This window comes from Streptomyces sp. PKA51 (assembly GCF_057552455.1).
Map to the genome: position 1 here is coordinate 112,440 of NZ_BAAJPZ010000007.1, position 108,287 is coordinate 220,726.

The window sequence follows — 108,287 nt, forward strand, 5'->3', positions numbered from 1 at the left end:
GGATCGCGGGGTGGATGCCGCGGGCCAGGTCGCGCAGCTCCTGCAGGGCGAGCTTCACCTCGCCGTGCGCCTCGTCCACCAGACGGGCGGCGGCCTGCGGATCGGAGTGCGCCTTGTCCTTCGCCATCCCCAGGTCCATGGCGAGGGCGGCCAGGCGGGCCTGGGCGCCGTCGTGCAGGTCGCGCTCGATGCGGCGCAGATCGGCGGCGGCGGTGTCCACGGCCACGCCGCGGTCCTCCTCCAGTTCCGACACGCGCGCGGCCAGCACCGACGGGCCCAGCAGCCCCGACACCAGCAGCCGGTTGACCGTCGTCAGGCCGTGCAGCAGCCCCGGCGTCGCCAGCACCAGCAGCAGGCCGAGGAGGCAGGTCGCGCCGACCTCGAGCGGGCTGTCCACGTAGTACGCGTGGCCGTCCGAGTCGCCGTACAGCTGGATGCCGGGATGGCCGAGGTAGGTCTTCGGCACCCACAGCCACGCCGGGTACAGGAACAGCATCCAGCCGATCACGGTGACGACGAGCGCCACGACGAAGGAGAAGATCGCCCACGGCAGGCACAGCACCGTGTAGAGCAGGTGCCGCCAGGACGCCCCGCTCCGCAGCAGCGCGCCCACCCAGGTCATCAGCTCGCCGCGGGCCTTGCGCCCGGCGCGGGCCGGCCGCGGGCGTACGGGCTCCGGGTCGCCGACCCGCAGGTCCAGCAGCGCCCGGGCCCGCGCCCGCTCCAGCGCGCCCAGCCCGCGCGCCCCCGCCAGGGTGGCCGCCAGCAGCGGCACGCCGAGGAAGGTCACCAGCAGGCCCACGCTGAGGCTGGTCATGACCGTCCCGTACGCGAAGGTGAGCACCGCGATCGGCAGGCCGAGCATCAGGTACAGGAACTCGCGCCAGGTGCGGCCCGCCAGCGGGGCGCGCAGCGCGGCCGGCACCCGTGACCGCCGGGGCGCCGCCGGCGCGGTGTGTCCGTGGGGGAGGGCCATCTCGTCGTCCGTTCTCCTGGAGTGGCGCGCCGGGTCGGGCGCGGTCGTCGTCGTCCCTTCCAGGCTCCCGGGCGGGAGCCGCCCGGGCCATGAGGGGAGCGGGCGTCCCGGGGGTGGGGGAAACCCCACCCCCGGCGGCGTCAACGGCTGCGCCAGGGGAGTTCGGCGGTGACGGTGGTGGGTCCGCCTGCAGGGGAGTCGACGGTGAGGGCGCCGTCGACGGAGCCCAGGCGTTCGGCGAGCCCGGCCAGGCCGCTGCCGTGCGCGGAGGAGGCGCCGCCGCGGCCGTCGTCGCTGACGCGCAGGTGGAGACGGTCGCCCTTCTTCCACACGCGGATCTCGGCCTTGGAGGCGTGGCTGTGCTTGCTGATGTTCTGCAGGAGTTCGGAGACGGTGAAGTAGGCGATGCCCTCGATGGCGGGTGCCGGCCGGTCCCGCAGGTCGGCGGTGACAGTGACGGGGACCGTGCAGCGGGCGGCGACGGAGGACAGCGCCGGGCCGAGACCGCGGTCGGTGAGGATCGCCGGATGGATCCCGCGGGCCAGGTCGCGCAGCTCCTGCAGGGCCAGCTTCACCTCGCCGTGCGCCTCGTCCACCATGCGGGCCGCCGCGTCCGGGTCCTCCAGCACCTTCTCCTTCGCCAGGCCCAGCCCCATCGCCAGGGCGACCAGCCGCGCCTGGGCGCCGTCGTGCAGATCGCGCTCGATGCGGCGCAGGTCGGCGGCGGCGGTGTCCACGACGACGCCGCGGTCCTCCTCCAGCTCCGCGATCCGCCGCTCCAGCTCGCCGGAGGGCGACAGCAGCCCGCGCACCATCGCCCGGTCCACGTTCGACAGCCCCCGCGTGATCCAGCCCAGCAGCGGCCACGCCACCAGGAGGGAGACCAGCGTGACGGCGAACGTGAGAACGCCCCATGGCAATCTGATGAACGCGTACAGCGTGCTGCGCCACCCCACCGGGTCCCGCAGCGATCTCCACATGCGGGCGAGCACCCCCTGGGCGCCCAGCCGCTGCAGCCGGCTCGGCTCGTTGACGCGCACGCCCAGCAGGGCGCGCGCCCGCCTGCGCTCGATGCGCCCGAGCACCCGCGCGCCCGTCAGGCCGGCGGCCAGCAGCGGCAGGCCCACCACGGTCACCGACAGGGCCACGCCGGCATAGAGCCACAAGGAGATGTAGAGGAAGCCGCCGATGCCCTCCGCGAGGTTCAGCAGCAAGTGGACGACCTCCTTCCATGTGGTGGCGGAGAAGGCCGGGCGAACGGGCGGAAGCGCCTCGTCGCCGCTGAGGTCCGAGGTGGTGCGGGCGGTCATGACGCAAGCCTGCCCGGGCCCCGCCCCCCACCGCCATGGGGGTCGTGGGGGAGCTCCGGTGGGGATAACCCCACCCCCCGCCCCGCCCGCCCCACGGACCGCGGCGGCCCACCCGGCCCCGGGCAGGGCCTAGACTCGCGTGCGTACAGATCGTCGAACAAACAGGACAGGGAGCGAGGGGCGGACGTGCCGAAGGCGACCGTGCGCACCAGCGGCGCCGAGGTCCGGCTCGCGGCGGACTACTTCCACGGCTACGCCGTGGTCGGGCTGCTCGCGGCGATCGGCGTGCTCTTCGTCGTCGTCGCGTTCACCGCGGGCCGGCTGCTGCGGCCGGTGGTACCGACGCCGGAGAAACTGCTGACGTACGAGTGCGGCGTCGACCCGGTCGGCGAGGGCTGGGCGCACACGCAGGTGCGCTACTACGTCTACGCCTTCCTGTACGTGATCTTCGCGGTGGACTCGATCTTCCTGTTCCCCTGGGCGACGGTGTTCGCCGCACCGGGCTTCGGCGGAGCGACGCTGGTGGAGATGTTCGTCTTCCTCGGCTTCCTCGCCGTGGGCCTGTTGTACGCATGGAAGAAGGGCGTCCTGGAATGGACGTGACACGCAGGAGCCTCGGGCCGCTCGCCCGGCTCGCCCCCGAGCCCATGAAGGTCGTCCTCAACTGGGGACGCCGCTACAGCCTGTGGGTGTTCAACTTCGGGCTCGCCTGCTGCGCGATCGAATTCATCGCCGCATCCATGGCCCGCCACGACTTCATCCGGCTCGGCGTCATCCCCTTCGCCCCCGGACCGCGCCAGGCCGACCTCATGATCGTCTCCGGCACGGTGACGGACAAGATGGCGCCCGCGGTCAAGCGGCTCTACGAACAAATGCCCGAACCGAAGTACGTGATCTCCTTCGGCGCCTGCTCCAACTGCGGCGGGCCCTACTGGGACTCCTACTCCGTCACCAAGGGCGTCGACCAGATCATCCCCGTCGACGTCTACGTCCCCGGCTGCCCGCCCCGCCCCGAAGCGCTCCTGCAGGGCATCCTCAAGCTCCAGGAGAAGATCGCCCAGGAGTCCCTCGGCGAGCGCTACGCAACCACCGGCGCGGGCGCCGCCACGGCCGGACAACTGCGCAGCGGACTGATCACCCCGCCGCCGGCGCCCACGCCGGCCCCCGAGGAGACGGAACGATGAGCGAGCCCACGGTGGGATGGCTGCCGCGCGGCGCCACCGACCTCTTCGGCGCGGACGCGACCGCCGAGGAGTCCTACGACCTGCTCACGGTCGACGTCCCCGCCCAGGCGTGGCTCCCCGCCCTGACCACCGCGCGCGACGTGCTCGGCTGCACCTTCTTCGACTGGCTCAGCGCCGTCGACGAACCCGGCACCGGCCTGCGCGTCTGTGCCCACGTGGCCGCCCTGCCGGCGGAACACGGCGCCGCCCCGCGCCGCCTGCTCCTGCGCACGACCGTCCCCCACGACGCCGCCACCCTGCCGACGGCGACCGGCGTCTACGCGGGCGCGGCATGGCACGAGCGCGAGACGCACGAGATGTTCGGCATCGACTTCGCGGGCCACCCGCACCTGGAGCCGTTGCTCCTGCCGGAGGGCTTCGAGGGCCACCCCCTGCGCAAGGACTTCGTCCTCGCCGCCCGCGTGGTCAAGGCATGGCCGGGCGCCAAGGAACCGGGCGAAGGCGCCGAGGGCGGCCCCAAGCGCCGCCAGATGCTCCCCCCGGGCGTCCCCGACCCCAACGAATGGGGCCCCCTCAAGGGCCAGCTCCCCCCGGCCCCGACCCGCCCGGAGCGCCGGGCGCCGTCCGGCGACCGCGCCACGCCCCCGCGGCGCGCGCGCACCGCGACAGAGGGCTCGGCGAGCCAGGCCGCTCCACGGCGGGCGCGCAGCGCAAGCGAGGGCTCGGCGAGCCAGGCCGCTCCGCGGCGGACGCGCAGTGCAAGCGAGGGCTCGGCGAGCCAGGCGCCGGCGGCGCCGCGCCGCACCCGCTCGGCGGCGGACGGCTCGGCAAGCCAGCAGGCGGAAGGTACGGCGCCCGCGCCGCGCCCGGCCCCGCGCTCGTCGGACGCCCCCTGGCACCACGCCCGCCCGGCCTTCGACGAGCCCACGACGACCCCGCAGCCCGAGCCGCCGACTCCGGCGGAGCCGGAAGCCCCCCAGTCGGGCACGCCCGCCCCGGCCCAGCCGGCTGACGGCGCTGCCACTCCTTCCCGCCGCGACGGCGCTCAGCCCGAGCGGCCGGGTCCGGCGGAGTCGGACGCACCCCAGCCCACGGACGCCGCGCCCGCGTCGGCCCAGCCGGCTGACGGCGCTGTCACCCCTTCCCGCCGCGACGGCGCTCAGCCCGAGCGGCCGGGTCCGGCGGAGTCGGACGCACCCCAGCCCACGGACGCCGCACCCGCGCCGGACGCCGCGCCCGCGCCGGACGCCGCGCCCGCGTCGGGCGGCACACCCGCGCCGGACGCCGCGCCCGCGTCGGCCCAGCCGGCTGATGGCGCTGCCACCCCTTCCCGCCGCGACGGTGCTCAGCCGGAATCGCCGGGTCCGGCGGAGTCGGACGCACCCCAGCCCGCGGGCGAGGGCACGCCCGCCTCGGGCGACGGTGCCGCCACCCGCGACGGTGCTCAGCCCGAACCGTCGGGTCCGGCGGAGCCGGACGCCGCGCCCGCGCCGGGTGACGGCGACGGACCCGAGCCGCCGGCTCCGGCGGAGCCGGACGCGCCGGACGGCGCCGCCCCCCGCACGGGTGGCGGCAAGGATTCCGGGGCCGGGCCCCGAACACGTACGAACCCCGCCGGAGGCGAGAGCGCATGAGCAGCGAGAGCGTCGACGTCGTGCTGCGTCTGCTCGCCGTCTTCGTCGTCTTCCTCGTGCTTCCGCTCGTCATCGGGCAGACCGAGCACAAGGTGATGGCGCACATGCAGGGCCGGCTGGGGCCGATGTACGCCGGTGGGTTCCACGGGTGGGCGCAGCTGGTGGCGGACGGGGTGAAGTTCGCGCAGAAGGAGGACGTCGTCCCGCGGGATGCCGACCGGCGCGTGTTCCAATTGGCGCCGGCCGTGGCGTTGCTGCCGTACCTGCTGGTTCTGGTGGCCCTGCCCATAGGGCCCGGCAATGCCGTCGGGCAGGTGGTCGACGCCGGGATCTTCTTCGTGCTCGCCGTGATGGGCGTGGGCGTGCTCGGTTCGCTGATGGCCGGCTGGGCCTCGGCGAACAAGTTCTCCCTGCTGGGGGGTCTGCGGACCGCCGCGCAGTTGCTGGCCTACGAGCTGCCGATGCTGCTGGCGGCCGCGTCCGTCGCGATGGCGGCGGGCACGGTGTCGCTGCCGGGCATCGTGGACGCCTTCCACTGGTGGTGGGTGCCGTGGCAGATCGTGGGCGGGCTGGTGTTCTTCACCGCGGGCCTGGCCGAGCTGCAGCGGCCGCCGTTCGACATGCCGGTGGCCGATTCGGAGATCATTTTCGGTGCGTACACCGAGTACACGGGTCTGCGGTTCGCGATGTTCCTGCTCGCCGAGTACGCCGGCATCGTGGTGCTGTGCGGTCTGACGACCGTGCTGTTCCTCGGTGGGTGGCACGGCCCGTTCGGGGCCGACGGTCTGGGCTGGCTGTGGACGCTGCTGAAGACGGCGGTCCTCGCCTTCGTCGTGATCTGGCTGCGGGTGAGCTATCCGCGGCTGCGCGAGGACCAGCTGCAGAAGCTGGCCTGGACGGTGCTGATCCCGCTGGCTCTGGCGCAGATCGCGCTCACGGGTGTCGTGAAGGTGGTGATGCAGTGATGGGCGTTCCCGGATCGGGTCTGGCCAAGGGGCTGGCGGTCACGCTGCGGACGATGACGCGGCGTGCGCAGACCGTGCAGTACCCGGATGCGCAGCCGGAGCTGCCGCCGCGTACGCGCGGTGTGATCGGGTTGTTCGAGGAGAACTGCACGGTGTGCATGCTGTGCGCCCGTGAGTGCCCGGACTGGTGCATCTACATCGACTCCCACAAGGAGACCGTGCCGGCGGCGGTGCCGGGCGGCCGCGAGCGCAGCCGCAATGTGCTGGACCGCTTCGCGATCGACTTCGCGTTGTGCATGTACTGCGGCATCTGCATCGAGGTGTGTCCGTTCGACGCGTTGTTCTGGTCGCCGGAGTTCGAGTACGCGGAGACCGACATCCAGGAGCTGACGCACGAGCGGGACAAGCTCCGCGAGTGGATGTGGACGGTTCCGGAGCCGCCGGCGCTCGACGCGGCGGCGGAGGAGCCGAAGGAGATCGCGGCGGCGCGCAAGACCGCCGAGAAACTGGCAGCACAAGCGAAGGAGGAGGGCGCATGAGCGCGGCAGTGGCTCCCGCCTTTCTCTCCCCCTCCGGCGTGGAGATCGCCTTCCTGCTCGTCGGTGTGGTGACCCTGGGCGCCGCGGCGGTCGCCGTCACGACCCGGCAGCTGGTGCACGCGGCCCTGTGGCTGGTCGTGGCGCTGGGCGGGCTGGCCGTGGAGTACCTGCTGCTGACGGCGGAGTTCATCGCCTGGGTGCAGGTGCTGATCTACGTCGGCTCGGTGGTGGTGCTGCTGCTCTTCGGGCTCATGCTCACCAGGGCTCCCATCGGCCGTTCCCCGGACGCCGACTCCGGCAACCGCTGGGCCGCTCTGGCCGTGGCGGGTGCCGCGGCCGCGGCCCTGGTGTGGGTGGTCGTCGACGCCTTCCGTACGACGTGGATCGATCTGGACGGCGCGCCGCAGGGCACCACGAAGGTGTCGGGGGAGATCCTCTTCCGGCACTGGGTGCTGCCGTTCGAAGCGCTGTCGGTGCTGCTGCTGGCGGCGCTGGTGGGTGCGATCGTGCTGTCCCGCAGGAAGAAGGAGGAGCAGCGCTGATGCACCTGGTGTACCCGGCCGTGCTGGCCGCCCTCCTCTTCTGCACGGGCCTGTACGGCGTGCTGGCCCGGCGCAACGCGATCCTGGTGCTGATGTCCGTCGAGCTGATGCTCAACGCCGTCAACCTCAACCTCGTCGCCTTCGACGTGTGGCTGCGCGACGCGCTGCACGCCGGTCAGGCGCTGACCCTGTTCACGATCGCCATCGCCGCCGCCGAGATCGGCATCGGCCTGGCGATCGTCCTGATGGTGTACCGCAACCGCGGCACCGCCGACGTCGACCGGCTGCGCGACCTGCGGGACGACGCGCCGGAGGAGCCCGGGCCCGCGGCCGGGACGCAGGAGAAGGCGGAGGCCGCCGCGTGAGCACCACGACCACCGCCGTCCTCGTTCCCCTGCTGCCCTTCCTCGGCGCGCTCGCCGGCCTGCTGACGGGCCGCCGCGCGCCCGGTTTCGTACGGCCGCTGGCCGTGCTGCCGACGCTGGCGGCGGCCGTGCTCGCGGTCGTCGTCGCCTGCCGGCAGGGCGGCGGCAGCGGCCCGGGCGAGGCGATCGACGCCGCCACGCGGCTGACCCCGACCGGCTCGGTGCCGATCGACCTGGCCCTGCACCTGGACGGCTTCGCCGTGCTGGTGGCGGTGCTGGTCGGCGTGGTGGCCACCTGCGTGCAGGTGTACTCGACGGCGTACCTGCGCGACGACCCCCGCTACCCCTCGTACGCGGCGCTGGTCTCCCTGTTCACGTCCGCGATGCTCCTCGTCGTCTACTCGGGCGACCTGATGGTGCTGCTGGTCGGCTGGGAGATCATGGGCATCTGCTCGTACTTCCTGGTCGGCCACTACTGGGAGACCGAGGCCGCCCGGGCGGCGTCCCTGAAGGCGTTCCTGGTCACGAAGCTGGGCGACGTCCCCTTCCTGATCGGCGTCTTCGCGCTGGCCGCCGACGCCGGAACGTTCCGGATCAACGGCATCCTCACCACGGCCGCGGCCGGCGACCTCACGCACCCCACGCTGGAGGCGCTGCTGCTGCTCGCGGGCGTGGCGGGCAAGTCGGCGCAGTTCCCCCTGCACACGTGGCTGCCCGACGCGATGGCGGGCCCCACGCCCGTCTCCGCGCTGATCCACGCCGCGACGATGGTCGCGGCCGGCGTCTACCTCGTCGCCCGGCTGCTGCCCGTCTTCGCCGCCTCCGCGGCGGCGCTGGTCGTGCTCGCCGTGATGGCCGCGGTGACGATGGTCGGCTCGGCCCTGGCCGCGCTCGCCCAGGACGACATCAAACGCGTCCTCGCCTACTCGACCGTCGGCCAGCTCGGCTACATGACCGGTGCCCTGGCCGTCGGCGACCGCGGCGCCGCCGTCTTCCACCTCCTGTCGCACGGCGCCTTCAAGGCGCTGCTGTTCCTCGGCGCGGGCGCGGTCATCCACGCGGCCGGCACCAACTCGCTGGCCGCGACCTCCCGCATGAGCGGCCTGGCCCGGCGCGTCCCGGACGCGTACTGGACGATGACCGTCGGCCTGCTGGCGCTGGCCGCGATCCCGCCGTTCAGCGGCTTCTTCTCCAAGGAGGCCGTCCTGGGCGCCGCCGAGCGGGCCACCGCGGGCGAGGCCCACGGCATCCCCGCCGCCGCGGCCGGCCCGGCCGGCTGGACGGTGCTCGTCGCCGGACTGCTCACCGCCGTGCTCACCGCCGCCTACGCCGCCCGCCTGTGGCTGCTCGCCTTCCACGGGCGCGGCACGAAGGCCCCGGACCACGGCCGGGAACCGGCGGCCATGACCGCCGTGCTGTGGGTGCTGTTCGTGCCCACCGCCGCCTTCGGCCTGGCCGCCTGGCGGCTGCCCGACTGGTTCGACGGGCGGTCGCTGACCCCGACGCTCACCACCTCCGTGCTGTCCACCGGCTGCGCGCTCGCCGGCGTGCTCGTCACGTACGCGGCCTGGCGGCGCAGCGCCGCGCTGGCCGCCCGTACGCCGCTCGGCGCGGTCGCCGCCGACCCGCGCGAGGCGCCGTACGTCTCCGAGGAGGAGAGCATCGCCACCCACGAGGCCGCCTACGGCGGCATCGCCGGCGCCCCGGACCCGGCCGACCCCGGCCGGCTCCTGCTGGGCCCCCTGCACCGGCACGCCGTCAGCGGCTTCCACCTGGACGCCGTGTACTCCGCGCTCCTCGTGCGGCCCGCGCGCGGCGCCGCGCGGCTCGCCCGCTTCCTCGACCGCGAGGTCGTCGACGGGTACGTGCGCGGGGCCGGCACCGCCCCCGGTCTGCTGGGCGCGGCCGTGCGCCGGGCGCAGACCGGCAACGTGCAGACCTACCTCGGCGCCCTCCTCGCCGGTTCCGTCGTCCTGGCCGTCGCCGCCGTGCTGCTCGCCACGGGAGCGTGAGCGCAAGACCATGAGTCACACCGTCATGCAGATCCTCCTCGCCGCGATCGTCGTCGTGCCCCTGATCGGCGCCGTCGCCGCCCTGCTGCCGGCCCCGCCCGGCCTGAAGGGCACCAGCCCCGAGCAGGCCGTGCTGCGGCACGGCGTCACCGTCACCGGTGCCGTCCTCGCCCTGGCCGTGGCCCTCGCCGCCGGTTTCGACCACGACCACCCGGCGCGCATGCAGGCGACCACGGACGTCGGCTGGATCCCCGCGCTCGGCATCCGCATCCACCTCGGCGTGGACGGCGTCTCGCTCCCCCTCCTCGTGCTGACCGCGCTGCTGACCTTCCTCAGCGCGCTGTACAGCTACCACCGCATGCCCGAGGGCCCGTCTCCCAAGGCATTCGTGGCGCTGCTGCTCGTCCTGGAGGCCGGCACCCTCGCGACCTTCGCCGTCCTCGACCTGATGCTGTTCTTCCTCGCCTTCGAGATGGTGCTCATCCCGATGTACTTCCTCATCGCCCGCTGGGGCGGCGAGGGGCGGGGACCCGCCGCGTGGCGGTTCATCCTCTACACGCTGCTCGGCTCCGTGGTGATGCTGCTCGGCCTCCTCCTGGTCGGGATCAAGGGCGGCACGTTCGACATGGTGGCACTCGCCACTGACAACGGGTCGTCCCTGAGCCACACCACCCAGCTCGTCGCCGCCCTGGCCATCGGTGTCGGACTGGCCGTCAAGGCCCCCATGTGGCCCCTGCACACCTGGCTGCCGGACGCCCACACCTCCGCCCCCACGGTCGGCTCGGTGCTGCTGGCGGGCGTCCTGCTGAAGATGGGCACCTACGGTTTCGTGCGCATCCTGCTGCCGATCGTGCCGGACGGCGCGCACACCTTCGCGCCCTACCTGGCCGCCTTCGCGGCCGTCGGCATCGTCTACGGCTCCCTGGTGTGCCTGGCCCTGGCCCGCTCGGGCGGCAAGGGCGATCTCAAGCGCCTGATCGCCTACTCCTCGGTCGGCCACATGGGCTTCGTGCTGCTGGGCATCGCCACCCTGACCCCGACCGGCGTCAACGGCGCGCTGTTCGCCAACGTCGCCCACGGCCTGATCACCGGACTGCTCTTCTTCCTCGTCGGCGCCCTGAAGGACCGCTACGGTACCTCCGACCTCGACAGTCTCTCCGGCGCCACCGGCGCGGCCCTGTACGGCCGCGCCCCCCGCCTGGGCGGCCTCCTCGCCTTCGGCGCAGTGGCCTCCCTCGGCCTGCCGGGGCTCGCCGGGTTCTGGGGCGAGATGCTCGCCATGTTCGCCTCCTTCCGCCCCGCCGACGGGCTCAGCCGCCCCGCGTTCCTCACCTTCATGGCCCTCGCCGGCCTCGGCACCCTCCTCACCGCCGCGTACCTGCTGGTCGTGGTGCGCCGGGTGTGCATGGGCGAGAAGCGCGACGAGACCCCGGCCCTGGCCGACGTCCACGGCTACGAGTTCGCCGCCTGGAGTCCGCTCGTGGCCCTCACCGTCCTCGCCGGGCTGTGGCCCGCGGCCCTCATCGGCCTCACCGACCCTGCCGTTCAGCAGCTCCTCGCAGGAGGCAAGTGATGGGTTCGCTGGTCCAGTCCGTCGACTGGCTCGCCATCGCCCCGCCGACGCTCGTCGCGCTCGTCGCGCTCGTCGTCCTGGTCGCCGACCTCTTCCTGCCCGAGGAGCGCAAGCCGCTCCTCGGCTGGCTCTCCCTCGGCGGACTCCTCGCCGCCGGACTCGCGCTGCTGCCGCTGCTGGACGGCGACCGCTCCACCTTCTGCATCGTCGGACGGGCCTCCTCCTGCAGCTACGTGGCCGACCACTTCACGCTCGTCGTGCAGTTCCTCGTCCTCGGCGGCGCCCTGCTGACGGGCCTGCTGTCCCTCAGCGCGATCGCCGACCACAAGCTGCCCGCCGGCGAATTCTGGTTCCTGCTGCTTTCCTCGGCCGCCGGCGCCGCCCTGCTGCCCGCCTCCCGCGACCTCGCCACCCTCGTCGTCGCCCTCGAAGTGGCCTCGCTGCCCGCCTTCGCCCTCGTCGGCATGCGCCGCGGCGACCGCCGCTCCTCCGAAGCGGCCCTGAAGTTCTTCCTGTCCTCCGTCACCGCCACCGCGGTCACGCTGCTGGGCGCGAGCTTCGTCTACGCCGCCACCGGCACCCTGCACCTGACCGGCATCGCCGCCGGCCTCGGCCACACCGACCCGCGCCTGGCCGTCCTCGCCAAGACGGGCATCGCCCTCACCCTCGTCGGCTTCGCCTTCAAGACCGCCGCCGCGCCCTTCCACTTCTGGGTGCCCGACACCTACGTCGGCGCCCCCGTGCCCGTCGCCGCGTACCTGTCGGTCGTCGGCAAGGCCGTCGGCTTCACCGGCCTCATCCTCGTGACGGTCGTCGCCTTCCCGGCGTACGCGCACGTGTGGGGCCCCGCCCTCGCCGTGCTCGCCGCCCTCACCATGACCGCCGGCAACGTCGCCGCCCTGCGCCAGCGCCCCGACCGCGCCCACAGCGCCGTCCGCCTGCTGGCCTGGTCCTCCGTCGGCCAGGCGGGCTACCTCCTCGTCCCCGTCGCCGCCGCCGGCCACACCGACCGCCCCGGCCACGCCATCGGCTCCACCGTCGCCTACGCCCTGATGTACGCGGCCGTGAACCTCGGCGCCTTCGCGGTGGCCGCCCTCGTCGCCCGCACCAGCCCGGCCAACCGCCTCGCCGACTACCGCGGCCTGTACGCCCGCAGCCCGCTGGCGGCCCTCGCCCTGGGCTTCTTCCTGCTGTGCCTCGCCGGACTGCCGCCGGGGATCATCGGCCTGTTCGCCAAGGTGACCGTCTTCTCGGCCGCCGTGGACGCGGGGCTGGGCTGGCTGGCGGTCGTCATGGCCGTCAACGTCGTGATCGCCCTCTACTACTACCTGCAGTGGACGGCACTGCTGTTCCGCCCGGCGCAGACGGCGGCCCCCGCGAAGCTGCGCATCCCCGCCCCCCTCACGGCGGCCATCACCCTGGCGGCCGTACTCGGCGTCGTCCTCTCGGGCGCCCCGCAACTGGTGCTGCGCTTCGCCGCCGGAGCGCTCCTGTAGGGGCGACGGCCGCCCCGCGCCCGCCGTGCATCAGGGAACTGGCGGCCCTCGCCTGGCGTTGACCAGTACGAAAGGTTCCACTGGTTAAACCAGGTTCAAGGGTTCCCCTGCCGCACCACTTGGAGGGCGTACCGTGCACCGCCGGCACAACGGGCTCAGGACCGCCGTACTCCTCGGTGGACTGTCCGCCCTCATCATCGCCATCGGCAGCGTCTTCGGCCGCGCGGGCCTGATCATCGCCGTGCTCGTCGCCGTGGGCACCAACGCCTACGCCTACTGGAACAGCGACAAGCTGGCCCTGCGCGCCATGCGCGCCCGCCCCGTCAGCGAATTCGAGGCCCCCCAGCTGTACCGCATGGTGCGCGAGCTCTCCACCGCCGCCCGCCAGCCGATGCCGCGCCTGTACATCTCCCCGACCGAGGCCCCCAACGCCTTCGCCACCGGCCGCAACCCGCGCAACGCCGCCGTCTGCTGCACCGAGGGCATCCTGCGCCTGCTGGACGAGCGCGAGCTGCGCGGCGTCATCGGCCACGAGCTCAGCCACGTCTACAACCGCGACATCCTCATCTCCTCCGTGGCCGGCGCGCTCGCCTCGGTGGTGATGTTCCTGGTCAACTTCGCCTGGCTGATCCCCTTCGGCCGCTCCGAGGACGACGAGGGCCCCGGCATCGTCGGCATGATCATGATCATGCTGCTGGGGCCCATCGCGGCCTCCCTCATCCAGCTCGCCGTCAGCCGCTCCCGCGAGTACGAGGCCGACGCCTCCGGCTCCCGCCTCACCGGCGACCCCCTGGCCCTGGCCGGCGCCCTGCGCAAGCTCGAACTGGGCACCCAGCGCCTGCCCCTGCCGCCCGAGCCGCGCCTGGAGACGGCGAGCCACATGATGATCGCCAACCCGTTCCGGCCGGGCGAGGGCCTGTCGAAGCTCTTCTCCACCCACCCGCCCATGCGCGAGCGCATCGCCCGCCTGGAGCAGATGGCGGGCCACGACGGCCGCCTCAGCTGATGGTCTGACCGTCCTGCTGCCCGCCCTTGCACACCTTGGTGACCGTGTACGACAGCACCCCACCGGTCACCTTCACCTCCGGCAGCCCGCCCCCGTCGATACACGTCCGCAGATCGGTGTCGCGGGGCGCCGCGTACGCCCCGCCGGCCGCACCACCGACGAGAACGACCGCGGCTATGGCAGTCGAGAACAACAACCTGGAACCGGAACGCATGGCAATCCCCGTCCTGTCGTGGGAGTCGGAGCACCCACCATGGCCACGCCACGCCCCGGGGGGCGCGTTGCGCTGCTCCGTTCGGGTGACCCTAGGATCTCTCCCCACAACTGAACCCACGGGGAAAGGTCCGAACAGGACATGCGACTCACCGGCAAGCGCATAGCCGTCGCCGCCGCGGGCGCCGTGGCGGCCATCGCCGTCACCGCGCAGATCACGCCCAGCGCCTTCGGCACCGAGGGCACCACCACACCGGCCACGGCGGCACCGACGACCGCCGACCCGCAGGACACCGCCGTCTCCGCCACCGACGGCACCGTCTTCCGGAACGGCGTCATGTCGCTCGACGCCGCACCCGCCCGCACCAAGACGGCGCTCGCCGCCACGGTTGCCGCCCCCCAGGGCGAGGGCTGGAAGATCGCCGACGGCATCACCAAGTCGCTCGCCACCGGCTACACCATCAAGTTCTACGACCAGCAGTCCGTCGACTGGCTCGGCCACTACGTCAAGGCCACCGCCGCCGACCTCAAGCGCATCACCAACCTCCCCATCTCCGTCGACACCAAGCCCGTCGGCTGGAACTACTCCCGCCCCCGCGGCGAGATCGTCATCGGCGTCCTCAAGCGCCCCTGCGTACCCCCCGCCGACAACGGCCAGAAGGGCTGGAAGGTCGTCCACGACGGCACCGGCACCCTCAACCTCAGCTGCGGCTTCATCTCCAACTCCCTCCCGCAGACCGTCACCAGCGGCCACGCCTACATCGACAGCTCCTTCTTCAGTGCCGACGGCAAGCCCCTGCCCCGCTGGGGCGAGACGTTCATGCGCAACCACATCAGCCACGAACTCGGCCACACCATGGGCCTCACCCACGCCGACCGCAGCCCCCAGCGCGGCGACTGCGCCGTCGGCAAGGACTCCGGCGAAAAGCCCGTCATGTGCACCGACAACCACGGCTACACCGACGGCCGCGCCGGCACCTACATCCAGCAGTTCGACGTCCAGGGCCTGCGCCACCTCGCCGCCGCCGCAGGCGTCGCCGTCCCGCCCCAGGGCAGCATCACCGGCCTCGGCGCCAAGTGCCTCGACGTCAAGGGCGCCAAGCCCGACAACGGCACCCAGATCCAGCTCTACACCTGCAACAACACCATCGCCCAGTCCTGGATCCTCGCCCAGGACGGCAGCATCCGCGCCCTCGGCAAGTGCCTCACCACCGACGGCAGCAAGGTCACCCTCTCCGACTGCAAGGGCAACGCCTCGCAGCGCTGGTCGGTCAACGCGAAGGGCCAGATCGCCCACACCGCCTCCGGCAAGGTCCTCGACGTGACGGGCGGCAGCACGGCCAACGGCACGAAGATCCAGCTCGCCACCGCCACCACGAACAAGCGGCAGCTCTGGACGGTGCCGAAGTAACACTCCCACTGGAGGCCGGCCTTACGCTTGGCCGGCCTCCAGGTAGCGGGGGACTGCGTCCCCCAGTGCCGCCAGCGCCGCGGCAGCGCGCATCCGTGTGCGCGGGGGCAGCAGAAGGAGGGCTTCGTCCGGGACGAAGAAGGCGCACGCGGACAGTTCGTCGTCCGTCGGGCCGAGGACCCTGCGCTGGTCGGCCCCGAGCGTGCCGCCGTCGAATATGAACGCCAGTTGGTCGTCCCACGGACCGTGCGGCGGCACCCAGTCGACGCACAGCAGGCCGCGCAGCTCCACGACCAGCCCGAGTTCTTCCCGCAGTTCGCGCCTGGCCGCGTCCCGGGGCGACTCGTTGGCCTCGGCCATCCCGCCGGGCAGGTCCCACGCTTCCTTGTAGGTCGGTTTCACCAGCAGCACACGCCCCTGGTCGTCCCGGAGCAGGACGTCGGCGGCCACACGCTTCCTGGCCTGCTTCGCGTTGCCCTCCGCGAGGTAGGCGTTCCACTCGGCCGTACCCGGTCGAGGCGCGCTGCTCATCCCGCAGCCATGAGGATCGTGCGACGCCGGTGGACGTCGGCGTGGGCGTCAAGAAAGCCTGCCACCGCCGGGTCCCCCCGGTGGGGAGCCATCGTCGCCGCGAGCACTTGCAGCTGGTGGGTGATTCGTACCGACCCGAGCGTCCCGCAGGCGCCCAGCGCGCGGTGTCCCGTCTCGCAGGCGGCTTCCAGCTCGCGCTGCTGCACGCGGATGGTGGCCAGCGCGATCTGACCGAACACCCGGCTCCTGGCACGTTCTCCCGAACGCAGGGCCACAGCGCATTCCGCCGCCACGGCGGCCTCCGCCAACAGCCCCAGGTCCTGCAGGACCAAGGCCCTCTCGCTGGCCAGGGCAGCGGCATCGAACGAGCTCAGCCAGCCCGAGGTCTCCTCGCACACGCCGATCTGCCGCTCTGCGGCGTCCAGCGCCCTCCGGGCAGCGGGCTCATTCCCGAGCCGGGCGAGCGCCCGGGCCTCCATGGCATGCAGCCGTGCCGACAGCATCGGCACGGGCGCGCCCAGGCGCCCCCGTCCCTCGCGGGCCAGCACAGCCGCTTCCCGCGGCCGGCCGACTTGTAGGGCGAGGTGGCTCATGCTGGCCATGATGTTGGCCCCGAGAGCAGGGTCGGCCCCGGCGGTCGCCAGGGCCAGCGCCTGCTCGAAGTGCTCGCGGGCCCGCCCGTCCCGACCGGAGTCGTGGGCCATCCAGCCCGCCATCTCCGTCAGCGACGCCGCCGCCCGGAACACCTGCCCCGCATCATGGCCGGCCTCGCAGCCGAACAGCCTGGGCGCCAGGCTGTGGTGCAGGTAGTGCAGGACGGAACCGTAGAGGTGCCCACCCCCGAGCCGGCGGTCGGCCGCGCGGAAGGACTCCACGGCGGCCATGTCGGGTCCGGAGGGCGCCCCCGACGGCTCCGCCGGAACGGCGGCCGTCTCCCAGGGGCGGGGGGCGAGGCGGATGAGCGCACCAGGGACGCGGAGGCCGTCGGCGATCCGCTCCATTTTCTCGACGCTGGTGACGCGCCCCTCACCACGCGCCAGCCTGCCCACCCGCTCCGGCTTCATGTCGCACGCGTCCGCGATCCGCATGAAGCTGATCCCGCCCCACTTCCGCACGAGGGCGAAGAACGTCCCGAAGTCGTGACGCGCCAGGGCCGCCCGCACATCCTCGCGGGCGAGCACGGCTTCCGGTACGGCGGTCAACTGAACACTCCCAACAGGGCAGTTCGGGGCGCCAAGTCTACCCACCGGAGGGAGACCCCCAGGGGGAATCGCGCGCTCACCCACGGCACCGAGCATGGGCCCATGCTCACCAACGCCCCCACCATCACCCACCGGTGGCGCTCGACAGCGCGTTCCATCCCCCTGGCCCGCGCGGAGTTGAGGAAAGCGCTGGCGGACTGGCGCCTGACGGCCATCGAGGACGAATCCCTGGTCGTCCTCTCCGAGCTGCTGACGAACGCCGTCGTCCACGCCCGCGTACCACCCGATCGGCACATCCGGACGTGCTTCGAGCACCCGGCCCGCGACACCGTACGCATCCGCGTCGACGACGCGGACCCCACCCACCCGCGCCCCGGCCGAGGGCTTGCGCTCGTCGCCGCCCTGTCCTCCAGCTGGGGTGTCAGCGGCCGCAACGGCGTCGGCAAGTGCGTCTGGGCCGTCCTCCGGGCGGAGCGGCCCCTGTGATTCTCCTCGCCTACATGCTGCAGCGAGGCGACGTCGTCCTCGACGGGCGGCAAGCCCATCGTGTCCGCGCGGTCCTTCACCAACAGCAGAGCATCACGGTGGTTTTCGCAGACGGATGCAGGCTCACCACCCCACCCACCCATTCCCTGCACGTACGCCGCACCTGGCCGCCGCCGCGCTCGTAAGGTTGGCGCATGGAATCCGAGCCGAACGACGTCAAGTGGGTGTACGCCGGGCCGAACTTCCTCTTCCCCGCGTCCGCCGACACCCACTATCCGCCCTGCCCCAACCTCATGAGGCGCCCGTATCGCGAGCCGGACGACGAATTCGAGGACATTCCCGACTTCTTGAAGTAGCACCAACCACTGCCCGTACCCGGACGCCCGGCCACCCACAACGCACAACGAGCGGAGCGTCTCCACCGGCGCAAGCCACATCGCGGCAGCAGCCGGCTCCCCCTCGGCCACGAGCCGACGGCGCGATCTCCTCACGCACCCTCACCCCGCGACGGCACGAGTACGGCGACCGGCACCCCGCCCACCCGCAGCCCGGGAACCGAGCCGCACCCCCCACCCTTCCCCTCGTAGCCAGCCAAAGCTCTGACCTGCACCTACGTACAACTGCCCGCACCTTCTCCCCCATTGCCGCGATTTTCCGGCATATCGGGCCTGCGCCCACGGCCTGCCGGAAAACCTCCCTGCAAGGGAGGTGAGCGAAGCAATGGTTCTGCTGGATCTGCAGGTCATGAAGCCCGAGGACGGCGAGGAGGCGCGGGTGGAACACGCGAGCATCGAGAACCCCAACAGTGACCTCAGCCTGCTTCTCTGCCACTAGGCGGGACCCCTAGGGGTTCATTCAGGGGCACCAGTCAGCCACCTGCAGGAACTGGGATTCGAACCCAAGACGTCTCACGGAGCACAGAACCCATGCTGGTGAGAGGCTTGAATCATGAGGTTGATCCTGAACGTCGTCTGGCTGGTGCTCTGCGGGTTCTGGATGGCGGTGGGCTATCTGGTCGCGGGGCTGATCTGCTGTCTGTTGATCGTCACGATCCCGTTCGGCATCGCCTCGTTCCGCATCGCGGCGTACGCGTTCTGGCCGTTCGGGCGGACGACCGTCGAGCGCAGGGACGCGGGCGCGGGCTCCCTTATCGGGAACGTGATCTGGTTCGTCTTCGCCGGCTGGTGGCTGGCGCTGGGGCACATCGTCACCGGCATCGCGCTGTGCCTGTCGATCATCGGCATCCCGCTGGGCATCGCGAACTTCAAGCTGATCCCGATCTCGCTGATGCCCCTGGGGCGCGAGATCGTCCCCTCCGACCAGCCCTTCGCCACCCGCTGACCGGCTGACCCGCTGCTCCAACAACGAGGGCGCGTCCGAAACGGTTCGTACGAACCGTCCCGGACGCGCCCTCGTCCGTCAGCCAGACAGCCAGACAGCCAGACAGCCAGACAGCCAGACAGCCAGTCAGCCAGTCGCTCCGCCGCGCCTAGCGGTAGTTCGTGAACTGCAGCGCGAAGTCGAAGTCCTTGCCCTTCAGCAGCGCGATCACGGTCTGCAGGTCGTCGCGGCTCTTGGAGCTGACCCGCAGCTCCTCGCCCTGGACCTGGGCCTTGACGCCCTTGGGGCCCTCATCGCGGATGATCTTGGCCACCTTCTTGGCGTTCTCCTGGGAGATGCCCTCCTGGATGGAGGCGAAGATCTTGTACTCCTTGCCGGAGAGCTGCGGCTCGCCGGCGTCCAGGACCTTGAGCGAGATGCCGCGCTTGATCAGCTTGGACTGGAAGATGTCGAGGACGGCCTTGACCCGGTCCTCGCCGTTGGCGCGCATCTCGATCTTGTCGCCGGACCATGCGATGGAGGCGCCGACGCCCTTGAAGTCGTAGCGCGTGGAGATCTCCTTGGCGGCCTGGTTGAGGGCGTTGTCGACCTCCTGCCGCTCGACCTTCGAGACGATGTCGAAACTGGAGTCGGCCATATTGAGTTGGCTCCTCGTACGTAGATCCATCAGGGGGGCGCGGCCCTACGGGGGGCCGCGCTGCCAGCCTAGTCATCCGGGGCCCGATCGACCGGCTGTGAACCGAGTGGCGGACCACCCCAGGTCATCGGGTATGGTTTACGTCGTTGCCACGGAGCAGCTCGAAAGAGCGACCGAGGTGACTCCCATGGCGGTGTGCCCGAGTGGCCAATGGGAGCGGACTGTAAATCCGTCGGCTTAGCCTACCCAGGTTCGAATCCTGGCGCCGCCACGGAACGAGGCCCCTGACTTCACGGTCAGGGGCCTCTTTCGTTCACCAGCGGCATCCCGCCACCGGTACCGCCCTCAGCCGAGCGCCTTCACCGCCTCCGCCACCGGCGTATCGCCGCCGATCAGCTCCAGCGTCAGGCCCATCGCCCCGCGCTCCGGCTCGTCCAGCAGGGCGGCCAGCACCGCCGCCACGTCGTCCCGGGAGACCTCGCCGCGGCCCGTGGAGCCCGCCGACAGGGTCACCCGGCCCGTGCCCGGCTCGTCCGTCAGCCGACCCGGGCGCAGGATCGTCCAGTCCAGGCCGGCGCGCGAGCGGATGTCCGCGTCGGCGGCGCCCTTGGCCCGCAGGTAGGCGGCGAAGACGGGGTCGGTGCCCTCGGGCGGTTCGCGGTCGGCGCCCATGGACGAAACGACCACGAACCGCCGGACGCCGGCGGCCTCGGCCGCGTCCGCGAAGAGCACCGCGGCCCCGCGGTCGACGGTCTCCTTGCGGTCCGCGCCGCTGCCCGGCCCGGCGCCGGCGGCGAAGACGGCGGCGTCGGCGCTCTCCAGGTGCCGGGCGACGTCCGCCACCGTCGCGGATTCCAGGTCGCACACGACGGGCTCGGCGCCCGCCGCCAGTAGGTCACCTGCTTGTTCCGGGCGGCGGATGAGCCCCGCCACCTCGTCCCCGCGCCCGGCGAGCAACCGCTCCAGCCGCAGCGCGATCTGACCGTGTCCTCCAGCGATGACAATGCGCATGATCCGACCGTAACCGAACGTAGCGCTCCCGTCGCGGGGCCCCTACGCCGGCCCGTTCGCCGGCCCGTTCGCCGGCCCGCCACCCGAGCTGCCGCCCGATCCGCCGCCCGACCCGTCCCCGCGGGGCGACTGCCGTGGCGACTGGCGGGGCAGCTCCAGGGCCGCCGCACCGTGCGTCTCGCCGTACGCCTCGGACGTACCGCCGCCTCCACCGCCCCCGCCGCCCCCGTGGTCGCCGTACTCGCGCACCGCGCTGGTCCGGGCGACGACGCGCCCCTGGTGGACGACCAGGCGGCTGTAGCCCAGGGACAGGGCGCTCGCGATGCCGCTGCCCCGGACGGCCAGGAGCTCGGCGGGGAAGCCCGCCTCGACGCGTACCTCGGGCAGCCCCATGGCCGTACGGGCCCGCGCGCTCACCGCCTCGTACGCCTGCGCCGGGGACAGCTCGGCGTGCGAGGCCAGCAGGAACGCGGCCTCCAGGGGGTCGCCGCGGCCGACGGGGTTGGCCGCGTCACGCAGGGCGCCGCTGCCGGCGGCGACCTGGACGCCCACGGCGCGCAGCAGCCGTACGGGGGCGCACCAGGCGCTGCGTCCGCCGCTGAGGGCGCTGCAGTCGCCCTGGGGCAGGCAGACGACGGTGACGCCGGCCGCGGCGAGCTGCTGGCCCGCGCGGGCGGCCTGGTCGCGGGGGAGGCGGGCCAGGGCGCCGCAGGGGCCCACGGTGACGCCGGGGCGCAGTCCGCCGGCCATGGCGGCGAGCCGGGCGAGCCGGCCCGGGTCGCCGCCGTCCGTGTGCAGGTCGACGGCGCAGCCGTGGTCGGCGGCGAGGGCGAGCACGGCCTCGGCGTAGCCGGTGGGGTCGGGGTCGAGGTCGGGGCAGCCGCCGACGACCGTGGCGCCCATGGCGACCGCGTCGCGCAGGACGGCGAGCCCGTCGGCGCCCGCGGCGCCGGTCAGCAGCCGGGGGACGGCGACGACGGTGAGATCGGTGAGGGTCTGCAGGCTCCGGCGCGCGGCCAGGACGCCTTCGAGCGCCCGCAGTCCCGCAACGTCGCCGACGCGGACGTGGCTGCGGACGGCCGTGACGCCGTGCCCGAGCTGCAGCAGCGCGGCCTCGGTGGCGCGGCGCTGGACGTCCTCGGGGGTGTGGGCGGCGGGGCCGCCGATGTCGGCGGTCAGGGCGGTGTCGTAGTGCGCGTGGGGCTCGGCGGGCGCGGGCAGCAGCAGGTAGCCGGTGAGGTCGACGCGCGGGCCGGGGGCGAGGCTTCCGGCGGTGCCGACGGCCTCGATGCGGCCGCCGCTGAGGCGTACGTCCACCACGCGCCCGTCGGCGAGGCGGGCACCGCACAGCACCAGCGCGCCCTCGCCCGGCGCCGGGGCGGCGGCGTCGCCGCCGTGGCCGGCGGGCTGCGGCTGACTGTCGGGCATCGCGATCCTCCGGTGGCCGGGGCAGGCATGATCACGCGGCTGTCCGAGCGTAGGCCGCGCGCGAAGCCGGTTCGCGCAGGCGGCGGGTAGTCGTTGAATAGTCGTACCGGCGCTCGTACCGATGCCGGTGTGCGCGCCCGCATCGGCAGCGGTTTCACAGGTCGCCGACGGGGGATCCGACGAGGGATGCGGCGGGGCATCCGGCGGGTACCGGCGCGCCGGAAGAACGCGCTGGCAGGGGGCCGCCGGGTACGGATTTCACCTTCGGCCGCAGACCGTGTAATGTCTTCCTCGCTCGCCCCAATAGCTCAGTCGGCAGAGCGTCTCCATGGTAAGGAGAAGGTCAACGGTTCGATTCCGTTTTGGGGCTCTGGTGGGGAAGGTTCTCCCGTCTTCGGACGGGGGAATCAACCTCATCAAAGCGGCGTAGCTCAGTCGGTAGAGCAAGCGGCTCATAATCGCTGTGTCACCGGTTCAAGTCCGGTCGCCGCTACACACAGTAGCCGATTGTGGGGTCGGTCCTCCGATCGGCTACTCTTTTCTGCGTTGAATCCGTCCATCCGTCAAGGAGCACTCACGTGGCTGCCACCGACGTCCGCCCGAAGATCACGCTGGCCTGCGTGGAGTGCAAGGAGCGGAACTACATCACCAAGAAGAACCGGCGTAACGACCCGGACCGTCTTGAGATGAAGAAGCACTGCCCTCGCTGCAACGCCCACACGGCGCACCGCGAGACGCGCTAAGCGCAAACAGGTCGTTCATGAGGCCGCCCCCGGCTCCCGGGGGCGGCCTCATGGCGTATGCACGTACGCAAGCCCAGTCCACTCAGGAGGTTCCGAGCCATGGCGCTCGACCAGTCCTTCGTCGGGCGGACCTATCCGGCGACCGACCCCTATGAGGTCGGCCGGGAGAAGATCCGCGAGTTCGCCGAGGCCGTCGGCGACGCCAACCCGGTGTACACCGACCCCGAGGCCGCCAGGGCGCTCGGCCACCCCGATGTGATCGCCCCGCCGACCTTTGTGTTCGCGATCACCTTCCAGGCCGCCGGCCAGGTCGTCCGGGATCCGAAGCTGGGGCTGGACTACGACCGCGTGGTCCACGGTGATCAGCGGTTCGAGTACGTCCGCCCGGTGCGCGCCGGCGACCTGCTGACGGTCACCTCCACCATCGACTCGATCAAGTCGCTGGCGGGGAACGACGTGGTGACGGTCCGTGGCGAGGTGCACGACGCGGACGGCGAGCTGGTCGTGACCGCGCACACGAAGCTGGTGGCGCGTGCCGCCGAGGAGGCGTGAGATGGCTGCCGCGGTTTCTTACGACGACGTCGAGGTCGGCACCGAGCTGCCGGCGCAGTCCTTCCCCGTGACCCGCGCCACGCTGGTGCGCTATGCGGGCGCCTCGGGCGACTTCAACCCGATCCACTGGAACGAGAAGTTCGCCAAGGAGGTCGGGCTCCCGGACGTGATCGCCCACGGCATGTGGACCATGGCCGAGGCGATCCGTGTGGTCACCGACTGGGTGGGTGACCCGGGCGCCCTGGTCGACTACGGCGTGCGCTTCACCAAGCCCGTCGTCGTGCCGAACGACGACAAGGGCGCGGTCGTCGAGGTCGTCGCCAAGGTCGCCGCCAAGCTGGACGACGAGGCCCGCACCGTGCGGGTGGACCTGGTGGCCACCTGCGCCGGTCAGAAGGTGCTGGGCATGTCCCGGGCCGTGGTCCGGCTGGCCTGAGCCTGCACCTCATGTGTCGCGTAAGGGGCGTCCACCAATGATCGGGCGCCCCTTACTCCGCCCTTGACTTGCTAGTGAGTAGTCACTAACTTACTCGCCATGGTGAGGATGAGCGCCGAAGAGCGCCGCGAGAGCGTCGTCCGCGCCGCGATCTCGGAGTTCGCGCGCGGCGGGTACGAAGGCACGTCCACCGAGGCGATCGCCCGGCGCGTGGGTGTCTCGCAGCCGTACCTCTTCCGGCTCTTCCCCGGCAAGCGCGCGATCTTCCTGGCGGCGGCCACCCGCTGCCTGGAGGAGACCACCCGGCTCTTCGCGGACGCGGCGAGGAACGCCCCTCCCGGCGGCATCCCGGCCGCCATGGGGGCCGCGTACTCCGACATGATCGAGCGCGACCGCGAAAAACTGCTCATGCAGATGCAGATGTACGTCGCGGTCGCCTCCGCCGAAGCGGCCGGCGACCACGAGTTCGGCCACCCGATCCGCGAGGGCTGGCTGCAGCTGCGGGACACGATCCACCTCGCCCTCGGCGCCGACGAGAAGGTCTCCAGCCGCTTCCTGGCCGAAGGCATGCTCATCAACACCCTGCTCGCCCTCGGCTTCCCGGCCGGCCACCGCGTGTGGGGCGGCTTCGACGACGAGGGCTGCTGAGCCGGAGCCGTCGCGGGCGACCGCAATCGCCCGGGACGGCCTTCCTGCTGCCGCAAGAAGTTAGTAATCACTCACTAAACACCTGCCTTGGACACTCCACACACACCACCCGGGGGATTTCCGTGACCGACCGCTCCAGGGCCGCCTGGGCCCTCGTCATCACCGGCATCGCCGGCTTCATGGCCGCGCTCGACAACCTCGTCGTCACCACCGCCCTGCCGGCCATCCGCAAGGACCTCGGCGGGGCGCTGGAGGACCTCGAATGGACCGTCAACGCCTACACCCTCACCTTCGCCGTCCTGCTCATGCTGGGCGCCGCCCTCGGTGACCGGTTCGGCCGCCGCCGGCTCTTCGTCATCGGTGTGACGATCTTCACGGGCGCCTCCGCCGCGGCCGCCCTCGCCCCCGGCATCGAGGCCCTCGTCGCGGCCCGCGCCGTCCAGGGCGTCGGTGCGGCCGTGATGATGCCGCTGACCCTCACCCTGCTCACCGACGCCGTACCGGCCGCGCGTCGCGGCATGGCGTACGGCATCAAGGGCGCCGTCGACGGCCTCGCCGTGGCCACCGGCCCCCTGATCGGCGGCACCCTCACCGAGCACATCTCCTGGCAGTGGATCTTCTGGCTCAACGTGCCGCTCGGCGTCGCCCTCGTCCCCCTCGCCCGGCTGCGCCTGCGCGAGTCCCGCGGCTCCGGCGCCCGTCTCGACGTCGTCGGCACGCTGCTGGTCAGCGGCGGCCTCTTCGGCATCGTCTACGGCCTGATCAGCTCCCACTCCGCCGGCTGGACGGGCACGAAGGTCCTGGTCAGCCTGGGTGCGGGCGCGGTTCTCCTGGCCGCCTTCGCCGTGCACGGCACGCGGGCGAAGAACCCCATGCTGCCCATGCGCCTCTTCCGCAGCCGCGCCTTCAGCGGGATCAACTCGGCCAGCCTGCTGATGTTCTTCGGCATGTTCGGCTCGATCTTCCTGCTCAGCCAGTTCCTGCAGAACGTGCTCCACTACTCGCCCACCGAGGCCGGCCTGCGCATGCTGCCGTGGACCGCCATGCCGATGGTCGCCGCCCCGCTGTCCGGCGTCCTCGCCGACCGGATCGGCAGCCGCCCGGTGGTCGCCGCCGGCCTGGTGCTGCAGGCCACGGGACTGGCCTGGTTCGCCGTCGTCATCGACCCCGGTGTCACGTACGCCACACAGCTGCCGGCACTGATCGTCAGCGGCATCGGCATGGGCCTGTTCTTCGCACCGGCCGCCAAGCTCGTCATGTCCAGCGTCCGCCCGGCCGAACAGGGCGTGGCCTCCGGCGCCAACAACGCCCTGCGCGAAGTGGGCGGCGCCCTCGGCATCGCCGTCCTGAGCACCGTCTTCACCTCCCACGGCGGCTACGAGTCGCCCTCCCGCTTCACCGACGGCCTCACCCCCGCCCTGTGGACGGGCGCGGCCATGGTGACCGTGGCCGCGCTGGCAACGCTCGCGATACCGGCCTCGCGCCGGGGCGAGCCCGCGACCGCGGCGGCCACGGGAGCGGCCCCCGCGCCTGCGGCCGCCGGGCGCTGAGGCCCGCACCCGTACCCTTGTGCCCGTGCAGGAACGACACGACGCCCCCCTCGCCCCCCTGACCACCTTCCGCCTCGGCGGTCCCGCCAGCCGTCTGATCACGGCCACGACGGACGCCGAGGTGATCGAGGCCGTGCGCGAGGCCGATCGCGCCGGGACGCCGCTGCTGATCATCGGCGGCGGCAGCAACCTCGTCATCTCCGACAAGGGCTTCGAGGGCACCGCCCTGCGCATCGCCACCAGCGGCTTCGCGCTGGAGGGCACCCGCCTGGAGCTCGCCGCCGGCGAGAACTGGTCCGACGCCGTCGCCCGCACCGTCGACGCCGGCCTCGCCGGCGTCGAATGCCTCGCCGGCATCCCCGGCTCCGCCGGCGCCACCCCCATCCAGAACGTCGGTGCCTACGGGCAGGACGTCGCCCAGACGATCACCGAGGTCGTGGCCTACGACCGGCACACCGACGAGATCGTCACCCTCACCAACGCCGAGTGCGCCTTCTCCTACCGCCACAGCCGCTTCAAGGCCGACCCGGCGCGCCACGTCGTGCTGCGCGTGCGCTTCGAGCTGGAGGACGCGGACGGGCTGTCCGCGCCCCTGAAGTACGCCGAGACCGCCCGGGCCCTCGGCGTCGCCGCGGGCGACCGCGTCCCCGTGGCCCGGGCCCGCGAGACCGTGCTCAAGCTGCGCGCCGGCAAGGGCATGGTGCTCGACCCCGACGACCACGACACGTGGTCCGCCGGCTCCTTCTTCACCAACCCCGTCCTCACCGCGTCCGAGCACGCGGCCTTCCTCGAGCGCGTCGCCGAGCGCCTCGGGGCGGACGTCGAGCCGCCCGCCTACCCGGCGGGCGACGGGACGGTGAAGACGTCGGCCGCATGGCTGATCGACCGGGCCGGCTTCACGAAGGGCTACGGGGAGGGGCCGGCGCGGATCTCGACGAAGCACACCCTGGCGCTGACGAACCGGGGCTCCGCGACGACGGAGGACCTCCTGGCCCTCGCCCGCGAGGTGCGGGACGGCGTGCGCGAGGCGTTCGGCGTGACGCTGGTGAACGAGCCGGTCACGGTGGGCGTGGCCCTGTAGGGGCGCCTGCGGCGGGCCTTTCCCCCACCCCGCCCCTTCCCGAAACCGGAGGCTCCGCCCCCGGACCCCCGGTCCGCAATCGCCGGACGGGCTGGATGGGGCACCTGCCGGTTTGTGGGCAGGCGTTCCGCTGGGGGTCCCCCCGGCGGTAGCCGGGGGAGGAACGGGTGGGCACGAACCGGCCACCGGGCCGCACCGGACCGACAAGCTCAGCCCGTCGCCAGCCACGCCTCCACGCCCGCCAGGAGGCGGGCGCGCGCGTCAGGGGGCGCCGCCGAGGCGCGGATGGACTGCCGGGCCACCTCCGCCAGCTCCGCGTCCGTGAACGCGTGGTGCTCCCGCGCCAGCTCGTACTGCGCCGCCAGGCGCGAGCCGAACAGGAGCGGGTCGTCGGCGCCCAGCGCCATCGGTACGCCCGCGTCGTACAGCGTGCGCAGCGGCACGTCGGCCGGCTTGTCGTAGACGCCGAGGGCGACGTTGGAGGCCGGGCAGACCTCGCACGTCACGCCGCGTTCGGCGAGCTTGCGCAGCAGGCGGGGGTCCTCCGCGGCGCGGACGCCGTGGCCGATGCGGGCCGCGTGGAGGTCGTCGAGGCAGTCGCGGACGCTGCCGGGGCCCGACAGCTCGCCGCCGTGGGGGGCGGCGATGAGGCCGCCTTCGCGGGCGATCTCGAAGGCGCGGTCGAAGTCGCGGGCCAGACCGCGGCGCTCGTCGTTGGACAGGCCGAAGCCGATCACACCCTGGTCGGCGTAGCGCACGGCGAGGCGGGCGAGGGTGCGCGCTTCGAGGGGGTGCTTCATGCGGTTGGCGGCGACGAGGACGCGCATGCCGAGGCCCGTTTCCTTCGAGGCGCTCTCCACCGCGTCGAGGATGATCTCCATGGCGGGGATGAGGCCGCCGAGGCGGGGGGCGTACGAGGTGGGGTCGACCTGGATCTCCAGCCAGCCGGAGCCGTCCTTGACGTCCTCCTCGGCGGCTTCGCGCACCAGGCGCCGGATGTCGTCGGGGGAGCGCAGGCAGGAGCGGGCGATGTCGTAGAGCCGCTGGAAGCGGAACCAGCCCCGCTCGTCCGTTGCCCGCAGCTTCGGCGGCTCTCCGCTGCTGAGTGCCTCGGGCAGGTGCACGCCGTACTTGTCGGCCAGTTCCAGCAGGGTCGAGGGCCTCATCGACCCGGTGAAGTGCAGGTGCAGGTGGGCCTTCGGCAGCTTACGGACGTCCCGAACGTTCTCCATTCAGGGATTTTGCCGTACCGGCCCGTCAACCGGAAGGCCCCTTCCCCGCAGGGGGAAGGGGCCGAAAACAGGTGCGGGGCCTGTTACGGCACCGCATGACGCCACTGCTTACGCCTTGGCCTCCGCCAGGAGCTTCTGGATGCGGGAGACGCCCTCGACGAGGTCCTCGTCGCCGAGCGCGTAGGACAGCCGCAGGTAGCCCGGGGTGCCGAAGGCCTCGCCCGGGACGACCGCGACCTCGGCCTCGTCCAGGATGAGCGCGGCCAGCTCGACCGACGTGGCCGGGCGCTTGCCGCGGATCTCCTTGCCGAGCAGGTCCTTGACCGAGGGGTACGCGTAGAAGGCGCCCTCCGGCTCGGGGCAGTACACGCCGTCGATCTCGTTGAGCATCGCGACGATCTTGCGGCGGCGGCGGTCGAAGGCGACCTTCATCTCCTCGACGGCCGTCAGGTCGCCGGACACGGCCGCGAGGGCGGCCACCTGCGCGACGTTCGACACGTTGGACGTGGCGTGCGACTGCAGGTTGGTGGCGGCCTTGACGACGTCCTTGGGGCCGATGACCCAGCCCACGCGCCAGCCGGTCATGGCGTACGTCTTGGCGACGCCGTTGACGACGATGCACTTGTCGCGCAGCTCGGGGACGACGACCGGCAGCGAGCAGAACTCGGCGTCGCCGTAGACCAGGTGCTCGTAGATCTCGTCCGTCAGGACCCACAGGCCGTGCTCGGCGGCCCAGCGGCCGATCTCCTCGACCTGCTCGCGCGTGTAGACCGCACCGGTCGGGTTCGACGGGGAGACGAAGAGCAGCACCTTCGTGCGCTCCGTGCGCGCCGCCTCCAGCTGCTCGACGGAGACCCGGTAGCCGGTGGTCTCGTCGGCGACGACCTCCACCGGGACGCCGCCGGCCAGGCGGATCGACTCGGGGTAGGTGGTCCAGTACGGGGCGGGGACGATGACCTCGTCGCCCGGGTCCAGGATCGCGGCGAACGCCTCGTAGATCGCCTGCTTGCCGCCGTTGGTGACGAGCACCTGGGAGGCGTCGACCTCGTAGCCGGAGTCGCGCAGGGTCTTGGCGGCGATGGCGGCCTTCAGCTCGGGCAGGCCGCCGGCCGGCGTGTAGCGGTGGTAGCGCGGGTCGCGGCAGGCCTCGACGGCGGCGTCGACGATGTAGCCCGGGGTGGGGAAGTCCGGCTCGCCGGCGCCGAAGCCGATGACCGGGCGCCCGGCGGCCTTGAGGGCCTTGGCCTTGGCGTCCACGGCGAGGGTCGCCGACTCGGAGATCGAACCGACGCGGGCGGAGACCCGGCGCTCGGTGGGGGACTGGACAGGAGGAACAGGAGGAGTCGCAGCGGTCATGAGGGCATCGTCGCAGACCCGCCGGAACGGCGGCACACCGTTTGCGTGCCCCTGTCAGAAAGGGTGAACCGGGCCCTGTCCGGGAACGCCGCGACAAAGGCTGTTCGACGATCCGCCCCGGACCACGTACACTCATCCCTCGTTGGCCTCCAGCAGCGAATCCGGCCTCGCACACACCGTGCGTCCGGGCGGATGCGGTACGTTGGGGGAACACAAAGGGTCGTAGCTCAATTGGTAGAGCACTGGTCTCCAAAACCAGCGGTTGGGGGTTCAAGTCCCTTCGGCCCTGCTACACGCATCGTCACCAGGGTGCGTGCGTGCGTACGTACTGAAATGCACCGCCGTGCGGCTCACCCGGGCGCGGCACGGCCACGACCCGGATTCAGGTGAGGACGTAGTGACGGAAGCCCTTGGCTCCACCGCGACGCCTGAAAGCGGTCGTCCCGAGGACGAGGTGGCCGGCAAGAAGGGCCGCCGGGGCGGAAAGCGCGCCAAGAAGGGCCCTCTGGGCCGGCTCGCTCTGTTCTACCGCCAGGTCGTCGCCGAACTCCGCAAGGTCGTATGGCCCACCAGAGGCCAGCTGTCGACCTACACCACCGTGGTGATCGCGTTCGTCTGCATCGTCATCGGTCTGGTTACCGTGATTGACTATGGGTTCCAGCAGGCCGTCAAGTACGTCTTCGGCTGAGCCCCCGCGCGAGGCGGCCTCCCTGTGGAGGTCCGCCCTTTCGCACGTTCCACCCCTTGAAGCCAGGAAGAAGCAGCCAAGTGTCTGACCCGAACCTGAACGACGCCGCCGAGCCCGTCGCGGCCGCAGAGGCCGACGTGGACGCGGCTGTCTCGGCCGAGGTCCAGGGCGACGACACCCCGCAGGAGATCGTCGAGGGCGCCGACGCCGTCGACGAGCTCGATGCCGAGGAGGCCGCCGCCGGCGAGCCCGCCGAGGAGGCCGCGCTGCGCGTCGAGAGTGACGCCGAGGTTGCCGCCGAGGACGAGGAGCCCGAGGAGGACGTCGAGGCCGAGGAGGCCGCTCCGGTCGACCCGGTCGCCGCGCTCCGCGAGGAGCTGCGCGGCCTGCCCGGCGAGTGGTACGTCATCCACACCTACGCCGGTTACGAGAACCGCGTGAAGACCAACCTCGAGCAGCGCGCCGTCTCGCTGAACGTCGAGGACTACATCTTCCAGGCCGAGGTGCCGCAGGAAGAGGTCGTCCAGATCAAGAACGGCGACCGCCGCACCGTCCGCCAGAACAAGCTCCCCGGCTACGTGCTGGTGCGCATGGACCTGACGAACGAGTCCTGGGGCGTCGTGCGCAACACCCCCGGTGTCACCGGCTTCGTCGGCAACGCCTACGACCCGTACCCGCTGACCCTGGACGAGATCGTCAAGATGCTCGCCCCGGAGGCGGAGGCCAAGGCCGCCAAGGAGGCCGCCGAGGCCGAGGGCCGTCCGGCGCCGTCCCGCAAGGTCGAGGTCCAGGTCCTGGACTTCGAGGTCGGCGACTCCGTCACCGTCACCGACGGTCCGTTCGCGACGCTGCAGGCGACGATCAACGAGATCAACGCCGACTCGAAGAAGGTCAAGGGCCTCGTCGAGATCTTCGGTCGCGAGACCCCGGTCGAGCTGAGCTTCGACCAGATCCAGAAGAACTGATCGAGAAGATCTGATCCGGAAGGTCCGATCCAAAAGAACGGATCTTCCGGCCGAACGCTTCCGAAACGGTCAGGCCCGCCTTTCGAGGCGGGCCTGACCATTCGGTTTTTGGTCCCGCCACGTTACCCGTTATCGTGGTGCGGTATGCCTGCGTGCAGTGTGCGTGGGCAAAAAAACTCTCACTAGGACCCGGAGAGAGCAATGCCTCCCAAGAAGAAGAAGGTCACGGGGCTCATCAAGCTCCAGATCCAGGCCGGTGCCGCCAACCCGGCTCCGCCGGTCGGCCCCGCGCTGGGTCAGCACGGCGTCAACATCATGGAGTTCTGCAAGGCCTACAACGCCGCGACCGAGTCGCAGCGTGGCATGGTCGTGCCGGTGGAGATCACGGTCTACGAGGACCGTTCCTTCACCTTCGTCACCAAGACTCCGCCGGCCGCCAAGCTGATCCTCAAGGCCGCGGGCGTGGAGAAGGGCTCCGGCGAGCCGCACAAGACCAAGGTCGCCAAGATTACCGAGGCGCAGGTCCGCGAGATCGCCACCACCAAGATGCCCGACCTGAACGCCAACGACCTGGACGCCGCCGCGAAGATCATCGCCGGCACCGCCCGTTCCATGGGCATCACGGTCGAGGGCTGATCAGCTCCCGCTGACCCTCTGTGGCAGGGCCAAGCGCTGGCCCGGACCACGACTCCACGCTCAACCATTCAGGAGCAGAAGTGAAGCGCAGCAAGACTCTCCGCGCTGCGGACGCCAAGGTCGACGCGGAGCGCCTGTACGCCCCGCTCGAGGCCGTCCGTCTCGCCAAGGAGACCTCCTCCACCAAGTTCGACGCGACCGTCGAGGTTGCCTTCCGCCTGGGTGTCGACCCGCGCAAGGCCGACCAGATGGTCCGCGGCACCGTGAACCTTCCGCACGGCACCGGTAAGACCGCCCGGGTCCTGGTCTTCGCGACCGGCGACCGTGCCGAGGCCGCGCGTGCCGCGGGCGCCGACATCGTCGGTGCCGACGAGCTGATCGACGAGGTCGCGAAGGGCCGTCTGGACTTCGACGCCGTCGTCGCCACCCCGGACCTCATGGGCAAGGTCGGCCGCCTCGGCCGCGTCCTCGGCCCCCGTGGTCTGATGCCGAACCCGAAGACCGGCACGGTCACCCCGGACACGGCCAAGGCCGTGACCGACATCAAGGGCGGCAAGATCGAGTTCCGCGTCGACAAGCACTCGAACCTGCACTTCATCATCGGCAAGGTCTCGTTCGACGACACCAAGCTGGTGGAGAACTACGCCGCGGCGCTGGAGGAGATCCTCCGTCTGAAGCCGTCCGCCGCCAAGGGCCGCTACGTCAAGAAGGCGACCCTGACCACCACGATGGGCCCGGGCATCGCCCTGGACCCGAACCGCACCCGCAACCTCCTCGTCGAGGACGAGACCGTCTGAGTGGGGGCCCCTCCCAGCGTTAGCTGGGGGAGGTCTGAGGGCCGCTGAGCGGCCTTTTGCGCGGAGCGCGTGAACCACGGGCCGGGCCCCGCTTCCCTTTCGGGAGGCGGGGCCCGGCTCGATTTGCGTATCTTGCCCCCCATCCCGTACCGTACCGGGGAAGCCAAAGACCGCTGGTCGTTGCCGTGTGTCCGTAATGGGAGATACGGCGGCCGAAGGATCCGCTAGCTGCGGACGACCTGCGCAGGTGACAGTGGAAGAACTCCCGCCGAGGCGTGAATGCGAATTACGCCCCCGCGGTCGAGTCACGCCCCGTGCGCCTGTGCCGGGGCGTTTCGTTTTGCCCAGGCCCCTTCTCGCGCGCCACTGCGGTCTTCATCACCCGGAAGGAGGCCGAGGCTCATGGCGAAGGCCGAGAAGGTCACCGCCGTTGCGGAGATTACGGAGAAGTTCCGTAACTCCAACGCGGCCGTCGTGACCGCGTACACCGGGCTGTCCGTTGCGCAGATCAAGCAGCTGCGCCGTTCGCTCGGTGACAACGCTCAGTACCGTGTGGTGAAGAACACGCTGACCAAGATCGCGGCCAATGAGGTCGGGATCCAGCTGGACGAGCACCTGAAGGGCTCGACCGCTGTCGCCTTCGTGACCGGAGATCCGGTCGAGGCGGCGAAGGGTCTTCGTGACTTCGCCAAGGAGAACCCGAACCTCGTCATCAAGGGCGGCGTGCTCGAGGGCAAGACGCTCTCCGCTGACGAGATCAAGAAGCTTGCGGACCTCGAGTCCCGCGAGGTTCTGCTCAGCAAGCTGGCCGGTGCCATGAAGGGCAAGCAGTCCCAGGCTGCCTCCCTCTTCCAGGCGCTGCCGACGAAGCTCGTCCGCACTGCGGACGCGCTGCGCGCCAAGCTCGCCGAGCAGGGCGGTGCCGAGTAATTCGGCTCGCGCATTGACCGGTGTCACCCGGCACCGGTCGCAGCGGGCCGTCCGCCCGCCGACATGTACATTCCGGCACCTGCCGAATTAGTGGAAGGACCGCCATCATGGCGAAGCTGACCAAGGACGAGCTGCTCGCGCAGTTCGAGGAGATGACCCTCATCGAGCTGGCCGAGTTCGTCTCCGCCTTCGAGGAGAAGTTCGACGTCACCGCCGCTGCGGCCGCCCCGGTCGTCATGGCCGGCGGCGTTGCCGGTGGCGCTGCCGCCGAGGCCGTCGAGGAGAAGGACGAGTTCGACGTCATCCTCACCGCCGCCGGTGACAAGAAGATCCAGGTCATCAAGGTCGTGCGTGAGCTGACCTCCCTGGGCCTGAAGGAGGCCAAGGACCTCGTCGACGGCACCCCGAAGCCGGTCCTCGAGAAGGTCGCCAAGGACGCCGCGGACAAGGCCAAGGAGGCCCTCGAGGGCGCCGGCGCCTCCGTCGAGGTCAAGTAAGACCTCCGGGTCCGCGAGGACTCTCCTTCCGGCAATCGTCGGAAAAACCGAGGGCGATCACCCGCATGGGTGGTCGCCCTCGGGCGTTCCCGGGACGGGTGCGCGCAGCAGGGCCGCAAGGCGAGTATGGTGATCTTCGTTGCCCTCCCGGTGGCCGGGACCCGCTCCGAGCAGGGCATCCGCCCTCCGTGACGGGCGGCCGGGGGCCGAGGGGCCTTGACGAACGGCACGCCGCGCGCGATTCTCAGGACGCGTCCCACGACGCCCCGCCACTTCGGTCCTCCGTCCGAGGCATGGATCGTAGGCGGAGGGGGAAGTATGGTCATGCGCTTCCAGCGCAGGACTTGCATCGGACGGGCGCGGGCAGACGCCGCACAGCGAGGAAACAAAAGGATCCCGGAGGGAGAGATTGGTATCGCACCGGTCTCGGGATACCCGCTCTGGACATCAGTGGGCCAAGTGGCTACACTGACCCTTTGCGCTGCCTGTTAGCTGCTCCCTGCCCGTCACCAGGGGCATGCCCACTTCATAGCACAGTCGAAAGAAGCCCCCTGACCTGGGATTTCTCTCCTCTGGACGGAGTGGGACCGGTACGCGCGTAGTGAGTCCGAGCCCTCGGAAGGACCCCCTCTTGGCCGCCTCGCGCAACGCCTCGACCGCCAATACGAACAACGGCGCCAGCACCGCCCCGCTGCGCATCTCCTTTGCGAAGATCAAGGAGCCCCTCGAGGTTCCGAACCTCCTTGCGCTGCAGACCGAGAGCTTCGACTGGCTGCTCGGCAACGCCGCCTGGAAGGCTCGCGTCGAGGCTGCGCTGGAGTCCGGTCAGGACGTCCCCACCAAGTCCGGTCTGGAGGAGATCTTCGAGGAGATCTCCCCGATCGAGGACTTCAGCGGGTCGATGTCGCTGACTTTCCGCGACCACCGTTTCGAGCCCCCGAAGAACTCCATCGACGAGTGCAAGGAGCGCGACTTCACGTACGCGGCTCCGCTCTTCGTCACGGCCGAGTTCACCAACAACGAGACCGGTGAGATCAAGTCCCAGACGGTCTTCATGGGCGACTTCCCGCTCATGACGCCGAAGGGCACCTTCTGCATCAACGGCACCGAGCGTGTCGTGGTCTCGCAGCTGGTCCGTTCGCCCGGTGTCTACTTCGACTCCTCCATCGACAAGACGTCCGACAAGGACATCTTCACCGCCAAGATCATCCCGTCCCGGGGTGCCTGGCTGGAGATGGAGGTCGACAAGCGCGACATGGTCGGTGTCCGCATCGACCGCAAGCGCAAGCAGTCCGTCACCGTCCTCCTGAAGGCGCTCGGCTGGACCACCGAGCAGATCCTCGAGGAGTTCGGCGAGTACGAGTCCATGCGCGCCACCCTGGAGAAGGACCACACCCAGGGCCAGGACGACGCGCTGCTCGACATCTACCGCAAGCTGCGCCCGGGCGAGCCCCCGACCCGTGAGGCCGCGCAGACGCTGCTCGAGAACCTCTACTTCAACCCCAAGCGCTACGACCTGGCCAAGGTCGGCCGCTACAAGGTCAACAAGAAGCTGGGCGCGGACGCCCCGCTCGACGCCGGCGTGCTGACCGTCGACGACGTCATCGCGACGATCAAGTACCTGGTCAAGCTGCACGCCGGTGAGACCGAGACCGTCGGCGAGAACGGCACCACGATCGTCGTCGAGACCGACGACATCGACCACTTCGGCAACCGTCGTCTGCGCAACGTCGGCGAGCTCATCCAGAACCAGGTCCGCACGGGTCTGGCTCGTATGGAGCGCGTCGTCCGCGAGCGGATGACCACCCAGGACGTCGAGGCGATCACGCCGCAGACCCTGATCAACATCCGGCCGGTCGTCGCCTCCATCAAGGAGTTCTTCGGCACCAGCCAGCTGTCCCAGTTCATGGACCAGACCAACCCGCTGTCGGGTCTGACCCACAAGCGTCGTCTCTCGGCGCTGGGCCCGGGTGGTCTCTCCCGTGAGCGGGCCGGCTTCGAGGTCCGTGACGTGCACCCCTCGCACTACGGCCGCATGTGCCCGATCGAGACGCCCGAAGGCCCGAACATCGGTCTGATCGGCTCGCTCGCCTCCTACGGCCGGGTCAACGCGTTCGGCTTCGTCGAGACGCCGTACCGCAAGGTCGTCGAGGGCCAGGTCACCGACGAGGTGCACTACCTGACCGCCGACGAGGAGGACCGCTTCGTCATCGCCCAGGCGAACGCCGCCCTCAACGAGGACATGCGCTTCGCCGAGGCCCGCGTGCTGGTCCGCCGCCGTGGCGGCGAGATCGACTACATCGCGCCGGACGAGGTCGACTACATGGACGTCTCGCCGCGCCAGATGGTGTCGGTCGCGACCGCCATGATCCCCTTCCTCGAGCACGACGACGCCAACCGCGCGCTCATGGGATCGAACATGATGCGCCAGGCCGTCCCGCTGATCAAGGCCGAGGCGCCGCTGGTCGGCACCGGCATGGAGTACCGCTGCGCGGTCGACGCCGGCGACGTCATCAAGGCCGAGAAGGACGGTGTCGTCCAGGAGGTCTCCGCCGACTACGTCACCGTGGCCAACGACGACGGCACGTACAACACGTACCGCGTCGCCAAGTTCTCCCGCTCCAACCAGGGCACGTCCTTCAACCAGAAGGTCGTCGTGGACGAGGGCGCCCGCGTGGTGGCCGGCCAGGTGCTCGCCGACGGTCCGTCCACGGACGAGGGCGAGATGGCGCTCGGCAAGAACCTGCTCGTGGCGTTCATGCCGTGGGAGGGCCACAACTACGAGGACGCGATCATCCTGTCGCAGCGCCTCGTGCAGGACGACGTCCTCTCCTCGATCCACATCGAGGAGCACGAGGTCGACGCCCGTGACACCAAGCTGGGCCCCGAGGAGATCACCCGGGACATCCCGAACGTCTCCGAGGAGGTCCTCGCCGACCTCGACGAGCGCGGCATCATCCGCATCGGTGCCGAGGTCGTGGCCGGCGACATCCTGGTCGGCAAGGTCACCCCGAAGGGTGAGACCGAGCTGACCCCGGAGGAGCGCCTGCTCCGCGCGATCTTCGGTGAGAAGGCCCGTGAGGTCCGTGACACCTCGCTGAAGGTGCCGCACGGCGAGATCGGCAAGGTCATCGGCGTGCGCGTCTTCGACCGCGAGGAGGGCGACGAGCTGCCCCCGGGCGTGAACCAGCTGGTCCGCGTCTACGTCGCGCAGAAGCGCAAGATCACCGACGGTGACAAGCTCGCCGGCCGCCACGGCAACAAGGGTGTCATCTCCAAGATCCTCCCGGTCGAGGACATGCCGTTCCTCGAGGACGGCACCCCGGTCGACATCATCCTCAACCCGCTCGGTGTCCCGTCCCGAATGAACCCGGGACAGGTCCTCGAGATCCACCTCGGCTGGCTCGCCAGCCAGGGCTGGAAGGTCGAGGGCGACGAGGAGTGGATGAAGCGGCTCCAGGCGATCGGCGCCGACGAGGTCGCCCCGGGCACCAACGTCGCGACCCCGGTCTTCGACGGTGCCCGCGAGGACGAGCTGGCCGGCCTGTTCGAGCACACCGTGCCGAACCGTGACGGCGAGCGCATGGTGCTCCCGTCCGGCAAGGCCCGGCTGTTCGACGGCCGCTCCGGCGAGCCGTTCCCGGACCCGATCTCGGTCGGGTACATGTACATCCTCAAGCTGCACCACCTGGTCGACGACAAGCTGCACGCCCGTTCGACCGGTCCGTACTCGATGATCACCCAGCAGCCGCTGGGTGGTAAGGCTCAGTTCGGTGGCCAGCGCTTCGGTGAGATGGAGGTCTGGGCCCTGGAGGCGTACGGCGCCGCCTACGCCCTGCAGGAGCTCCTCACCATCAAGTCCGACGACGTCACCGGCCGTGTGAAGGTCTACGAGGCGATCGTCAAGGGCGAGAACATCCCCGAGCCCGGCATCCCCGAGTCCTTCAAGGTGCTCATCAAGGAGATGCAGTCCCTGTGCCTCAACGTGGAGGTGCTGTCCTCGGACGGCATGTCCATCGAGATGCGCGACACCGACGAGGACGTCTTCCGCGCCGCGGAGGAGCTCGGTATCGACCTGTCCCGGCGCGAGCCGAGCAGCGTCGAAGAGGTCTGACGGGTCTGGCCGGGGGCCTCGGCTAGAGGCCCCCGGCATCCCCCAGAGCCCTTGACGGGCCTGGGGGGACCCCCATCCGGACCCCAGACCACTGATGTAGAGCCCATGTCCCGCTCCGGCGGGAGGGCGCACGAACCCTGAAAGAGGGATTGACGACAAAGTGCTCGACGTCAACTTCTTCGACGAGCTGCGGATCGGCCTGGCGACCGCGGACGACATCCGAACCTGGTCCCACGGCGAGGTCAAGAAGCCGGAGACCATCAACTACCGCACCCTGAAGCCGGAAAAGGACGGGCTCTTCTGCGAGAAGATCTTCGGCCCCACCCGGGACTGGGAGTGCTACTGCGGCAAGTACAAGCGTGTCCGCTTCAAGGGCATCATCTGTGAGCGCTGTGGTGTCGAGGTCACCCGCGCCAAGGTGCGCCGTGAGCGGATGGGCCACATCGAGCTTGCCGCCCCCGTCACCCACATCTGGTACTTCAAGGGCGTCCCGTCGCGCCTGGGCTACCTGCTGGACCTGGCTCCCAAGGACCTCGAGAAGGTCATCTACTTCGCCGCCTACATGATCACGTGGGTGGACGAGGAGCGCCGCACGCGCGACCTGCCGTCGCTGGAGGCCCACGTCTCCGTCGAGCGTCAGCAGATCGAGCAGCGCCGCGACGCCGACCTGGAGGCCCGCGCCAAGAAGCTCGAGTCCGACCTGGCCGAGCTGGAGGCCGAGGGCGCCAAGGCCGACGTGCGCCGCAAGGTGCGCGAGGGCGCCGAGCGTGAGATGAAGCAGCTGCGCGACCGTGCGCAGCGCGAGATCGACCGTCTCGACGAGGTCTGGAACCGCTTCAAGAACCTCAAGGTCCAGGACCTCGAGGGCGACGAGCTGCTCTACCGCGAGCTGCGCGACCGCTTCGGCACCTACTTCATGGGTGCGATGGGCGCCGCCGCGCTGCAGAAGCGCCTGGAGTCCTTCGACCTCGACGAGGAGGCCGAGCGCCTCCGCGAGATCATCCGTACCGGCAAGGGCCAGAAGAAGACCCGTGCGCTCAAGCGCCTCAAGGTCGTCTCCGCCTTCCTGCAGACCCGCAACAGCCCCAGCGGCATGGTGCTGGACTGCATCCCGGTGATCCCGCCGGACCTGCGTCCGATGGTGCAGCTGGACGGTGGCCGCTTCGCGACCTCCGACCTGAACGACCTGTACCGCCGCGTCATCAACCGCAACAACCGCCTCAAGCGACTCCTTGACCTCGGCGCGCCCGAGATCATCGTGAACAACGAGAAGCGCATGCTTCAGGAGGCCGTCGACGCGCTCTTCGACAACGGCCGTCGTGGTCGCCCGGTCACGGGCCCCGGCAACCGTCCGCTGAAGTCGCTGTCCGACATGCTCAAGGGCAAGCAGGGTCGCTTCCGTCAGAACCTGCTCGGCAAGCGCGTCGACTACTCGGCCCGTTCCGTCATCGTCGTCGGTCCGCAGCTGAAGCTGCACCAGTGCGGTCTGCCCAAGGCCATGGCGCTGGAGCTCTTCAAGCCGTTCGTGATGAAGCGCCTGGTCGACCTGAACCACGCGCAGAACATCAAGTCGGCCAAGCGCATGGTCGAGCGCGGCCGCACCGTGGTGTACGACGTCCTCGAAGAGGTCATCGCCGAGCACCCGGTGCTGCTGAACCGTGCGCCCACGCTGCACCGCCTCGGCATCCAGGCCTTCGAGCCGCAGCTGGTCGAGGGCAAGGCCATCCAGATCCACCCGCTCGTGTGCACCGCGTTCAACGCGGACTTCGACGGTGACCAGATGGCCGTCCACCTGCCGCTCTCCGCGGAGGCGCAGGCCGAGGCCCGCATCCTGATGCTGTCCTCGAACAACATCCTCAAGCCGGCCGACGGCCGTCCGGTCACCATGCCGACCCAGGACATGGTGCTCGGTCTGTTCTTCCTCACCACCGACGAGGAGGAGCGCGAGGTCATCGGCGAGGGCCGGTCCTTCGCGTCCGTCGCCGAGGCGATCATGGCGTTCGACGCCCGGGAGCTCTCGCTCCAGGCGAAGGTCGACATCCGCTTCCCGATCGGCACCGTCCCGCCGCGCGGCTGGACCCCGGCCGCCGACGAGAACGGCGAGACCACGTGGCAGCAGGGCGACAGCTTCCGCCTGCGCACCACGCTGGGCCGCGCGCTCTTCAACGAGCTGCTGCCCGAGGACTACCCGTTCGTCGACTACTCGGTCGGCAAGAAGCAGCTCTCCGAGATCGTCAACGACCTCGCCGAGCGCTACCCCAAGGTCATCGTGGCGGCGACGCTCGACAACCTGAAGGCGGCCGGCTTCTACTGGGCGACCCGTTCCGGCGTCACCGTGGCCATCTCCGACGTCGTGGTCCCCGAGGCCAAGAAGGAGATCGTCGCGGGTTACGAGGCCCAGGACGAGAAGGTCCAGAAGCAGTACGAGCGCGGTCTGATCACCAAGGACGAGCGCACGCAGGAGCTCATCGCGATCTGGACCAAGGCGACCAACGAGGTCGCCGAGGCGATGAACGCGAACTTCCCCAAGACGAACCCCATCTTCATGATGGTTGACTCGGGTGCCCGAGGAAACATGATGCAGATGCGGCAGATCGCCGGTATGCGTGGTCTGGTGTCGAACGCGAAGAACGAGACCATTCCGCGACCCATTAAGGCGTCGTTCCGTGAGGGTCTGTCCGTGCTGGAGTACTTCATCTCCACCCACGGTGCCCGTAAGGGTCTCGCGGACACCGCTCTGCGTACCGCCGACTCGGGTTACCTCACCCGTCGTCTGGTCGACGTCTCCCAGGACGTGATCATCCGCGAGGAGGACTGCGGCACCGACCGTGGCCTCAAGCTGGTGATCGGCGTTCGCGACGAGGCCGGCGTCCTGCGCAAGGCCGACGACGTCGAGACGAGCGTCTACGCCCGCATGCTGGCCGAGGACGTCGTCGTCGACGGCAAGGTCATCGCGCCGGCCAACGTCGACCTCGGTGACGTGCTCATCGACCAGCTGATCCAGCACGGCGTGGAGACGGTCAAGACCCGCTCGGTCCTCACCTGCGAGTCCGCCGTCGGCACCTGCGCCTTCTGCTACGGCCGCTCCCTGGCGACCGGCAAGCTGGTGGACATCGGCGAGGCCGTCGGCATCATCGCCGCCCAGTCCATCGGTGAGCCCGGTACCCAGCTGACGATGCGTACCTTCCACACCGGTGGTGTGGCCGGTGACGACATCACCCAGGGTCTGCCCCGTGTCGTCGAGCTCTTCGAGGCTCGTACGCCCAAGGGTGTCGCCCCGATCTCGGAGGCGGCCGGCCGCGTCCGTATCGAGGAGACCGAGAAGACCAAGAAGATCGTCGTCACCCCGGACGACGGCTCCGACGAGACCGCCTACGCGATCTCCAAGCGAGCCCGTCTGCTGGTGGGCGAGGGCGACCACGTCGAGGTGGGCCAGAAGCTCACCGTGGGTGCCACCAACCCGCACGACGTGCTGCGCATCCTCGGTCAGCGGGCCGTCCAGGTCCACCTGGTCGCGGAAGTCCAGAAGGTCTACAACTCGCAGGGCGTGTCGATCCACGACAAGCACATCGAGATCATCATCCGGCAGATGCTCCGCCGCGTGACGATCATCGAGTCCGGCGACGCCGAGCTGCTGCCGGGCGAGCTCGTGGAGCGCTCGCGCTTCGAGTCCGAGAACCGTCGTGTGGTCACCGAGGGCGGTCACCCCGCCTCCGGCCGTCCGCAGCTGATGGGTATCACCAAGGCCTCGCTGGCGACGGAGTCCTGGCTGTCGGCCGCCTCCTTCCAGGAGACGACCCGAGTCCTGACGGATGCGGCGATCAACGCCAAGTCCGACAGCCTCATCGGCCTCAAGGAGAACGTCATCATCGGTAAGCTCATCCCGGCCGGTACGGGCCTGTCCCGTTACCGCAACATCCGGGTGGAGCCCACCGAGGAGGCCAAGGCCGCGATGTACTCGGCCGTCGGTTACGACGACATCGACTACTCGCCCTTCGGCACCGGCTCCGGCCAGGCCGTTCCGCTGGAGGACTACGACTACGGTCCGTACAACCAGTAGGCGAGCAGCTGATCGCGCACAGGGCGGTCACCCCTTCGGGGGTGGCCGCCCTGCGGCGTTCCGCTCACCGAACGGTCAGCTGGAAGGCGGCCACGACGACCCCGCCGACCGCGGCCAGGGCCGCCACGCTCGTGAGCGGCCAGCGGGTGCGCTCCAGGGCGTCGAGGCGGGCCTCGTGATCGGCGAGCTGCTTGTCCGTCTGGTCACTGCGCTGGACGAGCAGCGCGAGCGACCCGTCGACCCGGGCGAAGCCGGCCTCCATCGTGCCGCGCAGCCGCTCCAGCTCGACGGCCACGGCGGACGCCTCGCCGGTGGGGGTGTGCGCGTCCCTCATGGGCGGCCCCGGGAGTCGTCGGTGCCGCGGCCTGCGGGCGGCCCGGTGCGCAGCCAGGCCGGCAGCAGGGCCTGGACGGCGGGCAGGGCCATGACACGGGCGAGCCCGCCGGCGACGGCCAGCGCCCCGGCCACCCACGGCAGGCTTGCCGGGATGCCGGAGGCGTCGACGATCGCGGGCAGGGCGAGCGCGAGGGCCACGGCGGTCTGCAGAACGGTGCGGAGCATCCGCCGGGTGGCGTCGGACACGGTGATCCTTTCTGTGAGGTGGTCAGGACACGCGCGGGACCTTCAGCGCGTCCCAGGAGACCCGCCCCGGCCATCCGTCGGCGTCCGCACCCGCGAAGCCGAGCTTGCGCTGCCAGCGGGCGTACGACTGCCGGTCCGCGTCCGTCCACCGGTCGCCGGGCCCCTGGGAGTACGCCGAGCAGCCCTCCTCGACCAGGCGCCGGCCCATGGCCGTGACGACGGGCGAGTCGGGCGCGCCGCGGAAGAACGCCTCACCGGGGAAGGGCTCGCAGGCGGTGCCCGGGTCCGCACGCTTCGGACCGGCCGGGGAGCCGCCGAGGCGGGCGGCCACCCGGTCGCGCAGGTCGGCCATCGCGAAGCCGACGGGGTCGACCTTGGTGCTCGTCCACTCCTTGTGGCCGATCACCGACCCGGCGCCCCAGCCGTGCGCGCGGCACAGCGCGGCGGCGACGCGCTCGATGGCCGCCAGCTGCTCGGCGGGCCAGGGGTCCTCGCCGTCCCCGAGGTTGATGCACTCGAAGCCGTAGAAGCGGGCGTTGCCGTCGGTGTCGTCGGCGGTCGGGGCGGGCAGCGGCGTCTCGTCGACGACGGCCGCCAGCACGGCGCCGTCACCGGTGCCCGCGTGGTTCGCCCGGCCGTTGCCGACCAGGTGGACGGTGCCGGACTTGTCGATGACGCCGTGGCACAGCGGGCCGGGCAGCTCCTCGTAGCCGTCGTGGCAGAGCGCGACGGAGGAAGCGGTGCCCGAGGTGACCGTGTGATGGATGATCACACCGTGCACCGGCCCCCAGGCGCCCTTGTGGTTGCGGTTGTGCTCGCGCCAGTCGTCGGTCTCGACGACGTCGACACCCTCCGCGCGGAGCGCGTCGACGAACCGGTCGGCGGTCAGGGGAGTGGCCATGGGCAGGAACTCCTTGTCACCGGGGCCAGTAGTTGGCCTGGACCTCGGCGTAGGTGACCTTGCCGTCGGTCGGGCCGTTGACGAGTTCGATGGTCCATACGACGCGGTTGCCGGGGTCGCAGACGGCGCCGGAGCGGGTCTGGGAGATGTAGGTGTTGCCGCCGGTGGCGAGGTGCTCCTCGATGGGGCCCTCCTTCACCGTGGCGCCCTTGGAGTCGATCTCCAGGAAGCGGGTCTGGATGGTGGTGCCGGAGGCGACGTCGGCGAGGGTGGCCGCGGCGGTGGCGATGTAGTCGGCGTTGCTGGCGATGAAGGCCGGGCCGCCCTTGTCGGGGTGCTGGTCGCCGCCGTCGGAGTACTCGGCGTCGAAGGGGATCTGGGTCGGGGTGTTCCGCTTCAGGGCCAGCTCGGACTTGCGGGCGAGGCTCACGCGCTTCGGCGACTCGTCACCGATACCGGAGTTGACCAGGTCGGCGACGAGCCGGGCCGCGGCCTCCTCGTGCTTGGCGTAGTAGGTGGGGAACCCGCTGCGCTGCACCTCCTGGGCGACCTCGTAGAGCTGGGTCGAGGTGAGGTAGTTCGGGCCGAACTTCGGCGGGCAGTCGCTCTTCATCACCGAGAAGAACTTGGCCGAGGCCCAGTGCGGATCCATCCGCTGCTCGAAGGTGCCCCACCACTTCTGCTGTTGGAAGAGGCCGACGCTCGTCTCGTCCCCGTATCCGATGTTCTTGAGTGCCGACTCCTGCATCGATGTGGCGACGCCGATGACGCCGCCGCGGTAACCGAGGCCGGCTTTGAGCGCCTCTTCGAGAATGGCCTGGGCATTCTTGCGCTGGTCGGCGTCGATGCTCCAGGGGATCTGCGTGAAGGTGAGCTTGTACGGCAGGAGGTCGGTGTAGGCGACCATGTCGATGCGTCCTTTCCGAAGGATGAATGGAGAAAACGGGGGTGCCCCGCAGCCGCGAACGGCATGCGGGGCACCCCCGTCAGAAATGGTCCGGCTCAGATGTCCGGAAGAGCCTTATCGCGGCCAGTAGTTGGCCTGGACCTCGGCGTAGGTGACCTTGCCGTCGGTCGGGCCGTTGATGAGCTCGATGGTCCATACGACGCGGTTGCCGGGGTCGCAGACGGCGCCGGAGCGGGTCTGGGAGATGTAGGTGTTGCCGCCGGTGGCGAGGTGCTCCTCGATGGGGCCCTCCTTCACCGTGGCGCCCTTGGAGTCGATCTCCAGGAAGCGGGTCTGGATGGTGGTGCCGGAGGCGACGTCGGCGAGGGTGGCCGCGGCGGTGGCGATGTAGTCGGCGTTGCTGGCGATGAAGGCCGGGCCGCCCTTGTCGGGGTGCTGGTCGCCGCCGTCGGAGTACTCGTCGAGGAAGGGGATCTGGGTCGGGGTGTTCCGCTTCAGGGCCAGCTCGGACTTACGGGCAAGGCTCACGCGCTTCGGCATGTCAGGGTCCTCTTCAGGCTTGTAGTTGGGGTGGCCGTATCCGTAGATACGGGTGCTGCTGCGGCTGATGTGGCGGCGGTAGACGCCGTCACCGTTGGACGAGCCGTCGTTGTTGGTGTTGCCGCCGATGGTGGTGATTTCGGAGTCCGTGAAGGACTCGACTATCTCGGTGTGGTCCTGGCCCTCGGTTCCGTAGAACACGATCGCGCCGACCGACGGTGTGCGTGACCACAGGTCGCGCGACTTGAACCAGGAGACGCCCTCAGGGCAGTACGAGTAGCGGGGGACGATGTCGGCGTTGTCCGACTTCGCGGCGCAGTACGAGACGAACATCGCGCACCAGGGCTGGCCGTTCATTCCGTACCAGCGGCCGAACATGTTGTCGTTGTTCGGCCCCTCCTTGTACCCGATATGGGTTGCGGCCTCTTTCAGCAAGGCCGATGCGGTATTGGCCATCGGGAAATACACCCTCCACGGGGTGGTGACGGATATGCGAACGGCCCCGTCCCCCTCGGGAGGGGGACGGGGCCGTTCGCCTGGCTGCTGCCGGGCAGTGTTCACCCGACGCGAAGCGGCGGAGGCCGTACCCGAGTTGTGGGCACAGCTCCGCCGCTGCATCTATGGTGAACGAGATCGAGCGCGAGCGCAACTAGAGGTTGTTCGTTCGCAACGTCCGCCCGGCTCGGGGCCGCGTTTCCCATGGGTTTCCCTTTGTCGCGGACCGCTACTGAGTGTCAGGCGGAGGGGATAGGTTGAGGGGCATCGCGCACACTCCTGGGTATCTCGCGACAGATGCCGTGGGGGGATTCACGGAGGGGCATATGAGTCGACGGGAAACACACGTGGGTGGCATGGACAAACACCTCGTGGCCGCCGGGAGCGGCGCGCGGTGAATGCCTACGGTCAGCACTTCGCGGACGTCGTGTCCGCAACGGTGGAAGTGGCCGCCGAGTCGGGGCAGGCCGGCGTCTTCACCGACGAGGTCGCCCGGGCCCTCACCTCGGTCGTCGGCAAGGTGGCCGCCAAGGCCGTCGACGAGGCCCAGGTCAGGGGATTCGTCAGCGGATGGCAGGAAGCCGTCGAGGCCGCAGAGTCGGTCGACGGCAAGGCCGCGGCCGCCGGCGCACAGGTCTACCGGATGCCGGTGTGGGGGAAGGGGCACGACACCCCCGACGGGAGGGACGCCTGAGACGCCGGCATCCCCGGGCAGTGCGCGTGAGCCCCCGCAACCGGTGTACCGGTTGCGGGGGCTGCATCGTTATGCGGCTGTGCCGGCTTGCGGGCCGGGTGATGGGGTTGTCGGGTGCCGGGGCGGCGGGGTTGTCGGAGTGCCGGCGTGTCGGGGCGACCGGGCGCCGGGATGCAGGGCCTCAGTCGCCTCTGCGCCGCTCGTGCGCCCGGCGGGTGGCCCGCTCGGCCGCGAAGACGTCCTCCAGGCGGAAGAGGTGGGCCCGGCCCCTGCGGCCGGCCGGAGCGAGGTGCCCCAGCTGCACCCACTTGCGGATGGTGTCGGGGACGACCGCGACCTCCTGGGCGGCCAGGGCGGCGGTGACCAGTGTCGTCATCGGGCGGTTCCTTCCCCGTCGGGTTCGTCCTGTGCGGCGGTCAGTTCGGCCAGGTCCGTCTCGACGGCGTCGGCCAGCTGCTGCCATTCGGCCCGCACCCATGCGTGCCGGTGTCCGCCGTCGGTGTGACAGCGGCACTGCGCGTCGGCGCAACGGCATCCCGGGTTGACGCACAGGACGGTCTCGCGGTGCGGGAAGACGCGCAGGGAGACGGAGTCGCAGTGCAGGCAGCGGCCGTGCACCCGGACGGGCGTCTCGGCGTCGCCGAGCGCGAGCGAGCAGCGCCGCGCCATGCGCCGCGCCTCGCTGCGCACATGCTCGGCGAGGGCGGGGTCGGGGTGGGCGCCGATGCGGTCCAGCAGGGCGATCAGGCGGGTCAGCCGCTGTTCGACGGAGCCGCGCGGCGGCTTCGGCACGCGCAGCCGCTCGCACACGGCTTCCTCCAGTTCGACGACGCCGTCGGTGATGTCGCGAAGGGTGTCCGAGACGAAGAGGCGGATCGGTGCGGAGGGGGAGGCGGAGCGCGTACGCCCGGCGGGGGAGGGGCGCGCGGCGCGGCTGGGGGCCAGCTCGCGGACCAGCTCGGGGAACTGGCGGAGCAGGATGCCCAGCCATACGGCGGCACGGTCGGGTCGAGGGGTCATGGCTGCTGCTCCTTCACTCGAATGGTGGTCCGGACGTCGGTGGGTGTCCGCACCTCCCGGCCGTTGCGCCACAGGCGCCCTGCGCAGACCCCGTCGAACCAACTCGCCCGCGGGTCGACGACCTCCAGGCAGGGGTGCCGTACCGGGCAGCCGGCGCACGCCCGCAGGGCGGGCAGTGCGGTCTCGGGGCGGCGGGCGAAGACGACGTGGTCGGGCAGTCCCGCGCAGGCGGCGAGGTCGCGCCAGGCGGTGGCAGGGGCGGATGGCATGCGGGACGGCTCCCTGTCGGGCGCGGACGGTGTGGAGGACGCGGTGCGGAGGGTGCGGTGCGGAAGGGTGCGGTGCTCGGCAGCCGTGGCAGGCGGGACGGGAGGGAGGTTTGTTGCGGCTGCGCAATGAACACTAGCGATGATGCGTGCGAACGCGCAACAAAATGGATCAGATTTTGGAGAGACGTCTCTAGAACGCGAACGTCCGCGAAGTGAACAGCAAAGGCCCCGGATGGGGGGATTCCGCACCCCTGTACCCAGTCCCGACCGGCTCTTATGGGCGTTCGCCTGGCCAAGTTGCGCGTGCGCACCTCATTCTGGTTATTGCGCGCGCGAACGGACGGTAGGGTTTCGCTCTGGAGGGAGCGTGTGATGGGCGAGAAGAGCTCGGACGTGGAGCGGTTCGCGAGCTGGGTCGAAGACCTCATGCGGGACCGCGGATACGACATCGACAGCCCGCGCGGCGGCGGCAGGTCGCGCCTCGCGGAGGACGCCGGGGTGCACCGGGCGGCGGTGACCCGGCTGCTGCAGCGGCAGAGCCTGCCGGACCTGGACACCATGCGCGCGCTGGCGCGCGTGCTGGGCGTCGGCCTGCGCGACATGTTGATCAAGTCGGGGCGGGTCGCCGCCGAGGACCTGCCGCTGCCCGGGGCGGCGTCCGGCGCCGGCGGGTCCGCCGGCGGCGAGCGGGTCACCCCGGCGGAGGCGGCCGGCCTGCTCGGCATTCCCGAGAGCCACCGGCGTCAGTTCGTCGAGATGGCGGAAATGATCCTCACGGTCAGCGGAGCGCGGTCGGGTGACCCGCGCGCCGCCTACCGGGGCGCGGCCGCCGGCCGCTGACGCCCGCCCGGCCCGTACCGCAGGAGCGGGGCCCGCGTCGCGCCGGACCGGGCGAGGCCCCATGATCTGCGACTTATGCCGCACATCGGGGTGTCCTGCGCGTGCGCATTTGTTTTGACCGCAGCTCATGCTGTAGGTACGCTCTGACCTTGTGCCTGGGGTGTCCCTGGGCTCTTGTGCGTGCCGTCAGACCGCACGGGAGGCCCGGAACCGGGCGGTTTCCGTACCGCCGGGAGACACCGAAATCTGCGCGATCCGCCATGCGGCGGAGGTCTGCAGTATTCGACACGCCCGACCGCGTGGGTCGGAGCTACGTTCCAGGTTAGTTTTATCGTGATCGGCACACAGAAACCGGAGAAACGGTGCCTACGATCCAGCAGCTGGTCCGGAAGGGCCGGCAGGACAAGGTCGAGAAGAACAAGACGCCCGCACTCGAGGGTTCGCCCCAGCGCCGTGGCGTCTGCACGCGCGTGTTCACGACCACCCCGAAGAAGCCGAACTCGGCCCTCCGTAAGGTCGCGCGTGTGCGTCTGACCTCCGGCATCGAGGTCACCGCTTACATTCCGGGTGAGGGCCACAACCTGCAGGAGCACTCCATCGTGCTCGTCCGCGGTGGCCGTGTGAAGGACCTGCCGGGCGTTCGCTACAAGATCATCCGTGGCTCGCTCGACACCCAGGGCGTCAAGAACCGCAAGCAGGCTCGCAGCCGCTACGGCGCCAAGAAGGAGAAGTAAGAATGCCTCGTAAGGGCCCCGCCCCGAAGCGCCCGGTCATCATCGACCCGGTTTACGGTTCTCCTCTTGTCACCTCGCTGATCAACAAGATCCTGCTGCACGGCAAGCGCTCCACCGCCGAGCGCATCGTGTACGGCGCCATGGAGGGCCTGCGCGACAAGACCGGCCAGGACCCGGTCATCACGCTCAAGCGCGCCCTCGAGAACGTCAAGCCGGCTCTCGAGGTCAAGTCCCGCCGTGTCGGTGGCGCCACCTACCAGGTGCCGGTCGAGGTCAAGCCCGGCCGCGCCTCCACGCTGGCGCTGCGCTGGCTGGTCGGTTACTCCCGCGCCCGTCGCGAGAAGACCATGACCGAGCGCCTCATGAACGAGCTGCTGGACGCCTCGAACGGTCTCGGCGCCTCGGTCAAGAAGCGTGAGGACACGCACAAGATGGCCGAGTCCAACAAGGCCTTCGCGCACTACCGCTGGTAGTCGCAAACCCCATCGAGAACCGAGAGAAGACTGAGCCATATGGCCACCACTTCGCTTGACCTGGCCAAGGTCCGCAACATCGGGATCATGGCCCACATCGACGCGGGCAAGACGACCACCACCGAGCGCATCCTCTTCTACACCGGTGTTTCGTACAAGATCGGTGAGGTCCACGACGGCGCTGCCACGATGGACTGGATGGAGCAGGAGCAGGAGCGCGGCATCACGATCACGTCTGCCGCGACGACCTGCCACTGGCCGCTCGAGAACGTCGATCACACGATCAACATCATCGACACCCCGGGTCACGTCGACTTCACCGTCGAGGTGGAGCGCTCCCTGCGCGTGCTCGACGGTGCCGTGACCGTGTTCGACGGTGTCGCCGGTGTCGAGCCGCAGTCCGAGACGGTGTGGCGTCAGGCCGACCGTTACGGCGTGCCGCGCATCTGCTTCGTGAACAAGCTGGACCGTACCGGTGCCGAGTTCCACCGCTGCGTCGACATGATCGTCGACCGCCTGGGTGCTCAGCCGCTGGTCATGCAGCTCCCGATCGGTGCCGAGGCCGACTTCAAGGGCGTCATCGACCTCGTCCGCATGAAGGCTCTGGTGTGGTCCGCCGAGGCCGCCAAGGGCGAGATGTACGACGTCGTCGACATCCCCGACACGCACGTTGAGGCCGCCGAGGAGTGGCACAACAAGCTGGTCGAGGCCGTCGCCGAGAACGACGAAGAGATCATGGAGCTCTTCCTCGAGGGCCAGGAGCCCTCCGAGGAGCAGCTCATGGCCGCGATCCGTCGCATCACGATCGAGTCCGGCCGCACCACCGAGGGCACCACGGTGACCCCGGTGTTCTGCGGTACCGCGTTCAAGAACAAGGGCGTCCAGCCCCTGCTCGACGCGGTCGTGCGCTACCTCCCCTCGCCGCTCGACATCGAGGCGATCGAGGGCCACGCGGTCAACAACCCGGACGAGGTCATCAAGCGCAAGCCGTCCGACGAGGAGCCCCTCGCGGCGCTGGCGTTCAAGATCATGAGCGACCCGCACCTCGGTAAGCTCACCTTCGTCCGCGTGTACTCCGGCCGCCTGGAGTCTGGATCTCAGGTCCAGAACTCCGTCAAGGGCAAGAAGGAGCGCATCGGCAAGATCTACCGCATGCACGCCAACAAGCGTGAGGAGATCGAGTCGGTGGGCGCCGGCGACATCGTCGCCGTCATGGGCCTGAAGCAGACCACCACCGGTGAGACGCTCTGCGACGCCGGCAACCCGGTCATCCTCGAGTCCATGGACTTCCCGGCCCCGGTCATCCAGGTCGCCATCGAGCCCAAGTCGAAGGGCGACCAGGAGAAGCTCGGCGTCGCGATCCAGCGCCTGGCCGAGGAGGACCCGTCCTTCCAGGTCCACACGGACGAGGAGACGGGCCAGACCATCATCGCGGGCATGGGCGAGCTGCACCTCGAGGTGCTGGTCGACCGCATGAAGCGCGAGTTCAAGGTCGAGGCCAACGTCGGCAAGCCGCAGGTCGCGTACCGCGAGACCATCCGCAAGGCGGTCGAGCGCATCGACTACACGCACAAGAAGCAGACTGGTGGTTCCGGCCAGTTCGCCAAGGTGCAGATCGCGGTCGAGCCCCTCGAGGGCGACGGCTACGAGTTCGAGAACAAGGTCACCGGTGGCCGCATCCCGCGGGAGTACATCCCGTCCGTGGACGCGGGTTGCCAGGAGGCCATGGAGTTCGGTGTTCTGGCCGGCTACCCGCTGACCGGCGTCAAGGTGACGCTGCTCGACGGTGCCTACCACGACGTCGACTCCTCGGAGCTCGCGTTCAAGATCGCCGGTTCGATGGCGTTCAAGGAGGCGGCCCGCAAGGCGTCGCCCGCCCTGCTCGAGCCGATGATGGCCGTCGAGGTCACCACGCCCGAGGACTACATGGGTGACGTGATCGGCGACATCAACTCCCGCCGTGGCCAGATCCAGGCCATGGAGGACCGGGCCGGCGCCAAGGTCGTCAAGGGCCTGGTGCCGCTGTCGGAGATGTTCGGCTACGTCGGCGACCTCCGCAGCAAGACCTCGGGTCGCGCAAGCTACTCGATGCAGTTCGACTCCTACGCCGAGGTTCCGCGGAACGTCGCCGAGGAGATCATCGCGAAGGCCAAGGGCGAGTAAGCGAATCCCGCGTTCAGCGGGCTGAGCACACGCTTTAGGCTTGACACCGGCTGTCGGGGCATTCCCGCGCAAAACCTCCGGGTTCTGCGCGGGAACGCCCCGGCGGACGGCACCCCAGCAAAGATCCCTGGCGCCGATCGAAGTAAGGCGTACCAGAACCACTCCACAGGAGGACCCCAGTGGCGAAGGCGAAGTTCGAGCGGACTAAGCCGCACGTCAACATCGGCACCATCGGTCACGTCGACCACGGTAAGACGACCCTTACCGCGGCGATCACCAAGGTGCTGCACGACGCGTACCCGGACCTGAACCCCTTCACGCCGTTCGACGAGATCGACAAGGCGCCGGAGGAGCGTCAGCGCGGTATCACCATCTCCATCGCGCACGTCGAGTACCAGACCGAGTCGCGTCACTACGCCCACGTCGACTGCCCCGGTCACGCGGACTACATCAAGAACATGATCACCGGTGCCGCCCAGATGGACGGCGCGATCCTCGTGGTCGCCGCGACCGACGGTCCGATGCCGCAGACCAAGGAGCACGTGCTCCTGGCCCGCCAGTCCGGCGTTCCGTACATCGTTGTCGCCCTGAACAAGGCCGACATGGTGGACGACGAGGAGATCCTGGAGCTCGTCGAGCTCGAGGTCCGTGAGCTCCTCTCCGAGTACGAGTTCGACGGCGACAACGCTCCGGTCGTCCGCGTCTCCGCGCTGAAGGCGCTGGAGGGCGACAAGGAGTGGGGCGAGAAGCTCCTCGGCCTGATGAAGGCTGTCGACGAGTTCATCCCGCAGCCGGAGCGCGCCGTCGACAAGCCGTTCCTGATGCCGATCGAGGACGTCTTCACGATCACCGGTCGTGGCACCGTCGTCACCGGTCGTATCGAGCGTGGTGTCCTGAAGGTCAACGAGACCGTCGACATCATCGGCATCAAGAACGAGAAGACCTCGACCACCGTCACCGGTATCGAGATGTTCCGCAAGCTGCTCGACGAGGGCCAGGCCGGTGAGAACGTCGGTCTGCTGCTCCGCGGCATCAAGCGCGAGGACGTCGAGCGCGGCCAGTGCATCATCAAGCCGGGTTCGGTCACCCCGCACACCGAGTTCGAGGCCACGGCGTACATCCTCTCCAAGGACGAGGGCGGCCGCCACACCCCGTTCTTCAACAACTACCGTCCGCAGTTCTACTTCCGTACGACTGACGTGACCGGTGTTGTGACCCTCAAGGAGGGCACGGAGATGGTCATGCCCGGCGACAACGCCGAGATGACCGTGTCCCTGATCCAGCCCGTCGCCATGGAGGAGGGCCTGCGCTTCACCATCCGTGAGGGCGGCCGCACCGTCGGCGCCGGCCAGGTCACCAAGATCAACAAGTAAGCTCCGGCTTGCCTGAAGGTCTGACCTGACGGTCGCAAAGGGCCCGCACATCGTTCGATGTGCGGGCCCTTTCGCATGCCCGGGGGCGCGGCTACGGCTGCGGTTCGTACGGCAGCACCTGGCGCAGCAGGCCGCGCGGGTGGCCGCGGCGCCGCCACTCGCGCGGGTAGCCGATCGACACCTCCTCGAACCGCACCCCGTCGTAGAACGTCGTGCGCGGGATGTGCAGGTGCCCGTAGACCACCGCCGCCACGTTGAAGCGCGTGTGCCAGTCCTGCGTGAGGACCGTGCCGCACCACTGGGCGAACTCCGGGAAGTGCAGGATGTCCGTCGGCCGGCGCACCAGTGGCCAGTGACCGGCCAGCACCAGGGGTATGGACGCGTCGTGCGCGGCCAGCCGCTTCTCGGTCGCGGCGACCCGGGCCCGGCACCAGTCGTCGATGCCCTCGTACGGCTCCGGGTGCAGCAGGTACTCGTCGGTGCACACGATGCCGGCCTCGTGGGCCTGCTCCAGCGACTCCTTCTTCGTACGCGCGCCGGGCGTGCGGAAGGTGTAGTCGTACAGGGTGAACAGCGGAGCGACCGCGACCGGGCCGCCCTCGCCCTCCCACACCGGCCAGGGGTCCTCGGGCGTGTCGACGCCCAGGCCGCGGCAGAGCTCCACCAGGCGCTCGTAGCGGGCCTGCCCGCGCAGCTGGACGGGGTCGCCGGCGGGCGTCCACAGCTCGTGGTTGCCGGGTGCCCACAGCACCCGGGCGAAGCGGCCGGCCAGCAGCGCCAGGGTCCGCTCGACGTCCTCGAAGCGTTCGGCCACGTCGCCCGCGACGATCAGCCAGTCGTCCGCCGTCGTCGGGCGCAGTGATTCGGCGATGGGCACGTTCGCGCTCATGCCGGTGTGCAGGTCGCTGACGGCCAGGAGGCGTCGGCCGGGGCGGGGCGTGTTCGGCTGCTGCATCGGTTCCCAGACTCGCGGTGGCTACGGGGCGGTACTGCCGTGCTGTTCTGTCGACGTTCCGTCGACAACGGTACGGAAATGATCGTTTCCCGTCACTGCCCGAGCAGCGGGCGGCCGTTCAGCAGCTCCCGGCCCAGCACGCTCAGCGTGTGGTACGCCCGCCCGTTGGCCCGGTGCGTCGTGATGAGCCCCGCCTCCCGCAGCACCGAGGCATGGTGACTGGCCGTGGCCATCGCGATCCGCACCCGCCGTGCCAGCTCACTGGTGGTGCAGCCGCGCGCCGTCGCCTCCAGCACCTCGGCACGCGTACGCCCCAGCAGCGCCGCCAGCGGCGGCTCCCGGCGCTGCTCGGGCACCGCCCGCCCCGGCGCCGGCGGCAGCCAGGCGGGATCGTGCACGATCGGGTAGACCAGCACCGGCGGAAGCTCCGGATCACGCAGCACGGTGGGGGCGCGCCAGCAAAAGAAGGAGGGCACGAGCCGCAGCCCGCGCCCCTCCAGGTAGAGGTCCTCCGCCGTCCCCGGAACGGCCACCTCGAGCACCGGTGGGCTCCAGCGGATCGCCGGATGCAGCGTCGCCAGCAGATGCTCCATCCCGTGCAGCAGGATCGTCTGCGACCTCGCCGCCCGGTCGGCCTCGATGTGCTCCTGCACCTTGCCCAGGTACGGGCCGATCGCGGCGTCGTGCAACGCCGTCAGCCCCTCGCCCAGCGCCCGCAGGGACGCAGCCCCGCCCTCCGCCAGGCCGCGCACGAAACGCAGCTCCCGGCGGTCCGCGGAGAGCAGCTCCAGCTCGGCGCACAGCCGCTGCCGCGGCAGCGAGAGCATCGCGTCGATGCCGCCCGCCAGACCCCCCTCGGCCGTCTCCGGCGGCGTCAGGAAATCGGGGGAGTAGCCACGGGGCGGGGCGAGCGCGAGCACCCGGCGCATCGGGTCCGTCAGACGCGGCCGCACCCTGGCCCGCCAGGCATCGAACACCAGCGGGCCCTGGGTGGTCTGCAGCATGTGAGCGGCCAGCAGCGTCTCCCACAGGGGGTCGGGCTCGGCGGCCAGACGGATGCGGCCGAGGTCGACGCTGGTGAAGTGAATGCGCACGGTGTGCCCTTGCCCTTCCCGGGCTCATTTGAACGCGGGGTCACCCGTGGGGGTGGTGCTTCGCGCCAGGGCGGTGCGGGGTGCGCCGGCGGCGCGCGGTGCCCCGGACCCTCCCCCCGGCGCTCACCGGGCCGCACCCCTCACAGGCCCGCGCCCGGTGCCGGGCGCCAGACCCACGGGGTGGCGTCCGGGGCGAGGCCCACCGCACAGGGGCGGTGGTCCGCGTCCAGGGTGAGGCCGGCGGCCGCCACCGCCGTCACCGGGGCCGTCGCCTCGGCGGACGCGTCCGCCAGGCGCACGCCGCCCGTCAGGGTGCGGCCGAGGAGCATCAGGGACTGCTTGCCGCCCCGCCGCGGCACCGTGGCCGCTGCCAGGGGGCCGTAGCCGGCGAGGGCGCGCAGGCCGCCGCCGCGCAGTTCCTCGGTGCCGCCGTCGGGGCTCAGGCGGTACGCCACCGGTTCCGCCGCCGTGGGGGTGCGGTAGACCAGGGTCAGGGCCCCGTCGGGCCCGGTGGCGGCGCCCATCTGGTTGCCGCCGGGGCCCGGCAGCCCGTCGAGCGGCATGAGCCGTACGGGTTCGCCGGGCGCGTCCTGGCTCCAGTGGTGGACGGTGTCCCGGCCGAGGGCGAAGACGTGGACGCGCCGGTCCTTGTCGAGGGCGGCGGTGAGCCCTTCCTGTATGTCCTGCCCGTGCAGGCTCCGCCAGCCGCCCCAGGTGCCGTCGGCCTCGCGGACGCGCGTGGACAGGCCCTTGCCGGCGTTGCGGACGAAGAGGTGGACCCGCCCGTCGGGGGTGGCGACGGCGACGGGGACGCCGACGCGGCGGCCGCGTTCGCTGCGGTGCTCGGGGTTGCCGAGGCTGTGCCACTCCCTGCCCTCTTCGAGCACGACGATCTCGCGGGTATTGGAGCGGCCGCGGCCCTCCAGGGAGGAGAAGCGCAGGGCGAACAGCAGCCGGTGGCCGCGGGCGTCCCGGACGCAGGCCAGGGCGGGGGACAGGGGGCCGCCCCCGAGGTTCTGCGGGGCGCCCCAGCGCCCGCTGCCGGGCGCGCTCTCGACCCAGCGCACGGCCTGCAGCCCGAGCACGCCGTACGCCTCCAGGCGCCCGCTGCGGTCGGGGGCGGCGTGGACGGCGGGGGCCGGGTAGCGGTAGTGGGTGGAGCGGATCCAGCCCTTGCGGTTCTGCATCGGGCGCTCGCCGCCCTGCCCGTAGTCGCCGCAGCCGCCGGTGTTGCCGCAGTTCCACAGGGGGTCGCCGCCGTAGGCGGCGATGAGGCGGTGCTTGGCGTCGACGACCTCCGGGGGGAGGTTGAAGGGCCAGCGCTGGTTGTAGTAGCCCCGGAAGGAGACCGCGGCGAAGCGCGGCGGGTGCCCGTTCCTGCGGGTCTCGTCGGCGACCCACTGGGCCATGGCCTTCCAGGTGAACAGCGCGGTCGGCGTGTGGTCGCGGTGGTCCGAGCACGCCCCGTAGTCGTTGTCCTTGGGGTGGGTGGCGTCGTGGACCTGGTAGTCGGGGTCGGGGTCCATGGTGTGCACGACGGTGGGGCGGTAACGGGCCATGACGGCGGCCAGGACGTCGACCAGGGTGGGGTGCCGGTAGGTGCTGACCGAGGTGCAGGGGGAGCCGGCGGCGACGAGGGTCTCCATGACCGCGTACGGCTCGTCCCACAGCTGCGGCAGCCGGGTGCCGCCGGCGGAGAACATGGCGATGTTGAGGAAGACCAGCCGGGCCTTGCGGGTGCCGTTGTCGAGCTCGTCGACCTCGGCGCGCACACCACCCGGAAGGTCCATGACGGACTTCCTCCAGGGGGTGAACCTGTCCCGGCCGATCATCTCGGCGTAGGCCTGGCGCAGCCCCTGGTGGCGGGCGGAGGAGTAGGCGGCCTTGTCGGGCCGGCGCCGGGGCATGCCGGCGATCCAGTTCTGGCCGACGGACTCGCCGGCGGTGACGTAGACGGAGACGACCGGGACGCCGGCGGCAACCAGGTGCTGGGCGTCGGGGTTCATGAAGAACAGGTCGTCGTCGGGGTGCGCCAGGACTTGCAGGAGCAGGGGGTCGCCGGAGGTGGTGAACGCATGTGCGGCACCGGGCTCGACAGCGGGGATCCGGTCGGGGGAGGATGTCAGCCGGTCGGCGCCACCGCTGCAGCCCGCGACGGTCGCCGCCGTGGCGAGGGCGATGCCGGTGAGCACGGACCGGCGCGCTGGTCCCCCGCGGTGTGAGATGTTCAACAGAGTGACTCCGTCCCGTCGGCCGGCGCGCAGTCCCCGACTGCCCCAGATGTGATAGGGGACGACCGGGGGCTCCCTCGGGTTGCTCGAGCCCGGTCAAAGCCTGCCGGAGAGTGATGGCACGGTAGCGGACCGTCCACCGTCATAGTGTCCCGTGTGTCGGCGGGGTGGTTTGACAAGTGCGCCGCTCGGGGTACCTTCTTCTGCTTCGATTGGCGCCCCTTCGCGCCCGTATGGCACACTGTTCAGGTTGCTCGGTTGAGTGCCGATGCTGCGCGCCTCCCGCCGGGAGGACTGGAAGCGAGTCCCGCAGTACTCGTCATCCCTTCTCAGGGATGGAAGTACGGGAATCTTCCGGGAAGTGTCAGCGGGGCCCCAGCCAGGCACTCGGTGGGTGTCTTTCCCCCACAAACCCCTTCATCAGGGAATCTCCTCCTGGGGAGATCTGCTGGAAGGGGCGCGACACGCCCGACCGCGTGGGTCGGAGGTGGAGTGGGGAACGGCAGTGCCTCGCCGCTGGCGAAGGCGCAGCTCACCGAGTTCCGGAGCGTTACGAGAGACAGGACTACGAAGTAGCCATGGCGGGACAGAAGATCCGCATCCGGCTCAAGGCCTACGACCACGAGGTCATCGACTCCTCGGCGAAGAAGATCGTCGAGACGGTGACCCGCACTGGTGCGTCGGTCGCGGGCCCGGTGCCGCTGCCCACTGAGAAGAACGTGTACTGCGTCATCAAGTCGCCGCACAAGTACAAGGACTCGCGCGAGCACTTCGAGATGCGCACGCACAAGCGCCTCATCGACATTCTCGACCCCACGCCGAAGACGGTTGACTCGCTGATGCGTCTCGACCTGCCGGCCGGCGTCGACATCGAGATCAAGCTCTGAGGTGACGCGCGAGATGGCTAAGCAGATCAAGGGCATCCTGGGCGAGAAGCTCGGCATGACTCAGGTCTGGGACGAGAACAACCGTGTCGTCCCGGTGACCGTCGTCAAGGCCGGGCCCTGCGTCGTTACCCAGGTCCGCACCAACGACACCGACGGCTACGAGTCGGTCCAGATCGCCTTCGGCGAGATCGACCCGCGCAAGGTGAACAAGCCCCTCAAGGGCCACTTCGCCAAGGCCGACGTGACCCCGCGCCGCCACCTGGTGGAGATCCGCACCGCGGATGCCTCCGAGTACACCCTCGGCCAGGAGCTCGACGCCACCGTCTTCGAGGCGGGCATCAAGGTCGACGTGACCGGCAAGAGCAAGGGCAAGGGCTTCGCCGGTGTCATGAAGCGCCACAACTTCCGTGGCCTCGGCGCCGGGCACGGCACCCAGCGCAAGCACCGCTCCCCCGGTTCCATCGGTGGCTGTGCCACCCCGGGCCGTGTGTTCAAGGGCCTCCGCATGGCGGGCCGCATGGGCAACGAGCGGGTCACCACCCAGAACCTGACCGTCCACGCCGTTGACGCGGAGAAGGGCCTGCTCCTGATCAAGGGCGCGGTTCCTGGTCCGAACGGCGGCCTCGTCCTGGTCCGTACCGCGGCCAAGGGGGCCTGAGGTAACCGATGAGCACCATTGACATCCTTTCGCCGGCAGGCGACAAGGCCGGGACCGTCGAGCTCCCCGCGGAGATCTTCGACGCGAAGGTCAGCGTTCCGCTGATCCACCAGGTCGTCGTCGCGCAGCTGGCCGCTGCCCGTCAGGGCACGCACAAGACGAAGACTCGTGGCGAGGTCCGCGGCGGTGGCAAGAAGCCGTACCGCCAGAAGGGCACCGGTCGCGCCCGTCAGGGTTCGACCCGCGCGCCGCAGTTCGCCGGTGGTGGCGTCGTGCACGGTCCCGTGCCGCGTGACTACTCGCAGCGGACCCCCAAGAAGATGAAGGCCGCCGCCCTGCGTGGCGCCCTCACCGACCGGGCCCGTCACTCCCGCATCCACGTCGTCTCCGGCGTGGTCGAGGGTGCGGTTTCCACCAAGGCCGCCAAGACCCTGTTCGGCAAGATCTCGGAGCGCAAGAACCTGCTCCTGGTCGCCGACCGGTCCGACGAGGCCGCGTGGCTGTCCGCCCGCAACCTGCCCCAGGTCCACATCCTGGAGCCGGGCCAGCTGAACACGTACGACGTGCTCGTCTCCGACGACGTGGTCTTCACCCAGGCCGCTTTCGAGTCCTTCGTGTCTGGCCCCAAGGCCGCCGTTGAGACCGAAGGGAGCGAGGCCTGATGACTGAGGCCGTCGTCACCAGCAAGACGTTCTCGGACCCGCGCGACCTGCTGGTCAAGCCGGTTGTCTCCGAGAAGAGCTACGCGCTGCTGGACGAGAACAAGTACACGTTCGTCGTCGACCCGCGCGCCAACAAGACCCAGATCAAGCAGGCCGTCGAGGCGGTCTTCTCGGTCAAGGTCACCGGGGTCAACACGATCAACCGTCAGGGTAAGCGCAAGCGCACCAAGACCGGTTTCGGCAAGCGCGCCAACACCAAGCGCGCCATCGTGACCCTCGCCGAGGGCGACCGTATCGACATCTTCGGCGGCCCGGTCTCCTAACGGAGTGCCGAGTCGTCCGAATATCGGACGAGGACTGAGAAATGGGTATCCGCAAGTACAAGCCGACGACTCCGGGCCGTCGTGGCTCCAGCGTCGCCGACTTCGTCGAGATCACGCGGTCCACGCCGGAGAAGTCGCTGGTCCGCCCGCTGCACAGCAAGGGTGGCCGTAACAACGCCGGTCGTGTGACCGTCCGTCACCAGGGCGGTGGCCACAAGCGCGCCTACCGTGTGATCGACTTCCGTCGTCACGACAAGGACGGCGTGCCGGCCAAGGTCGCTCACATCGAGTACGACCCGAACCGCACCGCGCGCATCGCGCTGCTCCACTACGTGGACGGCGAGAAGCGCTACATCATCGCCCCCCGCGGCCTCGGCCAGGGTGACCGGATCGAGAACGGCCCCGGGGCCGACATCAAGCCGGGCAACAACCTGCCGCTGCGCAACATCCCGGTCGGTACGACCATCCACGCCATCGAGCTGCGTCCCGGTGGCGGTGCGAAGATCGCCCGCTCCGCCGGTTCCTCCGTGCAGCTGCTGGCGAAGGAGGGCACCATGGCCCACCTTCGTATGCCGTCCGGTGAGATCCGCCTGGTCGACGTCCGCTGCCGCGCCACTGTCGGCGAGGTCGGCAACGCCGAGCAGTCGAACATCAACTGGGGCAAGGCCGGCCGCATGCGCTGGAAGGGCGTTCGCCCGACCGTCCGCGGTGTTGCGATGAACCCGGTTGACCACCCGCACGGTGGTGGTGAGGGCAAGACCTCCGGTGGTCGCCACCCGGTCTCCCCGTGGGGTCAGAAGGAGGGTCGTACTCGTTCTCCCAAGAAGGCGAGCAACAAGTACATCGTCCGCCGCCGCAAGACGAACAAGAAGCGCTAGGAGCGGGTTTAGATGCCGCGTAGTCTCAAGAAGGGGCCCTTCGTCGACGACCACCTCATGAAGAAGGTGGACGCCCAGAACGAAGCCGGCACCAAGAACGTCATCAAGACCTGGTCCCGCCGCTCCATGATCGTGCCGGCCATGCTCGGCCACACGCTGGCGGTGCACAACGGCAAGACCCACGTCCCGGTGTTCGTCACCGAGTCGATGGTCGGCCACAAGCTCGGCGAGTTCTCGCCGACCCGCACCTTCCGCGGCCACGTCAAGGACGACCGGAAGTCGAAGCGCCGCTAATCGCGGGGTGTGAACGACTATGACTGACACCGAAGGGACAACCATGGAAGCCAGGGCCCAGGCGCGGTACATCCGCGTCACGCCCATGAAGGCCCGCCGCGTGGTGGACCTCATCCGTGGCATGGACGCCACGGAGGCTCAGGCGGTCCTGCGTTTCGCCCCGCAGGCCGCGAGCGTGCCGGTCGGCAAGGTGCTGGACAGCGCCATCGCCAACGCCGCGCACAACTACGACCACACTGACGCCTCCTCGCTGTACATCAGCGAGGCGTACGTCGACGAGGGCCCGACCCTGAAGCGGTTCCGTCCGCGTGCCCAGGGCCGTGCCTACCGGATCCGCAAGCGGACCAGCCACATCACCGTGGTCGTCAGCAGCAAGGAAGGAACCCGGTAATGGGCCAGAAGGTTAACCCGCACGGGTTCCGGCTCGGTGTGACCACGGACTTCAAGTCCCGCTGGTACGCCGACAAGCTGTACAAGGACTACGTCAAGGAAGACGTTGCCATTCGTCGCATGATGACGAAGGGCATGGAGCGCGCCGGTATCTCGAAGGTTGAGATCGAGCGCACCCGCGACCGCGTCCGCGTTGACATCCACACCGCCCGCCCGGGCATCGTCATCGGTCGCCGTGGCGCCGAGGCCGACCGCATCCGTGGCGAGCTGGAGAAGCTGACCGGCAAGCAGGTCCAGCTGAACATCCTCGAGGTCAAGAACCCCGAGGTCGACGCTCAGCTGGTGGCCCAGGCCGTCGCCGAGCAGCTGTCCTCCCGCGTCTCCTTCCGTCGCGCCATGCGCAAGAGCATGCAGTCGACGATGAAGGCCGGCGCCAAGGGCATCAAGATCCAGTGCGGTGGCCGTCTCGGCGGCGCCGAGATGTCCCGCTCGGAGTTCTACCGCGAGGGCCGCGTGCCCCTGCACACGCTCCGCGCGAACGTCGACTACGGCTTCTTCGAGGCCAAGACCACCTTCGGCCGCATCGGCGTGAAGGTCTGGATCTACAAGGGCGACGTCAAGAACATCGCCGAGGTCCGCGCCGAGAACGCCGCCGCCCGTGCGGGCAACCGCCCGTCCCGTGGCGCCGGCGAGCGCCCGGCCCGCGGTGGCCGTGGCGGCGAGCGTGGCGGCCGCGGCCGCAAGCCGCAGCAGAGCGCCGAGGCCCCCAAGGCCGAGGCCACCGCTGCTCCGGCTGAGACCACCGGAACGGAGGCCTGACCGACATGCTGATCCCTCGCAGGGTCAAGCACCGCAAGCAGCACCACCCCAAGCGGAACGGCATGGCCAAGGGTGGCACCGAGCTCGCCTTCGGTGAGTACGGCATCCAGGCCCTGACCCCGGCCTACGTGACGAACCGGCAGATCGAGTCCGCTCGTATCGCCATGACCCGTCACATCAAGCGTGGCGGCAAGGTGTGGATCAACATCTACCCGGACCGTCCGCTGACGAAGAAGCCGGCCGAGACCCGCATGGGTTCCGGTAAGGGTTCCCCCGAGTGGTGGATCGCGAACGTCAAGCCCGGTCGGGTGATGTTCGAGCTGTCCTTCCCGAACGAGAAGGTTGCGCGTGAGGCGCTCACCCGAGCCGCCCACAAGCTTCCGATGAAGTGCCGCATTGTTCGGCGCGAGGCAGGTGAGTCGTGATGGCTGCCGGTACCAAGGCGACCGAGCTGCGTGAGCTGAACAACGAGGACCTCGTTGCCAAGCTGCGCGAGGCCAAGGAAGAGCTGTTCAACCTCCGCTTCCAGGCGGCGACCGGACAGCTTGAGAACCACGGCCGGCTGAAGGCCGTCCGCAAGGACATCGCCCGGATCTACACCCTGATGCGGGAGCGCGAGCTCGGCATCGAGACGGTGGAGAGCGCCTGATGAGCGAGAAGAATGTGACTGAGACGAACGAGCGCGGTTTCCGCAAGACCCGTGAGGGTCTCGTCGTCAGCGACAAGATGGACAAGACCGTCGTCGTCGCTGTCGAGGACCGTGTCAAGCACGCGCTGTACGGCAAGGTCATCCGCCGTACCAACAAGCTCAAGGCGCACGACGAGCAGAACGCCGCGGGTGTCGGCGACCGCGTCCTCCTCATGGAGACCCGGCCGCTGTCCGCGACGAAGCGCTGGCGCGTCGTCGAGATCCTCGAGAAGGCCAAGTAATTCCTAGGGGCGTTCGCCCTTAGGACAGTTCCGCCAGGCTCGGCAGGGGCTCTTCACGGAGCCCCTGCCGGGAACCGGCAGACAATCAGGAGATAGACGTGATCCAGCAGGAGTCGCGACTGCGCGTCGCCGACAACACTGGTGCCAAGGAGATCCTTTGCATCCGTGTTCTCGGTGGCTCGGGTCGCCGCTACGCGGGCATCGGTGACGTCATCGTCGCCACCGTCAAGGACGCGATCCCCGGTGGCAACGTGAAGAAGGGCGACGTCGTCAAGGCGGTCGTCGTTCGCACCGTCAAGGAGCGCCGCCGTCCGGACGGCTCGTACATCCGTTTCGACGAGAACGCGGCCGTCATCCTCAAGAACGACGGTGACCCCCGCGGCACCCGCATCTTCGGCCCCGTGGGCCGGGAACTGCGCGAGAAGAAGTTCATGAAGATCGTCTCGCTCGCGCCGGAGGTGCTGTAAGCATGAAGATCAAGAAGGGCGACCTGGTCCAGGTCATCACCGGTAAGGACAAGGGCAAGCAGGGCAAGGTCATCCAGGCCTTCCCCGCCGACGACCGCGTCCTCGTCGAGGGTGTCAACCGGGTCAAGAAGCACACCAAGGCCGGCCAGACCGCTCGCGGTGCCAAGACCGGCGGCATCGTCACCACCGAGGCCCCCATCCACGTGAGCAACGTTCAGCTCATCGTGGAGAAGGACGGCAAGAAGGTCGTGACCCGCGTCGGTTACCGCTTCGACGAGAACGGCAACAAGATCCGCGTTGCCAAGCGGACGGGTGAGGACATCTGATGGCTACCACTCCGCGTCTCAAGACGAAGTACCGCGAGGAGATCACGGGCAAGCTGCGTGAGGAGTTCTCCTACGAGAACGTCATGCAGGTTCCCGGCCTCACCAAGATCGTGGTCAACATGGGTGTGGGCGACGCCGCCCGCGACTCCAAGCTGATCGAGGGCGCCATCCGCGACCTCACCACGATCACCGGCCAGAAGCCGGCCGTCACCAAGGCCCGCAAGTCCATCGCGCAGTTCAAGCTGCGTGAGGGCCAGCCGATCGGTGCCCACGTCACCCTGCGTGGCGACCGCATGTGGGAGTTCCTGGACCGCACCCTGTCGCTCGCGCTCCCGCGCATCCGCGACTTCCGTGGTCTGTCCCCGAAGCAGTTCGACGGTCGTGGCAACTACACCTTCGGTCTCACGGAGCAGGTCATGTTCCACGAGATCGACCAGGACAAGATCGACCGGGTCCGGGGCATGGACATCACCGTGGTCACCACGGCGACCAACGACGACGAGGGCCGCGCCCTGCTTCGTCACCTCGGCTTCCCGTTCAAGGAGAACTGACCGTGGCGAAGAAGGCTCTGATCGCTAAGGCCGCGCGCAAGCCGAAGTTCGGTGTCCGCGCGTACACCCGCTGCAACCGCTGCGGTCGGCCGCACTCCGTGTACCGCAAGTTCGGCCTGTGCCGCGTGTGCCTTCGTGAGATGGCTCACCGTGGCGAGCTGCCGGGCGTGACCAAGAGCTCCTGGTAACAGCCCAGTTGGGCTGCCCAGGCTCTCGGTAAGCAAGCTGGACGGCGGGAGTCCCGCCTCGCCTCTCACATAGAGTTGAGGGGTTGGGCTCCCCGCCGCCCGCAATCGTCTTACTACGCCGTAGGTCCCCGCGCCGCACCCGTCCCGACCCAGTTCGGGGAGAGGGATGGCGCAGATAGGAAACCCCGGCGAGAGAGGCCGAAGGCCAAACATGACCATGACCGATCCGATCGCAGACATGCTGACCCGTCTGCGGAACGCGAACTCGGCTTACCACGACACCGTGGCCATGCCCCACAGCAAGATCAAGGCGCACATCGCCGAGATCCTGCAGCAGGAGGGCTACATCGCCGGCTGGAAGGTCGAGGACGCCGAGGTCGGCAAGTCCCTCGTCATCGACCTGAAGTTCGGTCCGAACCGTGAGCGCTCCATCGCGGGCATCAAGCGGATCTCGAAGCCGGGCCTGCGGGTCTACGCAAAGTCCACCAACCTGCCGAAGGTCCTCGGCGGCCTGGGCGTGGCGATCATCTCCACGTCCCACGGTCTCCTGACCGGCCAGCAGGCGCAGAAGAAGGGCGTGGGTGGGGAAGTCCTCGCCTACGTCTGGTAACGGGAACAGGAAGGTAAGGCTATGTCGCGTATTGGCAAGCAGCCCGTCCAGGTTCCCGCCGGCGTGGACGTCACCATCGATGGCCGTACGGTCCAGGTGAAGGGCCCCAAGGGCGCCCTGAGCCACACCGTGGCCGCCCCCATCGAGGTCGCCAAGGCTGAGGACGGCACCATCGTCGTCTCCCGCCCGAACGACGAGCGTCAGAACAAGGCCCTGCACGGCCTTTCCCGCACGCTGGTGGCGAACATGATCACCGGCGTGACCCAGGGCTACGTGAAGAAGCTCGAGATCAGCGGTGTCGGTTACCGCGTGGCCGCGAAGGGCTCCAACCTGGAGTTCTCCCTCGGCTACAGCCACCCGATCCTGATCGAGGCCCCCGAGGGCATCTCCTTCAAGGTGGAGAGCCCGACCAAGTTCTCGGTCGAGGGCATCGACAAGCAGAAGGTCGGCGAGGTCGCCGCGAACATCCGCAAGCTGCGGAAGCCCGACCCGTACAAGGCCAAGGGCGTCAAGTACGAGGGCGAAGTCATCCGCCGCAAGGTCGGAAAGGCGGGTAAGTAAGCCATGGCATACGGTGTGAAGATCGCCAAGGGTGACGCGTACAAGCGCGCCGCCAAGGCCCGTCGCCACATCCGCATCCGGAAGAACATCTCCGGCACGGCGGAGCGTCCGCGCCTCGTCGTGACGCGCAGCAACCGTGGCATCACCGCCCAGGTCATCGACGACATCAAGGGTCACACCCTGGCGTCGGCGTCGCACCTGGACGCGTCGATCCGTGGTGGCGAGGGCGACAAGAGCGCCCAGGCCAAGAAGGTTGGCGCCCTGGTCGCCGAGCGTGCCAAGGCCGCCGGTGTCGAGGCCGTCGTGTTCGACCGCGGTGGCAACCAGTACGCCGGGCGCATTGCCGCTCTGGCGGACGCCGCCCGCGAAGCCGGGCTGAAGTTCTAAAGCCCCGGTTCCGGAGCTAGCGGACGTAACAGAGAGAGGTAATTCCAATGGCTGGACCCCAGCGCCGCGGTGGCGGCGCCGGTGGCGGCGAGCGGCGGGACCGGAAGGGCCGTGACGGTGGCGCTGCCGCCGAGAAGACCGCGTACGTTGAGCGCGTAGTCGCGATCAACCGCGTCGCCAAGGTTGTCAAGGGTGGCCGTCGCTTCAGCTTCACCGCGCTGGTCGTGGTGGGCGACGGCGAGGGCACCGTGGGTGTCGGTTACGGCAAGGCCAAGGAAGTTCCGGCTGCCATCGCCAAGGGCGTGGAAGAGGCCAAGAAGAACTTCTTCAAGGTCCCCCGTATCGCCGGTACCATCCCGCACCCGATCCAGGGCGAGAAGGCGGCCGGTGTCGTTCTGCTCAAGCCCGCCACCCCGGGTACCGGTGTTATCGCCGGTGGTCCGGTGCGTGCGGTGCTCGAGTGCGCCGGCATCCACGACATCCTGTCGAAGTCGCTCGGTTCTTCGAACCCGATCAACATCGTGCACGCCACGGTGGAGGCCCTCAAGGGACTGCAGCGTCCCGAGGAGATCGCCGCCCGTCGTGGTCTGCCGCTGGAGGACGTGGCTCCCGCCGCTCTGCTGCGGGCGCGTGCAGGGGTGGGTGCGTAATGGCTCGCCTCAAGGTCACGCAGACCAAGTCCTACATCGGCAGCAAGCAGAACCACCGCGACACCCTGCGCTCGCTTGGTCTGAAGAAGATCAACGACGTGGTTGTCAAGGAGGACCGTCCCGAGATTCGCGGCATGGTGCACACCGTCCGCCACCTCGTCACGGTCGAGGAGGTCGACTGACATGGCGGAGACCAACCCGCTGAAGGTCCACAACCTCCGTCCCGCCCCGGGCGCCAAGACCGCCAAGACCCGTGTCGGTCGTGGTGAGGCGTCGAAGGGTAAGACGGCTGGTCGCGGTACCAAGGGTACGAAGGCCCGCTACCAGGTTCCGGAGCGCTTCGAGGGTGGCCAGATGCCGCTCCACATGCGCCTCCCGAAGCTGAAGGGCTTCAAGAACCCCGCCCACAAGCAGTTCCAGGTCGTGAACCTGGAGAAGCTGGCCGCGCTCTACCCGCAGGGTGGCGAGGTCACGGTGGCCGACCTGGTCGCCAAGGGTGCTGTTCGCAAGAACGAGCTCGTCAAGGTCCTGGGCCAGGGCGAGATCTCCGTGGCGCTGCAGGTGACGGTCGACGCCGTCTCCGGCTCCGCCAAGGAGAAGATTGCCGCCGCCGGCGGCACCGTCACCGAGCTCATCTGAGTTCGTTGATCCGACGACCGGGGATGTCCCAACTGGGGCATCCCCGGTTGGTCGTTCCAAGGGGGGCACGGTCGCCGGTAAGGTGGCGTGCACTGTTAACTTTCGCGCGGCCCATGCCCGCGCGGACTTTGACCGTTACGTATTAGCCAGCATTCGTCGATTCTCAAGACCGTCACCCCTCGCGCAGCCACGTGGGGGGCGCCGCAGGAGGCACCGTGCTCACCGCGTTCGCCCGGGCGTTCAAGACGCCCGACCTGCGCAAGAAGCTGCTGTTCACGTTGGGCATCATGGTGCTCTTCCGGCTGGGGGCGCACATCCCCGTGCCGGGGGTGGACTATCGCAACGTCCAGACGTGCATGGACCAGGCCAAGAGTGGGCAGGGCCTCTTCGGCCTCGTGAACATGTTCAGCGGCGGTGCGCTGCTGCAGATCACGATCTTCGCGCTGGGGATCATGCCGTACATCACGGCGAGCATCATCCTCCAGCTGCTCACCGTGGTGATCCCGCGCCTGGAAGCCCTCAAGAAGGAGGGCCAGGCGGGCCAGGCCAAGATCACGCAGTACACGCGCTATCTGACCGTCGCCCTCGCCGTGCTCCAGGGCACCGGCCTCGTGGCCACCGCGCGCAGCGGTGCGCTTTTCGGGAACTGCACGGTCGGCAACCAGATCGTCCCCAACCAGTCGATCTTCACCACGGTCGTCATGGTCGTCACCATGACCGCCGGTACCTCGGTGATCATGTGGCTCGGTGAGCTCATCACCGACCGCGGCATCGGCAACGGCATGTCGATCCTCATGTTCACCTCCATCGCCGCCGGTTTCCCCGGCGCCCTGTGGGCCATCAAGATGCAGGGCAAGCTGGTCGGCGGCTGGCTGGAGTTCGGCCTGGTGATCCTGTGCGGCCTCGCCATGGTCGCGCTGGTGGTCTTCGTCGAGCAGGCCCAGCGCCGCATCCCCGTGCAGTACGCGAAGCGCATGATCGGTCGCCGGTCCTACGGCGGCACCTCGACCTACATCCCGCTGAAGGTGAACCAGGCGGGTGTGATCCCGGTCATCTTCGCCTCGTCGCTGCTCTACATCCCGGCGCTGCTGGTGCAGTTCACCGGCTCCAAGGCGGACTGGGCGCAGTGGGTGCAGGCCAACCTGGTCAAGGGTGACCACCCGATCTACATGGTCACGTACTTCCTGCTGATCGTCTTCTTCGCGTTCTTCTATGTCGCCATCTCCTTCAACCCCGAAGAAGTTGCCGACAATATGAAGAAGTATGGTGGATTCATCCCGGGCATCCGGGCGGGTCGTCCCACGGCCGAGTACCTGAGCTACGTGCTGAACCGCATCACGTGGCCCGGCTCGCTCTACCTGGGTCTGATCGCCCTGGTTCCCACGGTGGCACTGGTCACACTCAACGCAAACCAGAACTTCCCGTTCGGGGGAACCAGCATCCTGATCATCGTGGGTGTCGGTCTGGAGACTGTGAAGCAGATCGAGAGCCAGCTTCAGCAGCGCAACTACGAAGGGTTCCTCCGCTGATGCGAATCGTCCTCGTCGGGCCGCCCGGCGCCGGCAAGGGTACGCAGGCCGCGTACCTCGCCAAGAACCTCGCGATCCCGCACATTTCGACGGGCGACCTGTTCCGGGCGAACATCAGCCAGGGCACGCCGCTGGGCAAGAAGGCCCAGGAGTACATGCGGGCCGGCCAGCTCGTGCCGGACGAGATCACCATCGGCATGGCCAAGGACCGGATGCAGCAGCCGGACGCCGAGGGCGGTTTCCTGCTCGACGGCTTCCCGCGCAACCTGGCCCAGGCCAAGGCGCTGGACGAGCTGCTGCAGGCCGAGGGCCTGAAGCTGGACGCCGTCCTCGACCTCGAGGTCCCCGAGGACGAGGTCGTCAAGCGCATCGCCGGCCGCCGGATGTGCCGCAAGGACAGCTCCCACATCTTCCACGTGATCTACAACCCGCCGGCCGCGGAAGGTGTCTGCGACACCTGCGGCGGCGAGCTGTACCAGCGCGAGGACGACAGCGAGGAGACCGTCCGCAAGCGGCTGGAGGTCTACCACAGCGAGACCGAGCCGATCATCGACTACTACAAGGCGCAGGACCTCGTGGTGACGATCTCGGCCCTCGGCAAGGTCGCCGAGGTCACGGACCGCGCGATGGCCGCGCTCAAGCGCGAAGCCGCCTGATCACTGCTGTAACGACGGCCGCGATGCCCACCCGGGCATCGCGGCCGTAGTGTTGTTCTACGCGCCCGCGGGCGCCCGCAGACGTAGGAACCGAGGAAGGCACTCCCCATGGTCGAGATCAAGACCCCCGAGCAGATCGCGAAGATGCGCGAGGCCGGGCTGGTCGTCGCCGCCATCCACGCGGCCACCCGGGAGGCGGCCGTGCCGGGTGCCACGACCAGGGATCTGGACCAGGTCGCCCGCAAGGTGATCGCCGACCACGGCGCGAAGTCGAACTTCCTCGGCTACGGCGGCTTCCCCGCCACGATCTGCACCTCCGTGAACGAGGTCGTCGTCCATGGCATCCCGGACGACAAGACCGTCCTCAAGGACGGCGACATCATCTCCATCGACGCCGGCGCCATCATCGACGGCTGGCACGCGGACGCCGCCTTCACGGCCTTCGTCGGCACCGGCCACGCCCCCGAGCTGCACGAGCTCTCCCGGGTGACCGAGGAGTCGATGTGGGCCGGCATCGCGGCCGTGCGCAACGGCAACCGCCTCGTCGACATCTCCAAGGCGATCGAGGGCTACATCCGTCGCCAGCCCCGCCCCGCCACCGGCAAGTACGGGATCATCGAGGACTACGGCGGCCACGGCATCGGCTCCGAGATGCACATGGACCCCCACCTGCTGAACTACGTCTCCCGCAAGCGCGGCAAGGGCCCGAAGCTGGTGCCCGGCTTCTGCATCGCGATCGAGCCGATGGTCAGCCTCGGCACGGCGAAGACGCACGTCCTGGAGGACGACTGGACCGTCCTGACGGACGACATGACCTGGTCCTCCCACTGGGAGCACTCCATCGCCCTGACGGAGGAGGGCCCCCTGGTCCTCACGGCCCCGGACGGCGGCCGGGCGAAGCTGGCCCAGCTGGGCATCACGGCCGCCCCGGACCCGCTGGCCTAGGGCCCGAGGGGTTGGGGACACCCGAACCTGATCTCTCGATTAGGCTTTCCCGTTTCCCTGACGTAGACTGATGCGTCGGCTCTCGTGTATCCGCATGCCCGTCCTCCAAATGGGTAATCGGATCATCGGAGTCGATCAAGGTAGCCGATTCGAAAGGCGAAGCGTGGCCAAGAAGCAAGGTGCCATCGAGATTGAGGGCACCGTGATCGAGTCTCTGCCGAACGCCATGTTCAAGGTGGAGCTCCAGAACGGTCACAAGGTCCTCGCGCACATCAGCGGCAAGATGCGTATGCACTACATCCGCATCCTTCCGGATGACCGGGTCGTCGTGGAGCTCTCTCCCTACGACCTCACGCGCGGTCGGATCGTCTACCGCTACAAGTAGATCTTGCCCTCTCCGTCGCGTCACCGTGCGTGACGGACAGTGGCACTGACCCGGAGAACCTCACATCCCATGAAGGTCAAGCCGAGCGTCAAGAAGATCTGCGACAAGTGCAAGGTGATCCGCCGCCACGGCCGGGTCATGGTCATCTGCGACAACCTGCGCCACAAGCAGCGCCAGGGCTGACGCAGAACCTGCACCCGCAGATTCTTCGCGCGACGCAAGCGAAAACGTACATACGCAGGACTCGTCCCTCTCTGTAACGGAGGGCGACACCCCCGGTCGGAGGCCGGGGACCCGGTCGGTACCTCATACGGCCCCCGGGAGTGGTTCTGTGGAAGACCTCCGAACGATCAACTGGAGCCATTGAATGGCACGCGTTTCCGGTGTTGACATCCCGCGCGAAAAGCGCGTGGAGGTCGCCCTCACCTACGTGTTCGGCATCGGCCGGACCCTCTCGAAGCAGACGCTGGCTGCCACCGGCGTGAACCCGAACACCCGCGTTCGCGACCTCTCCGAGGAGGAGCTCGTCGCGATCCGCGAGTACGTGGACGCCAACATCAAGACCGAGGGTGACCTCCGTCGTGAGGTTCAGGCCGACATCCGCCGCAAGGTCGAGATCGGCTGCTACCAGGGTCTGCGTCACCGTCGTGGCCTGCCCGTCCACGGTCAGCGCACCAGCACGAACGCTCGTACCCGCAAGGGCCCGCGTCGCGCCATCGCCGGCAAGAAGAAGCCGGGCAAGAAGTAGTCCGCAGCGGACTCGCTCACCAGCGGTCTTCGCTGTAGGACCGACCACCTCCCTCCAGTAGGAGTTAAGACATGCCCCCCAAGGGACGTCAGGGCGCTGCCAAGAAGGTGCGCCGCAAGGAAAAGAAGAACGTCGCTCACGGCCACGCGCACATCAAGAGCACGTTCAACAACACGATCGTGTCCATCACGGACCCGACCGGCAACGTGATCTCCTGGGCCTCCGCCGGCCACGTCGGCTTCAAGGGCTCCCGGAAGTCCACCCCGTTCGCCGCGCAGATGGCCGCCGAGTCGGCTGCCCGTCGTGCGCAGGAGCACGGCATGCGCAAGGTCGACGTCTTCGTCAAGGGTCCCGGCTCCGGCCGTGAGACCGCGATCCGCTCCCTCCAGGCCACCGGCCTCGAGGTCGGCTCGATCCAGGACGTCACCCCCACGCCGCACAACGGCTGCCGTCCGCCGAAGCGCCGCCGCGTCTGAGGCCAGCACACTCGTGCTTCCGGGCGGCACACCCCTTTCGGGGCGTGCCGCCCGTACCCTTGCAGTAGCAGCGGGCGTCAAATAGCGGGCGCCCACGACTGAAGGATCTGATCCACACATGCTGATCGCTCAGCGCCCCTCCCTGACCGAAGAGGTCGTGGACGAGTTCCGTTCCCGGTTCGTCATCGAGCCGCTGGAGCCGGGCTTCGGCTACACCCTCGGCAACTCCCTGCGTCGTACGCTCCTCTCCTCGATCCCGGGTGCGGCGGTCACGTCCATCCGCATCGACGGTGTCCTGCACGAGTTCACCACCGTGCCGGGCGTCAAGGAGGACGTCACCGACCTCATCCTGAACATCAAGCAGCTGGTCGTCTCCTCCGAGCACGACGAGCCGGTCGTGATGTACCTGCGCAAGCAGGGCCCGGGTCTGGTCACCGCCGCGGACATCGCCCCGCCGGCCGGCGTCGAGGTGCACAACCCCGACCTGGTCCTGGCGACCCTGAACGCCAAGGGCAAGCTGGAGATGGAGCTGACCGTCGAGCGCGGTCGCGGCTACGTCTCCGCCGTCCAGAACAAGCAGGTGGGCCAGGAGATCGGCCGCATCCCGGTCGACTCCATCTACTCGCCGGTGCTCAAGGTCACCTACAAGGTCGAGGCGACCCGTGTCGAGCAGCGCACCGACTTCGACAAGCTGATCGTCGACGTCGAGACCAAGCAGGCCATGCGCCCGCGCGACGCCATGGCGTCCGCCGGCAAGACCCTGGTCGAGCTGTTCGGCCTGGCCCGTGAGCTGAACATCGACGCCGAGGGCATCGACATGGGTCCGTCCCCGACGGACGCCGCCCTGGCCGCCGACCTGGCGCTGCCGATCGAGGAGCTCGAGCTCACCGTTCGCTCCTACAACTGCCTCAAGCGCGAGGGCATCCACTCCGTGGGTGAGCTCGTCGCCCGCTCCGAGGCCGACCTGCTCGACATCCGCAACTTCGGTGCGAAGTCGATCGACGAGGTCAAGGCGAAGCTGGCCGGCATGGGCCTGGCCCTCAAGGACAGCCCGCCCGGATTCGACCCGACCGCCGCGGCCGACGCCTTCGGCGCCGACGACGACGCGGATGCGGGTTTCGTGGAGACTGAGCAGTACTGACGGTCTTCTGCTGCGGGTCCGCTTCGGCTGATCGCGCAGTTCCCCGCGCCCCTTGGGGCGCGGGGTCTCCGACAGGCGACCGCCTGCTCGGATACTGACTCCGGTACCTGATACGGCCGGGGCAGACTTCTAGGAGAAATACCATGCCGCGTCCCACCAAGGGTGCCCGTTTCGGCGGCAGCGCCGCGCACGAGAAGCTGCTGCTGGCGAACCTCGCCAAGGCGCTCTTCGAGCACGGCCGCATCACGACGACCGAGGCCAAGGCCCGCCGCCTGCGTCCGGTCGCCGAGCGCCTGATCACCAAGGCGAAGAAGGGCGACATCCACAACCGTCGCCAGGTGCTGCAGACGATCACCGACAAGGGCATCGTCCACACCCTCTTCACCGAGATCGCTCCGCGCTTCGCCGAGCGTCCGGGTGGCTACACCCGCATCACCAAGATCGGCAACCGTCGTGGCGACAACGCCCCGATGGCCGTGATCGAGCTCGTCGAGGGCGAGATCGCGAAGAAGGCGACCGTCGCCGAGGCCGAGGCCGCCACCAAGCGTGCGGTCAAGGAGTCCGAGGCCGCTGCCGAGGCTCCGGCCGAGGAGTCGAAGGACGCCTGACGCGTCTGACGTGTCAGTGACGGGCCCGCCCCTTTCCGGGGGCGGGCCCGTCCCGCATTCTGAGAGGAAACACTCGGTGAGTGACGAGGTGGAGCCCGGGTACGTGCGGGTGCGGCTGGACCTGTCGTACGACGGCAAGGACTTCTCCGGCTGGGCCAGGCAGCGCGAGGGCCAGCGCACGGTGCAGGGCGAGATCGAGGACGCCCTGCGCACCGTGACCCGCTCGAAGGACACCTTCGAGCTGACGGTCGCCGGCCGTACGGACGCCGGCGTCCACGCCCGCGGCCAGGTCGCGCACGTCGACCTGCCGGCGGAGCTGTGGGCCGAGCACGAGGACAAGCTGCTGCGCAGGCTGGCCGGACGGCTCCCGCACGACGTCCGGGTATGGCGCGCGGCGCCCGCCCCGGCCGGCTTCAACGCGCGCTTCTCGGCGATCTGGCGCCGGTACGCCTACCGGGTGGTCGACCACCCGGGCGGCGTCGACCCCCTGCTGCGCGGTCACGTCCTGTGGCACGACTGGCCGTTGGACGTCGAGGCCATGAACGCCGCCTCCCGGGCGCTGCTCGGCGAGCACGACTTCGCGGCCTACTGCAAGCGGCGCGAGGGCGCCACGACGATCCGCACCCTGCAGCAGCTGAGCTGGGAGCGCGACGCGTCCGGCATCATCACCGCCACGGTGCGGGCGGACGCCTTCTGCCACAACATGGTGCGCTCGCTGGTGGGCGCCCTGCTGTTCGTCGGCGACGGGCACCGGCCGGTCGAATGGCCGGGCAAGGTGCTGGCCGCGGGCGTGCGCGACTCGGCCGTGCACGTGGTGCGGCCGCACGGGCTGACGCTGGAGGAGGTCGGCTACCCGGCGGACTCCGAACTGGCGGCCCGCAACCGGGAGGCACGCAACAAGCGAACCCTGCCGGGTGCCGCCGGAGGCGGCTGCTGCTGACGTGGGGATTCCCGGGGGCTTCGCCCCCGGACCCCCGGGTCTACTCGGCCGTCACCGCCAGGTCGCTCGTCACCGTGAAGTACGGGCGGACGCCCGCCCGCACCGGGTACACGTCCGTCTTGTTGCGGTCCACGATGTCGCCCGTCAGGCGGCCGATGCGGACCGGGTCCGCGGAGGGCGCGGGGCGCAGGAAGAGGTCCCAGGTGGCCGGGCGGGGTGTCAGGCACGCGTGGGGGAGCGTGAAGCGGAACTCCGTGGGGGCGAGGACCTCCACGTCCGCCGTCACCTCCGTGCCGCCCTCGCCCCGCGGCCGCCCGAGCACCGTCGCCCCGGCCGCGAGCCCGGCGGCGCCGTGCACCGTGCCCTCCACCGTGAACGCGTCGTCGTGCACCCGGACCGTGCGGGCCTCGGCGTGGGCCTCGCGGTGCCAGGCGCGTACGGCGAGGTAGCCGTCGACGGTGGAGTAGGGGATCCACCAGGTGAAGGGGGAGCCGGGCAGGGGGTCGAGGGCGAGGAGGCGGCGGCCTTCGGGGAGGTGGGCCACGACGCGGCGGCGGGCCTTGTCCTCGGCGCGCACGACGTGCAGGTCCCAGCGGCCTTCGGCCAGCCGCAGCTCCGTGCGGCGCAGGACGGCCGTCCAGGGGCCGGTGCCGTCGGCCGGGGGGTCGAGGGGGACGCTGAGGGGCTTGCCCTCCTTGCGCCGGGTGACGGTGAGGGAGAGCGTGTGGCCGCTGACGCCCGCGGGGTCGACGAAGACCCGGATGTCGCCGGCGGCGTCGACGCGGCAGGAGGCGACGGGCCGCAGCGGTTTGCGCACGACGACGTCCTTGAGCACCTTCTTCGCCGGGGGCGGGCTCGTCGAGGGGCGCGGGCGCAGGGCGCGGTGGAGCCGTCCGGCGAGGCGGCGCAGGCGCCGTTTGACGGGAAGCCGGGGGGCCGGGTCGGCGGCGGGGGCGGTCGCCGGGCGGGGGCCGCCGAGGTCGTCGATGAGCGCGAGGTAGGCGTCGGCGATGCGTTCGGGGGCGTACCGGCGGGCGGAGAGGCGTGCGGCCTCGCCCATGGTGCGCCGCAGGTCGTCGTCCTCGATCAGGGTGAGCAGGCCCTTGGCGATGGCGTCGATGTCGCCGACGGGGACGAGCAGGCCGTCCTTCCCGTCGCTGATGATCTCGCCGGGGCCGTGCGGGCAGTCGGTGGCGACGACGGGGACGCCGCAGCCCATGGCCTCGACGATGGTCATGCCGAACGACTCCTCGCGGGAGGTGACGGCGGCGATGGAGCCCTTGGCCCATTCGGTCTCGATGGGGGAGTGGGCGCCCATGAGCGTGATGGATTCGCCGAGGCCGAGCTTGTCGATGCGGGCGCGCAGTTTGGCGTGCTCGGGGCCGCGGCCGTACAGGCGCAGGCGCCAGTCGGGGTGGGCGGCGGCGACCTGGGCCCAGGCACCGATGAGCAGGTCGTAGCGCTTGACGGGGATGAGCCGGCCGGCGGCGACGACGAGCTTGGTGGCGGGGTCGGCGGGTTCGACCTCGGAGGGCGGGCAGCCGTTGGGGATGCAGACGATCCTCGTGCCGATGCCGGGCAGGGCTTCGCGGTGGGTGACGGCGTCGGCCTCGGAGACGGTGGTGTGCGCGTCGAGGTGGGGGATGGAGGCGTCCTGGTAGGCGCGGATGGCCGGCTCGTGGGTGCCGTAGATGCGGTGTTCCTGGCCGATGCGCAGGTAGCGGCGGTCGCGGCCGAACTCGGCGAGGTACATCACGAGGCCGGGGCGGGTGGCGATGACGACGTCGGCGTCGGTGGCGGCGAGGTGGGCGGCGACCCGGCGGTCGGTGAGCGCGCTGAAGTGGGCGCCCTTGGCCTCGGCGGGCGGGACGTACTCGCTGTCCTGCCGCAGGAGGGGGTCGTCGAGGTCGATGCCCTTGTCGGTGCGCTGGTCGATGAGGTTGACGACCCTGACCCGGGGGTGCAGGGCCAGCCGGGGCTTCTCGCCGCTTCTGATGACGGAGACGATCTCCACGTCGTGACGGGCGGCGAGGGCGCCGGCCACGTTGAAGGTGGAGCGGATGGTTCCGCCGATGCCGTAGGCGTTCTGCAAAAGGAAAGAGATCTTCATGGCGGTGTGGGCGGCGGCGCGCGCGCCGCGGCCGTCCTTCCCCCTGGCCTGGGTGTGTCCGGACTCTCTCGTTCGCCAGCGCAGCCTACATTGTGGCGTGGGTCACGCCGCGCGAATTCATGAGGAGGCCACTTACGTGGGTACTGGGAGGCGCGGGGCCGTGACGGCGGCCGCCGTACTGGCGCTGGTGGCCGGCTGCGGCGTGGCGGGCGGCGGCCGGGGCGGCGAGGGCAAGGACGAGCCGCGCGCCGACGGCGGGCCGCACGCGCTCGCGGCGCTCGACCGGGGGCACCTCGCCCACGTGGAGCTGGGGGCCCGGGAGGTGCCGGGCTACGCGATCGAGCGCGCCTCCGCGGGCGCGGCGGGCAGCGGTACGCCGACCACGCACAGCAGTGCCTGCCGGCCGCTGGTGGTCGCGCTGGGGTCCCGGCCGCAGCCGGCCCCCGTGGCCTCGGTGGTGCGGACCTTCTCCCGGACGACCGGCGACCGCCGCTTCCAGGGCCTGCTCGGCACGATCCGGGTCTCGGCGTACGAGGGGGACGGCGCCCGCACCACGCTGCAGGGGCTGCGGACGGCGGCGGGCAGCTGCGCGGGCGGCTTCGCCATGCGCACGGGGGAGGGGCAGCCGCAGCGCTTCTCCTCGGTGACCGTGCTGCCGGCGCCGCGGATCGGGGACGAGGCCGTGGCGTACCGCCTGGTGAACGCCGCGGAGCGGGCCCCGAGCCTGGTGACCGTGGTGCGCACGGGGTCGATGCTGTCGATGTTCTTCGCCACGCACCTGTCCGACCCGTCGGCCGTGGAGATCCCGCCGGCGCTGGTGGCGGCGCTGGTGGCCAAGGCCGAGCGGCTGGACCGGGCGGCGCGGCCGCCGGCGGTGCCGCCCTCCCGCCTGCCCGTCCAGGCCCCGGACGAGGGCGGCGAGGCGGGCGCCGGCGAGGCGCCGGAGTAAGCCGCCCGGCTCGCCGCTCAGCTCGACGAGGGCTTCCCCGAGGGGATCTGCGCCGGCTTCTCGGACGGCTTCCCGGACGGCTGGGGCTGCCCGGCGGCCGCCGCGTTGGCGCGGTCCATGATCCGGCGGAAGATGTAGCCCGACAGGTCGCGGCCGGCCTGCAGCGCCTTGGTGTCGTTGTCCGGCACCGCGGAGCCGTCGGTGTAGCCGGCGACGGTGAAGTAGGCGTAGCGGCCCTGGGAATTCGCGGTCAGCCGGCAGGCGGTGCCCTTGCAGAAGCTCGGCGCCTCGCCGCCGGTCAGCGGGGTGACGTTGCCGGTGAAGTCGGCCTTGGCCTGGTCGGCCTTGACCTTGGTGTCGAAGACGGCCACGCCGACGGTGACCGCGACGCCGTCGCGCACATAGGTGGCGCGCAGCACCTGCCGGCAGTCGTTGCGGGCCAGGACGTGGCCCAGGCCGCCCTGCGTGGCGTCGGAGCAGGTCAGGGCGGTGTGGGTGGCCACGCGCTCGTACTGCCGCTTGTCGATGGACGGCTTGCTGTGCGGGAAGATCGTCTTGGTGTTGAGCGGGGCGGTGTCCTTGTCCGCGCTGGATATGAAGTCGAGCGGGTTCGGCGGGGGCGTGTTCTGCGAGAACGTCGGCTCCGAGGTGCCGGCGGAGGCGCTGGGCAGTTTCTGCGCGGGCGGCAGGTCCTTGTCGTCCTTGCCGGAGAGCGCCACGGCCGCGGCCACGATCCCGGCGACGGCCGCCGTGGCCAGCACGCCGCCGCCGATCATCAGCAGCTTGCGCCGCCGGTCCCGGGCGGCGCCGGATTCGGCGAGGGCGGACCAGTCGGGGGTGTCCACCGGGGCGGCGGGCTGCTGCCAGCCGGGAAGCTGCGCGCCGGGCGGCATGGGGGCGCCGCCGGGGCCGAGGTGGCTCGCGGCCGGCGGCGGGGGCACCTGCGGCGGCGTCTGCCGCTGCGGTTGCCCCCACGGCGGCGGCGTGACCGGCTGCGTCTCCCCCGGGCCCCCGTGCCGGCCCTCCTGCTGGCCCCCGTGCGGCCCTGCCTGCCCGAAACTCATGGCGTGCATCGTAGACCGGGGCCCCGGAACCGCGGCAGCGCCGGTCGCGCCGGTGGCCTGTGCGGGCCCGGCGGGACGTTTTGACCCCGGTGGGGAGCGCCCGGTACTCTACGAGTTCGTTATGCGTATTGGCTTGGTCGTTCTCACGCGAGGGGCCCTTACGCTTGTCCGCCAGGCCGCGCGCCGGTGGGCCGGCATGCGGGTTGCGTCCCCGTGTGCGGCCGAGACCGTGTGATCGTCCGGGTGGACCCGTGTCAGGACCCACTCACTAACGAAGCGAAGGCTACGACCGTGCGTACGTTCAGCCCCAAGCCCGGCGATGTCCAGCGCCAGTGGCACATCATCGACGCCCAGGACGTCGTCCTGGGCCGTCTGGCCTCCACGGCCGCGTCGCTGCTCCGCGGCAAGCACAAGCCCGTGTACGCGCCGCACATGGACATGGGTGACTTCGTCGTCATCATCAACGCCGACAAGGTGCACCTGTCGGGCAACAAGAAGATCCAGAAGATGGCCTACCGCCACTCCGGCTTCCCGGGTGGTCTGCGCTCCGTCCGCTACGACGAGCTGCTGGACAAGAACCCGGAGAAGGCCGTCGAGAAGGCCGTCAAGGGCATGCTGCCCAAGAACTCCCTCGGCCGCCAGATGCTCTCCAAGCTGAAGGTCTACTCGGGCGACCAGCACCCGCACGCCGCCCAGCAGCCCGTTCCGTTCGAGATCACCCAGGTCAAGCAGGGCTAGTCCCGGCCACCGCCGAACCAGAAAGTCTGAGGAGAACCAGTGGCTGAGACCACCGCCGAGACGCCGATCGAGGACGTCGAGCAGTACACCACCGAGACCGAGGTCGTCGAGTCGGAGTACACCTCCGAGTCCCTCGCGTCCCGCTTCGGCGAGCCGCAGCCGGCCGCCGGCCTGGGCCGTCGCAAGAACGCCATCGCCCGCGTCCGGATCGTTCCGGGCACCGGTCAGTGGAAGATCAACGGTCGCACCCTCGAGGACTACTTCCCGAACAAGGTGCACCAGCAGGAAGTCAACGAGCCCTTCAAGGTGCTCGAGCTCGACGACCGCTACGACGTCATCGCCCGCATCTCGGGTGGCGGCGTTTCCGGCCAGGCCGGCGCCCTGCGCCTGGGCGTGGCCCGCGCCCTGAACGAGGCGGACGTGGACAACAACCGCGGCCCGCTGAAGAAGGCCGGCTTCCTGAGCCGCGACGACCGTGCGGTCGAGCGCAAGAAGGCCGGTCTGAAGAAGGCCCGCAAGGCTCCGCAGTACAGCAAGCGCTAATCGCGGCTTCTGCTGCACTGCTCGAACGCCCCGGCGACGCGTTCCGTGCCGCCGGGGCGTTCGGCCATTGACGGCCCGAGGATGAAAAGCGGCGCGGGGGGTCAAAGCCGCACAGACTCGACAGCTCAAGCAAGGGGGCTCGTGCCGGGCCCCGCACTCCCGCGTTTTTCGGAGGACACCAGTGGGACGACTCTTCGGTACGGACGGCGTGCGCGGTGTCGCCAACGCCGATCTGACGGCCGAGCTCGCGCTCGGCCTGTCGGTCGCGGCGGCGCACGTGCTCGCCGAGGCGGGCACGTTCGAGGGCCATCGCCCGGTGGCGGTGGTCGGCCGTGATCCGCGTGCGTCCGGGGAGTTCCTGGAGGCCGCCGTGGTGGCCGGGCTCGCCAGCGCCGGCGTCGACGTCCTGCGGGTGGGCGTGCTGCCCACGCCGGCCGTCGCCTACCTCACCGGCGCGCTCGGCGCCGACCTCGGCGTCATGCTCTCCGCCAGCCACAACGCGATGCCCGACAACGGCATCAAGTTCTTCGCCCGCGGCGGCCACAAGCTGGCCGACGAGCTCGAGGACCGCATCGAGCAGACCTACCGCGCCCACGCCTCCGGCGAGCCCTGGGACCGGCCCACCGGCGCCGGCGTCGGCCGCGTGCGCGACTACGACCAGGGCTTCGACAACTACGTCGCCCACCTCATCGGCGTCCTGCCCAACCGCCTCGACGGCCTGAAGGTCGTCATCGACGGCGCCCACGGCGCCGCCGCCCGCGTCTCGCCCGAGGCCTTCGCCCGCGCCGGCGCCGAGGTCGTCACCATCGGCACCGAGCCCGACGGCCTCAACATCAACCACGAGTGCGGCTCCACCCACCTGGCCAAGCTGCGCGCCGCCGTCGTCGAGCACGGCGCCGACCTGGGCGTCGCCCACGACGGCGACGCCGACCGCTGCCTGGCCGTGGACGCGCAGGGCAACGAGATCGACGGCGACCAGATCCTCGCCGTCCTGGCCCTGGCCATGCGCGAGGCGGACGCGCTGCGCAAGAACACCGTCGTGGCCACCGTCATGTCCAACCTGGGCTTCAAGCTCGCCATGGAGCGCGAGGGCGTCCAGCTCGTCCAGACCGCGGTCGGCGACCGCTACGTCCTGGAGGAGATGAAGGCGAACGGCTTCGCCCTCGGCGGCGAGCAGTCCGGCCACGTCATCGTCCTGGACCACGCCACGACCGGCGACGGCACCCTGACCGGCCTGATGCTGGCCGCGCGCGTGGCCGCCACGGGCCGCTCGCTGGCCGATCTGGCCGGCGTCATGGAGCGCCTGCCGCAGGTCCTGATCAACGTGCGCGGCGTCGACAAGTCCCGCGTGGGCACCTCCGAGGAGCTCGCCGCGGCCGTCAACGCCGCCGAGCGCGAGCTGGGCAGCACCGGCCGCGTCCTGCTGCGCTCCTCGGGTACGGAGCCGCTGGTGCGGGTCATGGTCGAGGCCGCGGACCAGGAGCAGGCCACGAAGGTGGCCGAGCACCTGGCCGAGGTCGTGCGGACGGCTTTGGGCTAGGCCCTTGGCCCCGGCCGCGTACCGGCCCCGTACCGCGTGTTCGTGGTGCGGGGCCGTTGTCGTTGCCGCGGTGCAGTGCCCCGTCAGGGGCGCGGGGAACTGCGCGATCAGCCACGACGCGCCCGCAGATGAAGGGCGGGCGCGTCGGTGGCCGATCGCGCCCACGCGGCGGCAGCCGCAGATCGACACCGCCCCGCGCCCCTTCGGGGCGCTACAGCTTCCGGAGCGACAGGCGCTGCACCTTGTGGTCCGCGCCCTTGCGGAGGATCAGATTCGAGCGGCCGCGCGTCGGGGCCACGTTCTCCAGCAGGTTCGGCTTGTTGATGGTGCGCCAGTTGCGGCGCGCGTAGTCCAGCGCCTCCTCCTCCGACACCTGCGTGTACCGGCGGAAGTAGGAGTTCGGGTCCTGGAAGGCCGTCGCCCGCAGCTTCTTGAACCGCTCGTAGTACCACCGCTCGATGTCCTCGGCCCGCGCGTCGACGTACACGCTGAAGTCGAAGTAGTCGCCCAGGCTCACCCGCGTGCGGCCGTCCTTGCCGGGCTGGGCGGGCTGCAGCACGTTCAGGCCCTCGACGATCAGGATGTCGGGCCGGTGCACGGTCAGCCGCTCGCCGGGGACGATGTCGTACGTGAGGTGGGAGTAGACCGGCGCGCTCACCTCGTCCTTGCCGGCCTTCACATCCGCGACGAAGCGGGTCAGGGCGCGGCGGTCGTACGACTCGGGGAAACCTTTCCGCGACATCAGCCCGCGCCGGTGCAGCTCGGCGTTCGGCAGCAGGAAGCCGTCCGTGGTGACGAGCTCCACGCGGGGGTGCTCGGGCCAGCGGGCCAGCAGCTCCCGCAGCAGCCGGGCCGTGGTCGACTTGCCCACCGCCACGCTGCCGGCCACGCCTATGACGAACGGCGTGCCGCGCTGCGCGCCCTTCTCGCCCAGGAACGTGTTCAGGGCGCCGCGCAGGCTGCCCGTGGCCCCCACGTACAGGTTCAGCAGCCGCGACAGCGGCAGGTAGATGTCGCGGACCTCGTCCAGGTCGATTACGTCGCCGAGCCCGCGCAGCCGCTCGACCTCCGCCGCGGTCAGCGGCAGCGGCGTGTTCTCGCGCAGCGCACTCCATTGCGCCCTGGTCAGGTCCACGAAGGGCGAGGACTGCTGCGCGGGGGAGTCGCCGCCGCGGCGTCGTTGCTGCGGCTGCTCGGTGGTGGTGGGCACGGGCCCATTGTGCGCGTCCGCGGGGCGGGGTTCACGCCCGGGTGGCCGTTTCCGCCGTGACGTTAAGGAAGCAAGTGACGCCCGTGAGTGAAGTTCCGGCCGGGCCCTGTACTTACCCGCAAGTCAGGAATAGCGTCCGCCCGCCTCTGCCCCACCTGTCGCACCAGGGGTCGCGTTGTTCGTCCTCCGCCTCGCCGCCCGCCGCGTCCGCCGCGCCTGCAGCGGCGCGCTCCGGCTCCTGCCCGCCCGCCGCAGGCGCTCCGGGGCGCCGGCCGCCCGCGCCGCCTTCGCCGACCGCGTGCGCGGCGACCTCGCCGCCGAACTGCCGGACGAGGACATCGGCCAGGACCTCTCCGACTGCCTCGACCGCTACGTTCTCGGCAGCAAACCGCGCTGCGAGGAGGTGGAGTACCTGGAGATGGTGCAGGACGCCATCGACCGGATCGACCGCGGGCGTTGACCCCGGGGTCGTACGCTGCAGTCCATGTGCGGAATCGTTGGTTATGTGGGAGGGCAGTGCGCCCTCGACGTCGTATTGGCAGGGCTGCGGCGGCTGGAGTACCGCGGCTACGACTCGGCCGGCGTGGCGGTCCTGGCCGACGGCGGGCTCGCCGCCGCGAAGAAGGCCGGCAAGCTCGCCAACCTGGAGAAGGAACTGGCCGACCGGCCCCTGCCCTCCGGCTCCACCGGCATCGGCCACACCCGCTGGGCCACCCACGGCGGACCCACCGACGCCAACGCCCACCCCCACCTCGACAACCCCGGTCGCGTCGCCGTCGTCCACAACGGCATCATCGAGAACTTCGCCGACCTGCGCGCCGAGCTCACCGACCGCGGCCACCGCCTGCAGTCCGAGACCGACACCGAGGTCGTCTCCCACCTGGTCTCCGAGGCGTTCTCCTCCTGCGGCGACCTCGCCGAGGCCATGCGCCAGGTCTGCCGCCGCCTCGAAGGCGCCTTCACCCTCGTCGCCGTGCACGCCGACGACCCCGAGGTCGTCGTCGGCGCCCGGCGCAACTCCCCCCTCGTCGTCGGCGTCGGCGACGGGGAGAACTTCCTCGCCTCCGACGTCTCCGCCTTCATCGCCCACACCCGCGACGCCATCGAACTCGGCCAGGACCAGGTCGTCGAGCTGCGCCGCGACGGGGTGAGCATCACCGACTTCCACGGCAACCCGGCCGACGACGCCGTGCGCGCCTACCACGTCGACTGGGACGCCTCCGCCGCCGAGAAGGGCGGCTACGACTACTTCATGCTCAAGGAGATCGCCGAGCAGCCGCGTGCCGTCGCCGACACCCTCCTCGGCCGCATCGACGCGGCGGGCTCGCTCACCCTCGACGAGGTCCGCATCCCCGACTCCGTGCTGCGCGAGGTCGACAAGGTCGTCATCGTCGCCTGCGGCACCGCCTACCACGCGGGGCTGATCGCCAAGTACGCCATCGAGCACTGGACCCGCATCCCCTGCGAGACCGAGCTCGCCAGCGAGTTCCGCTACCGCGACCCGATCCTCGACCAGCGCACCCTCGTCGTCGCCATCAGCCAGTCCGGCGAGACCATGGACACCCTGATGGCCCTGCGGCACGCCCGCGAACAGGGCGCCAAGGTGCTGGCCATCTGCAACACCAACGGCTCGACGATCCCGCGCGAGTCGGACGCCGTCCTGTACACCCACGCCGGGCCGGAGGTCGCCGTCGCCTCCACCAAGGCGTTCCTCACCCAGCTCGTCGCCTGCTACCTCGTGGCGCTCTACCTGGGACAGGTGCGCGGCACCAAGTGGGGCGACGAGATCCGCTCCGTCATCCGCGAGCTGTCCGAGATCGCGCAGGAGGTGGAGGAGGTCCTGGAGACCATGGAGCCGGTGCGCGAGCTCGCCCGCTCGCTGGCCGACAAGAACACCGTCCTCTTCCTCGGCCGGCACGTCGGCCACCCGGTCGCCCTGGAAGGCGCGCTCAAGCTCAAGGAGCTGGCGTACATGCACGCCGAGGGCTTCGCTGCGGGCGAGCTCAAGCACGGCCCGATCGCGCTCATCGAGAAGGACGTGCCGGTCGTCGTGATCGTCCCCTCGCCGCGCGGACGCTCCGTCCTGCACGACAAGATCGTCTCCAACATCCAGGAGATCCGCGCCCGCGGCGCCCGCACCATCGTCATCGCCGAGCGCGGCGACGAGGCCGTACGCCCCTACGCCGACCACCTCGTCGAGATCCCGCCCACGCCCGTGCTCCTGCAGCCCCTCGTCGCCACCGTGCCCCTGCAGGTCTTCGCCTGCGAACTGGCCACGGCCCGCGGCAACGAGGTCGACCAGCCGCGCAACCTCGCCAAGTCGGTGACGGTCGAATGATCGTCGGAGTCGGCATCGACGTCGCCGAGATCGAGCGCTTCGACGCGGCCCTGCAGCGCACGCCCGGCATGGCCGACCGCCTCTTCGTCGAACGCGAGCGGTACCTGCCGAGCGGCGAACGGCGCGGCATCGCCTCCCTCGCGGCCCGCTTCGCCGCCAAGGAAGCCCTGGCCAAGGCGCTGGGCGCGCCGCCCGGGCTGCTGTGGACGGACGCGGAGGTCACCACCGACGACCGCGGCCGCCCCGGCCTCGTCGTCACGGGCACGGTGGCGGCCGCCGCCGAGGCCCTCGGCATCCGCTCCTGGCACCTCTCCCTCAGCCACGACGCGGGCGTGGCCTCGGCGGTGGTGATCGCGGAGGGGTAGGGGCAGGGGGTGCGCCCGCTGCGGAGCTACCGCTTCACGGCTGCGGCAATGCGGCGGGCGCACTCCATCGACTCGGCGGAGGTGCTGTCGACCTCCACGTCGTACGTGACGCCGACATGGACGCTCTCCGCCTGGCGGGCGGCCATCCCCCGCACCCGGTCGCCGCGGGCGATCTCGCGGCCCGCCGCCACGGCGGCGTCGCAGCGGACGCCGACCCACAGGACCTCCAGCCCCGCGAGGGCGTCCTGCAGGCGCCGCTGCGACGCCGCGCCGTCCAGGAAGACCTCGTCGAGGACGACGTGCGCGCCCGCGCGGGCCGTTGCGGCCACGCCCGCGAGCCAGGCCGACTCCAGCGCACGGAAGCGCGGCCCGACGGTGACCTCGCCGTCGGGGCCGAGGCCGAGCCCGCCGTCCACCTCCTGCAGGGACGCCGGCATGGCCTCGATCAGCGCGTCGATGCCGAAGGCCAGCCACGGTTCGGGCAGCAGGGCCTGCAGGCAGCGGACGATGCCGGACTTGCCGGAGCTGGAACCACCGTTGATCACGATCACCCGAGTCGTCACGGGGTCACCGTAGGCGCGCCTTCCGCCGCCCGGCGACGGGATTTCGGCGGGGCTTTCGGTGGGGCGGCAGGGGCCGGGCCGCGCGCGGGGAAGGGCCGTCACGGTGAATACCGTGGTCGGAGAGGGTGAACGTGGCAGGCCGGGCGTCCTGCGGGCTTGGCCGGTACGGGCGCTCCCGGTAGGGAGGTCTGCAGCATGTGCCGACCGCGAGGGACAGGACCGCACAGTGAAGACAACCAGTCGCATGAAGACGGCAGGCACGGCGGTTCTCGGCCTGCTGCTGGCCGGGGCCGGACTCGGGGCCGGGGCGACGCCCGCCGCGGCCCGGGGCGGCGGCGGGCCGCTGGGTGCCGACGGTGACACGTTCATCGGTTTCCACGCCGGATTCGTCTGCGAGGGGCGGGCCCGGACGTGCGTCAACGGCCCTGTCAACAGTGGCAACTCCAGTAACGCGCAGAACGTCCGGATCAACGGGAACCCCAGCAGCAGCGGAAGCCCCACGAACAACGCCGGTTCCGTGAACTCCGGTTCCACCGGTACGGGGGCGGCCGCGGGCAGCTCCAACGACCAGCAGAACCTGGGAAAGGCCGCGGACCTGTACCTGTGACGGCCTGCGGCCGCCGCCGCTTGGGCGCGGCACGGCGCCCCGTCTGCGGGCGCGTCGTGGCTTGTCGCGCCCACGCGGCGGCAGCCGCATATCGGGCACTGCCCCGCGCCCCTATGGGGCGCCGTGACTGGTGCAGTGCCCCGTAAGGGGCGCGGGGAACTGCGCGATCGGCCACCGACGGCCCGCAGCCGACGCACCATCCCGCCACATAAGTCCACCGGGCACGGCTAGCGCAGCCTCGCGATGTCGTTCTCGCTGTTGGACTCCGAGCCGTGGGCGCTGTTGAGGCTGTTGGTGGAGCCCGCCGCGGTCTCGATGTTGCCGCTGTCCACCGGGTTGCCGTGGTTGAGGAAGTTGTTGCTGTTGCTGCTGTTTCCGCTGTCGACGGGACCGTTGATGCAAGGGTGCGGCGACCTGGACACCGGCGACTTGTAATGGAAATCGGCCAGACGGTTGTCGCAGACCACCCCGGACACCATGCCCGTCACGGTGCCGAGGTCCGCGCCCACCACGGCGGCCAGCAGGGATCCGCCCGGAGCGGTCTGCGCCTGTGCGTCCGTGGTGCCGAACAGCGCCAGGCCACAGGTCCCGGCGAACGTCACCACCTGCACGACTCTCTTCACCACACCGCTCCCTGCCCGGTCGGCCTGCTGGTCCCGGACGTATGGTCCTGTGGGTTGCCACCCGCGGTCCCGGCAACCCACAGGCGGCCGAACGCCCGGGTGCCATATTCAGCCCAACGGCCCAACCGGCCCGCCGCACCCTCGCCGCTGCGGCTTGACCCTCCAGCGACGGGAGACCCCAAGGTGGCGGACATGGACGACGACACCCCCCGGGACCCCCGGTACTCCATCGGCGAACTGGCCCGGATGACCGGCCTGACGGTCAAGACCATCCGGTTCTGGTCCGATGCGGGCGTGGTGCCGCCGGCCGACCGTACGCCCGCCGGCTACCGCCGCTACGGGCAGGACGCCCTGGCCCGCCTCGGCCTCGTGCGGACACTGCGCGACCTCGGCGTCGGCCTCGCCACCATCCGGCGCGTGCTGGAGCGCGAGATCACCGTCGCCGAGGTCGCCGCGGTGCACGCCGAGGCCCTGGAGACGCAGATCCGCACGCTGCGGCTGCACCGGGCCGTCCTGCGCGCGGTGGCCGGACGCGGGTCCACACCGGAGGAGATGGAACTCATGCACAAGCTCGCCACCCTGTCCGACCGGGAACGCCGCCACCTGGTCACCACCTTCATCGACAGCGCCTTCCAGGGCCTCGACGTCGACCCCGGCTTCCTCGCCACGCTGCGCGGCGCCATGCCCGACCTGCCGGACGACCCCACGCAGGCCCAGCTCGACGCCTGGGTCGAACTGGCCGAACTCGTCCAGGACGACGACTTCCGCGCCGGCATGCGCAAGGCCGCCATCGACCAGATCGAGGCCCTCAAGGACGTCGAGCGGCCCGCACCCGCCGAGGCCGAGCGGCTCGCCGAGCTGATCCGGCAGCGGACCGCCGATGCCCGCGCCGCCGGCATCGCACCGGAGTCGGACGCGGCCCGCCCGGTCGCCGACGAGCTCGTGCGCCAGTGCGCTGAGCTCAGCGGCCGCAGCGACGGGCCGGAGTTCCGCGCCTGGCTGCTGCAGCGCCTCGACGTCGCCCGGGACTCCCGCTACGAGCACTACTGGCGCCTGATCTCCGTCATCAACGGCTGGCCCGCCCCGGACATGGGCCCGGCCGTCGACTGGCTGACCGCGGCCGTACGGGCGTCCCGCACGGCCTGAGCCGTTGCCCCTTCCCCCCTCGCCCCGCTGCCGTATCGTCACCTCAAGCCCGGCGGTACGGCACAGGCGAAGGGGGCGGGGGAGTGCACCCGGCAAGGGAACGCATCGCGGCGGTGCTCGGCAGCAGCCAAGGCAGTGGGTATCTGCTGACACCGAGACTCGTGCTCACCGCGGCCCACGTCGTCGCCGGCTGCACCGAACCGGCGGTGATCGTCCCCGGCGGCACCGGCAAGGCGCGCTGCCGCGTGGTCTGGGCACGCGACGACAACCGCCGCTGCGACGTCGCCCTGCTCGTCGCCGACCGCGACCTGGTGGACGAGGAAGTCGCCGAACACTTCGAGCCGTTGGTGTGGGGACGCGCGTACGACCTGCGGGCCTGGCCGGGCGCACACGCCATCGGCTACCCCCACGTCCAGCGCGACCGGGCCGGCGAACTCGACAGCGAACAGCTCGTCGGCACCCTCAAACCCGGCAGCAACCTCCTCGGCGGCCGGTACGTCCTCGACTGCGCGCACGGCGCACCGGCCGCCCCCGGCGACGGCACCTCGCCCTGGGCGGGCATGTCCGGGGCCGCCGTCTTCGTGGACGGCCTCCTCGCCGGCGTCGTCCACGCCGACCCCGGCGGATGGGCCCACGGCCGCCTGACCGTCACCCCCGCCGAAACCCTGTGGCAGGACTTCCGCTTCCTGCAGGAATGCGTCCTCGCCGGCGACCGGCCGCAATCGCGCTCCCTCGCCTCCAAGCAGCAACTCGAAGTCGAGCAATTCGAACGGCGGTTACGCGAGTACGTCATCGGCAAGTCCGGCGAACTCACCATCATCGGCCTCACCCTCACCGACGGCGACGGCGAGACCTGGCCCCTGGACACCGCCTACCTCAGCCTCGAACTCACCGGCACCGACGTCGCCCCGGGCGGCACCGACCGCGCCGCCGCCTACGCCCTGCCCTCGCCCAAACGCGCCGAAGAAGCACTCGCCGGCCGCAACCGCGTCCTGCTGCGCGGCGTCGCCGGCTCCGGCAAGACCACCCTCCTGCAATGGCTCGCCACCGTCACCGCACGCGGCGACCTCCCGCCCGCCCTCGGCCACCTCAGCGGATGCATCCCCCTCACCCTGCCGCTGCGCACCCTCATCCGGCGCGGGGCACTGCCGCAACCCGAGGAGTTCCTCGCCGCCGCGGCCGGACCCCTCGCCGGACTGCCCGCCGCCCGCGGCTGGGTCACACGCCGCCTCACCGAAGGCACCGCCCTGCTGCTCGTCGACGGCGTCGACGAAGTCCCCGAAGCCGACCGCCGCCGCACCCTGACCTGGCTCAAGGACCTCCTCGCCGCCTACCCCGACGCCCGCTACGTCATCACCACCCGCCCCTCCGCCGTCCGCGAAGGCTGGCTCACCGACTCCGGCTTCACCGAACTCGAACTCCTGCCCATGAGCCGCGGCGACGTCCTCGCCTTCATCGACCGCTGGCACGACGCCGCGGGCGCGCAGCACGACGCACACCTGCGCGCCTTCCGCGACACCCTCTCCGCCGCCGTCGTCGCCACCCGCGACCTTGGCCGGCTCGCCACCAACCCCCTCATGTGCGCCCTGATCTGCGCCCTCAACCGCGCCCGCCGCGGCTACCTCCCCCACGGCCGCATGGAGCTCTACCGCGCCGCCCTCGACCTGCTCCTCATCCGCCGCGACCGCGAACGCGACATCGTCGCCGGCCTCGAAGGCCCCGCCCTCGAACAGGCCCAGACCGCGCTCCTGCAGAAGATCGCCTACTGGCTCATCCGCAACGGCCGCTCCGAGATCGAATGGCACAAGGCCGTCGAAATCCTCGACCGCGCCCTCCCCGCCATGCCGGCCGTCGCCGCCCTCGGCACCGCCGAGGACATCCTGCGCCACCTCGTCGTCCGCAGCGGCCTCCTGCGCCGCCCCACGGCCGAGACCCTCGACTTCGTCCACCGCACCTTCCAGGACTACCTGGGCGCCCAGGCGGCCGTCGAGGACTGGGACTTCGACCTCCTCGTCAACAACGCGCACGACGCGCAATGGGAGGACGTCCTGCGCATGGCAGTCGGCCACGCGCCCCCGCGGGCGCGGGCGGAACTGCTGGGGATGCTGCTGGAACGCGGCGAAAAGGAGGACACGAACCGCCACCGGCTGCACCTGCTCGCGGCGGCCTGCCTGGAACACGCGACGGAGGTCGACCCGGCGGTCCGTACGAAGGTCGAGCGCGCGGCGGCGGAACTCGTCCCGCCCCGGGACGTCGAATCGGCGAAGGCCCTGGCGGAGGCGGGCGACGTCGTCCTGGACCTCCTCCCGGGCCCGGAGGGCCTGCCGGACGAGGTGGCCCACGCGGTGGTCGTGACGGCGACGACGATTGGCGACGACCGGGCTATTCCGCTGCTGGCGCGGTATGCGGGGCACCCGTACCGGCAGGTACGGGCGCAGCTGGTGTGGTCGTGGGACCGCTTCGACGCGGAGCACTACGCGGACGCGGTGGTCAGCCGGATCCCCTACATGGACGAGGCCGGTTCCGAACTCCGCTTCACCGCCAAGACGACCGCGCACCTCCAGGCGCTGCGGCGCATGGGCGGAAGGCCGCGGGTGGAGTTCCGGGGACACCCGTCGGACGAGCAGCTGGACCTGCTGTTCACGCCGGCGCTGCGGCACCTGAGCCTGGCGGACATGCGGGAGACATTCGATTTACGTGTCTTGACGGCGCGGCCGCCGCTCCAGGTGCTCAACGTCTACACGAGCAGCACGGTCTCCCACCTGGCCGACCTGGCCGAGCTGAACAGCGAATCGCTGGAAGAGCTCCACTTCGCTCTCGAAGTGCCGCCCGACGACCTGGAGGCCGTGGCCGGCATGCACAGGCTCCACTACCTGGGCCTGTACATGTACCCCACCCGGTTCCGGCAGGGGCGGCCACAGGCGCTCGTCCCGCCACCGGGACTGCGGACTCTCGTCGTGAGTGCCGGCCGGACCTACGGGGTGGACCTGTCGGCTGTGCACCACCATCCGTCTCTCGAAGAGGTCACCTACTACGACCACGGCGTGGCCAGGGAGGAACTCGGCCTCGGCACGCTGCCCTGCCTGAGGAAGCTGCAGGCCAACAGGGAGGACTTGCGTCGGCTGCAGGAAGTGGAGCCGTTGCCGACGGTGAAGCACCTGCAGCTGGGGCATCCCCAGCACGTCGAGGGGCTGGTCCACCTGCCCGGTGCGTATCCGGGCCTGGAGCGGTTGGGCATCGCCATGCGGTGGGACAGCACGGAGTCGGTCGACCTGACGCCTCTGGGCGACCTGGGGCGCCCTCTCGACGTGACGGTCGTCCACTCCGGCCCCGTCGTCGGCACCGACGCCCTTCCGGAGGGCTCGTCGGTCTCCCTCCGGGAGAGCCCGAAACCCACGTCCACGGCCTGAGCGGCGCCGTCCCGGGGGTGCGAGGGGGCGGAGGCCCCCTCGGAAACGGTGAAAGGGCGGGACCGGGGACGAACCCACCGTCCGCCCACCACCGTCACTCCTGCGCCACGTCCCGCCACACCTCCCGCAGCCGCTCCGCCACCGCCACCGACGTGATCGGTGCCGCTCCCAGGCGGCGGGCCGCCAGGCCGTGGAGGTAGGCGGCCACCGACGCCGCGTCGTGGCCGCGCAGGCCCGCGGCCAGGAGGGAGCCCGTCAGGCCCGACAGGACGTCGCCGCTGCCCGCCGTCGCCAGCCAGGGGGTGCCCGTCGGGTTGACCCGCAGGGGCGCGCCCGGGGTGGTGATCAGTGTTGTCGAGCCCTTGAGCAGGGCCGTCACGCCGAAGCGGTCGGCCAGGGCGCCTGCCGCCTCGACGCGGGCCGATTCGACTTCTTCGCGGGTGAGGCCGAGCAGGGCCGCCGCCTCGCCGGCGTGCGGGGTCAGGACGGTTTCGGCCGTGCGGGAGCGGACCGCCGCGGGGTCGAGGAGGCGGAGGCCGTCCGCGTCGACGAGGGCGGGGACGTCGGAGGCCAGGACGTCCGCGAGTGCCCGCTCGGCTTCCGCGCCGTCGCCGAGGCCGGGGCCGACGACCCAGGACTGGACGCGTCCGGCCTTGGAGGGCGGGCCGGTGGTCACGAGCGTCTCGGGGAAGCGGGCGATGACCGCGTCGGCCGCGGGCCCGGCGTAGCGCACGGCGCCGGCGCCGCCGGCGAGGGCGCCGGCGACGGCGAGGACGGCGGCGCCCGGGTAGCGGGCGGAGCCGGCCACGATGCCGACGACGCCGCGCCGGTATTTGTCGCTTTCCGCCGCGGGCCGCGGCAGCAGGTGGGCCACGTCCGCGTGCTGGAGCGCTTCGATGTCGGGGTCGGCGGGCAGCCACGGCCGCAGGCCGATGTCGACGAGCCGCAGGGCCCCGGCGTGTTCGCGGGCGGGGTCGACCAGCAGCCCGGGTTTGTACGCGCCGAAGGTGACGGTCGCGTCCGCCCGTACCGCCGCGCCCCGTACCTCGCCGGTGTCGGCGTCGACGCCGCTGGGCAGGTCGACGGCGACGACGAGGGCGCCCTCGGCGGCGCGCACGAGTTCCTCGGCGTCCGGCCGCAGGCCGCCCTTGCCGCCGATGCCGACGATGCCGTCGACGACGAGGTCGGCGCGCCCGACGGCCCGTACGCCCCCGTCCGTGCCCGTGACGATGCGCCCGCCCGCCGTGCGCAGGGCGTGCAGGCCGCCGGGGTGGGCCCGGTCGGGGGCCAGGAGTACGGCGGTGACGCCCGCGCCGCGCCGGGCCAGCCGGGCCCCGGCGTACAGCGCGTCGCCGCCGTTGTCGCCGCTGCCGACGAGGAGCGCGACGCGTGCGCCGTACACCCGGCCGAGGAGGTCCGCGCAGGCCGCGGCGAGCCCGGCGGCGGCGCGTTGCATCAGGGCGCCCTCGGGCAGTTCGGCCATGAGTGCGCGCTCGGCGGCCCGTACGGTCTCGACGCTGTAGCCAGTCCTCATGGGGCACAGCCTCCCCCTGCGCCCCGTCGGCGACACCACCCAGGGGTGGGACCAAGCGGAAGCAGCCTGAGAGACTGGCTGCGATGAGTGAGACACCGAAGGCTCCGATGCGTGCCCGGGCAGTGGTCGACCTGGCCGCCCTGCGGGCGAACGTCCGTGCCCTGCGTGCCCGCGCCCCCCGCGCGCAGCTGATGGCCGTCGTGAAGGCGAATGCGTACGGGCACGGCGCCGTGCCGTGTGCGCGCGCGGCCCGGCAGGCCGGTGCCCGGTGGGTGGGTACGGCCACGCCGCACGAGGCGCTGGCGCTGCGCGCCGCGGGCGACACCGGCCGGCTGATGTGCTGGCTGTGGACGCCCGGCGATCCGTGGCGCGAGGCCGTGGAGGCGGACATCGACGTCTCGGTCAGCGGCCTGTGGGCGCTGGAGGAGCTGACGGCGGCGATCGCCGGCACCGGGCTGACCGCCCGCGTCCAGCTCAAGATCGACACCGGTCTGGGGCGCAACGGCTGCCAGCCCGGCGACTGGGAGGCCCTGGTCGCGGCGGCGCGTGCCGCCGAGGACGCGGGCCTGGTGAAGGTCACCGGCATCTGGTCGCACTTCGCGTGCGCCGACGAGCCGGGTCACCCCTCGATCGAGGCGCAGCTGCGCGTCTTCACGGACGCGGTCGCCTATGCGCGCGCCCAGGGCCTGGACCCGGAGGTGCGGCACATCGCGAACTCGCCGGCCACCCTCACGCTCCCCGAGGCGCACTTCGACCTCGTCCGTACCGGCGTGGCCATGTACGGGATCTCGCCGAGCCCGGAGGTGGGCAGCCCCGAGGAGCTGGGCCTGCGGCCGATCATGACGCTGTCGGCGTCCCTCGCCTCGGTCAAGCGGGTGCCGGGCGGGCACGGGGTGTCGTACGGGCTGACGTACACCACGCCGGGCGAGACGACGCTGGCGCTGGTTCCGGTCGGATATGCGGACGGCATCCCGCGCGCGGCCTCCGGCACCGGTCCGGTGCTGGTGGGAGGCAAGTGGCGCACGGTCGCGGGGCGCGTCGCCATGGACCAGTTCGTCGTCGATCTGGGCGGCGACAGCGCCGCACCAGGGGACGAAGCGGTGCTTTTCGGCCCCGGTGACCGGGGAGAACCGACCGCCGAGGACTGGGCCCGGGCGACCGGAACCATCGCCTATGAAGTCGTCACCCGCATCTCCGCACGCGTACCCCGCGTCTATCTCGGGGAGACGGATCCGGACACGGGTGCGGACACCGCGGACGACACGGGGGCCTGACATGAGCGAGGGCGGCGACGGCAGCACGACCGGGGCGATGAAGGCCGGCGTCGCCGGCATCGGCGCCGCCGCGTGGCGACGCGGTGCCGGTGCGGCGGGCACGGCGGTCGGGGTGCTGGCCGCGGGAGCCGCGGTCGGCGTGGCCGTCGAACGCCTGACCGTCGGCCGCGGCATACGCCGCAAGGCCCGCCTCGCCCTCGACTCCACCGGCCCGTACGGCACCCTGCGCGGCCGCCCCGGCACGGCGGTGGCCGAGGACGGCACCCCGCTGTACTACGAGGTCGACGAACCGGCCGCGGACACCCCGGCGCGCGGCGGCATCGCCGGGCTCCTCGGCCGCCGGCCGGCCGCGCCGCCGCTGACCGTCGTCTTCAGCCACGGCTACTGCCTCGGCCAGGACTCCTGGCACTTCCAGCGCGCCGCCCTGCGCGAGGCCGGCGTGCGCGCCGTCTTCTGGGACCAGCGCAGCCACGGCCGCTCCGGGCGCGCCCCGGCCGCCACCCCCGTCAGCATCGACCTGCTCGGCCGCGACCTGAAGGCCGTGATCGACGCCGCGGCCCCCGACGGGCCGCTGGTCCTCGTCGGCCACTCCATGGGCGGCATGACGACGATGGCGCTGGCCGCCCAGTACCCGGACCTGATCGCGGAGCGCGTCGTCGGCGCGGCCTTCGTCGGCACGTCCTCGGGCCGGCTCTCCGACGTCACCTACGGGCTGCCGGCGGCCGGCATGAACGTCCTGCGGCGCACGGTCCTGCCGGGGGCGTTCAAGCTGATGTCCGTGCAGACGGAACTCGTCGAGAAGGGCCGCCGGGCCACGGCCGACCTGCTCGCCGGCATCATCCGCCGCTACTCCTTCGGCTCCCCCAAGGACGTCGACCCGGCGGTCGCCCGCTTCTCCGAGCGCCTCATCGAGGCCACGCCCGTCGACGTGGTCGCCGCCTTCTACCCGGCCTTCGGCGAACACGACAAGCTGGCGGCGCTGGCGGCGTTCGAGGACGTCCCGGTGCTGGTGCTGGCGGGCGAGAAGGACCTGATCACGCCGGCCTCGCACAGCGAGACGATCGCGGAGGCGCTGCCGGACGCGGCGGAGCTGGTCGTCGTCCCCGGGGCGGGACACCTGGTGATGCTGGAACGGCCCGAGCTCGTGCAGAGGCACTTGGCGGCGCTGCTGCAGTCGGCGACGGCGGCGACGGCGGCGAGCCGCCCTGCGGCGCGGCGCACGGGTCGCTGAGGGGTTGCTGACGGGCCGCCGGCGCGGCGGGTGCTCCGGCCCGGCCGGGGCCACGTCCCGGCGGTGACCGGGGGAGTTCGCCGGGGGAGTTCGAGGCCACCGGGCGGAGCCTGCTGCGGGGTCCGGGGCGGAGCCCCGGTTCCGGGAAGGGGCGGGGTGGGGGAGAGACCCGCCGCAGGCCACAGGCGGTGGCTCACCCCGTACCATCGGCGGGTATGAACACCGCCGCACCCACCCAGCTGACGATCAAGTCCGCGGACGCCATGCGCGACCTGGGCCGCCGCCTCGCCGCGTGTCTGCGCCCCGGTGACCTCGTCCTGCTCTCCGGCGAGCTCGGTGCCGGGAAGACGACGCTGACGCGCGGTCTCGGCGAGGGCCTCGGCGTGCGGGGCGCCGTGACGTCGCCCACGTTCGTCATCGCCCGCGTCCACCCGTCCCTGGTGGGCGGTCCGGCGCTGGTGCACGTCGACGCCTACCGCCTCTCCGGCGGCCTGGACGAGATGGAGGACCTGGACCTCGATGTCTCCCTCCCCGAGTCCGTCGTGGTCGTCGAGTGGGGCGACGGCAAGGTGGAGGACCTCTCGGAGGACCGGCTGCGCGTGGTGATCGAGCGTGCGGTGGGCGCGGACGCCCCCGCCCCGGACGCGGGCGACGAGGCCGACGACGTGCGTACGGTCACGGTCACGGGCATCGGCGCGCGCTGGGCGGACGCCGACTTCGCCACCCTGGCCTGAGACCGGGTTCCGACAGGCCGTCGGCAAAATGTTGCGCGCGTGGTGCCGCGCGTGGTCACATGGAGTTCGGAGGCTTGGTTAGGTCTACCTAACTTACGCCTGCGTGCCCGCGCTCTGCTCCCCAGGAGGCACCATGACGGCCCACGAGCCCGCTGCCCCCGCCGCTGCCGCCGTGCCGCGCGATCCGGAACGGACCCCGTCGATGCACGACCTCCTGGCCTCCTGCGCCGCCGCGGACGCGGTCTCCACGCCACCGCGCGCGCCGGAACCGGCCCAGACCCCGACCGACGCGCCGCAGGAGCAGCGCGACGCCGCGTAGCCCGAACGGGCGACGCCACAAGGTCACGGGCGCAGGGTCACGGGATCAAAGGATCATGGGGTCCGCCGGGTCACAGGATCACCGGGTCACACGACCGCCGGGTCACGGAATGACGACGACCTTCGTGTTCGTCACCGCGAATTCCCACATCGACCGCCCGTCGGCCGGCTTCTCGCGGATCGCGCCGGTCTTCTTCCCCGACGCCGGGTTCGGCGAGGAGCCGTCCACGGCCGCGCTGAAGCCGAAGACGATCCCGGCCGGGTCCTTGTGGAAGATCACCACGTGCTCGACGGGCGTGCCGTCGGAGCCGGTGACGGTCGGCGTGCGCGAGGTGACCGCGTAGGTGCCGGGCGGCGGGCTGACCGTGCTCGGCGCCACCTCGAAGGTGCGGGTGGCCTTGCCGTCCTGGCCCACCAGCCACACGCGCTTCTGCGCGAGCGCGTAGACGACGCGCAGCCCCGTCCCGGAGCCCTCCGGCACCGCGTCGGGCGCCGCGGCCTGCCCCTGGCCGGCCGCGTCCTTGCCCTTGCCCGCATCGGCTCCGGAGCCGTCGCCCTTGGCGCCCTTGCCGGAGCCCTGGCCCGCTGCGTGGGCGGCGGCGGGGCGGTCGGGCGCGGCCTCCGCCTGGTACGCCAGGAAGCCGACCCCGGCGAGGGCCGCCGCGGTGAGCGCGGCCACGATGACCCCCGAGCTGCTGCGTGCCACGCTGCGCACACTCCTTACCGACTTACCCGATGCGTCGTACGGCTATGCGGCTGACCGTAGCACCAGGTGCCGCACGCCTGCCGCGCCGTCATCCCGCCGCCCGCGCCACACAGCTCCCACGGCGCGCCGTACGCTTGTCACGTGCTGTTGCTCGCTCTTGATACCGCCACCCCCGCCGTCACGGTCGCCCTGCACGACGGGGAGACCGTCGTCGCCGAGTCGACCCAGATCGACGCCCGCCGGCACGGGGAGCTGCTGCTGCCCGCCGTACACCGGGTGCTCGGCGAGGCGGGCACCGCGCTGGACGCCGTGACCGGCATCGTCGTGGGCGTCGGCCCGGGCCCGTACACCGGTCTGCGGGTGGGCATCGTGACCGCCGCGACGTTCGCGGCCGCGCTGTCCGTGCCCGTCCACGGTCTGTGCACGCTGGACGGCATCGCGTACGCGGCGGGGCAGGCCGGGATGGAGGGCGGGTTCGTCGTGGCGACGGACGCCCGCCGCAAGGAGGTGTACTGGGCGCGCTACGCCGACGCCCGTACGCGCCTCACCGAGCCCGCCGTGGACCGTCCCGCCGAGCTGCCCGCCGACGTGACGGCCCTGCCGGCGATCGGCGCGGGCGCCGTGCTGTACGCGGACGCCTTCGGCGACGTGCGCGACGGGCTGCCGCAGCACCAGAGCGCGGGGGCGCTGGCCGCGCTGGCGGCGGAGAAGCTCCGCACGGGCGGCGAGTTCCTGCCGGACCGGCCGCTGTACCTGCGCCGCCCCGACGCCCAGGTGCCCGCCAACTACAAGGTGGTCACGCCGCAGTGACCGGCACCGCAGTGCGCGTCCGCGACATGCGCTGGTGGGACATCGCCCCGGTGCTGGAACTGGAGCGTGCGCTCTTCCCGGACGACGCCTGGTCCAAGGGCCTGTTCTGGTCCGAGCTGGCCCACGCGCGCGGTGCCCACGCCAACCGCCGCTACGTCGTGGCCGAGACCACCGACGGCGCGGGCGCCGCCCGCATCGTCGGCTACGCCGGCCTCGCCGCCGTCGACCGCACCGGCGACGTGCAGACCATCGCCGTGGACCGGGAGCACTGGAGCACCGGCCTCGGCGCCCGCCTGCTGAGCGAACTGCTCACCACGGCCACCGCCTTCGACTGCCGCGAGGTGCTGCTCGAAGTGCGCGTGGACAACACCCGTGCCCAGCGCCTCTACGAGCGCTTCGGCTTCGAGCCGGTGGGCGTGCGCCGCGGCTACTACCAGCCCGGCAACGTCGACGCGCTCGTCATGCGCCTGTCCGATCCGATCAACGCTGTCCAAGGAATGACCCATGGCTCGCAGGACTGACGAACCCCTCGTCCTCGGCATCGAAACCTCCTGCGACGAGACCGGTGTCGGCATCGTCCGCGGCCACACGCTGCTGGCCGACGCCGTCGCCTCCAGCGTCGACGAGCACGCCCGCTTCGGCGGCGTCGTGCCCGAGGTCGCCAGTCGCGCGCACCTGGAGGCCATGGTGCCGACCATCCAGCGCGCGCTGGCGGAGGCCGGCGTCACCGCCAAGGACCTCGACGGCATCGCCGTCACCGCCGGCCCCGGCCTCGCCGGCGCCCTGCTGGTCGGCGTCTCGGCCGCCAAGGCGTACGCGTACGCCCTCGGCAAGCCGCTGTACGGCGTGAACCACCTCGCCTCCCACATCTGCGTCGACCAGCTCGAACACGGCGCCCTGCCCGAGCCGACCATGGCGCTGCTGGTCAGCGGCGGCCACTCCTCCCTCCTCCTCGCCCCGGACATCACCTCCGACGTCCGTCCCCTCGGCTCCACCATCGACGACGCGGCGGGCGAGGCCTTCGACAAGATCGCACGCGTGCTGAACCTCGGCTTCCCCGGCGGCCCGGTCATCGACCGGTACGCGCGCGAGGGCGACCCCGACGCGATCCGCTTCCCGCGCGGCCTGACCGGCCCGCGCGACCCGGTCTACGACTTCTCCTTCTCCGGCCTGAAGACCGCCGTGGCCCGCTGGATCGAGGCCAAGCGCGCGGCCGGCGAGAACGTGCCCGTGGCGGACGTGGCGGCCTCCTTCCAGGAGGCGGTCGTCGACGTCCTCACCCGCAAGGCCGTCCGCGCCTGCAAGGACCACGGCGTCGACCACCTCATGATCGGCGGCGGCGTCGCCGCCAACACCCGCCTGCGGGCCATGGCCGAACGCCGCTGCGAGGACGCCGGCATCACGCTGCGCGTCCCGCGCCCCAAGCTGTGCACCGACAACGGCGCCATGGTGGCGGCCCTGGGCGCGGAAATGGTGGCCCGCGGCCGCGCCGCGTCCTCCTGGGACCTCTCGGCGGACTCCTCACTGCCGGTGACCCACACGCACGTGCCGGGCGAGGACAGCGACCACGAGCACGGCCACGGCCACGGCCACGGCCATGACCACTTCCACGAGCTGAGCAAGGACAACCTCTACTCGTAAGGCGCGGTCAGGACTCGTCCGGCCGCCTGCCGGCCACCGGCGGCCGCTGACGTTCAGACGGCTGCCGAACCGCTGGAGCTCTCCGACGACTTGTCCTGCCGCACATTGCGGTACACCGCCTCGGCCGGCCACTCCTGCCGGGTCAGTCGCCGCAGCGCCCGGCGCGTGCGGCGGGCGTCCCAGCCCGGGTACAGCCGGTTGTGCACGTCGATCGCGGCGAGCAGCGCGCCCAGGGCGCGCGAGCGCGGGTCGGGGAAGTCGGCGTGGCGCGCCTCGTCGAGGCGTATGCGCGCCGGCGTGCCGAGGTCGACCGACCCGGCGGGGAAGCAGTGGTAGGGGATCAGGCGCAGCAGGCGGCGCGACTCCCGGCGCAGTGCCCCGCGCTCGACGAGCCGGTCGAGCCACGGCCCCTCCAGCCGCCGTCCGGCACGCCGCACCCAGGCCCGTGTCCGCGGCCCTTTGGCGCCGGGCCCCTTGCCGCGGGTCTCGGCCGCGAGGTCGGCGAGGGCGGCGGCCAGCAGCGGGTCGGCGGGTGGCAGCGGGCCGGTGACGACCACGCGCCCGCGCTCCTCGGTCACGTGCCCGCCGAGCGCCAGCTCGGCGAGCACGGCACCGGCCACGCCGTACTGCAGGAAGCGTGCACGGCACAGCCTGCGGCCGGTGGAGGGTTGGAAGGAGAGGAGCAACAACTCTTCGGGCAGCGGCAGGTGGCCGCCGGGTTCCGCGTCCATGCGTCCATGATGCGGCAGTCCGTGGCGGGTCACTCGGGTCATGCCAGGGGAGCGACCGCCCGGCCGGCCTTCTCGTCGAACGTCTCGCGCGCGGCCACGATCTGGTGCACGTGCGAACGCGCCCACTGGCCGATGACGGCGGCCAGTCGGCCCGCCTCGCGCCCCAGCGGCGTCGGCGCGTACTCGACCCGCGGCGGGACCGTGGGATAGACCGTGCGCTCGACGAGGCCGTCGCGCTCCAGTGTGCGCAGGGTCTGGGTGAGCATCTTCTGCGTGATGCCCGGAATGGAGCGCTGCAGTTCGTTGAACCGCCGGGGTGCCGCCCCTTCGCCCAGCGCGCCCAACTCTCCCAGCACGTACAGCACCCACTTGTTGGCCAGGACCTCGACGACGGTCCGCGAGGGACACTCGCCGGGCGGCACGGACCAGGGCACGGGTGAAGTGTCCAGGGGGGCAGTATCCATTGGGTACCTACCTTTCGGAAAGGTGCCTACTGTACAAGGGATACTGGTGGCGCAAGGATCAAGCCATGCGAGTGATCAGTCAGCGTTCTCTTGGTGGTCCTGAAGTTCTGGAAGTACGGGAAGTCCCGGAGGCCGAGCGCCCGAGCCCCGGGCCCGGCGAGGTCCTGGTGCGGGTGCGCGCCACAGGCGTCAACCCGGCGGACTGGAAGGTGCGTTCCGGGCATGTGCAGTGGTTCGGCGCACCGCCGTTCGTGCTGGGGCACGAGTTCAGCGGGGAAGTGGCGGCGACGGGAGCCGCTGCCGACGCCTTCGGCCCGGGTGACGAGGTGTTCGGGTGGGTGATACCGCCCCGCGGAAGCCACGCGGATTACGTCGTCGTACCGCAGACGTCGCTTGCGGCGAAGCCGGACGTCATCGACCACGTCCGGGCGGCGGCCCTGCCCATCGCCGGACTGACCGCGTGGCAGGCCCTGGTGAGCATCGCGCAGGTGCAGGCAGGTATGCGCGTGCTGGTGCACGGCGCGGCGGGCGGCGTCGGCCACCTGGCCGTACAGATCGCCAAGGCGCGGGGCGCGTACGTGATCGGTACGGCGCGCGCGGAGAAGCACGCGTTCGTACGGTCCCTGGGCGCCGACGAGGTCGTCGACTACACGGTGACGGACTTCGCCGCCGTCCTGCACGGCATCGACGTGGTCGTGGACACCGTCAGCAACGACTACGGGCCCAGGTCGCTGGCCACCATGAATCCCGGCGGCATCCTCATCGACGTGGTGGGCGTGGGAATCGACCGTACGGCGGTGACGGCGCAGGCCGAGCGGGAGGGAAAGCGGTTCGTCGAGTTCTACCTCGAACCGACGCCGGCCGACCTGAGCGGCCTCGCGGACCTCGTACGCGACGGCGGGCTGCGCCCGGAGATCCAGGAGGTCCTGCCGCTGAGCGAAGCCGCCAAGGCCCATGAACTGAGCGAGACGGGGCGCGTACGGGGAAAGGTGGTGCTGGTGCCGTAAGCGGGGGGATCCGGGGGGCGGGGAGGCCGGGGGGGGATCAGGGGAGCAGCGCCGAGGCGTTCAGCAGCAGGTCGCGCAGCGCCGTGGCCGCCTCCGACGGCTCGGCGGGGGTGAGGACGACCTGGTCGACGGTCGTCGAGGGGCCGGTGAGGGGGATGACGCGCAGACCGGGCGGCTCGTGGTCGAGCGCGGATTCCACGGTGATGCCGATGCCGGTTCCCGCGGCGACATGAGCGGCGATGGCGTGCACGCTGTCGGCGGTTCTGATGATGCGCAGATCGGCTCCGCCGATGTGGAAGGCGGTCAGAAGGCGGTCGCACAGACCGCTGTTGATCTGATGCGGCCAGGTGAGCAGGCCGGTGGTGGACAGTTCGTACGCGCTCAGCTCGGCGCGCCCGGCCAGCGCATGGGCCGCGGGTACGAGCGCCACGAACCTCTCCGTGGACAGCACCCGCGCGCGTACGCCGGTGACGTCACCGGTCGCCCAGCCGATGCCCAGCCCGATCGTCCCCGCCCGCAAGGCGGTGACCTGGGCCGTGGTCGGCATGGCCTCGGGCACGATCGTCACGCCGGGAAAACGGTCGCGCAGCTGCGGCAGGCAGCGCAACAGCAGCTGATGGTCGGTGTATTCGGCGTGGCCGACGACGAGGGTGGTGAGCCCCCCGTCGCCGGCGGCCAGGGCACGCCCACGCTGCTGGAAGCGACGCAGCTGGGCCAGGGTGGCATGCGCCTCGGGCAGCAGCGCTTCACCGAGACCGGTCAGGGACACGCGGCGGCTCGTGCGGTGGAACAACCGCCCGCCCAGGCTGCTCTCCAGTCGCCTGATGGCGTCGCTGACGGTGGGCTGCCCCCGGTGCAGGCGCGCGGCGGCGCGGCCGAAGTGCAGCTCTTCCGCGACCGCGACGAATGCTTCCAGTTCCATCCTGTCCACGCGGCCAGGCTAACGCGATCGATCGGTGCGACCGATCGCTGCGTGCCGATGTTCGGCGTTGATGCCGGGGTGCGGGCGGGGTGGGATGGGTGGGCGCGCGGGAATTCCCCGCGATCCCCATCGGAAGCGGCTTGAAGCCGTTTGAAGCAGTTCGACGCAGCTCGAAGCAGTTTGAAGCGGCTCGAAGCGGCTCGGAGCAGCTCGAACCAGTTCGGAAGTAGTGAAGCGCAATGCAGAGCAATGACGTTGACCGTGAGCACGGAGCGCCGGTGGTCACGATGACGGTGGTCTACCACTCGGTGCACGGCCACACCCGCGTCCTGGCCGAGCACCTCGCGGACGGGGCACGGCTGGTGCCCGGCGCCCGGGTGCACCTCGTCGAGATCCGGCCCGAGGACGTCACCGCGGGCCGCTGGCACGACGCGGAGGTGATGGAGCTGCTCGACCGCTCCGACGCGATCGTTTTCGGTTGCCCGACGCTGATGGGCAGCGTGTCGGCGGTGTTCAAGGCATTCATGGAAGCGGCGTTCACACCGTTCGTGACGCAGGCGTGGAAGGACAAACTGGCGGGAGGATTCACCATGTCCGCCTCGCAGAGCGGCGACAAGCTGGCGGTCCTGGAACAGCTGGCGATCTTCGGCGCGCAACTGGGCATGCAGTGGATAGGCGTCGGCGACATGCCCGGCAACAACTGGAGCGGCGGCTCCCGCGACGACATCAACCGGCTGGGCTCGTGGCTGGGCCTGATGAGCCAGAGCCACGCGGACCAGGGCCCGGAACAGGCCGGATCCCGCGGAGACCTGATTACGGCGGAGCGGTACGGCGAGCGGATCGCCCGCCTGGCACAGCGATGGGTCAACGCCGCGCCGTACGAGACCCCCCGAATGACGGAACATGAGGCACGTGCGCTGTCGGCCTCGCTGAGGGAGTAGGGGCTGCCTGACGGGTTCCTGTCCGGGGGCTTTGTCTGTGGGTGCCTGTCCGTGGGCGGGTGCGGGTCAGAACTTTGGCTGGCTACGAGGGGAGGGGTGGGGGGCGCGGGTCGGTTCCCGGTCTGCGGGTGGGCTTGGAGTTGGCCGCCGTTCTCGTGCCGTCGCGGATGCGGGTGCGTGAGGAGATCGCGCCGTGGGTTCGTGGCTGAGGGGGAGCTGGCTGCTGCCGCGATGTGGCTTGCGCCGGTGGAGACGCTCCGCTCGTGTCAGGTGGTGGCGTGGCTGAGCGTTCGGCTGCAGAAACCTTCACTGGCGGGAGGGAATGAGGGGTGGAGTTACCGGGTCGTGTGATCTGCGCTGCCGGAGTGCTTCCGTGTGGCTACTTTGAGTAGTAGCGATGGGAAGGGGTGGTCCTATGACTCTGGAGTCCCAGCCGCCGATCGGCTGGCGGTACTGCGGGGACCAGCTGAAGCGGTGGCGCCAGCGAGCGGGCATCTCACGGGAGGAGCTGGCGAAGGAGGCGTGCGTCGGCGTCGAGTTGATCAAGTCGATCGAGCAAGGCCGGCGAAGGGCGAGCCTGAGGATCCTGCAGATCGCCGATCAGCTGTGCGGGGCGGGCGGCCTGCTGGAGGCCGCCTACCAGTACCTGCAGCCGGAACCCCAGCGCCCCGCGGCGCACGACTTCTTCCGCTACGAGGAGGAGGCGACGGCGCTGAGTTCGAGTGAGCCGGTCCTCATCCCGGGCCTGCTGCAGACCGAGGGCACGGCGCGGGCCCTGTTCAGCAAGACCTGGCCGCCGGTCGACGATGAGACCATCGACAAGCGGATCGCTGTCAGGCTGGGGCGTCAGCACGTGCTCGACAAGCAGTCGACAGCGTTTTCCTTCGTCATCGGTGAGGCGCCCCTGCGGAATCCGCTGGGAGATGTCGAGACCCATAGGGAACAGCTGCGCCATCTCCTGGCAATCGGGGCCCGGCGTAACGTGACGATCCAGGTTGTGCCGGCCGACGTCTTCCAGGCCCAGCTCAATGGTTCCGTCGTCTTGATGGAGCTTCCCGGGTATGAGCGGATCGCTTACCAGGAGGGAAGCTTCGCCGGTGTGCTCGTAACCGACGCTGAACGGGTCCGGCTCGTCGTGCACGGCCTTTCGCTGATCCAACAAGTCGCCCTCAGTCCAAGCGACTCGGGGCGTTTCATCTCGAACCTGTTGGAGGAACTGTGAACCGCAAGCGGACCTGGTACAGGTCCAGTTATAGCAACATCCCTGGCGATAACTGCGTCGAAGTGTGTGGCGTGCCCCGGGACGGCATACGCATCCGCGATTCGAAGCGAATACCCGGCCCGGAGGTGAGTGTTTCCGCCGCCTCCTGGATGGAATTCGTTGGAGCGCTCGCCCGCCGCGGTCTGCAGTCGGACGCTCAGCCCCATCACACGTGACACGAGCGGAGCGTCTCCACCGGCGTCAGCCACATCGCGGCAGCAGCCAGCTCCCCCTCAGCCACGAACCCACGGCGCGGTCTCCTCACGCACCCGCATCCGCGACGGCACGAGAACGGCGGCCAACCTCAAACCCACCCGCAGACCGGGAACCGGCCCGCGCCCCCCACCCCTCCCCTCGTAGCCAGCCAAAGTTCTGACCTCAGCCACCATCACCACCCGCACGGGAAGTCCGAGCTCCGGCCCCCGAGCTCTCTTTGCGAGCAACGGGGGCATAGCCCATACGCGAAACCCAACCACGACGATCGACCACGACCACCACGATCGACCACGACAATGGGGTGACCTCGATGCCTCTTGAAGGCGAGTACGAGCCGAGTCCGGCGCAGTGGGTGCGCGAACAAGTCGAGCTGTACGAGAGTTCCGGGGGCACGCAGGGCACGACGCTCTGGGACACGGGCCTGCCGGTCGTCATTGTCACGATGCGCGGCGCGAAGAGCGGCAAGATCCGCAAGATTCCGCTGATGCGTGTGGAGCACGAGGGACGGTACGCGGCGGTGGCCTCGAAGGGCGGTTTCCCGCGCCATCCGGTCTGGTACTTCAACCTCAAGGCCGACCCGCAGGTGGAGGTCCAGGACGGTCCCGAACGCCGACGGATGATCGCCCGTGAGGTCACCGGGGACGAGAGGGCCCAGTGGTGGGAGCGCGCGGTGGCCGCGTATCCGCCGTACGCCGAGTACCAGGAGAAGACCGACCGCGTGATCCCGGTCTTCGTACTCGAACCCGAGCACGCGACCGGGCCGGCGAAGTCCCCGGCGTAGCGACCGCGACCCCTACCCCTACCCCTGCCCCTGCCTCCGCCGTCCTCCACCCCCGAAGGCCGTAAAGCCTTCGGGGGTGTTCGCATTTCCCATACGACGGAGGCCCTTGCGCAACGACCCCGGCTCATGCCCTGGGCCGCCGGGTTCGCCCTACCTGGTCCGGGCCTATTCCGCAGGCCACTTGAACAGGGAAAACGCAACTTCGACAAGGCTGGCGGAGGCCGCTACCTTCCCCCTGGTCCTCGGCGATCACCCACGGTCGCTCGCACAGGAGTTCCTTCCAACCAGGGAGCGATACATGGCCCGTCTTGCGCTGTACACGTTCGGCGTTCTGAAGTCACCTCTCGCCGATCCCACACCTCTCACGCAGGAATTCCACGACATGGGTGAGGTCGCCTACCAGGAGATAAGCCAGCACCCGGGGTACCTCGGTCATGCTGTGGCGGGGGAAGGCGAGCGGGGATCGCACTTCGACCTGGACTGGGGTGCATGGGGGAAGTTCGCCGTACCCACCTGGTACGGCAAGGGGCGTACAGCGGAGACCACGGCCCTGGCCGCGTCCCTCTCGCTCTGGACCGACCTGCGTTCCGCCTTCGATGCCATCTACACCGGCATGCACCGTAAGGCGCTGAACAGGCGTCATGACTGGTTCGAGAAGAGGAAACACCCGAGCCACGTGTTCTGGTGGGTCTCCGGCGAGGCGATACCCACCTGGCAGGAGGGGGTTACCAAGCTGGAGTACCTCCACGACCACGGCTCCGCGCCGGACGCCTTCACGTTCCACCACTCGTTCGCCCCGGATGGAACTCCGACCAGGATCAAAGCTTTCTGATCGCTTCGCGCACCCGACGGATCGGCCTTACGCGGTCTCGTCGAAGAACCTGACGATGCGGGGCAGGGCCTGCCGCACCGTTTCGTTGTGGTCGTAGTCGCCGACGTCGGTCAGCCGGTGTGCGGCGCCGTTCTTCGTCAGCTGGTCGGCGCAGTACGTGGCGTGGCCGAAGTCGACGTCCTTGTCGCCTCGGCCGTGGAAGATCTGGACCGGGACGTTCGGTCGCCAGTTGCAGGTGTTGTCCATCGGGCGGAGCCTGTCCTTCAGGACGCCGTCGGGCTTGCGGACCTTGTTGAGGAAGTCCTCGGTGAACAGGTCCTTGGAGGCTGCCGGAAGCGCGCCGACGATCTGTCCGGTGGTGTGGTGGCCGTCGAAGAGGGCTTCCACCTTCGAGTTGTAGGGGGAGCGGAAGGCGTCGCTCGGTGATGAGTAGAGGCCGTACATCCGGTTCCACGCGGTGGCGAAGTAGGCGAGGTAGATGCCGGACTTGGCGATCTTGTCGTCGGCCGCGGCGGCCTCGAAGGCCGAGAGGTTGTAGGGGCCGCTGACCGGGGCGAGTGCCCCGAGCCGGAAGTAGGGGTCGGCGCCCTCCTGCTGAAGTGCGCGGCCCAT

General features: G+C 70.7%; 122 protein-coding genes and 4 tRNA genes (2 of these 126 cut by a window edge). 94 read left to right on the forward strand and 32 right to left on the reverse strand.

Annotation, left to right across the window (positions count from 1 at the left end; genetic code table 11):
• Positions 1–976, reverse strand: the 5' portion of a protein-coding gene (locus AC27L3_RS13570) for a sensor histidine kinase (protein WP_487234287.1). It extends 377 nt beyond the left edge of the window; only the first 976 of its 1,353 coding nucleotides appear in the window; the start codon lies at positions 974–976; the stop codon falls past the left edge of the window.
• A 140-nt stretch (positions 977–1,116) separates the two neighbouring features.
• Positions 1,117–2,286, reverse strand: coding sequence for a sensor histidine kinase (locus AC27L3_RS13575; RefSeq protein WP_487234288.1), 1,170 nt, complete (start codon positions 2,284–2,286; stop codon positions 1,117–1,119).
• A 186-nt stretch (positions 2,287–2,472) separates the two neighbouring features.
• Here AC27L3_RS13575 and AC27L3_RS13580 point away from each other — a divergent pair, with 186 nt between their 5' ends.
• The 11 genes from AC27L3_RS13580 (at position 2,473) to htpX (ending at position 13,602) form a co-directional block, all read left to right on the forward strand.
• Entirely contained in the window at positions 2,473–2,889 is a 417-nt protein-coding gene (locus tag AC27L3_RS13580; RefSeq protein WP_487234289.1) for an NADH-quinone oxidoreductase subunit A, read from the forward strand.
• A gap of 44 nt (positions 2,890–2,933) precedes the next feature.
• On the forward strand, positions 2,934–3,470 hold the full coding sequence (locus tag AC27L3_RS13585) for an NADH-quinone oxidoreductase subunit B (protein WP_487234399.1): 537 nt from the start codon (positions 2,934–2,936) through the stop codon (positions 3,468–3,470).
• Positions 3,467–5,104: an NADH-quinone oxidoreductase subunit C gene (locus tag AC27L3_RS13590; RefSeq protein WP_487234290.1), complete on the forward strand. Its 1,638-nt coding sequence runs from the start codon at positions 3,467–3,469 to the stop codon at positions 5,102–5,104. Before AC27L3_RS13585 ends, AC27L3_RS13590 begins: the two co-directional genes overlap by 4 nt.
• Positions 5,101–6,069: a complex I subunit 1/NuoH family protein gene (locus tag AC27L3_RS13595; protein ID WP_487234291.1), complete on the forward strand. Its 969-nt coding sequence runs from the start codon at positions 5,101–5,103 to the stop codon at positions 6,067–6,069. The genes AC27L3_RS13590 and AC27L3_RS13595 overlap by 4 nt, the downstream gene beginning before the upstream one ends.
• Positions 6,066–6,608 carry a NuoI/complex I 23 kDa subunit family protein gene (locus AC27L3_RS13600; RefSeq protein WP_487234292.1) on the forward strand — a complete coding sequence of 181 codons (543 nt, stop codon included), beginning with the start codon at positions 6,066–6,068 and terminating at the stop codon, positions 6,606–6,608. The genes AC27L3_RS13595 and AC27L3_RS13600 overlap by 4 nt, the downstream gene beginning before the upstream one ends.
• On the forward strand, positions 6,605–7,150 hold the full coding sequence (locus AC27L3_RS13605) for an NADH-quinone oxidoreductase subunit J family protein (protein ID WP_487234293.1): 546 nt from the start codon (positions 6,605–6,607) through the stop codon (positions 7,148–7,150). Before AC27L3_RS13600 ends, AC27L3_RS13605 begins: the two co-directional genes overlap by 4 nt.
• Positions 7,150–7,515 (forward strand): NADH-quinone oxidoreductase subunit NuoK, encoded by a 366-nt coding sequence (gene nuoK / locus AC27L3_RS13610; RefSeq protein WP_487234294.1) that lies wholly within the window; start codon positions 7,150–7,152, stop codon positions 7,513–7,515. Before AC27L3_RS13605 ends, nuoK begins: the two co-directional genes overlap by 1 nt.
• Complete coding sequence (locus tag AC27L3_RS13615) at positions 7,512–9,527, forward strand: NADH-quinone oxidoreductase subunit 5 family protein (RefSeq protein WP_487234295.1); 2,016 nt, start codon at positions 7,512–7,514, stop codon at positions 9,525–9,527. Before nuoK ends, AC27L3_RS13615 begins: the two co-directional genes overlap by 4 nt.
• A gap of 25 nt (positions 9,528–9,552) precedes the next feature.
• On the forward strand, positions 9,553–11,100 hold the full coding sequence (locus AC27L3_RS13620) for a complex I subunit 4 family protein (protein ID WP_487234400.1): 1,548 nt from the start codon (positions 9,553–9,555) through the stop codon (positions 11,098–11,100).
• Positions 11,100–12,596: an NADH-quinone oxidoreductase subunit N gene (locus AC27L3_RS13625; RefSeq protein WP_487234296.1), complete on the forward strand. Its 1,497-nt coding sequence runs from the start codon at positions 11,100–11,102 to the stop codon at positions 12,594–12,596. The genes AC27L3_RS13620 and AC27L3_RS13625 overlap by 1 nt, the downstream gene beginning before the upstream one ends.
• A gap of 133 nt (positions 12,597–12,729) precedes the next feature.
• The gene (htpX, locus tag AC27L3_RS13630) at positions 12,730–13,602 is read left to right on the forward strand and encodes a zinc metalloprotease HtpX (protein ID WP_487234297.1); all 873 of its coding nucleotides are present in this window, start codon (positions 12,730–12,732) and stop codon (positions 13,600–13,602) included.
• Here the strand turns inward: htpX and AC27L3_RS13635 are convergent.
• Positions 13,595–13,798, reverse strand: a complete 204-nt coding sequence (locus AC27L3_RS13635) for a hypothetical protein (protein ID WP_487234298.1) — start codon at positions 13,796–13,798, stop codon at positions 13,595–13,597. The two genes, htpX and AC27L3_RS13635, sit on opposite strands and share 8 nt — an antisense overlap.
• Positions 13,799–13,957: 159 nt before the next feature.
• Here AC27L3_RS13635 and AC27L3_RS13640 point away from each other — a divergent pair, with 159 nt between their 5' ends.
• Positions 13,958–15,226 carry a ricin-type beta-trefoil lectin domain protein gene (locus tag AC27L3_RS13640; RefSeq protein WP_487234299.1) on the forward strand — a complete coding sequence of 423 codons (1,269 nt, stop codon included), beginning with the start codon at positions 13,958–13,960 and terminating at the stop codon, positions 15,224–15,226.
• Between the two features lie 21 nt (positions 15,227–15,247).
• On the opposite strand, the gene AC27L3_RS13645 is transcribed toward AC27L3_RS13640, so the two are convergent.
• Complete coding sequence (locus AC27L3_RS13645) at positions 15,248–15,757, reverse strand: NUDIX domain-containing protein (RefSeq protein ID WP_487234300.1); 510 nt, start codon at positions 15,755–15,757, stop codon at positions 15,248–15,250.
• Complete coding sequence (locus AC27L3_RS13650) at positions 15,754–16,959, reverse strand: NsdA family TPR-like regulatory protein (protein ID WP_487234301.1); 1,206 nt, start codon at positions 16,957–16,959, stop codon at positions 15,754–15,756. The genes AC27L3_RS13645 and AC27L3_RS13650 overlap by 4 nt, the downstream gene beginning before the upstream one ends.
• Before the next feature lie 102 nt (positions 16,960–17,061).
• Between AC27L3_RS13650 and AC27L3_RS13655 the strand changes: the two genes are divergently transcribed.
• From AC27L3_RS13655 to AC27L3_RS13670, 4 genes are all read left to right on the forward strand, one after another.
• Positions 17,062–17,445, forward strand: coding sequence for an ATP-binding protein (locus tag AC27L3_RS13655; RefSeq protein WP_487234302.1), 384 nt, complete (start codon positions 17,062–17,064; stop codon positions 17,443–17,445).
• A 194-nt stretch (positions 17,446–17,639) separates the two neighbouring features.
• The gene (locus AC27L3_RS13660; protein WP_487234303.1) at positions 17,640–17,801 is read left to right on the forward strand and encodes a hypothetical protein; all 162 of its coding nucleotides are present in this window, start codon (positions 17,640–17,642) and stop codon (positions 17,799–17,801) included.
• A 364-nt stretch (positions 17,802–18,165) separates the two neighbouring features.
• Positions 18,166–18,279: a SapB/AmfS family lanthipeptide gene (locus AC27L3_RS13665; RefSeq protein WP_487234304.1), complete on the forward strand. Its 114-nt coding sequence runs from the start codon at positions 18,166–18,168 to the stop codon at positions 18,277–18,279.
• A 114-nt stretch (positions 18,280–18,393) separates the two neighbouring features.
• Positions 18,394–18,786, forward strand: coding sequence for a YccF domain-containing protein (locus tag AC27L3_RS13670; RefSeq protein WP_487234305.1), 393 nt, complete (start codon positions 18,394–18,396; stop codon positions 18,784–18,786).
• A 148-nt stretch (positions 18,787–18,934) separates the two neighbouring features.
• Here AC27L3_RS13670 and AC27L3_RS13675 read toward each other — a convergent pair whose 3' ends face one another.
• Positions 18,935–19,423, reverse strand: a complete 489-nt coding sequence (locus AC27L3_RS13675; protein WP_344435237.1) for a YajQ family cyclic di-GMP-binding protein — start codon at positions 19,421–19,423, stop codon at positions 18,935–18,937.
• A 189-nt stretch (positions 19,424–19,612) separates the two neighbouring features.
• Here AC27L3_RS13675 and AC27L3_RS13680 point away from each other — a divergent pair.
• A tRNA-Tyr gene (locus AC27L3_RS13680) sits at positions 19,613–19,694 on the forward strand.
• A gap of 74 nt (positions 19,695–19,768) precedes the next feature.
• Here AC27L3_RS13680 and AC27L3_RS13685 read toward each other — a convergent pair.
• Both AC27L3_RS13685 and AC27L3_RS13690 read right to left on the reverse strand, forming a co-directional pair.
• On the reverse strand, positions 19,769–20,434 hold the full coding sequence (locus AC27L3_RS13685) for an SDR family oxidoreductase (RefSeq protein ID WP_487234306.1): 666 nt from the start codon (positions 20,432–20,434) through the stop codon (positions 19,769–19,771).
• Between the two features lie 42 nt (positions 20,435–20,476).
• Positions 20,477–21,862 carry an amidohydrolase family protein gene (locus AC27L3_RS13690; RefSeq protein WP_487234307.1) on the reverse strand — a complete coding sequence of 462 codons (1,386 nt, stop codon included), beginning with the start codon at positions 21,860–21,862 and terminating at the stop codon, positions 20,477–20,479.
• A gap of 297 nt (positions 21,863–22,159) precedes the next feature.
• Here AC27L3_RS13690 and AC27L3_RS13695 point away from each other — a divergent pair.
• The 8 genes from AC27L3_RS13695 (at position 22,160) to AC27L3_RS13730 (ending at position 26,872) form a co-directional block, all read left to right on the forward strand.
• A tRNA-Thr gene (locus AC27L3_RS13695) sits at positions 22,160–22,232 on the forward strand.
• Between the two features lie 50 nt (positions 22,233–22,282).
• Positions 22,283–22,355 (forward strand) — tRNA-Met (locus AC27L3_RS13700).
• Between the two features lie 85 nt (positions 22,356–22,440).
• The gene (gene rpmG, locus AC27L3_RS13705) at positions 22,441–22,605 is read left to right on the forward strand and encodes a 50S ribosomal protein L33 (protein ID WP_004571794.1); all 165 of its coding nucleotides are present in this window, start codon (positions 22,441–22,443) and stop codon (positions 22,603–22,605) included.
• Positions 22,606–22,704: 99 nt separating this feature from the next.
• Positions 22,705–23,157 (forward strand): FAS1-like dehydratase domain-containing protein, encoded by a 453-nt coding sequence (locus AC27L3_RS13710; RefSeq protein WP_344435233.1) that lies wholly within the window; start codon positions 22,705–22,707, stop codon positions 23,155–23,157.
• A 1-nt stretch (position 23,158) separates the two neighbouring features.
• Positions 23,159–23,593, forward strand: coding sequence for a MaoC family dehydratase (locus AC27L3_RS13715; protein WP_487234308.1), 435 nt, complete (start codon positions 23,159–23,161; stop codon positions 23,591–23,593).
• A gap of 99 nt (positions 23,594–23,692) precedes the next feature.
• The gene (locus AC27L3_RS13720) at positions 23,693–24,241 is read left to right on the forward strand and encodes a TetR/AcrR family transcriptional regulator (protein WP_487234309.1); all 549 of its coding nucleotides are present in this window, start codon (positions 23,693–23,695) and stop codon (positions 24,239–24,241) included.
• Between the two features lie 179 nt (positions 24,242–24,420).
• Positions 24,421–25,791, forward strand: a complete 1,371-nt coding sequence (locus tag AC27L3_RS13725; RefSeq protein ID WP_487234401.1) for a DHA2 family efflux MFS transporter permease subunit — start codon at positions 24,421–24,423, stop codon at positions 25,789–25,791.
• Positions 25,792–25,816: 25 nt separating this feature from the next.
• Positions 25,817–26,872, forward strand: coding sequence for a UDP-N-acetylmuramate dehydrogenase (locus AC27L3_RS13730; protein WP_487234310.1), 1,056 nt, complete (start codon positions 25,817–25,819; stop codon positions 26,870–26,872).
• A gap of 209 nt (positions 26,873–27,081) precedes the next feature.
• On the opposite strand, the gene AC27L3_RS13735 is transcribed toward AC27L3_RS13730, so the two are convergent.
• Both AC27L3_RS13735 and AC27L3_RS13740 read right to left on the reverse strand, forming a co-directional pair.
• The gene (locus AC27L3_RS13735; protein ID WP_487234311.1) at positions 27,082–28,104 is read right to left on the reverse strand and encodes an adenosine deaminase; all 1,023 of its coding nucleotides are present in this window, start codon (positions 28,102–28,104) and stop codon (positions 27,082–27,084) included.
• Between the two features lie 108 nt (positions 28,105–28,212).
• Positions 28,213–29,460 carry a pyridoxal phosphate-dependent aminotransferase gene (locus AC27L3_RS13740; RefSeq protein ID WP_487234312.1) on the reverse strand — a complete coding sequence of 416 codons (1,248 nt, stop codon included), beginning with the start codon at positions 29,458–29,460 and terminating at the stop codon, positions 28,213–28,215.
• A 216-nt stretch (positions 29,461–29,676) separates the two neighbouring features.
• Here AC27L3_RS13740 and AC27L3_RS13745 point away from each other — a divergent pair.
• The 9 genes from AC27L3_RS13745 (at position 29,677) to AC27L3_RS13785 (ending at position 42,147) form a co-directional block, all read left to right on the forward strand.
• Positions 29,677–29,749: transfer RNA gene (locus AC27L3_RS13745), tRNA-Trp, on the forward strand.
• A 108-nt stretch (positions 29,750–29,857) separates the two neighbouring features.
• Positions 29,858–30,148 (forward strand): preprotein translocase subunit SecE, encoded by a 291-nt coding sequence (gene secE / locus AC27L3_RS13750; RefSeq protein ID WP_365970036.1) that lies wholly within the window; start codon positions 29,858–29,860, stop codon positions 30,146–30,148.
• A gap of 80 nt (positions 30,149–30,228) precedes the next feature.
• A complete protein-coding gene (gene nusG, locus AC27L3_RS13755; protein WP_487234313.1) occupies positions 30,229–31,113 on the forward strand; it encodes a transcription termination/antitermination protein NusG in 885 nt (294 codons plus the stop codon).
• A 201-nt stretch (positions 31,114–31,314) separates the two neighbouring features.
• Positions 31,315–31,749, forward strand: a complete 435-nt coding sequence (gene rplK / locus AC27L3_RS13760; RefSeq protein ID WP_344435224.1) for a 50S ribosomal protein L11 — start codon at positions 31,315–31,317, stop codon at positions 31,747–31,749.
• An 80-nt stretch (positions 31,750–31,829) separates the two neighbouring features.
• Entirely contained in the window at positions 31,830–32,546 is a 717-nt protein-coding gene (rplA, locus tag AC27L3_RS13765; RefSeq protein WP_487234314.1) for a 50S ribosomal protein L1, read from the forward strand.
• A 402-nt stretch (positions 32,547–32,948) separates the two neighbouring features.
• Entirely contained in the window at positions 32,949–33,476 is a 528-nt protein-coding gene (gene rplJ / locus AC27L3_RS13770) for a 50S ribosomal protein L10 (protein WP_365970032.1), read from the forward strand.
• Between the two features lie 107 nt (positions 33,477–33,583).
• A complete protein-coding gene (gene rplL, locus AC27L3_RS13775) occupies positions 33,584–33,973 on the forward strand; it encodes a 50S ribosomal protein L7/L12 (protein WP_344435219.1) in 390 nt (129 codons plus the stop codon).
• Positions 33,974–34,604: 631 nt separating this feature from the next.
• Positions 34,605–38,087 carry a DNA-directed RNA polymerase subunit beta gene (rpoB, locus tag AC27L3_RS13780; RefSeq protein WP_344435218.1) on the forward strand — a complete coding sequence of 1,161 codons (3,483 nt, stop codon included), beginning with the start codon at positions 34,605–34,607 and terminating at the stop codon, positions 38,085–38,087.
• A 160-nt stretch (positions 38,088–38,247) separates the two neighbouring features.
• Positions 38,248–42,147 carry a DNA-directed RNA polymerase subunit beta' gene (locus tag AC27L3_RS13785; RefSeq protein ID WP_365965726.1) on the forward strand — a complete coding sequence of 1,300 codons (3,900 nt, stop codon included), beginning with the start codon at positions 38,248–38,250 and terminating at the stop codon, positions 42,145–42,147.
• Between the two features lie 64 nt (positions 42,148–42,211).
• On the opposite strand, the gene AC27L3_RS13790 is transcribed toward AC27L3_RS13785, so the two are convergent.
• From AC27L3_RS13790 to AC27L3_RS13810, 5 genes are all read right to left on the reverse strand, one after another.
• Complete coding sequence (locus tag AC27L3_RS13790; protein ID WP_487234315.1) at positions 42,212–42,481, reverse strand: hypothetical protein; 270 nt, start codon at positions 42,479–42,481, stop codon at positions 42,212–42,214.
• Complete coding sequence (locus AC27L3_RS13795; RefSeq protein WP_487234316.1) at positions 42,478–42,729, reverse strand: hypothetical protein; 252 nt, start codon at positions 42,727–42,729, stop codon at positions 42,478–42,480. The genes AC27L3_RS13790 and AC27L3_RS13795 overlap by 4 nt, the downstream gene beginning before the upstream one ends.
• A 22-nt stretch (positions 42,730–42,751) precedes the next feature.
• Positions 42,752–43,630: a peptidoglycan-binding protein gene (locus AC27L3_RS13800; RefSeq protein WP_487234317.1), complete on the reverse strand. Its 879-nt coding sequence runs from the start codon at positions 43,628–43,630 to the stop codon at positions 42,752–42,754.
• 16 nt (positions 43,631–43,646) lie between these two features.
• Positions 43,647–44,537 carry a hypothetical protein gene (locus AC27L3_RS13805; RefSeq protein ID WP_487234318.1) on the reverse strand — a complete coding sequence of 297 codons (891 nt, stop codon included), beginning with the start codon at positions 44,535–44,537 and terminating at the stop codon, positions 43,647–43,649.
• Positions 44,538–44,651: 114 nt separating this feature from the next.
• Complete coding sequence (locus AC27L3_RS13810) at positions 44,652–45,533, reverse strand: CHAP domain-containing protein (RefSeq protein ID WP_487234319.1); 882 nt, start codon at positions 45,531–45,533, stop codon at positions 44,652–44,654.
• A gap of 433 nt (positions 45,534–45,966) precedes the next feature.
• Here AC27L3_RS13810 and AC27L3_RS13815 point away from each other — a divergent pair, with 433 nt between their 5' ends.
• Positions 45,967–46,266, forward strand: coding sequence for a hypothetical protein (locus AC27L3_RS13815; RefSeq protein WP_487234320.1), 300 nt, complete (start codon positions 45,967–45,969; stop codon positions 46,264–46,266).
• A gap of 181 nt (positions 46,267–46,447) precedes the next feature.
• Here AC27L3_RS13815 and AC27L3_RS13820 read toward each other — a convergent pair whose 3' ends face one another.
• Genes AC27L3_RS13820 through AC27L3_RS13830 form a run of 3 tightly spaced genes read right to left on the reverse strand, consistent with a single transcriptional unit; the run spans position 46,448 to position 47,555 of the window.
• Positions 46,448–46,642, reverse strand: coding sequence for a hypothetical protein (locus AC27L3_RS13820; RefSeq protein WP_487234321.1), 195 nt, complete (start codon positions 46,640–46,642; stop codon positions 46,448–46,450).
• On the reverse strand, positions 46,639–47,286 hold the full coding sequence (locus AC27L3_RS13825) for a hypothetical protein (RefSeq protein ID WP_487234322.1): 648 nt from the start codon (positions 47,284–47,286) through the stop codon (positions 46,639–46,641). The genes AC27L3_RS13820 and AC27L3_RS13825 overlap by 4 nt, the downstream gene beginning before the upstream one ends.
• On the reverse strand, positions 47,283–47,555 hold the full coding sequence (locus AC27L3_RS13830; RefSeq protein WP_487234323.1) for a WhiB family transcriptional regulator: 273 nt from the start codon (positions 47,553–47,555) through the stop codon (positions 47,283–47,285). The genes AC27L3_RS13825 and AC27L3_RS13830 overlap by 4 nt, the downstream gene beginning before the upstream one ends.
• Before the next feature lie 372 nt (positions 47,556–47,927).
• Between AC27L3_RS13830 and AC27L3_RS13835 the strand changes: the two genes are divergently transcribed.
• The 5 genes from AC27L3_RS13835 (at position 47,928) to tuf (ending at position 53,138) form a co-directional block, all read left to right on the forward strand.
• Entirely contained in the window at positions 47,928–48,395 is a 468-nt protein-coding gene (locus AC27L3_RS13835) for a helix-turn-helix domain-containing protein (RefSeq protein ID WP_487234324.1), read from the forward strand.
• 362 nt (positions 48,396–48,757) lie between these two features.
• Positions 48,758–49,129 carry a 30S ribosomal protein S12 gene (rpsL, locus tag AC27L3_RS13840; RefSeq protein ID WP_003948652.1) on the forward strand — a complete coding sequence of 124 codons (372 nt, stop codon included), beginning with the start codon at positions 48,758–48,760 and terminating at the stop codon, positions 49,127–49,129.
• Between the two features lie 2 nt (positions 49,130–49,131).
• On the forward strand, positions 49,132–49,602 hold the full coding sequence (rpsG, locus tag AC27L3_RS13845) for a 30S ribosomal protein S7 (protein ID WP_365965725.1): 471 nt from the start codon (positions 49,132–49,134) through the stop codon (positions 49,600–49,602).
• A gap of 39 nt (positions 49,603–49,641) precedes the next feature.
• The gene (fusA, locus tag AC27L3_RS13850) at positions 49,642–51,765 is read left to right on the forward strand and encodes an elongation factor G (protein ID WP_487234325.1); all 2,124 of its coding nucleotides are present in this window, start codon (positions 49,642–49,644) and stop codon (positions 51,763–51,765) included.
• A 179-nt stretch (positions 51,766–51,944) separates the two neighbouring features.
• Positions 51,945–53,138, forward strand: coding sequence for an elongation factor Tu (gene tuf / locus AC27L3_RS13855; protein WP_344435201.1), 1,194 nt, complete (start codon positions 51,945–51,947; stop codon positions 53,136–53,138).
• A gap of 91 nt (positions 53,139–53,229) precedes the next feature.
• Here the strand turns inward: tuf and AC27L3_RS13860 are convergent, their stop codons facing one another.
• The 3 genes from AC27L3_RS13860 to AC27L3_RS13870 form a co-directional block, all read right to left on the reverse strand.
• Positions 53,230–54,093, reverse strand: a complete 864-nt coding sequence (locus AC27L3_RS13860) for a metallophosphoesterase family protein (RefSeq protein ID WP_487234326.1) — start codon at positions 54,091–54,093, stop codon at positions 53,230–53,232.
• A gap of 92 nt (positions 54,094–54,185) precedes the next feature.
• A complete protein-coding gene (locus AC27L3_RS13865) occupies positions 54,186–55,187 on the reverse strand; it encodes an ArsR/SmtB family transcription factor (protein WP_487234327.1) in 1,002 nt (333 codons plus the stop codon).
• Between the two features lie 140 nt (positions 55,188–55,327).
• On the reverse strand, positions 55,328–57,418 hold the full coding sequence (locus tag AC27L3_RS13870) for a PIG-L family deacetylase (RefSeq protein WP_487234328.1): 2,091 nt from the start codon (positions 57,416–57,418) through the stop codon (positions 55,328–55,330).
• A 578-nt stretch (positions 57,419–57,996) separates the two neighbouring features.
• Here AC27L3_RS13870 and rpsJ point away from each other — a divergent pair.
• The 31 genes from rpsJ (at position 57,997) to truA (ending at position 75,066) form a co-directional block, all read left to right on the forward strand.
• Entirely contained in the window at positions 57,997–58,305 is a 309-nt protein-coding gene (gene rpsJ, locus AC27L3_RS13875) for a 30S ribosomal protein S10 (protein ID WP_003948644.1), read from the forward strand.
• Positions 58,306–58,318: 13 nt separating this feature from the next.
• On the forward strand, positions 58,319–58,963 hold the full coding sequence (rplC, locus tag AC27L3_RS13880) for a 50S ribosomal protein L3 (protein ID WP_344435197.1): 645 nt from the start codon (positions 58,319–58,321) through the stop codon (positions 58,961–58,963).
• A gap of 8 nt (positions 58,964–58,971) precedes the next feature.
• The gene (gene rplD / locus AC27L3_RS13885; RefSeq protein WP_365965719.1) at positions 58,972–59,625 is read left to right on the forward strand and encodes a 50S ribosomal protein L4; all 654 of its coding nucleotides are present in this window, start codon (positions 58,972–58,974) and stop codon (positions 59,623–59,625) included.
• Positions 59,625–59,948, forward strand: a complete 324-nt coding sequence (rplW, locus tag AC27L3_RS13890) for a 50S ribosomal protein L23 (protein WP_365965718.1) — start codon at positions 59,625–59,627, stop codon at positions 59,946–59,948. The genes rplD and rplW overlap by 1 nt, the downstream gene beginning before the upstream one ends.
• Before the next feature lie 41 nt (positions 59,949–59,989).
• Complete coding sequence (gene rplB / locus AC27L3_RS13895; RefSeq protein WP_004950440.1) at positions 59,990–60,826, forward strand: 50S ribosomal protein L2; 837 nt, start codon at positions 59,990–59,992, stop codon at positions 60,824–60,826.
• A gap of 12 nt (positions 60,827–60,838) precedes the next feature.
• Positions 60,839–61,120 carry a 30S ribosomal protein S19 gene (gene rpsS / locus AC27L3_RS13900; RefSeq protein WP_487234329.1) on the forward strand — a complete coding sequence of 94 codons (282 nt, stop codon included), beginning with the start codon at positions 60,839–60,841 and terminating at the stop codon, positions 61,118–61,120.
• A 43-nt stretch (positions 61,121–61,163) separates the two neighbouring features.
• The gene (rplV, locus tag AC27L3_RS13905; RefSeq protein ID WP_030685471.1) at positions 61,164–61,511 is read left to right on the forward strand and encodes a 50S ribosomal protein L22; all 348 of its coding nucleotides are present in this window, start codon (positions 61,164–61,166) and stop codon (positions 61,509–61,511) included.
• Positions 61,511–62,329, forward strand: a complete 819-nt coding sequence (rpsC, locus tag AC27L3_RS13910) for a 30S ribosomal protein S3 (protein ID WP_487234330.1) — start codon at positions 61,511–61,513, stop codon at positions 62,327–62,329. Before rplV ends, rpsC begins: the two co-directional genes overlap by 1 nt.
• A 5-nt stretch (positions 62,330–62,334) precedes the next feature.
• Positions 62,335–62,754 carry a 50S ribosomal protein L16 gene (rplP, locus tag AC27L3_RS13915; RefSeq protein ID WP_106677952.1) on the forward strand — a complete coding sequence of 140 codons (420 nt, stop codon included), beginning with the start codon at positions 62,335–62,337 and terminating at the stop codon, positions 62,752–62,754.
• Positions 62,754–62,978, forward strand: coding sequence for a 50S ribosomal protein L29 (rpmC, locus tag AC27L3_RS13920; RefSeq protein WP_004950453.1), 225 nt, complete (start codon positions 62,754–62,756; stop codon positions 62,976–62,978). Before rplP ends, rpmC begins: the two co-directional genes overlap by 1 nt.
• The gene (gene rpsQ, locus AC27L3_RS13925; RefSeq protein ID WP_019888756.1) at positions 62,978–63,259 is read left to right on the forward strand and encodes a 30S ribosomal protein S17; all 282 of its coding nucleotides are present in this window, start codon (positions 62,978–62,980) and stop codon (positions 63,257–63,259) included. The genes rpmC and rpsQ overlap by 1 nt, the downstream gene beginning before the upstream one ends.
• A 98-nt stretch (positions 63,260–63,357) precedes the next feature.
• Positions 63,358–63,726 (forward strand): 50S ribosomal protein L14, encoded by a 369-nt coding sequence (gene rplN, locus AC27L3_RS13930; protein WP_004946682.1) that lies wholly within the window; start codon positions 63,358–63,360, stop codon positions 63,724–63,726.
• 2 nt (positions 63,727–63,728) lie between these two features.
• Positions 63,729–64,052, forward strand: a complete 324-nt coding sequence (gene rplX / locus AC27L3_RS13935; protein ID WP_344435189.1) for a 50S ribosomal protein L24 — start codon at positions 63,729–63,731, stop codon at positions 64,050–64,052.
• A complete protein-coding gene (rplE, locus tag AC27L3_RS13940; protein ID WP_487234402.1) occupies positions 64,049–64,603 on the forward strand; it encodes a 50S ribosomal protein L5 in 555 nt (184 codons plus the stop codon). The genes rplX and rplE overlap by 4 nt, the downstream gene beginning before the upstream one ends.
• A gap of 2 nt (positions 64,604–64,605) precedes the next feature.
• A complete protein-coding gene (locus tag AC27L3_RS13945) occupies positions 64,606–64,791 on the forward strand; it encodes a type Z 30S ribosomal protein S14 (RefSeq protein WP_344435187.1) in 186 nt (61 codons plus the stop codon).
• A 211-nt stretch (positions 64,792–65,002) separates the two neighbouring features.
• Positions 65,003–65,401, forward strand: a complete 399-nt coding sequence (gene rpsH / locus AC27L3_RS13950; RefSeq protein ID WP_049718674.1) for a 30S ribosomal protein S8 — start codon at positions 65,003–65,005, stop codon at positions 65,399–65,401.
• 21 nt (positions 65,402–65,422) lie between these two features.
• The gene (rplF, locus tag AC27L3_RS13955; protein ID WP_344435185.1) at positions 65,423–65,962 is read left to right on the forward strand and encodes a 50S ribosomal protein L6; all 540 of its coding nucleotides are present in this window, start codon (positions 65,423–65,425) and stop codon (positions 65,960–65,962) included.
• A gap of 3 nt (positions 65,963–65,965) precedes the next feature.
• The gene (gene rplR, locus AC27L3_RS13960) at positions 65,966–66,349 is read left to right on the forward strand and encodes a 50S ribosomal protein L18 (protein WP_344435184.1); all 384 of its coding nucleotides are present in this window, start codon (positions 65,966–65,968) and stop codon (positions 66,347–66,349) included.
• Positions 66,350–66,396: 47 nt separating this feature from the next.
• A complete protein-coding gene (gene rpsE / locus AC27L3_RS13965; RefSeq protein WP_487234331.1) occupies positions 66,397–66,999 on the forward strand; it encodes a 30S ribosomal protein S5 in 603 nt (200 codons plus the stop codon).
• Entirely contained in the window at positions 66,999–67,181 is a 183-nt protein-coding gene (rpmD, locus tag AC27L3_RS13970; RefSeq protein WP_004946653.1) for a 50S ribosomal protein L30, read from the forward strand. The genes rpsE and rpmD overlap by 1 nt, the downstream gene beginning before the upstream one ends.
• A gap of 1 nt (position 67,182) precedes the next feature.
• On the forward strand, positions 67,183–67,638 hold the full coding sequence (gene rplO / locus AC27L3_RS13975; RefSeq protein WP_066930849.1) for a 50S ribosomal protein L15: 456 nt from the start codon (positions 67,183–67,185) through the stop codon (positions 67,636–67,638).
• Positions 67,639–67,853: 215 nt separating this feature from the next.
• Complete coding sequence (gene secY, locus AC27L3_RS13980; protein WP_487234332.1) at positions 67,854–69,167, forward strand: preprotein translocase subunit SecY; 1,314 nt, start codon at positions 67,854–67,856, stop codon at positions 69,165–69,167.
• A complete protein-coding gene (locus AC27L3_RS13985; protein WP_487234333.1) occupies positions 69,167–69,823 on the forward strand; it encodes an adenylate kinase in 657 nt (218 codons plus the stop codon). Before secY ends, AC27L3_RS13985 begins: the two co-directional genes overlap by 1 nt.
• 108 nt (positions 69,824–69,931) lie before the next feature.
• A complete protein-coding gene (gene map, locus AC27L3_RS13990; RefSeq protein ID WP_487234334.1) occupies positions 69,932–70,768 on the forward strand; it encodes a type I methionyl aminopeptidase in 837 nt (278 codons plus the stop codon).
• 163 nt (positions 70,769–70,931) lie between these two features.
• Positions 70,932–71,153: a translation initiation factor IF-1 gene (gene infA, locus AC27L3_RS13995; protein ID WP_003956442.1), complete on the forward strand. Its 222-nt coding sequence runs from the start codon at positions 70,932–70,934 to the stop codon at positions 71,151–71,153.
• A gap of 69 nt (positions 71,154–71,222) precedes the next feature.
• A complete protein-coding gene (gene rpmJ, locus AC27L3_RS14000; protein ID WP_003956441.1) occupies positions 71,223–71,336 on the forward strand; it encodes a 50S ribosomal protein L36 in 114 nt (37 codons plus the stop codon).
• Positions 71,337–71,520: 184 nt separating this feature from the next.
• Complete coding sequence (gene rpsM, locus AC27L3_RS14005; protein WP_344435179.1) at positions 71,521–71,901, forward strand: 30S ribosomal protein S13; 381 nt, start codon at positions 71,521–71,523, stop codon at positions 71,899–71,901.
• Between the two features lie 71 nt (positions 71,902–71,972).
• Positions 71,973–72,377 (forward strand): 30S ribosomal protein S11, encoded by a 405-nt coding sequence (rpsK, locus tag AC27L3_RS14010; RefSeq protein WP_003948617.1) that lies wholly within the window; start codon positions 71,973–71,975, stop codon positions 72,375–72,377.
• Positions 72,378–72,495: 118 nt separating this feature from the next.
• The gene (locus AC27L3_RS14015; RefSeq protein ID WP_004946635.1) at positions 72,496–73,518 is read left to right on the forward strand and encodes a DNA-directed RNA polymerase subunit alpha; all 1,023 of its coding nucleotides are present in this window, start codon (positions 72,496–72,498) and stop codon (positions 73,516–73,518) included.
• 143 nt (positions 73,519–73,661) lie between these two features.
• On the forward strand, positions 73,662–74,126 hold the full coding sequence (gene rplQ / locus AC27L3_RS14020; RefSeq protein WP_365965711.1) for a 50S ribosomal protein L17: 465 nt from the start codon (positions 73,662–73,664) through the stop codon (positions 74,124–74,126).
• Between the two features lie 76 nt (positions 74,127–74,202).
• Complete coding sequence (gene truA, locus AC27L3_RS14025) at positions 74,203–75,066, forward strand: tRNA pseudouridine(38-40) synthase TruA (protein WP_487234335.1); 864 nt, start codon at positions 74,203–74,205, stop codon at positions 75,064–75,066.
• 40 nt (positions 75,067–75,106) lie between these two features.
• Here the strand turns inward: truA and AC27L3_RS14030 are convergent, their stop codons facing one another.
• Positions 75,107–77,176, reverse strand: a complete 2,070-nt coding sequence (locus AC27L3_RS14030; RefSeq protein ID WP_487234336.1) for a glycosyltransferase family 4 protein — start codon at positions 77,174–77,176, stop codon at positions 75,107–75,109.
• Between the two features lie 136 nt (positions 77,177–77,312).
• On the opposite strand from AC27L3_RS14030, the gene AC27L3_RS14035 reads away from it, so the two are divergent.
• Positions 77,313–78,125, forward strand: a complete 813-nt coding sequence (locus AC27L3_RS14035; protein WP_487234337.1) for a hypothetical protein — start codon at positions 77,313–77,315, stop codon at positions 78,123–78,125.
• Positions 78,126–78,142: 17 nt separating this feature from the next.
• Here the strand turns inward: AC27L3_RS14035 and AC27L3_RS14040 are convergent, their stop codons facing one another.
• Positions 78,143–79,189 carry a hypothetical protein gene (locus AC27L3_RS14040; protein WP_487234338.1) on the reverse strand — a complete coding sequence of 349 codons (1,047 nt, stop codon included), beginning with the start codon at positions 79,187–79,189 and terminating at the stop codon, positions 78,143–78,145.
• 291 nt (positions 79,190–79,480) lie between these two features.
• Between AC27L3_RS14040 and rplM the strand changes: the two genes are divergently transcribed.
• The 3 genes from rplM to glmM all read left to right on the forward strand — a co-directional run bounded on the left by rplM (position 79,481) and on the right by glmM (position 82,010).
• The gene (gene rplM / locus AC27L3_RS14045; protein WP_344435172.1) at positions 79,481–79,927 is read left to right on the forward strand and encodes a 50S ribosomal protein L13; all 447 of its coding nucleotides are present in this window, start codon (positions 79,481–79,483) and stop codon (positions 79,925–79,927) included.
• 39 nt (positions 79,928–79,966) lie between these two features.
• Positions 79,967–80,470, forward strand: a complete 504-nt coding sequence (gene rpsI / locus AC27L3_RS14050) for a 30S ribosomal protein S9 (protein WP_344435171.1) — start codon at positions 79,967–79,969, stop codon at positions 80,468–80,470.
• A gap of 181 nt (positions 80,471–80,651) precedes the next feature.
• Positions 80,652–82,010, forward strand: a complete 1,359-nt coding sequence (gene glmM / locus AC27L3_RS14055) for a phosphoglucosamine mutase (RefSeq protein WP_487234339.1) — start codon at positions 80,652–80,654, stop codon at positions 82,008–82,010.
• Between the two features lie 211 nt (positions 82,011–82,221).
• Here the strand turns inward: glmM and coaA are convergent, their stop codons facing one another.
• Positions 82,222–83,145: a type I pantothenate kinase gene (gene coaA / locus AC27L3_RS14060; RefSeq protein ID WP_487234403.1), complete on the reverse strand. Its 924-nt coding sequence runs from the start codon at positions 83,143–83,145 to the stop codon at positions 82,222–82,224.
• Positions 83,146–83,395: 250 nt separating this feature from the next.
• Between coaA and AC27L3_RS14065 the strand changes: the two genes are divergently transcribed.
• Genes AC27L3_RS14065 through AC27L3_RS14075 form a run of 3 tightly spaced genes read left to right on the forward strand, consistent with a single transcriptional unit; the run spans position 83,396 to position 85,923 of the window.
• Positions 83,396–83,680, forward strand: a complete 285-nt coding sequence (locus AC27L3_RS14065) for a hypothetical protein (protein ID WP_487234340.1) — start codon at positions 83,396–83,398, stop codon at positions 83,678–83,680.
• A 24-nt stretch (positions 83,681–83,704) separates the two neighbouring features.
• The gene (gene glmS, locus AC27L3_RS14070; protein WP_487234341.1) at positions 83,705–85,558 is read left to right on the forward strand and encodes a glutamine--fructose-6-phosphate transaminase (isomerizing); all 1,854 of its coding nucleotides are present in this window, start codon (positions 83,705–83,707) and stop codon (positions 85,556–85,558) included.
• A complete protein-coding gene (locus AC27L3_RS14075) occupies positions 85,555–85,923 on the forward strand; it encodes a holo-ACP synthase (protein WP_344435165.1) in 369 nt (122 codons plus the stop codon). Before glmS ends, AC27L3_RS14075 begins: the two co-directional genes overlap by 4 nt.
• 26 nt (positions 85,924–85,949) lie before the next feature.
• On the opposite strand, the gene cpt is transcribed toward AC27L3_RS14075, so the two are convergent.
• Complete coding sequence (gene cpt, locus AC27L3_RS14080) at positions 85,950–86,486, reverse strand: chloramphenicol phosphotransferase CPT (RefSeq protein WP_487234342.1); 537 nt, start codon at positions 86,484–86,486, stop codon at positions 85,950–85,952.
• A 244-nt stretch (positions 86,487–86,730) separates the two neighbouring features.
• On the opposite strand from cpt, the gene AC27L3_RS14085 reads away from it, so the two are divergent.
• Positions 86,731–87,093 (forward strand): hypothetical protein, encoded by a 363-nt coding sequence (locus AC27L3_RS14085; protein WP_487234343.1) that lies wholly within the window; start codon positions 86,731–86,733, stop codon positions 87,091–87,093.
• Between the two features lie 227 nt (positions 87,094–87,320).
• Here the strand turns inward: AC27L3_RS14085 and AC27L3_RS14090 are convergent, their stop codons facing one another.
• On the reverse strand, positions 87,321–87,716 hold the full coding sequence (locus AC27L3_RS14090) for a hypothetical protein (RefSeq protein WP_487234344.1): 396 nt from the start codon (positions 87,714–87,716) through the stop codon (positions 87,321–87,323).
• A 192-nt stretch (positions 87,717–87,908) separates the two neighbouring features.
• Here AC27L3_RS14090 and AC27L3_RS14095 point away from each other — a divergent pair, with 192 nt between their 5' ends.
• Together AC27L3_RS14095 and AC27L3_RS14100 are read left to right on the forward strand one after the other, a co-directional pair.
• The gene (locus tag AC27L3_RS14095) at positions 87,909–88,862 is read left to right on the forward strand and encodes a MerR family transcriptional regulator (protein ID WP_487234345.1); all 954 of its coding nucleotides are present in this window, start codon (positions 87,909–87,911) and stop codon (positions 88,860–88,862) included.
• A gap of 83 nt (positions 88,863–88,945) precedes the next feature.
• A complete protein-coding gene (locus tag AC27L3_RS14100) occupies positions 88,946–92,272 on the forward strand; it encodes an NACHT domain-containing protein (protein WP_487234346.1) in 3,327 nt (1,108 codons plus the stop codon).
• Positions 92,273–92,366: 94 nt separating this feature from the next.
• On the opposite strand, the gene AC27L3_RS14105 is transcribed toward AC27L3_RS14100, so the two are convergent.
• On the reverse strand, positions 92,367–93,806 hold the full coding sequence (locus AC27L3_RS14105) for an NAD(P)H-hydrate dehydratase (RefSeq protein ID WP_487234347.1): 1,440 nt from the start codon (positions 93,804–93,806) through the stop codon (positions 92,367–92,369).
• Between the two features lie 83 nt (positions 93,807–93,889).
• On the opposite strand from AC27L3_RS14105, the gene alr reads away from it, so the two are divergent.
• From alr to AC27L3_RS14125, 4 genes are all read left to right on the forward strand, one after another.
• Positions 93,890–95,080 (forward strand): alanine racemase, encoded by a 1,191-nt coding sequence (gene alr / locus AC27L3_RS14110; protein ID WP_487234348.1) that lies wholly within the window; start codon positions 93,890–93,892, stop codon positions 95,078–95,080.
• Position 95,081: 1 nt separating this feature from the next.
• Positions 95,082–96,311 carry an alpha/beta fold hydrolase gene (locus AC27L3_RS14115; RefSeq protein WP_487234349.1) on the forward strand — a complete coding sequence of 410 codons (1,230 nt, stop codon included), beginning with the start codon at positions 95,082–95,084 and terminating at the stop codon, positions 96,309–96,311.
• A 215-nt stretch (positions 96,312–96,526) separates the two neighbouring features.
• Positions 96,527–97,045 carry a tRNA (adenosine(37)-N6)-threonylcarbamoyltransferase complex ATPase subunit type 1 TsaE gene (gene tsaE / locus AC27L3_RS14120; RefSeq protein ID WP_487234350.1) on the forward strand — a complete coding sequence of 173 codons (519 nt, stop codon included), beginning with the start codon at positions 96,527–96,529 and terminating at the stop codon, positions 97,043–97,045.
• A gap of 133 nt (positions 97,046–97,178) precedes the next feature.
• On the forward strand, positions 97,179–97,364 hold the full coding sequence (locus AC27L3_RS14125) for a hypothetical protein (protein ID WP_487234351.1): 186 nt from the start codon (positions 97,179–97,181) through the stop codon (positions 97,362–97,364).
• 102 nt (positions 97,365–97,466) lie between these two features.
• Here AC27L3_RS14125 and AC27L3_RS14130 read toward each other — a convergent pair whose 3' ends face one another.
• Positions 97,467–98,069, reverse strand: coding sequence for a hypothetical protein (locus tag AC27L3_RS14130; RefSeq protein ID WP_487234352.1), 603 nt, complete (start codon positions 98,067–98,069; stop codon positions 97,467–97,469).
• A gap of 141 nt (positions 98,070–98,210) precedes the next feature.
• Between AC27L3_RS14130 and tsaB the strand changes: the two genes are divergently transcribed.
• Genes tsaB through tsaD form a run of 3 tightly spaced genes read left to right on the forward strand, consistent with a single transcriptional unit; the run spans position 98,211 to position 100,520 of the window.
• Positions 98,211–98,879, forward strand: a complete 669-nt coding sequence (tsaB, locus tag AC27L3_RS14135; protein WP_487234353.1) for a tRNA (adenosine(37)-N6)-threonylcarbamoyltransferase complex dimerization subunit type 1 TsaB — start codon at positions 98,211–98,213, stop codon at positions 98,877–98,879.
• A 26-nt stretch (positions 98,880–98,905) separates the two neighbouring features.
• Complete coding sequence (gene rimI, locus AC27L3_RS14140; RefSeq protein ID WP_487234404.1) at positions 98,906–99,400, forward strand: ribosomal protein S18-alanine N-acetyltransferase; 495 nt, start codon at positions 98,906–98,908, stop codon at positions 99,398–99,400.
• Positions 99,384–100,520: a tRNA (adenosine(37)-N6)-threonylcarbamoyltransferase complex transferase subunit TsaD gene (gene tsaD / locus AC27L3_RS14145; protein ID WP_487234354.1), complete on the forward strand. Its 1,137-nt coding sequence runs from the start codon at positions 99,384–99,386 to the stop codon at positions 100,518–100,520. Before rimI ends, tsaD begins: the two co-directional genes overlap by 17 nt.
• Before the next feature lie 53 nt (positions 100,521–100,573).
• On the opposite strand, the gene AC27L3_RS14150 is transcribed toward tsaD, so the two are convergent.
• On the reverse strand, positions 100,574–101,251 hold the full coding sequence (locus AC27L3_RS14150; RefSeq protein WP_487234355.1) for a GOLPH3/VPS74 family protein: 678 nt from the start codon (positions 101,249–101,251) through the stop codon (positions 100,574–100,576).
• 38 nt (positions 101,252–101,289) lie between these two features.
• A complete protein-coding gene (locus tag AC27L3_RS14155) occupies positions 101,290–101,715 on the reverse strand; it encodes a winged helix-turn-helix transcriptional regulator (RefSeq protein ID WP_487234356.1) in 426 nt (141 codons plus the stop codon).
• A 65-nt stretch (positions 101,716–101,780) separates the two neighbouring features.
• Between AC27L3_RS14155 and AC27L3_RS14160 the strand changes: the two genes are divergently transcribed.
• Positions 101,781–102,722 carry an NADP-dependent oxidoreductase gene (locus AC27L3_RS14160; RefSeq protein WP_487234357.1) on the forward strand — a complete coding sequence of 314 codons (942 nt, stop codon included), beginning with the start codon at positions 101,781–101,783 and terminating at the stop codon, positions 102,720–102,722.
• 37 nt (positions 102,723–102,759) lie between these two features.
• Here the strand turns inward: AC27L3_RS14160 and AC27L3_RS14165 are convergent, their stop codons facing one another.
• Positions 102,760–103,644, reverse strand: a complete 885-nt coding sequence (locus AC27L3_RS14165) for a LysR family transcriptional regulator (RefSeq protein ID WP_487234405.1) — start codon at positions 103,642–103,644, stop codon at positions 102,760–102,762.
• Between the two features lie 287 nt (positions 103,645–103,931).
• Between AC27L3_RS14165 and AC27L3_RS14170 the strand changes: the two genes are divergently transcribed.
• The 5 genes from AC27L3_RS14170 to AC27L3_RS14190 all read left to right on the forward strand — a co-directional run bounded on the left by AC27L3_RS14170 (position 103,932) and on the right by AC27L3_RS14190 (position 107,675).
• A complete protein-coding gene (locus AC27L3_RS14170; RefSeq protein ID WP_487234406.1) occupies positions 103,932–104,585 on the forward strand; it encodes a flavodoxin family protein in 654 nt (217 codons plus the stop codon).
• Between the two features lie 415 nt (positions 104,586–105,000).
• Positions 105,001–105,807 carry a helix-turn-helix domain-containing protein gene (locus tag AC27L3_RS14175; RefSeq protein ID WP_487234358.1) on the forward strand — a complete coding sequence of 269 codons (807 nt, stop codon included), beginning with the start codon at positions 105,001–105,003 and terminating at the stop codon, positions 105,805–105,807.
• Positions 105,804–106,022 carry a DUF397 domain-containing protein gene (locus AC27L3_RS14180; RefSeq protein ID WP_487234359.1) on the forward strand — a complete coding sequence of 73 codons (219 nt, stop codon included), beginning with the start codon at positions 105,804–105,806 and terminating at the stop codon, positions 106,020–106,022. Before AC27L3_RS14175 ends, AC27L3_RS14180 begins: the two co-directional genes overlap by 4 nt.
• A gap of 350 nt (positions 106,023–106,372) precedes the next feature.
• Positions 106,373–106,843, forward strand: a complete 471-nt coding sequence (locus AC27L3_RS14185) for a nitroreductase family deazaflavin-dependent oxidoreductase (protein ID WP_487234360.1) — start codon at positions 106,373–106,375, stop codon at positions 106,841–106,843.
• Between the two features lie 298 nt (positions 106,844–107,141).
• Positions 107,142–107,675, forward strand: coding sequence for a DUF3291 domain-containing protein (locus AC27L3_RS14190; RefSeq protein ID WP_487234407.1), 534 nt, complete (start codon positions 107,142–107,144; stop codon positions 107,673–107,675).
• A gap of 27 nt (positions 107,676–107,702) precedes the next feature.
• Here the strand turns inward: AC27L3_RS14190 and AC27L3_RS14195 are convergent, their stop codons facing one another.
• Positions 107,703–108,287: the 3' portion of an alpha/beta hydrolase family protein gene (locus tag AC27L3_RS14195; RefSeq protein ID WP_487234361.1), read on the reverse strand. 633 nt of this gene lie beyond the right edge of the window; only the last 585 of its 1,218 coding nucleotides appear in the window; its start codon lies off the right edge, out of view; the stop codon is at positions 107,703–107,705.

What these genes read in the sequence shown, in the direction of transcription:
- AC27L3_RS13620 (WP_487234400.1), top strand. Translation starts at nt 9,553, where the DNA reads ATGCAGATCCTCCTCGCCGCGATCGTCGTCGTGCCCCTGATCGGCGCC.
- rplJ (WP_365970032.1), top strand. Translation starts at nt 32,949, where the DNA reads ATGGCGAAGGCCGAGAAGGTCACCGCCGTTGCGGAGATTACGGAGAAG.
- rpsG (WP_365965725.1), top strand. Translation starts at nt 49,132, where the DNA reads ATGCCTCGTAAGGGCCCCGCCCCGAAGCGCCCGGTCATCATCGACCCG.
- AC27L3_RS14015 (WP_004946635.1), top strand. Translation starts at nt 72,496, where the DNA reads ATGCTGATCGCTCAGCGCCCCTCCCTGACCGAAGAGGTCGTGGACGAG.
- fusA (WP_487234325.1), top strand. Translation starts at nt 49,642, where the DNA reads ATGGCCACCACTTCGCTTGACCTGGCCAAGGTCCGCAACATCGGGATC.
- rpmJ (WP_003956441.1), top strand. Translation starts at nt 71,223, where the DNA reads ATGAAGGTCAAGCCGAGCGTCAAGAAGATCTGCGACAAGTGCAAGGTG.
- AC27L3_RS14175 (WP_487234358.1), top strand. Translation starts at nt 105,001, where the DNA reads ATGACTCTGGAGTCCCAGCCGCCGATCGGCTGGCGGTACTGCGGGGAC.
- rplC (WP_344435197.1), top strand. Translation starts at nt 58,319, where the DNA reads ATGGCTAAGCAGATCAAGGGCATCCTGGGCGAGAAGCTCGGCATGACT.
- AC27L3_RS13720 (WP_487234309.1), top strand. Translation starts at nt 23,693, where the DNA reads ATGGTGAGGATGAGCGCCGAAGAGCGCCGCGAGAGCGTCGTCCGCGCC.
- AC27L3_RS13690 (WP_487234307.1), bottom strand. Translation starts at nt 21,862, where the DNA reads ATGCCCGACAGTCAGCCGCAGCCCGCCGGCCACGGCGGCGACGCCGCC.
- rpsS (WP_487234329.1), top strand. Translation starts at nt 60,839, where the DNA reads ATGCCGCGTAGTCTCAAGAAGGGGCCCTTCGTCGACGACCACCTCATG.
- rplR (WP_344435184.1), top strand. Translation starts at nt 65,966, where the DNA reads ATGGCATACGGTGTGAAGATCGCCAAGGGTGACGCGTACAAGCGCGCC.
- AC27L3_RS14040 (WP_487234338.1), bottom strand. Translation starts at nt 79,189, where the DNA reads ATGAGTTTCGGGCAGGCAGGGCCGCACGGGGGCCAGCAGGAGGGCCGG.
- AC27L3_RS13725 (WP_487234401.1), top strand. Translation starts at nt 24,421, where the DNA reads ATGGCCGCGCTCGACAACCTCGTCGTCACCACCGCCCTGCCGGCCATC.
- AC27L3_RS13575 (WP_487234288.1), bottom strand. Translation starts at nt 2,286, where the DNA reads ATGACCGCCCGCACCACCTCGGACCTCAGCGGCGACGAGGCGCTTCCG.
- tsaD (WP_487234354.1), top strand. Translation starts at nt 99,384, where the DNA reads ATGGCTCGCAGGACTGACGAACCCCTCGTCCTCGGCATCGAAACCTCC.
- AC27L3_RS13675 (WP_344435237.1), bottom strand. Translation starts at nt 19,423, where the DNA reads ATGGCCGACTCCAGTTTCGACATCGTCTCGAAGGTCGAGCGGCAGGAG.
- tsaE (WP_487234350.1), top strand. Translation starts at nt 96,527, where the DNA reads ATGAACACCGCCGCACCCACCCAGCTGACGATCAAGTCCGCGGACGCC.
- alr (WP_487234348.1), top strand. Translation starts at nt 93,890, where the DNA reads ATGAGTGAGACACCGAAGGCTCCGATGCGTGCCCGGGCAGTGGTCGAC.
- AC27L3_RS13670 (WP_487234305.1), top strand. Translation starts at nt 18,394, where the DNA reads ATGAGGTTGATCCTGAACGTCGTCTGGCTGGTGCTCTGCGGGTTCTGG.
- AC27L3_RS13645 (WP_487234300.1), bottom strand. Translation starts at nt 15,757, where the DNA reads ATGAGCAGCGCGCCTCGACCGGGTACGGCCGAGTGGAACGCCTACCTC.
- rplO (WP_066930849.1), top strand. Translation starts at nt 67,183, where the DNA reads ATGGCGGAGACCAACCCGCTGAAGGTCCACAACCTCCGTCCCGCCCCG.
- AC27L3_RS14030 (WP_487234336.1), bottom strand. Translation starts at nt 77,176, where the DNA reads ATGAAGATCTCTTTCCTTTTGCAGAACGCCTACGGCATCGGCGGAACC.
- rpsC (WP_487234330.1), top strand. Translation starts at nt 61,511, where the DNA reads ATGGGCCAGAAGGTTAACCCGCACGGGTTCCGGCTCGGTGTGACCACG.
- rplD (WP_365965719.1), top strand. Translation starts at nt 58,972, where the DNA reads ATGAGCACCATTGACATCCTTTCGCCGGCAGGCGACAAGGCCGGGACC.
- rplV (WP_030685471.1), top strand. Translation starts at nt 61,164, where the DNA reads ATGGAAGCCAGGGCCCAGGCGCGGTACATCCGCGTCACGCCCATGAAG.
- AC27L3_RS13685 (WP_487234306.1), bottom strand. Translation starts at nt 20,434, where the DNA reads ATGCGCATTGTCATCGCTGGAGGACACGGTCAGATCGCGCTGCGGCTG.
- AC27L3_RS13710 (WP_344435233.1), top strand. Translation starts at nt 22,705, where the DNA reads ATGGCGCTCGACCAGTCCTTCGTCGGGCGGACCTATCCGGCGACCGAC.
- rplP (WP_106677952.1), top strand. Translation starts at nt 62,335, where the DNA reads ATGCTGATCCCTCGCAGGGTCAAGCACCGCAAGCAGCACCACCCCAAG.
- AC27L3_RS13805 (WP_487234318.1), bottom strand. Translation starts at nt 44,537, where the DNA reads ATGGTCGCCTACACCGACCTCCTGCCGTACAAGCTCACCTTCACGCAG.
- AC27L3_RS13665 (WP_487234304.1), top strand. Translation starts at nt 18,166, where the DNA reads ATGGTTCTGCTGGATCTGCAGGTCATGAAGCCCGAGGACGGCGAGGAG.
- AC27L3_RS13590 (WP_487234290.1), top strand. Translation starts at nt 3,467, where the DNA reads ATGAGCGAGCCCACGGTGGGATGGCTGCCGCGCGGCGCCACCGACCTC.
- AC27L3_RS14170 (WP_487234406.1), top strand. Translation starts at nt 103,932, where the DNA reads ATGACGGTGGTCTACCACTCGGTGCACGGCCACACCCGCGTCCTGGCC.
- rpsJ (WP_003948644.1), top strand. Translation starts at nt 57,997, where the DNA reads ATGGCGGGACAGAAGATCCGCATCCGGCTCAAGGCCTACGACCACGAG.
- rpmD (WP_004946653.1), top strand. Translation starts at nt 66,999, where the DNA reads ATGGCTCGCCTCAAGGTCACGCAGACCAAGTCCTACATCGGCAGCAAG.
- AC27L3_RS13625 (WP_487234296.1), top strand. Translation starts at nt 11,100, where the DNA reads ATGGGTTCGCTGGTCCAGTCCGTCGACTGGCTCGCCATCGCCCCGCCG.
- rplQ (WP_365965711.1), top strand. Translation starts at nt 73,662, where the DNA reads ATGCCGCGTCCCACCAAGGGTGCCCGTTTCGGCGGCAGCGCCGCGCAC.
- AC27L3_RS13595 (WP_487234291.1), top strand. Translation starts at nt 5,101, where the DNA reads ATGAGCAGCGAGAGCGTCGACGTCGTGCTGCGTCTGCTCGCCGTCTTC.
- AC27L3_RS13605 (WP_487234293.1), top strand. Translation starts at nt 6,605, where the DNA reads ATGAGCGCGGCAGTGGCTCCCGCCTTTCTCTCCCCCTCCGGCGTGGAG.
- AC27L3_RS14075 (WP_344435165.1), top strand. Translation starts at nt 85,555, where the DNA reads ATGATCGTCGGAGTCGGCATCGACGTCGCCGAGATCGAGCGCTTCGAC.
- rpsM (WP_344435179.1), top strand. Translation starts at nt 71,521, where the DNA reads ATGGCACGCGTTTCCGGTGTTGACATCCCGCGCGAAAAGCGCGTGGAG.
- AC27L3_RS13640 (WP_487234299.1), top strand. Translation starts at nt 13,958, where the DNA reads ATGCGACTCACCGGCAAGCGCATAGCCGTCGCCGCCGCGGGCGCCGTG.
- AC27L3_RS13825 (WP_487234322.1), bottom strand. Translation starts at nt 47,286, where the DNA reads ATGACCCCTCGACCCGACCGTGCCGCCGTATGGCTGGGCATCCTGCTC.
- rplW (WP_365965718.1), top strand. Translation starts at nt 59,625, where the DNA reads ATGACTGAGGCCGTCGTCACCAGCAAGACGTTCTCGGACCCGCGCGAC.
- rpsE (WP_487234331.1), top strand. Translation starts at nt 66,397, where the DNA reads ATGGCTGGACCCCAGCGCCGCGGTGGCGGCGCCGGTGGCGGCGAGCGG.
- AC27L3_RS13860 (WP_487234326.1), bottom strand. Translation starts at nt 54,093, where the DNA reads ATGCAGCAGCCGAACACGCCCCGCCCCGGCCGACGCCTCCTGGCCGTC.
- AC27L3_RS13660 (WP_487234303.1), top strand. Translation starts at nt 17,640, where the DNA reads ATGGAATCCGAGCCGAACGACGTCAAGTGGGTGTACGCCGGGCCGAAC.
- AC27L3_RS14190 (WP_487234407.1), top strand. Translation starts at nt 107,142, where the DNA reads ATGGCCCGTCTTGCGCTGTACACGTTCGGCGTTCTGAAGTCACCTCTC.
- rpmC (WP_004950453.1), top strand. Translation starts at nt 62,754, where the DNA reads ATGGCTGCCGGTACCAAGGCGACCGAGCTGCGTGAGCTGAACAACGAG.
- AC27L3_RS14160 (WP_487234357.1), top strand. Translation starts at nt 101,781, where the DNA reads ATGCGAGTGATCAGTCAGCGTTCTCTTGGTGGTCCTGAAGTTCTGGAA.
- AC27L3_RS14165 (WP_487234405.1), bottom strand. Translation starts at nt 103,644, where the DNA reads ATGGAACTGGAAGCATTCGTCGCGGTCGCGGAAGAGCTGCACTTCGGC.
- AC27L3_RS13830 (WP_487234323.1), bottom strand. Translation starts at nt 47,555, where the DNA reads ATGCCATCCGCCCCTGCCACCGCCTGGCGCGACCTCGCCGCCTGCGCG.
- rplL (WP_344435219.1), top strand. Translation starts at nt 33,584, where the DNA reads ATGGCGAAGCTGACCAAGGACGAGCTGCTCGCGCAGTTCGAGGAGATG.
- AC27L3_RS13740 (WP_487234312.1), bottom strand. Translation starts at nt 29,460, where the DNA reads ATGACCGCTGCGACTCCTCCTGTTCCTCCTGTCCAGTCCCCCACCGAG.
- AC27L3_RS14150 (WP_487234355.1), bottom strand. Translation starts at nt 101,251, where the DNA reads ATGGACGCGGAACCCGGCGGCCACCTGCCGCTGCCCGAAGAGTTGTTG.
- rplF (WP_344435185.1), top strand. Translation starts at nt 65,423, where the DNA reads ATGTCGCGTATTGGCAAGCAGCCCGTCCAGGTTCCCGCCGGCGTGGAC.
- AC27L3_RS14185 (WP_487234360.1), top strand. Translation starts at nt 106,373, where the DNA reads ATGCCTCTTGAAGGCGAGTACGAGCCGAGTCCGGCGCAGTGGGTGCGC.
- AC27L3_RS14095 (WP_487234345.1), top strand. Translation starts at nt 87,909, where the DNA reads ATGGACGACGACACCCCCCGGGACCCCCGGTACTCCATCGGCGAACTG.
- AC27L3_RS13790 (WP_487234315.1), bottom strand. Translation starts at nt 42,481, where the DNA reads ATGAGGGACGCGCACACCCCCACCGGCGAGGCGTCCGCCGTGGCCGTC.
- AC27L3_RS13735 (WP_487234311.1), bottom strand. Translation starts at nt 28,104, where the DNA reads ATGGAGAACGTTCGGGACGTCCGTAAGCTGCCGAAGGCCCACCTGCAC.
- AC27L3_RS13585 (WP_487234399.1), top strand. Translation starts at nt 2,934, where the DNA reads ATGAAGGTCGTCCTCAACTGGGGACGCCGCTACAGCCTGTGGGTGTTC.
- rimI (WP_487234404.1), top strand. Translation starts at nt 98,906, where the DNA reads ATGCGCTGGTGGGACATCGCCCCGGTGCTGGAACTGGAGCGTGCGCTC.
- AC27L3_RS14155 (WP_487234356.1), bottom strand. Translation starts at nt 101,715, where the DNA reads ATGGATACTGCCCCCCTGGACACTTCACCCGTGCCCTGGTCCGTGCCG.
- AC27L3_RS13655 (WP_487234302.1), top strand. Translation starts at nt 17,062, where the DNA reads ATGCTCACCAACGCCCCCACCATCACCCACCGGTGGCGCTCGACAGCG.
- map (WP_487234334.1), top strand. Translation starts at nt 69,932, where the DNA reads ATGGTCGAGATCAAGACCCCCGAGCAGATCGCGAAGATGCGCGAGGCC.
- AC27L3_RS13835 (WP_487234324.1), top strand. Translation starts at nt 47,928, where the DNA reads ATGGGCGAGAAGAGCTCGGACGTGGAGCGGTTCGCGAGCTGGGTCGAA.
- glmS (WP_487234341.1), top strand. Translation starts at nt 83,705, where the DNA reads ATGTGCGGAATCGTTGGTTATGTGGGAGGGCAGTGCGCCCTCGACGTC.
- AC27L3_RS13715 (WP_487234308.1), top strand. Translation starts at nt 23,159, where the DNA reads ATGGCTGCCGCGGTTTCTTACGACGACGTCGAGGTCGGCACCGAGCTG.
- rplB (WP_004950440.1), top strand. Translation starts at nt 59,990, where the DNA reads ATGGGTATCCGCAAGTACAAGCCGACGACTCCGGGCCGTCGTGGCTCC.
- AC27L3_RS14125 (WP_487234351.1), top strand. Translation starts at nt 97,179, where the DNA reads ATGACGGCCCACGAGCCCGCTGCCCCCGCCGCTGCCGCCGTGCCGCGC.
- AC27L3_RS14085 (WP_487234343.1), top strand. Translation starts at nt 86,731, where the DNA reads ATGAAGACGGCAGGCACGGCGGTTCTCGGCCTGCTGCTGGCCGGGGCC.
- rplK (WP_344435224.1), top strand. Translation starts at nt 31,315, where the DNA reads ATGCCTCCCAAGAAGAAGAAGGTCACGGGGCTCATCAAGCTCCAGATC.
- rpsH (WP_049718674.1), top strand. Translation starts at nt 65,003, where the DNA reads ATGACCATGACCGATCCGATCGCAGACATGCTGACCCGTCTGCGGAAC.
- nuoK (WP_487234294.1), top strand. Translation starts at nt 7,150, where the DNA reads ATGCACCTGGTGTACCCGGCCGTGCTGGCCGCCCTCCTCTTCTGCACG.
- AC27L3_RS13985 (WP_487234333.1), top strand. Translation starts at nt 69,167, where the DNA reads ATGCGAATCGTCCTCGTCGGGCCGCCCGGCGCCGGCAAGGGTACGCAG.
- rplX (WP_344435189.1), top strand. Translation starts at nt 63,729, where the DNA reads ATGAAGATCAAGAAGGGCGACCTGGTCCAGGTCATCACCGGTAAGGAC.
- rpsK (WP_003948617.1), top strand. Translation starts at nt 71,973, where the DNA reads ATGCCCCCCAAGGGACGTCAGGGCGCTGCCAAGAAGGTGCGCCGCAAG.
- AC27L3_RS14115 (WP_487234349.1), top strand. Translation starts at nt 95,082, where the DNA reads ATGAGCGAGGGCGGCGACGGCAGCACGACCGGGGCGATGAAGGCCGGC.
- AC27L3_RS13810 (WP_487234319.1), bottom strand. Translation starts at nt 45,533, where the DNA reads ATGGCCAATACCGCATCGGCCTTGCTGAAAGAGGCCGCAACCCATATC.
- AC27L3_RS14105 (WP_487234347.1), bottom strand. Translation starts at nt 93,806, where the DNA reads ATGAGGACTGGCTACAGCGTCGAGACCGTACGGGCCGCCGAGCGCGCA.
- AC27L3_RS13800 (WP_487234317.1), bottom strand. Translation starts at nt 43,630, where the DNA reads ATGGCCACTCCCCTGACCGCCGACCGGTTCGTCGACGCGCTCCGCGCG.
- rpsQ (WP_019888756.1), top strand. Translation starts at nt 62,978, where the DNA reads ATGAGCGAGAAGAATGTGACTGAGACGAACGAGCGCGGTTTCCGCAAG.
- AC27L3_RS13820 (WP_487234321.1), bottom strand. Translation starts at nt 46,642, where the DNA reads ATGACGACACTGGTCACCGCCGCCCTGGCCGCCCAGGAGGTCGCGGTC.